The sequence below is a fragment of the Sphingomonas sp. UYP23 genome (assembly GCF_054059235.1).
Genome location: NZ_JBSSBX010000001.1, coordinates 4,458,112 through 4,573,454 on the forward strand (window position 1 = coordinate 4,458,112; position 115,343 = coordinate 4,573,454).

Here is a 115,343-nt window from a genome sequence, read left to right on the forward strand (position 1 = left end):
CCAGTTCATGCCGCGGAAAGCGGGCGACCGGCCGCTGGTGGTGCCGACCGGATCTACCAACCTCGCCTTTCTCGGCCAGTTCGCCGAGCAACCCGACGATGTCGTGTTCACCGTCGAATATTCGATCCGCAGCGCGATGACCGCGGTCTACACGCTGCTCAAGCTCGATAAGGCCCCGCCGCCGGTCTATAAGGGGCTGCACAGTCCCCAGGTGATCATCGACGCGATCCGGACGCTGCACCGCTAGCGCCCCCAGACCGCCGACCCGGCCCGGGACGCGCCACGGCGCGCGTCCCGGTCAGAAGCGCATTGACCCCGTTTCCATGAAGCGCTGATGCCACGACAAGGCCTCGCCCGGCAGCGACGGTGACTGCTGGCCATAGGACCCGACCCGCGCCCGCGCATAATAATCGGCGAGCGCGGGGCGGTAATCGGGATGCGCGCAGCGTTCGATGATCAGCGTCGCGCGCTGCTTGGGGCTGAGCCCGCGCAGATCGGCGAGACCCTGCTCGGTCACCAGCACCTGCACGTCCTGGCTGATATGGTCGACATGGCTCGCCTGCGGCACGATCGCGGAGATCTTGCCGCCCTTGGCGGTCGATGGCGTCATGAAGATCGAGACATAGGCGTTGCGCGCGAAATCGCCCGATCCGCCGATGCCGTTCTGGATGCGCGATCCCATCACGTGCGTCGAATTGACGTTGCCATAAATGTCCGCCTCGATCAGCCCGTTCATCGCCAGGCAGCCCAACCGGCGGATCAACTCGGGATGGTTGCTGATTTCCTGCGGGCGCAGGATCATCGCGTTGCGGTAGCGCCCGAGATCGGCGTTGAGCCGCGCCGCCGCCTCGGGGCTGAGCGAGAAGGCGGTCGCCGACGCCATCCGCAATTTGCCCGAGTCGAGCAGGTCGAGCATCCCGTCCTGGATGACTTCGGTGAACGACGTCATGTCGCTGAACGGGCCGTCGACAAGACCAGTCAGCACCGCATTGGCGATGTTGCCGACGCCCGACTGGAGCGGCAGCAGCGACGCCTGCAAGCGCCCGCGCGCGACCTCGTGGGTGAAGAACTCGATCAGATGCCCGGCGATCGCATGCGCCGCGGCATCGGGTGCGGCGAACGGCAGGTTGCGGTCGGGCGCGTCCGTCTCGACGATCGCGACGATCTTGTCGGGATCGACGCGAAAGTACGCCTCGCCGATCCGGTCGTCGGCGCGGACCAGCGGGATGGGCACGCGGTGCGGCGGCAGCGCGGTGCCGTAATAGATGTCGTGCATCCCTTCGAGCGCGGGGTTCTGCCAGCGATTGACCTCGAGGATCACCTTCTCGGCACGATCCAGCCAGGTCTTGTTATTGCCCACCGACGAGGAGGGAATGAGCGAGCCGTCGGCGCGGATGCCCGAGACTTCGATGACCGCGGTGTCGAGCGGTCCGAGAAACCCCTGCCACGCCATCGGCGCGACCTGACTCAGATGCATGTCGAAATATTCCATCTCGCCGCGATTGATCTTTTCGCGCGCGATCGGATCCGAATTGTAGGGCAGCCGGAATTCGATGCCGTCGGCCTTCGCCAGCGCGCCGTCGAGCTCGGGGCCGGTCGAGGCCCCGGTCCAGATCCGCACGCGGAACGGGTGTCCGGCGGCATGCTCGGCCTCGATCCGCGCGGCCAGCGCCAGCGGGACCGCCTTGGGATAGCCCGAACCGGTGAAGCCGCTCATCCCAATCGTGCTGCCCGAAGTGATGAGCGCGGCCGCTTGCTCGGCGCTCATCACGCGCCCGCGCAGGGTCGGGTTGTCGATGCGAATGTTGCTCATCAGAGGCCTCGTTTCACCGGGCCGCAGCCCATGCCGTCAGACCCCGCGTTCGAAGGTCGCTACCGCTCGGCCCGTGGGAACGCTCGTCCGCGCGGTGCCTATGCTCATTGCGACCGAAACACCACCATCAACCCGCATGGGTGCCCCTTCCAGCATCGCGTCGCACCGTCCATATGCCGCCGGAGTATCTCGCTTTCGGGCTTGCCTCCGCCCCTGCCCGCGCCCGGCTGGTGGCGCGCGTGGCAGCGCGCTGTTGACCGCGCTGAGCACGACCGGCTGCGTGCGGGCGCCGCGCGTCGATGCGAGGTCACGCGGCGCCCCCACCGCGATCGTCGCCGGGACGCGCTGCGTCCGACATCCCGGGCCGCTCCACGCCAAGCCGTTCGACATGACGACGAAATATGCCGCTGTGGTGCGCGAGGCCGAAGGGCGACGTTCGCGGCGGCTTGAAGCGCTGGACGCCCTGCCACGGCACCGTTGGCGAACAGTGCCCCGATCATCCCGCGCGTCGTTTCCGCCGCGAACACCGTCCGTATCCGCCATTCGAGATAAATCTTCAGAAGGTCGATCTGTGAGATGACAGACCCAAAGCATTTGGTATAGCTATAGAACAAATTACCGCGAAACGGAACTCTGATGGCCGATATCGACGTCCTGGTAAGTGAGGTTGGCCCGCGCGACGGGCTTCAGAGCATCACCCGCATCATGCCGACCGCGGCGAAAAAGGCGTGGATCAGCGCGGAAGCCGCTGCTGGCCTGCGCGAGATCGAAGTGGGCAGCTTCGTCCCCGCCAAGCTGCTGCCGCAGCTTGCCGACACCGCCGAGATCGTCGCGCATGCCCGGACCATTCCAGGTCTCACCGTCGCGGTGCTGGTGCCCAATGCCAGGGGCGCCGAGGCGGCGATCAAGGCCGGCGCGCACAAGATCACGCTGCCGCTGTCGGTGAGCGAGACGCACAGCCTTGCCAATCTCCGCAGGACGCATCCGCAGGTGCTCGCCGAGGCGAAGCTGATCGCCGAGATGATCAAGGCGCTGCCGACAAGCGAGCGGCCGCATTTCGAGGGGTCGCTCTCGACCGTGTTCGGCTGCACGCTCGAGGGGATGATCCCCGACGCGCAGGTCGCCCGCCTCGCCGAGTCGCTGATGGCGGCGGGCTGCGACGAGGTCGGGCTGTCCGACACGACCGGTTTTGCCGATCCGGCCGCGGTCAAGCGCCTTATCAAGGTGGTCAGGGGTGTCGCAGGCGACGCCGCGCTCACCGGCATCCATCTCCACAACACGTGCGGGCTCGGGCTCGCCAATGCGCTGATGGCGCTCGAATGCGGGCTGACGACGCTCGATTCCTCGCTCGGTGGCCTTGGCGGCTGCCCGTTCGCGCCGGGTGCCTCGGGCAATATCGTGACCGAGGATCTGTGCTTCATGCTCGCGTCGATGGGGCTCAAGACCGGGATCGACCTCGACGCACTGGTCGCGGTGCGGTCAATTCTCGCCGAGGCTTTGCCGGGCGAACCGCTCTACGGCTTCCTTCCCGATGCCGGCCTCCCCCTTGGATGGAAAGACGCAGCATGACACTCGGTACGAAAATGGTGCGCTCGGACAAGACCGCGCGCGAACTGTTCGAAGAGGTGATGGCCAATCCGGCGCGCAGCAAGTTCGGCTTCGGCGAGAAGCTCGCGATCGTGAACATCGATTTCCAGAACGCCTATACGCGGATCGACGAGTTCAAGACCGCGTACGAGACCGACCCGCGCCAGATCGAATACGCCAACACGATCTCGCGGCTTGCGCGCGAGAAAGGCATGCCGGTGATCTGGACCCACGTCGCCTATATGGATGACGCGAGCGACGCCGGGGTGTGGGGCACGCGCACCGACACGCCCGACAGCCTGCAGAACATCAAATACGACAGTCGCCGCCACGCCTTCGACGATCGTTGCGAGATCGATCATGCCAAGGTCGCGGTCTACACCAAGCGGATGCCCTCGCCCTTCTTCGAAACGCCGCTGCAGAGCCTGCTGGTGTGGCACAAGGTCGACACGGTGGTGATCACCGGCGGCTCGACCTCGGGCTGCGTCCGCGCCGCCGCGGTCGACAGTCTCAGCCGCGGCTATCGCACGATCGTTCCGATCGAGACCTGCGCCGACAAGCATGAGAGCTACCACTTCGCCAATCTGACCGATCTCCAGCTGAAATATGCCGATGTCGAGCCGGTCCAGACGGTGATCGACTGGCTGGAGGCACGTTGATGCAAGAAGGCGCCCCCGATCCCGCGCTGTACGACTTCTCCCCGTACCGCGGCCGCAAGCCGCTGGTGTGGCCCGGCAACAAGCAGGTCGCGGTCTGGATATCGCCCAATCTCGAATATTATGAGATCGACCCGCCCGCCAATCCGCACCGCAAGAGCTGGGCGAGGCCGCACCCAGACGTCGTCGGCTATGCGCACCGCGACCATGCCAATCGCGTCGGCCATTGGCGGATGGCCGAGGTGATGAGCAAGCACGGTTTTCCCGGCTCGGTCTCGCTGTCGGTGGCGCTGTGCCAGCATCACCCCGAAGTCGTCGCCGACGGCGTGGCGCGCGGCTGGGAGTTCTTCAGCCACGGCATCTACAACACCCGCTATTCGTACGGGATGGACGAGGCGCAGGAGCGCGCGATCATCGAGGATTCGATCCGCACCGTGCGCGAAGCAACCGGGCAGACGATCCGCGGCTGGCTCGCGCCTGCGCTGACCCACACGCCGCGCACGCTCGACCTGATCGCCGAATACGGGATGGACTATACCTGCGACCTGTATCACGACGACCAGCCGATGCCGGTCAGGACCGCCCGCGGCGACCTGATCTCGATGCCCTACAGCCTCGAGGTCAACGACCATTACGGCTTCTTCATCTACAATATGAGCCCGCGCGAATACGCCCGAACGCTGATCCGCCAGTATGAGCGGCTCGCCGATGAAGCGGAACAGGAAGGCGGTGCCGGCGGCACGGTGATGTGCATCCCGCTCCACTCCTATCTGATCGGCCAGCCGCACCGCATAGCCGCGTTCGAGGAAGTGCTCCGGCACATCGCCGCCGACGGACGCGCCTGGATCACCCGCGCCGGCGACATCGCCGATGCTTACCGGGGGCAGATCGCATGAGCCTCGACCCGACCTATCTGGACTATGCCAAGCGCCGCTTGGGGTATGACCACGACCTCTATCCGTACGAGGCCTTGCCAGAGCGCGCGCCGATCGCCTGGCCCGACGGCAAGACGGTCGCGGCGTGGATCGTCGTCAGCCTCGAATGGTTTCCGATTCTACCCAGCGACACCCCGTTCCGCGCGCCCGGCCACATGCAAACGGCCTATCCCGATTACCGGCACTATACCGCACGCGAATATGGCACGCGCGTCGGCTTCTACCGGCTGCTCGATTCCTTCGCCACGGCAGGTGTGAGCGTATCGGTCGCGGTGAACAGCGCGATCGCCGAGCGTTACCCCTCGATCATCCGCGACATGGTCGCGGCCGGGCACGAGATCATCGCGCATTCGACCGACATGAACGGGACGATCGCGAGCGGACTGCCGATCGACGAGGAACGCGCGCTGATCGCGCAATCGCTCGACACGCTCGAAAAGGTCGCGGGAACGCGGCCGCGCGGCTGGCATTCGATCGCGCGTTCGCAGAGCTTCAACACCGTGCGCCTGCTCAAGGAAGCGGGCGTCGACTATTGCGTCGACTGGGCGAACGACGAGGCGCCGTGGGCGTTTTCGAACGGTCTGGTCAACGTCCCGCTCAACCACGAACTGTCCGACCGCCAGATTCTCAACGTCCAGCAGCAATCGGTCGACAGCTATGCCGAGCAGATCCTCGACGCGCACGACTGGCTGAGCAAGGAAGCAGCGGCGCAGGGGGGCGGACGGTTGCTGCCGCTGCACCTCACTCCGTACATCATCGGCCTGCCCTATCGCATGGACGCGTTCGAGGCGTTGCTCGCAGACCTTGCGGCGCGGCCCGACACCTGGTTCGCCCGCGGGGACGAGATCGTCGATCGCTTCCGCCGCGTATCATGATCGAGCACGCGCCCACGGTGCCGGCACCGCGCGGACCGAGACACGCGCTGCGCCGCGCAACGATCCGGTCGGCGATCTGCCCGCCCCGCTTGGCTCGATGACGCTCGACGACGGGTTCGACATGCCCGCGTATCTCGAGCGCGGCGACGTCCATCGGGTGCCCGGGGGCAACCCGCAGGACGACGGTTCGCCCCTGCGGCGCGCGGCGATGGATCGCGGCGGCGCGGCCTGCTGACATACGACCGCACCCAGTCGCGCGTCAGAACTCGAAGCGCACCCCGACACGGTAGAGCCGCCCGACGATGTCGTACAAAGCTGGGTTGGCATAGGTCGGCGACGGCGCCGGGTCGTGATCGAACGCATTGTCGACCTTGAAATAGGCGGTCAGCTTCTTGGCGAAGGTGTAAGACCCGCCAATGTCGAAATAGAACGCGCCGGGCATGAAGTTCTTGTCGATCGTCGGCGCGTTGGCGGTCGAGACCGGGCAATTGCCCGCCGCGCAGACGACATATTGATTGCCATAATTGCCGTCGCTGAACCAGCGCTCCTGCAGCGTGAAGCTGAAATGGTCGTTGGCATAGCTCTGGATCGCGAGCCACTTCCAGCGTGGCGTCGATCCGGTGTTCACCCCCGCCGAGTCGGTTGGTGCGACGCCCGGCAGGCCCGGATCGGTGATGAATTCGAAGATGTGCGTGGCGAGCGCGCGGATCGTGAAGCTGCCCGGCAGACCCAGCGGGCGCTGCCAGCGATAGCTTGCCTCGGCATCGAAGCCGTCGGTCTTGATCGACGCCAAATTGAACGCCTGGACGTTGATGAAGTTCGGCCCCGACTGGTTGTTGAGGTTGTACGCGCTACAGGTCTGCGGCTGGATGTTGCGGAAGCACAGATCGACGATCTGCGCCGCGCTCAGGCTCGAGATGACGTCCTTCACCTTGATCCGATAGTAATCGAACGACAGGCTCAGGCCCGGCAGCCACGGCGGGTTCGAATAGACCGCGCCGATCTCGGTGTTACGCGCATTCTCGGGCTTGAGGTTGGGATTGCCGATCGCATTCTGGATCGCGACGACGTTCACGTTGCGGGTCGGATCGAGGAAGTTGGGCAGCGTCGTCGTCACCGGCGCAGCGAACAGCTCTGACAGATTCGGCGCGCGCACATCCTTCGAGGTGACCGCGCGCAGCCGCAGGCCCGTAATCGGCGTCTCCCACGTTCCCCCGATCTTCCACGTCCAGTTGGTGCCCGACGTGCTGTATCCGGTCACGCGCGCGGCGCCGTTGAGGTTGGCGCGGCCGACCGTGTCGGATTTGAACAGCGGCAGGTTGAGCTCGAGAAAGCCCTCCTTGACGTCATACGTGCCGCTGCCGTTCTTGTAATTGCCCGCGTACCAGTTGTTTCCGGCAGCCAGCAGCGTCGGATCGGCGGGATAGTCCGCGTTGCTCGGGCTCAGATCGGAGACGCCCGCGCCATAGGGGTCGGCGCGGACCGAATACGCTTCGCGGCGATACTCACCCCCGAACGCGACCGCGAGCGGCCCCGCCCACAGATCGATCGGCGTGCCCGAGAAGGACAGGCTCGCCACGTTCTGCGTCATCCGCAGCCGCTGGCGCGGGCCCTTCGCCGGCTGGACATATTGCAGTGCGGCCGCAGAGGGCGTCGCGCCGCCGATGATGTTGAGCGGCACGCAGCCGTTCGCGCGCGCTACCGGATCGGCGCAGACGATCGCGCCATTCAGCGAGATCGCCTGGATCGCCTGGTTGAAATGCGGTGTGAGCACGACGTTCTTGACGTCGACGGCGGTCGTATTGAGGCCATGCTCGTAATAGGCGTCATACGACCAGTCGGTCCCGAACATCCCGAACTTGCCCTTCAATCCGCCGACGAAGCGATATTGCCGGCGGTCGGTATCGACCCGCGTGTTGGGGAGCAGCGCGTTGGCGGTGCCGAACTGGAACTGCGTCACCCCCGCGGTGGCGCACGCCTGCTGGACCGATGCCGGTACGAACGGGTTCGCGCACTGCAACACCAGGCCGGTCTTGTTGGCGCCGTTGGTCGGCTGGTTGTGCGTCCGCACCTGGCCGATGTTCACGGTGACATAGGCCTCGTTATTCTCGGCGAAGTCGTACCCGATGCGGCCATAGCCATCGACGCGCTGGATCGCGGACTGGAGCGTCCGTCCGGTGTCGGTGTTGCCCGACAGATCGCCCCCGACGCAGAAGCCCGGGAAGCATCCGTTGACCGCGCCGTTGGCAGCGCGCGACGGGGTGCCATTCGAGCCGTATTGGAACTGGAACGGCTGCCCGGCCTTGTCGAAGGCGATTCCCTGCAGGGGGCCTGCGGTGATCAGGCCATATTTGGTGAAATTGTACGGCTGCGCGTAATCGCGCATGACATATTGCGGCGAGCCGTCATTGGTGACGTTGCGGTTGATCATCGTCGTCTGGGTGAACCAGTCGCGACCGCTGGCGAGGCTGGTCCCAAAATCGCCCGGGCCGACGCCGCCCTCCTTTGCGAATTCACCGCTGACGACAACGTGCAGCCGATCCTGCAGAAATGACCGCCCAGCAGCGAGCTGGATGAGCCCCTGCCCGTCATCGCCATAGGTGCTGATGCCGCCCTGCACATTGCCCTTGAGGCCGGTGAAATGCGTGTCGGTGATGAAGTTGACGACCCCGCCGACCGCGTCCGAGCCGTAGGAGGCGGAGGCGCCGCCATTGACCACGTCGACGCGCTGGACGAGCAATTGCGGGAACAGGCTGATATCGGTGACGCCGGTATAATAAGCGCCGACGACGCGCTGCCCGTCGAGCAGCGTGAGCGTGCGGATCGTGCCGAGCCCACGCAGCGAGAAAGAGCTCAGCCCCTGCTGACCGCTCGATGTGCTGAAGGTGTTGGTGGTCGATCCGCTCGATCCCTGCAGCGAGGGCAATTGCGCGATCGTCGTGAAGATGTTGGGCTGAGCGTTGTTCTGGATCTGCGCGACATCGACCATCGTGGTCGGCGTCGGCGCGGTGAAGCCACTCGCCTTGATGCGCGATCCGGTGACAACGATATCGCTGGCGGTCTGATCGCCCTGGCTGACGCCCGGAGCGCGCTCGGCATCCTGTTGCGGAGCCGGCGCGGGTGCGGTGCTCTGAGCGAAAGCCGGTGTCGCCGCCGATACGACGATCAACGCGACGGCGCTGCCCGTCAGCAGCGCACGATGGCGCCCCCGATTGGCCGCGTATTTTGAGGTCGGCCGCGACGACGATGGATGCTTCATGGATTTTCCCCTCTCCCTCAACCGTCGGTGCGTTGCGCACCTGATGGCGTGAAACGGTCCCGTCGCGCTGCTCTGCGTTGATACGGTAACGTTATCATCGATGACTACCGAGACTTGACAGGAGAGTCAATACTCCGACAAGAAACCTCGCGTAGCGGTCCGAATTGGGTCAAAAAACCAGTCCAGGGCGGCGCCGTGCTCTGGAAGTTCGGCAGAAGCAGGGTATGTGAGCGTTACCATACGATCGGGAGACGGATTCGCGTGAACGATACGGCACACACCCGCACGCCGAGGTTGCGGCCGTTCCCTTATCTGCGCTGGAGCATCATCGCACTGTTCGTCGGCGCGACGATCCTCAACTATCTCGCGCGCTCGGTGCTCGGCGTGGCGGCGCCGGTGATCCTGCGCGAACAGGCGATCTCGAGCGAGCAATATTCGTGGATTACCAGCGCCTTTCAGGTCGGCGTGATGTTCCAGCCGGCGATCGGCTATCTGCTCGACGGCGCCGGGCTGCGGATCGGCTTCACGCTCTGCGTGGCCGTGTGGTCGCTGATTACGATGGCACATATCTGGGCGCAGGGCTGGCCGTCCTTTGCCGGCTTGCGCTTCGCGCTCGGGCTCGCCGAGGGCTCGGCGCAGCCGGCCGGGCAGAAGCTCGTCGCCGAATGGTTTCCGGCACGCGAGCGCGGGCTGGCGGGCGGGATCTACAATATCGGCGCGTCGTTCGGCGCGGTCTTCGCGCCGCCGCTGGTCGCTTGGGCGGTCCTGACGCAGAGCTGGCGGCTTGCCTTCCTCGTCGCCGGTGCGCTCGGGCTGATCTGGTGCGTCGGCTGGCTGTTCTGGTATCAGACCCCTGCCCGCCACCGCCGCCTGAGCGCACGGGAGCGCACCCATATCGAAGCGGGGCAGGAGCAGCGGCTGTCGGCCGGCGCGAAACGCCAGCGCCTGTCCAAACTGCTCGGGCGCCGCGAGCTCTGGGGCATTGCGCTGCCGCGGATGTTGGCCGATCCGGTGTGGGGGATGCTGTCGTTCTGGATGCCGCTCTATCTCGTCCGCGTGCGCGGTTTCGACCTGACCCAGCTCGCGATCTTCGCCTGGTTGCCGTTTCTCGCTGCCGATCTCGGCTGCCTGTTCGGGCCCGCGGTGGTGGCCTATCTCCAACGCCGCGGCGTCGACCTGATCGACGCGCGGCGCTGGGCCTTTTCGCTTGGCGCGGTGTTGATGACCGGGATGGCGTTCGTCGGCATGGCGTCCAACCCCTATGTCGCGATCGCCTTGCTGTGCCTTGGCGGATTCGCGCACCAGACACTGTCGGTGACGGTCATCACGATGGCCTCCGACCTGTTCCCGCGCGACGAAGTGGCGACGGTCGCGGGCTTTGCCGGGCTGGCAGCCAATCTCGGGGTGCTGCTGTTCACGCTCGTTCTCGGGCGGCTGGTCGATCAGATCGGCTATGGCCCGTTCTTCCCGGTGCTGGGCATGCTCGATCTGCTCGGCGCCATCCTCCTCTGGACGCTGGTACGCAAACCCAAATGACGCACCTCACCAATCCCGTGCTGCGCGGCTTCAACCCCGATCCCTCGATCGTGCGCGTCGGCGACGACATCTATATCGCGACCTCGACCTTCGAATGGTATCCGGGCGTGCGGATCCATCACAGCCGCGATCTCGTCCATTGGCGGCTGGCGGCGCGCCCGCTCGATCGTCCGAGCCAGCTCGACATGCTCGGCGATCCCGATTCATGCGGCGTGTGGGCGCCCGATCTCAGTTATGCCGACGGCCGCTTCTGGCTGATTTACACCGATGTGAAGCGCTATGGGCAGACCACGGTCAACGGCGCGACGGGCGTGTCGCTGCGCGATTTCCACAATTACCTGGTCACGAGCGAGACGATCGAGGGGCCCTGGTCGGATCCGGTCTTCCTCAACGCCAGCGGATTTGATCCGGCGTTGTTCCATGACGATGACGGGCGCAGCTGGCTGCTCAACATGCTGTGGGACCATCGCCCCGGCGGTTCGCGCTTCGCCGGGATCGTCGTCCAGGAGCTCGACCGGGCGACGCTGACGCTGCTCGGCGAGCGCCGCGTGATCTTCGAGGGGACCGCACTCGGTTTCACCGAGGGGCCGCATCTCTACAAGCGCGATGGCTGGTATCATCTGCTGGTCGCCGAAGGCGGAACCGGCTGGGACCATGCCGTCGTGATGGCGCGGTCACGCTCGCTGTTCGGGCCATACGAGGTACATCCCGATGGTCCGGTGCTTACCGCTGCGGGCCGGCGTTCGGGGCCCCTGACGCGGACCGGGCATGGCGATCTGGTCGAGCTGGCCGACGGGACGACGTGGATCGCCTATCTGTGCGGACGCCCGCTGCCCGGGCGCGAACGCTGCGTGATGGGGCGCGAGACCGCGCTGCAACCGGTGCAATGGGGCGCGGATGGCTGGTTGCGTACGCGCACCGACGGCGCCGCGCCCGACCCGCATCCGGCGGCGCCGGCTCTGCCGTCCGCGCCGTGGCCCGAGATCGAATGGGACGGCGAATTTGCCGATCCGGTCCTGCCCGAGGAATTCCAATGGCTGCGGACCGCGCAGACCGAGGCGCTGTTCAGTCTGACCGAGCGCCCCGGACATCTGCGCCTCTACGGTCGCGAAAGCATCGGCAGCAGCTTTCGCCAGGCATTGGTCGCGCGCCGGCAGGAGCATTTCCGCTACACCGCGACGACGCAGCTCGAGTTCGACCCGGCCAACTTCCAGCAGGCCGCCGGGCTGATCTGCTACTACAACAGCACCAAGTTCCACTATCTCCACATCACCCGCGACCAGGGCGCGCGTCAGCTGCAGGTGATGAGCGCCTGGCCCCACGATGGCAGCTGCACGATGACGCTCGTCACGGACGCGCTCCCTGACGGCGCGCTCGATTTGCGCGTCGTGGTAGAGGACGACCGGCTCCGCTTCGGCTGGCGCCGCGCAGGCGACATGGCGTGGCACGACGCGCCTGGGATCCTCGACGCGAGCATCCTGTCGGACGAGGCCTCGCTCGGCGGATTGCCCAATTTCACGGGCACCTTCGTCGGCATGGCATGCCAGGATATGGCGGGCACAGCGATCCCGGCCGATTTCCGCTCGTTCCGCTACGAAGGCCACGACCCCGGCTGATCGGGCGTCACGCGTCCGCTGGCGCGGCGGTCGACTGGCGATGGACCAGCCCATGATCGAGGACGTGATCACCCGCGCGCGCCGACGGCGCGGCGATTTCGGCGACGAGCAGGCCGAGCGCCTCGGCGGCGAGCTTGCGCACCGGCTGGTTGATCGTGGTGAGCGGCGGCCACAGCATCACCGCGGCGGTGGTATCGTCGAAGCCGACCACGGTCAGCTGCCCGGGCACGTCGAGATGCCGCCGATGCGCGACCGAGACGACCGCCGCCGCCATATCGTCGTTGCTCGCGAAGATCGCGGTCGGCGCCGACGGCGCGGCGAGCAACTGCTCGCCCGCGACGAGCCCCGAGGCATAGCTGAAATCCCCCTGTGCAATCATCGTCTGCACGTCGCCAGCCTCGCGCACCGCAGCGTGGAAACCCGCGAGCCGCTCGGCGCTGGCCGACTGATCGGGATTGCCGACGACGAAGCCAAGCCGCCGGTGGCCCAGCGCGATCAGGTCGCGCGTCATCTCATAGGCCGCGCGCCGATCGTCGATCCGCACGCAGATCGCGCCGTCCACGCCATGCGCGCCGACGCACGCGACGGGCAGCTCGGCGTCGCGCAGCATCTGCAACACCGCCGGCGACTCGCCGAGCGGCGGCGCGAGGATGACGCCCGAGACCCCCGACGCGACGAAATCCTCGAGGTCCGATTGCGCCGGCGGACGCCCCGCCTCGCCTTTCAACAGGATCAGCCGCGCGCCGCGCACCGTCGCTTCCTCGAAGACCCCGGTCAGGAAATCGCTCATGAACGCTGCGCTCGGGTTCGAATAGATCACACCGATCCGCAATTCGCCCGATGTGACCAAGCTGCGCGCGGCAACGTTGGGCGAATAGCCGAGCGCACGGATCGCCTCGACCACGCTCGCACGCGTCTCGGGCCCGACCCCCACGCGACCGTTGATGACGCGCGATACCGTCATCGGGGAGACCCCGGCCCGTGCCGCCACGTCGATGATCGTCGCGCTACGCCCGCGCGTCGGACTTCTTGCCAATGCTCACACCCTTGCCGAGCTGTCGATCCGCCTCGCTACCAGCCGGAATGGCCTCCGCCCAGAGCGATCGACACTCCGAAACGCGCGATCGCCGAAAAAGCGGCTGAGGATCATGGTTACGTTATCATATCGACGGAAATTGTGGCGAGTGCGCTCGGCGGCGGGTGTAGGGACCATCGGCGCTAACGAACGGGCAACCGCCAAGCATGGGGCACGTCCTCCCGAACTTGACACCGGATCACGAGCAAGCGATTTTGTCCGACAATAAAGATGCCAGGCGAGGTTTTGCATGTCCGATCACTGTACGAACCAGCCGCGCCGCAATTTTCTGCTCGGGGTAAGTGTCGGCGCACTGGCCAACTGCCTGCTCGTCGATCCCGCGCCGATCCTGGCGGCGCCTGTTGCGGGCACCCCGCCCGTTACCAAGCTCCAAGCGTTCGATCTCGCCGATGTGACGCTTCTCGAGAGCCCGTTCCTCCACGCGCAACGCATGAGCGAGGCGTATCTGCTGTCGCTCGACCCCGACCGCCTGCTCCACAACTTTCGCGTCAACGCCGGCCTCGCGGCGAAGGCCCCGGTCTATGGCGGATGGGAATCGGAGCCGATCTGGGCCGACATCAATTGCCAAGGCCATACGCTCGGCCATTATCTGTCGGCCTGTGCGCTGGCCTACCGGTCGACCCGGGATGCGCGCTTCAAGCTGCGGGTCGAGCATATCGCGAGCGAGTTGGCGGAATGCCAGAAGGCCTCGCGCAGCGGGCTGGTCTGCGCCTTCCCCGACGGCCCCGCGGTCGTCGCGGCGCATCTGCGCGGCGAGAAGATCACTGGCGTGCCATGGTACACGCTCCACAAGATCTATGCCGGACTGCGCGATGCCGTCTTGCTCACCGACAGCGCGACATCGCGCGCGGTGCTGTTGCGCCTCGCCGACTGGGCGGTGGTCGCGACCCGGCCGCTGAGCGACGCGCAGTTCGAGACCATGCTCGAGACCGAACATGGCGGGATGAGCGAGACCTTTGCCGATCTGTTCGCGATGACCGGCAATGCCGACTATCGCCTGCTCGCCGAGCGCTTCGCGCAGAAGGCGGTGCTCGCCCCGCTCGCGCAGCGGCGCGATACGCTCGACGGGATGCACGCCAACACGCAGATCCCCAAGATCATCGGCTTCCAGCGCGTCTGGGAAGCGACCGGCAAGCCCGAATATCACGAGGCGGCGGCATTCTTCTGGAAAACCGTGGTGCTCAACCGATCGTTCGCGAGCGGCGGGCATGGCGACAACGAACATTTCTTCCCGGTGGCGGACTTCGCCGATCACGTCTTTTCCGCCAAGGGATCGGAAACGTGCGGCCAGCACAACATGCTCAAACTCACCCGGTCGCTATTCCTCCACGATCCGCAGCCGGCCTATGCCGATTTCTACGAGCGCACGCTCTACAACGGCATCCTCGCCTCGCAGGATCCCGCGAGCGGCATGGCGACCTATTTCCAGGGTGCCCGCCCCGGCTACATGAAGCTGTATCATACGCCCGAGCATTCGTTCTGGTGCTGCACCGGCACGGGCATGGAGAACCATGTCAAATATCGCGACTCGATCTACTTTCACGACGCCGACGCGCTCTATGTGAACCTGTTTATCCCCTCGTCGGTGGCATGGAAGGCGAAGGGTGCCGCGCTCACCCAGACCACGCGCTTCCCCGACGCACCGGCGACGACGCTCAAATGGACTGCGCGACGGCCGGTCCATGCGGCGCTGCGCCTGCGGCATCCGGGCTGGAGCGCAACCGCGATCGTCCTGGTCAATGGTGCGGAAGTGGCGCGGTCCGCAAACCCGGCAAGCTATGTCGAGGTCGCGCGGACCTGGCAGAATGGCGACGTGGTCGAGCTGCGGCTGGCGATGGAGGTCGCCGTGCACCACGCGCCCGCCGCGCCGGACATCGTCGCGCTCACCTACGGGCCGCTCGTGCTGGCGGGGGCGTTGGGCCGCGCGGGATTGGCGCCGGGCGCCGACATCATCGTCAACGAACGGAAATATGGCGATTACAACGATGCACCGTTTGCGGCGCCGATGCTGACGGGCGATCCCGACAGCATCGGGCGCGCGGTCAGTCCCGGGGATCGCCCGCTCGAATTCACGATCGCCGCGTCCAATCAGGCGCCGGTGCGCCTGATTCCGTATCATCGTATCGCGCACGAGCGCTACGCGACCTATTGGAAGCTGACGCCCGAGCACCGGACCGATCGACCAACGTGACGATCCGGCGGCCGCTCTAGCCAAGGGGTTCCCCCGTCGGCGCTCCTGCTCCCGCCAGGCGCGCGCGCTGCAAGGCGACGTGCCAGCGAACCGGCCGAAAGGCCTATGGACTACGCCAACGGGGACCCGCGATGCCATCGACCAAACCGCCCTCGGGCTTCAACCGCCGCGAAACGCTGGCCGCCAGGCTTGCGCTCGGCGCCGCGCCGTCGCTGCTGTCGGCTCAGCCACCGGCAGCACCGCAGCGCGATCGGCTCTGGTATCGGCAGCCGGCCGGACTGTGGACCGAGGCGCTTCCGCTCGGCAACGGCCGGCTCGGGGCGATGATGTTCGGACGGGTGGCGCAGGAGCGCTTGCAGCTCAACGAGGACTCGCTGTGGGCGGGCTCCCCCTACGACCCCGACAATCCCGAGGCGCTCGCCGCGCTGCCGCAGGTGCGCGCGCTGCTCGCTGCGGGGCGGTATAAGGAAGCAACCGACCTCGCCGCGGCCAAGATGATGGCCAAGCCCTTGTCGCAGATGCCGTACGGCTCGCTCGGCGACCTCCTGCTCGACTTCACGGCGGCGCGGCAGCCGAGCACGTATGAGCGCGAGCTCGACCTCACGACCGGCATCGCCGCCACGCGCTACAGCGATGGCGCAGCGCGGTACACGCGCGAAGCGTTCGTCTCGGCACCCGATCAGGCAATCGTGGTGCGGCTCGAGGCAGCGGGTGGAACGCTAGACTTCGACCTCACCTATCGCGCGCCCCGCTCGGTCCGCACACCGCGCGCGCAGTTCGGCGAGGGTGCCGCTCCGCTTGCAAGTTCGACCACCGAGTGGCTGCTGCGCGAGGACGCTCGCCCCGCCAAGCCCGGCGTCGTCATCGCCCCAGACGGCGCGCGCGCGATCCTGGTCACCGGCGGCAACGAAGCGTCGAGCGGCATTCCGGCGGGGCTCCACTACGCGCTGCGCGTCCACGCAGCGGGCGACGGCACGATCGTCACCAGCGACCGGGGCATCCGCGTGCGCGGGGCTCGGCAGGTGACGCTGCGGATCACCGCCGCGACGAGCTACGTCGATTTCCACGACACGCGCGGCGATGCCGTCGCCAAGGCGCGCGCGGCGGGGGTCGCTGCCGAACGGCACGCCTATCCGGCGTTGCGCCGCCGCCATGTCGCCGACCATGGCGCGCTGTTCGGCGGCTTCACGATCGACCTCGGCACCAGCGCGGCCGCCGCCCTGCCCACCGACCGGCGGATCGCGGCGGCCGAGGACGGCGGCGATCCAGGGCTCGCCGCGCTCTACCTGCAATATGGCCGCTACCTGCTGATCGCCTCCTCGCGCCCGGGGACGCAGCCGGCCAATCTGCAGGGCATCTGGAACGAGGGGACCACCCCGCCCTGGGACAGCAAATATACGATCAACATCAATACCGAGATGAACTATTGGCCCGCCGATCCCGCTGCGCTCGGCCTTCTGATCGAGCCGCTGGTCCGCATGACCGAGGCGCTGGCGATCCGCGGCGCGAAGACCGCGCGGACGATGTACGGCGCGCGCGGCTGGGTGGCGCACCACAATACCGACCTCTGGCGCGCGACTGCGCCGATCGACGGGCCACTCTGGGGGCTGTGGCCGTGCGGGGGCGCATGGCTGTGCAACACGCTGTACGACCATTGGGACCATAGCCGCGACGATACCTTGCTCGCGCGGCTCTACCCGCTGCTGCAGGGGGCATCGCACTTCTTCCTCGACACGCTGGTCGAGGATCCGAAAGGGCGCGGCCTTGTCACCTCGCCCTCGCTTTCGCCAGAGAACGAACATCCGTTCGGATCGTCGCTCTGCGTCGGGCCGGCGATGGATCGCCAGATCATCCGCGACCTGTTCGCCAATACGGTGGCGGCGGGACGACGGCTGCGGAGCGACCCCGCCTGGCTTGAACAGGTCGATGCCGCGCGCGCAAGGATCGCGCCCGACCGGATCGGAGCGGCGGGACAGGTGCAGGAATGGCTCGAGGATTGGGACGAGGCCGCGCCCGACGTCCACCACCGCCATGTCTCGCACCTCTACGCTGTCTATCCGAGCGCGCAGATCAACGTCCGCGACACGCCCGCCCTGATCGAGGCCGCCAAGGTCAGCCTGCGCCGTCGCGGCGATCTCTCGACTGGCTGGGCGACCGCGTGGCGGGTCTGCCTGTGGGCGCGGATGGGCGAAGGCGATCATGCCCACGCCGTGCTGAGCGGCCTGCTCGGCGCGAAGCGCACCTATCCCAACATGTTCGACGCGCATCCACCGTTCCAGATCGACGGGAATTTCGGCGGAAGCGCGGGAATCCTCGAAATGCTGCTGCAGTCGTGGGGCGGTGAACTTCGCCTCTTGCCCGCGCTTCCCTCGGCCTGGCCCGACGGCGCGATCAGCGGTTTTCGCGCGCGCGGCGCGCTCCGCGTCGACCTGCGCTGGCGGCAGGGCCGTCCGAGCGCGTTGGTGGTGCGCGGGCCGGTGGAGTCGACCGTCGCGGTGCGATCGGGCGCCGAACGCTTCGAGCTAACGATCCCCGCTTCGGGACGCGTCACGCGGGAGTGGGGTTAGCGTTTGATCGGCTTGACCGGCGGTTCGGTCGTCAGCCGTGCTGGCGCCGCGCCGTTGACCCGGATCGCGGGACGGCATCGGACTGCCGGCGGATCAGGGTGTAGTCGACCAGCATATGCGGATCGGCAAGCACGTCCACATCGCCCGCACGCTGCGCCCGGATCGCCTGCACCAGCAGCTCGACGGCCTTGCGCGACATCTCGGTCACCGGCTGGCGGATCGTCGTCAGCTCGGGCCAGATCGTCGTCGCGAGTGCGGTGTCGTCGAAGCCGCACACCGTCAGGTCGCTGGGGACGTCGAGCCCGCGCCGATGCGCGATCGCGACGCTCGCTGCCGCCATGTCGTCGTTCGACGCAAAGATCGCGGTCGGCGGATCCAGCAGCGCAAGCAACACGTCCGCCGCAGCCAGGCCCGAGCGATAGGTAAACAGCCCCTGCTCGATCAGTTCGGGGGCATCCTCGAGCCCCATATCGGCCAGCGCGGCACGATGCCCCGCAAGCCGTTCGGCGCTCGCCGCCTGGTTGGGGTTGCCAATGATGAAGCCGATCCGGCGATGCCCGAGCGCGCCGAGATGGCGCGTCATGTCATAGGCGGCGCGGTGATCGTCGATGCTGACCGACAGCGCCCAATCCGGCGCGCGCCCGGTGGCGACCGCGACGATCGGCAGGCCGGTCGCGCGGATCACGTCGAGCACGGCGGGTGAATCACTGAGCGGCGGCGGCAGCACGATGCCATCAACGCGAGCACTCACCAGATGCGCGACCGCCGCCTCGGCGTCGCGCGCGTCGTCGCATTTCTCGACGAGCATCTGCACGTTGCTGCGGCTCGCCTGGTCGAGGCTGCCGACGAGAAATTCGCTGAGATAGGCAAAGCTCGGATTGGAGTGGAGCAGGCCGATGCGGATCTCCTCGCCACCTGCCAGCGTCCGCGCGGCGGCATTGGGCGCGTATTTGAGCGCGGCAACCGCCGCCTCGACACGCCTGCGCATCTCGTCGCGCACCCCGCCCTTGCCGCTGACCACGCGCGAAACGGTCATCGGCGAGACGCCGGCATGCGCTGCGACATCGCCGACCGTCGGCACGTTGTGCCGCCGCGAGCTGCGCGTTTCCTTCATGCCGTTCCCTCTGCCCTCTTTTTCTACCGATAGGCGGAGGTCCGCCGCGGACGCAAGCAAATGCTCGATCCGAACCGGTCCAGTCGCGGGACTGTACGAGACGACTCCGAGCGAAGAACGCCGCGCTTGGCTCGCGGCGATCGCGGCAGTGCGGCGCAGCCTGGGGTGGATGAAGGCCCGCATTCTCGTTGGCGCGACCGAGACCGATTGGACATCCCCCCCGGTTACCAAGCCGCGTCCGGCAGCGCAGATCGCGCATGGGCCGATGCATCGAAAGCGGCTAGAGCCTGCTCTGCATGCCAAGCGATTTCCCCGCCTTCGCACCGCCACCGCGTCGCTCGACACGGCGAGATCGGCTGGTCACCTGGATCGCGCGCAGCGCGTGCCGGCCGGGCAGCGCGCCGCACCCGTCCCGCGTCTGCCGTCAGCCCGTTCCAGACCCATGAACGGCGCGCTTACCCCGGTGTCCGATCACGGCCAGGCGCAGGTCGGCGCGGGCGGCGCAGTGCGACATCCGAATTGGACGATTGCGGCGACGATGCTCGCCTCGAGCCTGGCGTTCATCGACGGCTCGGTGACGAACGTCGCGCTCCCCGCGATCGGCGCGACGCTGCACGGCGACGCCGCGGCCGTGCCGTGGATCATCAACGCCTATCTGCTGCCGCTCTCGGCGCTGCTGCTGCTCGGCGGCGCGGCGGGGGATCATTTCGGGCGCCGGCGGATGCTGACGCTCGGCATCGTGCTGTTCGCGCTGGCATCAGCCGGGTGTGCGCCGGCGCCCAATTTGCCCGTCCTGCTCGCAGCGCGCGCGGCACAAGGCGTGGGCGCGGCGATCCTGATGCCCAACAGCCTCGGCATCCTCGGCAGCGCGTTCGAGGGCGAGGCGCGCGGGCGTGCGATCGGAACCTGGGCGGCGGCCGGTGCGATCGCCAGCGCGATCGGCCCGCCGCTCGGCGGCTGGCTGGTCGAAACGGTCGGCTGGCGGGCGATCTTCTACCTCAACCTCCCCGTCGCGCTCGCTGCGATCGTCGTCGCGCGCCGCTACGTCGCGGAAAGCTGAGGCAGTCCGCAGCAGCTCGACTGGCGCGGGGCGGTGCTGGCGACCGGCGCGCTCGGAACGCTGACCTGGGCGCTGACCTTGTGGTCGAGCCGCCACGCGGCATCGAGCGGGACATGGATCGGCCTCGGCGCAGGTCTCGCTCTGCTGGCGGCGTTCCTCTGGGCCGAGCACCGCGCCGGCGACCGCGCGATGATGCCGCTCACGCTGTTCGCGTCGCGACCGTTCGTCGGACTGAGCGTGCTCACCCTCCTGTTGTACGGTGCGCTGGGCGGCTTGCTCGTCTCGCTTCCCTATCTGCTGATCGTCGGGGGCGGCTATTCGCCGAGCCAGGCGGGGTTCGCTTTGCTGCCCTTTTCGATCGTGATCGGCCTTGCCTCGCGGCTCGCCGGGCGGCTGGCCGAGCGGATCGGGCCGCGCTGGCCGCTCACCATCGGGCCGCTCGCCACCGGTCTGGGGTTCCTGGTGATGAGCCGCATCGATCCGTCCGCCAGTTACTGGACCGGCGTGCTGCCCGGCATCGCGATCGTTGCGCTCGGCATGGCGGGGGCGGTCGCGCCGCTGACCACCGCCGTCCTGGCATCGGTCGACGATCGGCACACCGGCACCGCATCGGGCTTCAACAGCGCGATCGCGCGGACCGGCGGCCTGATCGCCACCGCGCTCGCCGGCGCGGTCATCACCGCATCGGGCGCGGCGCTGATCGGCCAGTTCCGGACGGCGGCGCTCGCCGCGGCCGTATCGGCGATCGCCGCTGGGGCGACGGCGTTTTGGACGCTGGATCGCAAGGACAGCGGTCGGAGCGCGACAGCCAGTTAGGCGTGCAGAAATGGCGAAGGCGCCCTGCGTGTGAATGCCCTTCTATTGCCGTTGACGCGCCCAACGTTGCCCGATCAACGTGGAGGGCATCATATATTTCTGGATACGGTCGCAATCAAAGCTAAATTCTAGGCAAATATCCCTGCAAACAGCAATTATGCCGGCACATGTTCCGTCCCCTCAATATCTCATATGCGTAAATTCTAATGAGAATGCACGCCTACCCATTAGCTTGCCAATACGTTTCATGTGCGCTAAATAGGAGTCATATATCAGTACAACGGGAGCGTTGTTACAAATGGCCATATCAACTGAACTTCTCCCAGAGGTCGATGTCCCGTTTTATCGGCGCTATCCCGACATGGCCTTGCTTGATCCGCATGAACTCACGCAGCATTTTGAAACCCAAGGTGCAGCAGAAGGTCGATTAGCATCAGCAGCCGCCTTCCGGGAAAACTTTTTAGAATATCCTAGTCAGTCACAAAGCGTCCTTGAAATTGGTCCGTTTTGCAATCCTTGCATTCGCGGAGACCATGTAAAGTATTTTGATGTTTTATCCTCGAGCGATCTCAAGGCCAGGGCTGAAAAGATCGGATATCCTATAATTGATGTTCCGAATATTGACTTCTTCTCCCCCAATGGCGACCTTGGAGTCGTCACGTCGGTATTCTCCGCCGTTCTCAGTTGTCATTGCATAGAACATCAAACAGATATCGTGAAGCATCTACGCGATGTCTCAAAAATTCTCGATCCGGGCGGTCGGTATTTTCTCATCGTTCCAGATAAGCGTTTTTGCTTCGATCAGTCCTTAGCCGATAGCACGATTGCAGATGTTATCGAAGCGCACATGGAGCAACGGCGCGCACATCGGATCGGTAACATCATAGAGCACTGGGCGCTTACAACGCATAACGATGCCGCGAGACACTGGCAGGGCGACCATACCGATTTGGACTACGAACTCAATCTGACGTCACGAATACAGTTCGCAGCAGAAGAATTCGAAAGGTTGAAGGGTGCCTATATCGATGTGCACGCTTGGAAATTCACCCCGTTGATATTCCGCAAAATCGTCACCCATCTAAACAAAATGGGCCTTATCGATCTATATCCCGAGCGGGTTTACCACACGCCCTATGGTCGCAGTGAGTTTACGGCTGTTTTGCGTAAAGGCATAGATAGCTGACGTAACGTTCAGTATTCTGATCGCAATGCGAAACAAATGACGGTGCGCCGATGTGAAGAGGCTTTTCTGCGACAAAAATGCTGGTGTTGCAGGAAAGCAACGCGAGCGTGGCTCGATACTTCTTAAAAAAGCGCAATTTACGACCCGCTTATGACTGGGGCCAGCGCACCGCAGCGCTAGAAGTATCTGCGCAACCACGCTGCGTCGTGTGGGTAACCTTCTCGGCCTAAGGTTCGCGCTCGAAACAGTCTTCCACACGAAGTTTTCGATTGACCATTGCGAGCCAGACGACCGGCTTCCTTAGATCCGCGCCGCGGTCAGCCGGATCGACGCGGGCGTGAGCGCGTTCCCGTCGTCCGCGAATGCCTCGAGCATGACCGCCCCCGGCCGACCGGTGGATTGGACGATCAGCTGGGCAAGCCCGTTGAACAGCATGCGCTGCGGCACGGTGTCGCTTTCGAGGCTGTTGGGGTTGCCGTTGCCGACACCGATCAGTTTGCCCGCGCCCGACACGCGGAAGCGCAGCGCGTCGTTCGCGGTCGGGACTGCGCGACCGCGCGCGTCGAGCAGGTCGACCGTCAGCATCGCGACATCGCGCCCGTCCGCCGCGATCGTCGTCCGGTCGGCGGTCAGCCGCAGACGCTGCCCCCGCCCGGTCGTCTCGCGCCGCTCGCGCAGCATGATGCGGCCATCGCGACGACCGATCGCCTCGATCACCCCGGGCGCATAGGGCACTTGCCATTCGCCATGCTTCAGCCGCGGCATCGGCTTGCGGCCGAGGCTCTGCCCGTTGAGCAGCACTTCGATCTCGTCGAGGTTGGAATAGACCCAGACCGAGACCGGCTTGCCCTCCTGGCCCGCCCAATTCCAGTGCGGGAAGAGATGCAGGCTCGGTGCCTTGCCCCACCACGCCTTGTAGTAATAATAATAATCCTTGGGGAAACCGCACAGGTCGACGATCCCGAATTGCGAGGCGTTCGACGGCCACGAATAGGGCGTGGGTTCGCCGCGATAATCGAAGCCGGTCCAGGCGAACCCGCCGGCGAGCCAGTCGTGCGCGCCATATTGGCTCCACCATTGCTCGGGCGTCGTCCCCCAGCCGACCACGCCGTCGTAGGAACTCATCGTATGGCGCGCAGCATCGGTACGATATTCGCCGCGCGTCGCGATCGCGCTTGAGGTCTCCGATCCATAGATCGGGCGCTTCGGGAATTTCTTGTGGAACGGCTCGGGAAATTCGGGGTGATAGTTGAACCCGACGATATCGAGCGGCTCTGACACGCCCGCCTCGTTGTTCCAGTTGACCGCCGCGGTGACCGGTCGGGTCGGATCGAGGGCGTGGCAGCGGTCGACCATCGCCTGCGCGATCCGCGCGCCCTGCGGCGCGAGGGCGCCTTGCTGGAGAATATATTCCTCGTTGCCGATCGACCAGCCGATGATCGACGGCGAGTTGCGGAAGCGCTTCACCATCAGCTCGAGCTCGGCCATGCCGCTCGAGTTCGAGCTCAGCTGGCGCGTCTCGCACAAAAGCATCACGCCCATCCGGTCGCACGCCTCGACCCATTCGGGGGTCGGCATGTTGTGCGACGAGCGGACCGCATTGCAGCCCATGCCTTTCAGCACCTCGAGCCGGTAGGTCTGCAGTCGGTCGGGCAAGGCAGCGCCGACCCCGGCATGATCCTGATGGTTGCAGGTCCCCTGGATCTTGAGCGGAACGTCGTTAAGAAAGAAGCCGCGATCGGCATCGAAACGTGCACTGCGGATGCCGAAGCTGATGCGCTCGGCATCGCGCAGCGTGCCGTTCGCGACGACCTTGACCACCGCGGTGTAGAGATGCGGCGTCTCGAGTGACCACAGTGCTGGATCCACCACACGCGCGCTCGCACGGTAGCTCGCCGATCCGGCCGGCGCGATCGCCTGTGCGGGGGCCGTGGCGCGCGCGACGACAGCCCCTTGCGCATCGACGATCGTCCAGTCCAGCGCGGCATCGGCCGCCACGCGTCCGGCGTTCTCGACGATCGTCGACAGGTCGAGCATGGCCCCGCCCGCGCCGGGTGTCGCGCGCACCACCGTCTCCCACGCACCGAAATGCACCGGGTCGGTCTTGCGCAGCCAAACGTGGCGATAGAGGCCGGCACCTTCGTAGAACCAGCCGTCGCCGAAGCTTGCATCGACGCGGACCGCGATGGCGTTGGTCCCGCCATAGTCGAGAAAGTCGGTCAGATCGAAGGCAAACGGCGCGTATCCGTTGGTGTTGCGGCCGATGAAGCAGCCGTTGACGAACACCAGCACGTCGCGCATCGCGCCGTCGAATTCGATCGTGATACGCCGCCCGAGATCGCTCTTGGGTACCGCGAAGCTGCGCCGATACCAGCCGACGCTGGTGGCCGGATAGCGTCGCCCGAGCGGTCGATAGCCGTGCGAGCGGAGTTGCGCATCGCCCTCGCCCTTGTCGTCATCGACGAAGGGCAATTCGACCGCCCAATCATGCGGCAAATCGACCGTGCGCCACGCCTTGTCGTCGAAATCGGCCTTGGCAATCTTGATGATCCCGGTCTTCGAGAAATCGGCCTGGCCGAAGCCGAAATCGAAATCCTTGGTCGGATCGGTGCTGTGGCCGAGGGCGAAGCGCCAGCCCGTGTCGAACCGGAGGCGCTCGCGCGGTGCAAGCGCGGCTTGGACGTCAGCAGGCGCGCGTTCGTCGCCGGCTCGCGTCTGGCGCGCGCGCGCAGGCAGGATCGCCGCCGCGGTCGGCAGTGCAAGACCGGCGCCGACCATCGTCCGGCGTGTCAGGGTGGTCATCGTTTCAACTCCGGGCGGATGACGCGGCGCGGACGCCGCTCAGGAAATCGGCATGGCTCGGCAGCACCGCGGCGCCTTGGCGGATCACCCCGCGCATCCGCTGCAACTGCGCGCGGACCGCGCCCTCGGGCAATCCGTCGGCGAGCGGGTCGTGCCCGCGCGGCAGCGCGCCCTGGCCGAGCAGCACGGCAAGCCAGCTCGGCTCGCGGAACAGCTCGGACGGATCGAGGATCACCCGGGCGAGATTGTCGAAGATCGCGAGGCGCTGTGCCAGGCTGTCTGGCACCGCCATTGCGCGCGTGTGGCGCCAGAACGGGGAATCGTCACGCCGCGTCAGCTTGTAATGCAGGATCACGAAGTCGCGCACGGCCTCGATCTCGCTGCGCATCAGGCTGTTGTAGAGATCGATCTCGGGCGCGGCGAACCCGTTGCTCGGAAAGAGCGACATCAACGTCGCGATGCCGCGCTGGATCAGATGGATGCTGGTCGATTCGAGCGGCTCGATAAACCCCGAGGCAAGCCCTAGCGCGACGACGTTGCGGTTCCACGACAACCGTCGCCGGCCCGTGGTGAAGCGCAGATGCCGCGGCTCGGCCAGCGTCGGCGCATCGAGCGCGCCGAGCAATTGCGCAGTCGCCGCGTCCTCCCCGATAAAGCCGCTGGCATAGACGTGGCCGTTACCGGTGCGATGCTGGAGCGGGATCCGCCAGCGCCACCCTGCCGAGCCGGCCGTCGCGCGCGTGTACGGGGTCGGCGCTTCGGTCGTGGCGGTCGGCACCGCGATCGCGCGGTCCATCGGCAGCCAGTGCGACCAGTCGACATAGCCGGTTTGAAGGGCCTGCTCGATCAGCAGGCCGCGGAACCCCGAACAATCGATATACAGGTCTGCCCGGCAGACGCGCCCGTCGGCGAGCGTGAGGTCTTCGACAAAGCCCGTCTCGCCGTCGAGCCGCACATCGACGACGCGACCCTCGACATGCTGCACGCCCTGCCCGATCGCCAGCTCGCGCAGGAAATCGGCGTACAGAGCGGCATCGAACTGCAGCGCGTAGGAGATGTTCGACAGCACGCTGCGCGGGTCATCCGACGGCCGCGCGAATTTTCCTTCGCGCGCGGCGACCGCGGGCAACGAATACTCCGACCACGCCCCCTCACGCGTCCGCAGCCAGTGATGGTGGAAGGCGACCCCGCCGAGATCGGCGCCATAGCGTCCGAAGGGATGGAAGTAGCGCTCGCCGATCGCGCCCCAATCGCGGAACTCGATCCCCAATTTGTAGGTCGCCTGCGTCCGGCGGACGAGTTCGTCCTCGTCGATCCCGAGCAGCGCGTTGAATTGCAGGATCGGCGGGATGGTCGCCTCGCCGACCCCGACGGTGCCGATCTCGGGCGATTCGATCACCGTCACCGTGAGCCGATCCGCCGCGAAGTTGCGCACGAGCGCCGCCGCCGCCATCCAGCCCGCGGTGCCGCCACCGACGATGGCAACCGATCTGACCGGCCCGTCACGCATCACAGCTTGCTCCAAAAAAAGTGGCGGCGTGCCCGCTATGGGACACGACCGCCAGGAGGGGAGAGTCAGATGGCGGCGGCGTCAAGCGCCGACCGCGCCATCAATAGCGGACCTGCAGCCGGATCGAGACGCGGCGGTCGTTGATCTGGTAGTTGCGCAGGAGATTGGGATCGCCCTGATAGCTCTTGTTGACCGAGTCCGAGAGGTTCTGGCCGTCGAGCGTGATCGAGGCGTAGCGGTTGAGCTGATAGCCGATCGAGGCGTCGAGCGAGCCGTACGATTTGAAGTAGATCGGCAAGGTCGCCGCCCCGTTCTCGCTGACCGAGTCGAGGAACTTCGAGCGCCAGTTGTATGCAACGCGCGCGGTGACCCCGTATTTGTCGTAAAGCCCGATCAAATTGTAGCTTGTGCGCGACAGGTTGATCAGCGGCACCTTGAACTGCGTCTGCGACCCGACATTGCCCGAAGCGAGCGTGCCGGCGTCGCTGTCCGCCAGCGTGAAGTTCGCCGAAACGCCGAAGCCCGAAAGCGGCCCCGGCAGGAAGTCGAAGAACTTCTGCCCAGCGACTTCGAACCCCTGGACGAAGCCCTTGGTCACGTTGGTCACCGCGCTCACGTTGAACTGGACCGCCCCGACGCCGGCGATCGTCTGTGTCTGCAGCGAGGTCCGCGTATCGATGATGTCGCGCAGGTTCTTGCGGAACAGCGTGACCGAGACATAGCCCGTAGGCTCGAAATACCATTCCGCCGCGGCATCGAACGACGTCACCCGCTCTGGCTTGAGGTTCGGGTTACCCGCGACCGAGCCCGATCCCTGATAGGGGTTGGTCACGGCATTGTATGCGGCGCCCGAATTGACCGTCAGCGGCGTTCCGCTCGATCCGTTATAATTGGGCGAGAGCGTAAACGTCGGATTCAGCTGAGCGAAGGTCGGGCGGAAGATGTTCTTCGAGAAAGCGAACCGCGCCTGCAGCTTGGGCGTGACATGCAGCCGGACGTTCACGCTCGGCAGGAAGGTGTCGTAGCTGCGACCGCCACTATAAGGCTGCACCACCGAAGTGCTGGTCGAACCGGTCGCGCCCGCGGTGCGATAGGTCAGGATCTGGAAGCCGGAGGCCGATGCGTCGGTCTTGACGTAGCGCAGGCCGACATTGCCATCCACGTCCATCCCGGCGAGATGCGTGCCGAACGCCGCGCGCGCATAGGCCGAATAATCCTTCTCGCTGACCCGGCTGGTGGTCGATTGCGTCGGATCGTCGAGCGAGCCGAAGGCGGCATTCTGACCGCTGATCGCCTTGATATGCGCGAACGCCGAGTCCGGATGGAGCGCATCGTACAAATTCCATTGCAGGATCGGGCCGAACACCGCGTTCGAGCCACTCCCGCGCAGCAGCGTTGCCTGCCCCGGATTGTTCTCGACGACTTCGGGATGCGCCGAGACGAGGTAGCAGTTCGCTGCGGTCGAATAGCTTGCGCAGGTGCCGCCGATCGTCGTCCAGTTGTTGACGTTGGTGTCGCGGTTGATCGCAGTCTTGCTGCTGTAGCGGACGCCCGCGCTGAGCGACTTGAGGAAGCCGCCGTCGTCGAAATCCCAGGTCAGGTCGAGCCGCGGCGTATTGCCGATCGCCGAATTGCTGACGCGATCGGGCTGATAGGCGGTGAAGCCATAATTGGCGGTATTGGCAAAAAAGTTCGACGGCCCACCGGTGACCGGATCGGTCGCGAGTTGGGTCGGGAACTTGCCGCGATTGTCGAACGCGTAATTGTAGCTCTGGTTGAACAGCCCCGCGACGCCGCCGGACTTGGTGTACGGCGTGATGTAAAGATTGAGGGAGTCCTGCTTCACGGTCGAATCGATGTGCTGATAGTCGAACACCACCTTCAGCCGATCGGTGACCGACCATTTCACGCCAGTGGTGATGTCGGTCGTGCGCGTCTTGCGGTTCGACCCATAGGTGACCGACAGACCGCCCGGATTGGACAATGCCCCCGAGGTCGCGATCCCGTTGGCGACGGTATAGGTTCCGGTCGGCGCGGCGCCGTCGTCCGACGCGAAATAGGCGACGCCGGTGTCGGTGAACTTGTAGGTCGTGCTCAGGACCTGGGCATAGGCCTCGACAGTGTCGGCCGGGCGCCATTGCAGCACGCCCGAAATGCTCTGCCGCCGACGATCGCCCTGCGCGACGTTGAAGCCGCCGCCTTTCTGAACCTGGACGTTCTGGCCGGCAAAACCGGGCACGAGCGACGACTGCACCGGCGCGCCGCCCGGATCTGCGTTCGGGCCGTGGATGTTGTAAGGCTCGACCTGGTCTAGATCCTGACGGAAGAACGATCGCTGATACGAGCCGTTCACCAGCACGCCGATCTCGCCGAGGCCGGTATGCCAGCGATTGCTGTAGAGCGCGGAGCCGCCCCAGCCCTTCTTCTTGGCGAGATCATATTCGGTGCCCGAGACGGTCGCGGCGATGATCTGCCCCGGAGCGTCGAACGGCTTGCGCGTGCGCAGATCGATCGTGCCGCCGAGCGAGCCTTCGATCATCTCCGCCGAGGGATTCTTGAAGACGTCGACGCGTGACAGCAGGTCGGGCCCGACTTCGTCGAAGGCGAGACCGACCCGCCGTTCGCGGTGAAGATGTCGTGGCCATTGAGTTCGGTGCGCACTTCGCTGAGGCCACGGATCGCGACCGTGCTGCCTTCGCCGAGGTTACGCTGGATCTGGATGCCGGAGATGCGCTGGAGCGATTCGGCGATGTTGGTGTCGGGGAACTTGCCGATGTCCTGCGCGGTGATCGAATCGACGATCTGCTCGGAATTGCGCTTGATTGCCTGCGCCGAAGCGAGGCTCCCGCGCAGTCCGGTGACGACGATATCGGCCGGGTCCGCTTCGGGCGGCTGCGGCGCGGCGGTGGTTGGTGTTGCGGCCGGGCCGCTTGTCTGCGGCGGCGGGGTCGTCTGCGCCTGCGCCGCGGCGACACTCCAGATGCCGATCGCCAGCCCCGAGACACTCGCCAAAATCCGTACGCTGTCCCTCATCGAATCCCCTCCCTGATTGTCCTGTCTGGACTTGAGGATGAGATAGACGACATCATCACATATGAAAACAGAAATTTATAAGTGCTAAGCGATTGGCTTCTGGGTCGCCCAATTTGGACCTGTCGAGCGCGCATGCCGAACGGGTCGGGACAGCGCGAAGCTCCGACAGATGGGCGTTTTGGGATCGTGCGGGGCGATTGCGGGGGTAGGAACGCGGCCCCGATTCGCGGAGGTGCGCCGTTACTGGCGCCCGGGTTCGATCCCGGCCTTGGCGATGACAGCTTGCGCCGCGTCGGGCCATGCGCCGTTCGCAACCGTCACCGTGTCGATCTCGCGATTGTTCAGATACGGCGTCCACTGGCCGGTGCGTTTGCCACTATCGTGCCAGTTGCCGATCGCGAGATTGTCCATCGCGGTGCGCCGCGGTGCGAGCTGGTCCTGCGAATTCATGTTGAGCCAGACGGCGACGTTGCTGATCGCATTGTCGCGCAGCGTGACGTAGCGCGACCCCTCGTCGAGATAGAGCGCGATCCCGTCCTTGATATCGTAGATATGGTTTTCGGCGATGATCGCGCCAGGATAGGCCGAGAGATGATAGATCGCGCCGCCGTCGGGAAACCATTGCTTCACGTCATGGACGCGGTTCCCGACCACGACGGTATCGCGCAGCGTCGTGGGCGTGTCGTACACCAGATTGCCGGGCTGGTCGTAATAGCCGCGATCGGCGGTAAAATAGGCCGCATTGCCGCCGGGATCGTTCGCCCCCCAGCCCCAGCCGATATCGATCCCGTCATACGGTGCGGCGGACACGTCGTTATGCCAGATCACGGTCCCGCTGCCATAGGTAACGAGGATGGCGGCCTGCTCGCGATACTGCTGCGAGACGGTGCGCACCACATTGTTGCTGATCACAATGTCGCCCACCCCCATTGCGGGCTGCGACGGATGGTGTGCATCGGGCTGTACGCCCCCAACCATGATTGCCCCGCCGGCAAGATCGGTGAAGCGCGAACGGCGCACCTCGATCGCGCTCGTACCCAGGCCGATCCCGCTGGCATTGGCGTCGGGATTGTTGCCGATGCCGAGCGCGATCTGGCCGAGCTGGGTGAATTCGTCGTGATCGAACACGATCCGCGTCGCCGCAGCGACCTGGACCGCGGCAGGCTGCTGCCGCCAGCGGTTGCGCATCGCTTCGAAGCCGCGACAGCCCCATGAGCAATCGCGCACCGGATCTTCCGGATAGCCCGAAGGAACGATCCGCTCTGCTGGCTGGCATAACCTTCGGGGCCCGAGGGCAGCAGCCAGCTGGTGTGGCGAAAGCTCAGCCCGCGGAATTGCAGGTCCTTGATCGTCGCATCATAGCTGCCGGCGATCGACAGCAGCCGTTCGAGCCGCGGCAGCACCACGTCGAGCCGGGCCATATCCTCGCCGGCGGCCGGCTTGTAATAGAGCTTGCCCGCGGCGGGATCGGCATACCATTGGCCAGGCTCGCGCAGGAAAGCGAGCGCGTTGACGAAGAACAGCGCGGCATTGTCACCCCAGACCGAGCGCGCGAAGGTATCGTACCCGACCAGATTGTTGCGCCAGCCGGGCTGCTGCATGACGATGCGATCGCCGTCGATCCGCGCGACCATCGCGTGGCGATCGGTGAACCATCCCGTCGCCTCGACTTCGACCCGCGTCTGATCGGGGAGTCTGGCGAGCGACCGCCAGGCCGGATCAACGATCTCGATCCCGCTCTTGTCGAAGCGGAAGGCTGTGCGCGGCGCGCGAACCGCAGCGCGCGGCGCCATGTGGCCGCCGACCCAGAGCTGGCGCGGATCGACCCCGTGGGGAATGTCGGCCACCCAGATACCGCGCTTGCGATCGGCCAGCGTCCAGCCTGTCACCGGCGTCCCGCCCGAAACGACCGGATGCGCGCCCGGCGCCGCTTCCCAGCGCACGGTGAACCCCCGTTGCCCGCCATCCGCCGCCGTGAAGCGCAGCGGCGCTTTCAACCGATAGACTCCGTCAGCCAGCTGCACGGTCACGTCATGGTCCCCGTTGAGCCGCCGGACCGTGTCCTGCGCGCGCGCCAGCGTAGCGAACGGCCTGGCCGCGCTGCCGTCGCCGTCGTCCGACCCGCTTGGCGAGACCGCCAGCACGATCGGCACAGGCGCGGGGCGGCTCGAAATATGGATGGCGCCCGCGCTCTGCGCCTTGCTGACCGCGGGCGGCGTATAGGTGGGGATCGCAACGGGCGGGGCAAGCTGGGCTGCCCCCGGAGCGGCGAAGGCCAGCAATGAGACGCCGATGGCACGCGAAAGAGGACCGTTCCGCACCATTCTTCTCCCGCTACCGATGGCCGTACGCCCGCTGCCGACCGCCCCGTCCTGCCCGGTCGCTCATCCGCTGGGGGGGGGGGCGTGGGCTTGACGGATCCGGCCCGACCGGGCGATCAGTTGACACAGCCAAGCGGCATTGCAAAGGGTTGCCATGTCCACGCCACCGTCTCGCACCGTCTCGCTCTCGCCCGAGCTCGACCAGTTCATCGAAGCGCGCGTCGCGCAGGGTGACTATGCTACGGCCGACGATGCGGTGCGCGCAGCGGTAAGTCTGCTGCGCGCTGGGCGCTCCCCCGGCGTGAACTCGGCAACCCCCTGGCTGATCGGCGGCGGCGCCTGCGGTGCGCTGATCCGCGCGCGCGACTGGTCGGGCACGTCGCTCGGCAGCCTCGCCACCTGGCCCGCGGCGCTGCGCGCGACGGTCAACAACATCGTCAATTCGCCGGTCGCCAAGGTCGTCATGTGGGGCCGCGAGCCGGTCATGCTCTATAATGACGGCTATAGCGCGATCGCCGGCGACAACCATCCGCGTGCGCTGGGTGGCAGGGTGCGCGAGATCTGGCCCGAGATCTGGGATTTCAACCGCGAGATCCTGGCAGCCGGATTTCGCGGCGAGGTTCAAGCGCTCCGCGACCAGACGATGGTGCTCCATCGCTACGGCGCACCCGAAGCGGTGGTGTTCGATCTGTTCTACACCCCGGTCTATGACGACGCCGGCCAGGTCGGCGGGGTGATGTGCACCGTCATCGAGAATACCGAGAAGGTCGCGGCACAGCGTCTGCTCGCCTGGCGCGAAGCCGAGCTGCGCACGATCACCGACGCGATGCCGATCCTCATCTCCTATATCGATCGCGACCAGATCTATCGCTTCGCCAACAGCTATTACGAAGCCTGGACCGGCAGGCCCCGCAGCGAGATCATCGGCCGGTCGGTCCGCCAAGTGATGGGCGACAAGCTCTACCGCAGACGCGCTCCGCTGATCGAACGCGCGCTCGCCGGCGAAGATATCACCGTCGACGACGCGATGCCGCATGCCGATGGCGCCCGGCGCGCCGAAATCCGCTATATCCCGCGCGTCGAGGCCGACGGTTCAGTGCCGGGCTTCCACGTCATGGTGTTCGACATCGAGGACCGCGTCCGCCGCGCCGAGGCGCTCGAACGCGAAGCCGCGCACCGTGCACGCGCCGAGGCGGAGCTGCGTCACCTCAACGAGACGCTCGAGGCGCGCGTCATTCAGGAGATCGAGGAACGTCGCCAGACCGAGGCGGTGCTCGCCCAATCGCAGAAGATGGAGACGATCGGCAAACTCACGGGCGGCGTGGCGCACGATTTCAACAATCTGCTGCAAGTCGTCTCGGGCAATCTCCAGCTGCTTGCCTTCGATGTCGCGGGCAACGCGCGCGCGGAAAAACGCGTCACCAATGCGATGGCGGGCGTGTCGCGCGGTGCCAAGCTCGCCGCGCAGCTGCTCGCCTTCGGCCGCCGACAGGCGCTCGAGCCCAAGGTCATCAATGTCACCCGCTTCGTGCGCGGGATGGACGACATGCTGCGCCGCGCGATCGGCGAAGCGATCGAGATCGAGACGATCGTCGGCGGCGGGCTCTGGAACACTTTCGTCGATCCAGCGCAGATTGAGAATGCGTTGCTCAACCTCGCGATCAACGCGCGCGACGCTATGGATGGCCAGGGCAAGCTCACGATCGAGCTCGGCAATGCCAGCCTCGACGACGCCTATGCCCGCATCCATTCGGAAGTCACGCCCGGCCAATATGTCATGCTCGCGGTGAGCGACACCGGCACCGGCATGGCCCCCGAGATCATCGACAAGGTGTTCGAGCCGTTCTTCTCGACCAAGAGCGAAGGCAAGGGATCGGGGCTCGGCCTGTCGATGGTGTACGGTCTGGTCAAACAGTCGGGCGGGCATGTCGCGATCTATTCCGAGCTTGGCGAGGGCACGACGATCAAGCTGTATCTCCCGCGCGCGGCCGCAGCGGAGGATCTCGAGGTCGAGACCACCGCCGGGCCGATCGTTGGTGGGACCGAGACCGTCTTGGTGGTCGAGGATGATGACGAAGTCCGCGCCACCGTCGTCGAGCTGCTCGGCGAGCTCGGCTATCAGGTGCTCAAGGCGGTCGATGCCGGCAGTGCGCTGAGCGTGATCGAGAGCGGCATCCCGATCGACATGCTGTTCACCGACGTCGTCATGCCCGGCACGTTGAAGAGCCCCGAACTCGCCCGACGCGCGCGCGAACGGCTGCCCGAGCTCGCCGTATTGTTCACCTCGGGCTATACCGAGAATTCGATCGTCCACGGCGGCAAGCTCGATGCCGGGGTCGACCTGCTCTCGAAGCCCTATACGCGCGAGGCGCTCGCGCGGAAGTTCGAGCAGGTGCTGGCCGGACAGCGCGCACGTCGCGCTCCCGCAGCACTGCCGTCCGCCGATCCGGCATCCTCGGCGCGGCCGATGGCGTTGCTGGTCGAGGACGATGCCCTGATCCGCGCCGATACCGCGGCAATGCTAGAGGCGACCGGCATCGGCGTGGTCGAGGCGGCGAGCGCGGAGGATGCGACGATGGCGTTGCAGACCGCGGCGATCGACGTGCTGGTGACCGACGTCAACCTGCCGGGAATGGACGGCCCCGACTTCGCCGCGCGCGCCCGCGCGCTGCGGCCGCAGATCGGGATCGTGTTCGCCACCGGCGACGCGGCCGCCGTGGCGGACCTTGCCGACGCGCGCACGATCGTGCTCGCCAAGCCGTACGACCGCGAGGCGCTGACGCGCGCGGTGCGCGTCGCGCTCGGGCGACCCGACGCCATCGCGGCTAGCGATAGCGTCCCATCGTCACCTTCAGCACCTGCGGATGCGCGACCAGATTGAGCCCGTAATCGGTCTGGTCGCCGTTCCAGACCCGTTTCATCACCCAGCGCCCCTTGTCGAACCGTCCCTCCTCGACGCGGACGACGATCCCGTTCGCCGGGGTGCCGGGGGCACCCGCGAAGGAAACGCGGACATGGTCGCCCATCACCAGGAATTCGTCCGCCGAAAGTTGCGCGACCGCGACGCCGCCGACCGGCTGCTTGTCCCACGGCGGCGCATCGCCCTTGAGCCACTCCCAATCCTTCATGCCGAACTGCCATTCGCCCCACGCGGCGGTGATCGTCCAGTCGCCCATCCGCGTCGATTGCTTGGCACCGTCGTCGGGCTTGGCGGCGCCCCAGGTCGGTTTCTCGAAGGCGATCTTCGCCCAGTCGCGCAGCATCGATCCGACCGCGGCGTAGGGCAGCGCGAAGGCGTCGAGCGTCGTCGCCGAAAGATCGGCCGCGCCGAGCGGGTAATTGGCATAGCCCGTATCGTCCATGCCGAACGGCGCGAAGCCGATCGCCCCGCGGCCGAGCGTCGGCCAGAAGAAGCGCGCGAAATCGCGCGTATTGCCCATTTCGGGGACCATCAGTGCATTGTCGGCGCGGGCGTATTGATCGAGATACTTGATCACGTTGCCGCTGGTCTTGTCGTAAATGTCGGGGGCCTGGAGATCGATCGCGGGCGCTGCGGCCTTCCAGATGTCGAGCACATCCTGCTGTGGCCCGCCGCTCGCCACGCCGTAGGGATCGGGGACGTTCGACGGGCCCGAGAGCGAGGCGTTGACGTCCATCGGCAGCGGCTTGACCGCCTTGCCCGCCGCGGCGATCGCGTTGACATAGCTGCCGACATACCAGGTGTTGAACGCCCGGTCGGCCTGCGCGCCGAACGCCGCGCTCCAGCTGCCGGTCTTGTGCACCCGCTTCGCCAGCGCGGCGGGGATCGGCTTGGCGAACAGCGCATCGGCGCTCGCCGAGAAGTCGCGCGGGTTCTTGTAGCTGCCGGTCTCATTCTCGACCTGCACCATGATGACGGTATTCTGCGGATCGTGATCGCGCAGATAGGTCATCAGTTGAACGAAAGCGCGCTTGTCAGCGGCGAGCGTCGCTGCGCCGTGCGCGCTGAGCACGCCGTGATCCTTGCCATCCTTGGTCTTCATCCGCGGGAAGCGGCGATTGTCGAGCTTGACCCAATCGGGGGTGTAGGAGAACGACGTGTTCTTCCACGTCCCGAACCACAGCAGGACGACGCGCTTGTCGTGGCTGCGCGCCTGGTCGAGCAGGGTCTGCAGGAAGCTGAAGTCGAAGCTGCCCTCCTTCGGCTCGACCTGCTCCCACGCGATCGGCACCTCGACGGTATTGGCGCCGATCCGGTCGAGCACCGGCCACGCCATCGCCAGCGGCTCGGCATAGTTGCTCGAATTGTTGACCTGCGCGCCGAGCATGAAGAACGGCGCACCGTCGACGATCAGCGCGTGGCGGCCGTTGCGGCTCTCGATCCGCGGCAGCTCGTGCGATGCCTGCGCCGAAGCCGCTGAGCAGCCGGCAAACAGCAGGCCGGTCGACAACAGCGCCGCGATCGAGCCGCGACGGGGGTTGGTGCTGCGCATCATCATTCTCCAAACATCTCTCAAAACGGTCCGACGCAGGCGGCTCAGCCGCGCGCGGGCTCGAGCGTCACCAGCACGACGTCATTGGTGTCGAGCGGCACGGTGGCGGCGTAGCGCCCGCCCGCGCCGACCTGCACGACGCGGTCCTGCTCGGGCTTGTCCTGCGTCACCGCCTGCAACTGCGCGACTTGCGCCGCGCTCAGCGCATTGGGCAGGCCCATGTCGATATAGGCCGAATAGGCATCGTTATGGCGATAGCCGGTCCGATAGGTCCGCAGCCGATAGCGGCCGGGAGCGAGGCCGGCGAACTGCACCGCGGCGGGCGCTTGGTGCTCCGTCGGGACCAGCTTGGTGTAGAACGGCCGGTTGCTGACCTTTTGGTCGGGCTGGTGCCAGTCCCACACCACGACACTCGTGCGCCGCCCCTCGGTGGCCGCCCAGCTGTTGGCGTCGACCGTCGGCACGGCCTTGCCGCGCAGCGCGTTGAGATATTTGTAGGCGAACCAGGCGGGCTTGCGGATGCCCTGCGGGTTCATCAGGCCAAAGCCCCCCTGGAACGGCGCGGTCGGTGGACCCGGTTCCTCGAACAGATCGCTATAGGTCCAATAGCTCATGCCCTGGACGCTGCCCTCGACCGCCTTCAATTTGCTCAGGATATAGGGCGCGCTGACATAGCTGTCGTGGACCGGGTCGCGGGGGGTGTAGCTCGTGCTCCACTCGGTGAAAAAGAGCGGCAGTTTCGGAAAGGGCGATGCCGCGATCTCGGCGCGGACCTTGCGGACGTCAGCGATGATCGCATCGGGCGCGGGCGAGAGCTTGGTGTCGCTCTTGCCCTGTTCGTCGAGGAAACCGCCCTCGACGCCATAGGTGTGGGTGGTGACGAAATCGACCGGCGCGCCGCTCTTGGCGACATGCTCGAGAAATTCGGGCACCCAGGCCGCGCCCGCCGTCGACGGACCGCCGACGCGAAGCGCGGGATCGACCTTCTTCAGGGTGCGCGCGGTGACGTCGTACAATTCGAAATAGGCCGGCTTGTCGGCCTTCTCCCAGAAGCCGTCGAGGTTGGGCTCGTTCCACACCTCGAAATACCAGCTGCGGACTTCGGCGGCGCCATACCGCTGTTGCAGGTGCCGCGCGAAAGCATCGATCAGCGCTGCCCAGCCGTCGAGCCGCGGATGTGACGTGTTGCCCTTCCAATAGAAGATCGTCAGATCCGAGGTCTTGAGCGCGTCCGGGGTAAAGCCGAGCTCGACGAACGGCTTGATGTGCCGCCGCAGCATATCGTCATACAGGCGGTCGATGCCAGTCCAGTCATACACCGTCCGCCCGTTCTCGACGCGCACCGTCTTGAGCACATCGTGGAAAATCGCGTGGAAACGAAGGTAGCGAAAACCGAGCTCGTCGGTCGCGGTCTTGAGCTGCGCCTGGCTGTCGGCGCGCATCAGCGTGCCGGGATAATCCGATCCGACCGACAGATCGTAGAAGCGGTCGACGGGTCCTTGCGCCTTCGCGACATCGACGCTGACGACCCGCTCCGGGGCAGCGAGCGCGGGTTGCGCCGCGACCGTTGCGGCGAGCATCGCCAGACCCACAATAGCCGGCGTAACGCTTATATCTTTTCGCATCGGATCCCCTCGCTCATGGCGCTATCGTATTCCTGAAGCCGCATAGGCGCTTACCGAACGCATGAAAACTCATGTTTATAAGCGCAAACCAGCTTTAGGATGTGCGGTGATTCGGGACGCGACTGTGCCCCGAAGCCGCACGCAGCTTGCATTGAAGAGAATTCTATTGCACCTGTGAAATCCATTGTCACGGTCGTAATGCCGGAGAGGACGCGTACATCATGCCCACTTTCAGCAAGCGCGAGCTATTGTACGGTCCGCTCGCCGCGCTCGGCGCCGGTGCGCTTAGCCGGGTCGTTCCCGCGGCAGCAGCAGCCCCAAGCAGCGCGGCAGGTTCGCTTCGCAAAGGCAAATTCAACGCGACGCACGAATCGCTGTCGACCTACACCACGCCCGACTGGTTCAAGGACGCGAAGTTCGGAATCTGGGCGCATTGGGGCCCGCAGGCCGTCCCTGCGCGCGGCGACTGGTACGCGCGCTGGATGTATGTCCCGGGCCACCCGCATTACGACCATCATCTCAAGACTTACGGCCATCCGTCCGAAAAGGGCTACAAGGACATCATTCCGCTCTGGAAGGCGGAGCGTTGGGAGCCCGACGCGCTGATGGCGCGCTACGCCAAGGCCGGCGCGAAATATTTCGTGTCGATGGGCGTGCATCACGACAATTTCGACCTGTGGGATTCGAAGCACAACCGCTGGAATGCGGTCGCGATGGGCCCGAAGCGTGACGTTGTCGGAACGTGGCAGACCGCCGCCAAGCGTCAGGGCCTGCGCTTCGGCGTCTCCGAGCATCTGGGCGCGAGCCATAACTGGTGGTATCCCAACCATGGCTTCGACCAGTTCTGGCCCAAGCTCGGCATTCCCTATGATGGCGCCAATCCCGCCTATGCCGATCTCTATCACAACAATCGCACCGAGCCGTTCATTGACACCAAGGCGAGCTGGTACACCACCGACCCGGCCTATCATCAGATGTGGCTCAAGCGCATCACCGACCTGATCGACGGCTATCAGCCCGATCTGCTCTATTCGACGGCGGCCTGCCGTTCGGTGAAGTCGGGCGCAGCATGGTCGCGCACCTCTACAACACCAGCATCGCGCGCACCGGGCGGCTCGAGGCGGTGTACAATTGCAAGGATGCCGGCACCGGCGAGTTCTTCAATGAGGGCATGGTGCAGGACGTCGTGCGCGGCGTGCTCAAGGGGATCAATCCGCTCCCCTGGCAGACCGATACCTCGAACGGCGACTGGTTCTACAACGAGACCGAGACGTACAAGACGTCGAACCAGATCGTCACGATGCTCGCCGACATCGTCAGCAAGAACGGCAACATGCTGCTCAACGTCGTGTTGAGCGGCGACGGGTCACTGCCGCCCGAGTCCGACGGCCTGCTGACCGATCTCGCCGCCTGGATGGCCGTCAATGGCGAGGCGATCCACGGGACGCGCCCCTGGACGGTCTATGGCGAGGGGCCGACCGAGGCAGTCGAGGGCATGTTCAAGGAGAAGGCGGACTATTCGCCGCGCGACGTCCGCTTCACGACCAAGGGCAAGACGCTCTACGCGATCACGCTGGGCGAACCGCGCGGGACGACCGAGATCGCGTCGCTGCGCAGCGGGTCGCCGCAGGCGCGCGGGCGTGTGGTCGGGGTCGATCTGCTCGGCGCCGGGCCGGTGCGCTTCCGGCAGACCGCCACGGCGCTGTCGATCGACGTTCCCGCGCGGCTCCCGACGCGGCATGCCAGCGTCTTCCGGATCCACCAGGCCTGACGCCCCCATTCGATACGCGATACGAAGGACCACCCATGCATCGTCGCCCTGCCCGCCTCGCCGGTATCGCGCTCGCGCTCGCCATCTCCGCCGGTATAATGCCGAACGCGACCACCTCCCCAGCGCGCGCGCAGAGCGCGGCCGGCCATCCGGAATGGCCCGGCGAGGGCGCGCTGTTCGTCGGCACCTGCTATCAGCCCGTTGACCGCAGCCCCGAACAGATCCGCCAGGATATCGCGATCATGAAGGGCGCGGGGATGACGATGGTGCGGATGGGCGACCTGTCGTGGGATTCGTTCGAGCCCGAGGAAGGCCGCTTCACCTTCGAATGGTTCGACAACGTGATCGCACAGATGCATGCCGCCGGGATCCGCGTGATCGTCGATATCCCCGGCCAGCCCGCGCCGATCTGGCTGCACAAGAAGTATCCCGGGGTCGATATCGTCAATCAGGACGGCGTGCGGATCAACGCGGCGAGCCGCTATTGGGACAATATCAGCGATCCCGACTATCGCCGCCTCGCGACGCGGCTCGCGCAGAAGATGATGCAGCGCTACGCGCACAATCCGGCGGTGATCGCGCTCGGCTATGACAATGAGATCGGCAATGGGCACATGTCCTACTCGCCCGCCGATCGGACGCGCTTCGTGGGCTGGCTCAAGCGGCGCTACGGGTCGATCGAGGCGCTTAACAAGGCCTGGGCGACGCAGCGCTGGTCGCGCCGGATCAATACGTGGGACGAGGTCGATATCCCGTACGAGCGCGGCCCCGGCCCGAACGAGCGCTATCTCGACCTCCACCGCTATTGGTCCGACGACACCGTCGGCGCGCTCGAAGAGTTGGAAGCGGTGCGCAAGCACTACGCCCCCAATCTGCCCGTCGCTTCGAACTTCTGGCCCAATGCCGGGACCAAGGGGTTCGACTATCTGCGGGCGTGGGACAAGATTTCGACCTATGGCGCGCAAGGCTTCTATCCGGGCGACCCGGTCAGCGCCGCGGTCGATGTGATGTCGAATCGTGCTGGCCACGACACGCCGGTATGGTTCAACGAATTCACCGCCGGCGGCGGCGGCTATTACGGCACGCCCGGGCGATCGCGGATGTGGGCCTATTTCGGGCTGCTCTATTACACGCAGAGTTTCCTCGCCTGGACCTTCAACTCGCACAGCGGCGGCGAGGAGCAGGCGCTGTTCGGGCTGGTCGACCATGACGGCCGGGCATCGTGGAAGGTCGGTGAATTCGCACAGATCGCGCGCGAGTTCGAGACGCTCAAGACGCTCGGCTTCCCGCGCTACGATCCGCCGCAGGTCGCGGTGAACTTTTCGTACCAGAGCTATTGGCTGACCAACCCGCCCCCCGGCCCCAACACGATGCAGGAATATTACAAGGGCGATTACAGCAAGTTCGAGCAGGCGGCGTATCGCCCGCTGTTCGAGGACAATATCGACGCCGCGGTGATCGATTTCGGCCACGATTCGCTCGACAAGTACAAGCTCGCGATCCTGCCCAGCGCCTATGTGATGGACGCGCCGACCGCGGCGGCGGTGCGGAAATATGTCGCAGGTGGCGGTACCGTCATCATGACCGGCTATTCGGCCAAGGTCGACGAGACGGGCAAATGGTTCGAGACCCCCCTGCCTGGCCGGCTCGGCGACGTGTTCGGCGTGCGCACCAACGCCTTCTATCGCGCCGAGCAACCGCTCAAGGTGAGCTTCAACGGCGCCACGCTGACCGGCAGCGATCCCTATTACGAGATTCTCGAGCCGAGCACCGCGACGCCGCTCGCGACCTTCGCCAACACGCCGCAGAAGAGCCCGGCGATCACGATCAACCATTATGGCAAGGGCCAGGCGATCTATGTCGCGACCGCGCCGCAGTCGGAGCTGATGGGTCCGCTGGTGCGCTCGCTCAACCCGTCGCTCGGCATCAAGCCTGGCCCGAAGACCCCCGCCGGGGTCGTAGCACGCGTGGTCGACGGCCGGACGCTCTACGTCAATACGACGCAGGCGCCGGTCAGCGTCTCGTTCGGTGGCACGAAGCGCGGACTGCTGTCGAAGCAGGCCTATGCCGGCACGCTGCCGTTGGCGCCGTATGGCGTCGAGCTCGTTCAGTGACGCGGCGCGTCGGTCAGGCGCTGCGGGAGTCGTCCAGGCCGTAAAAGGCGACTGCAGCGCCGCCGAACAGCTGGTCCAGATCGGCACCCGCGCGGTCCGCTAGCTGGCGTGCGTCATCGTGCCAGCGGCGCCAGTCGTCGCCCGACAAGCGCACGACCGGCCAGTCGCTGCCCCACATCAGCCGCGGGCCGAACATTTCGACGAGGTGCTCGACATAGGGCATCAGCGCCGCCGCCGGCTGGCCCGGCGCCTGCTCGGTCCGCAAGCCCGAAAGTTTGCAGTGAAGGCCGAGTTCGCCAAGCATCGCGATCTCGGCACGCCACGGGTCGAGCGTAACCGTCGCGGCATCGGGTTTGGCGGCGTGGTCGATCACGATCGGTAGATCGGGCCAGCGCGCAACGAAGGTCGCGAGCATCGGCAGATGCCGCGGCTGGACGAGCGCATCGAGTCTGAGGCCCGCCGCCTGCATCGCCTCCAGCGCCGGCGTCAGCGCGTCCTGCAACAGCCACTCGGTATCGGCGATCGACTGGAGCATCGGGCGCAGCCCGCGCAGCTTGGGCTGGCGCGCGAGCGCCACGATCCGCTCGGGCGCGTGCGGATGCAGCAGGTCGACCCAGCCGACCACCGCGCGGACCAACGGCGTGCGCGCCGCCAGCGCGAGCATCCAGTCGGTATCGCGATCGGTCGGCTGCGACTGGACCAGCACCGTCCCGGCCAGCGCCACGCCGGCGCTGGCCCCCGCCAGATCGTCGGGCCCGAAATCGCGGTGGATCGCGGCGTCCGCAGCGGTCGGCCATTCGTGACCCTCGGTTTCGAGCGACCAGAAATGCTGGTGCGCGTCGATCACGCGCGTCACGGCTGGTCGTCGAGCGCGTAGATCCGCTCGGCATCGACCCATTTCTGCCCCTCCGCCGCAAAGGGCAACCGGCGCTGGAAGCGGTCCATCAGCGTCTCCCAGGCCTGGATTTCCGGGTCGGCCGAATCGCGCTCGGCCTTCCGCGCGGGATCGAAATCGGGCGTCGTCTGCATCATCATCACCAGCCGGTCGGCGACCTGCCAGATCTCGAGCGCGGCGATCCCCTCGGCGCGGATAGCGCGCGAGACCGCGGCGGGCGGGCCGCCGGGACGGTGCCAATGCCGATAGGCGGCGATCGCCTCGGGATCATCCTGCAGGTCCAGGAGGAGGACGTGGCTCCTCAACGGGGCCTTCGCATCGCTCACAGGCGCGCGCCAGCGATCGGCTGGGCGTTTCGTTCGTTCAGCATCCTCGTCCCATCGCTCCACGATCTGTTCCCGTGACGGTACACCGCTGGCGCGGCATCCGCCAAAGTGTTGCTTTCATCCATGCAAATTCAGTCGCATAACGCAAGCGCTGGATCGCCCGAGCCGTGGGTTGGCAGTGCAGGCGTGCATCGCCGATTGCCAGCGCCCGCACTTTCCTGCGACATACGGCTTCGCGTAGCGGGACCTGATATCCGGCGGCGCGGTGGGGATCAGAAAGGACATTTGTGACGCGAAGCGGACCCAAGGGCGTATATGCCGCACCCGCGCTCGAGAAGGCATTCGAGATCATCGAATTGCTCGCCGACCATCCCGATGGCGCGCTCGTCAGCGAAATGGCGGCGAGCCTCGGCCGATCGGTCGGCGAACTGTTCCGCATCGTGATCGTGATGGAACGGCTCGGCTATCTCCGCAAATCGATCCACACCGATCGCTATACCGTCTCGTACAAGCTGCTCGAGACCGCCTATCGCGCGACGCCGGCGCAGAATCTCGTGCGGGCGGCGTTGCCACAGATGCAGGGGCTGGCGGCGGCGGCGGGGCAATCGTGCCATCTGGTGGTGGCGAGCCGCGATCACGGTCTCGTCGTCGCGTGCGAACAACAACCCGGCACACGCGGCTTCTCGCTGCGCGTTGGCGCGCGGATCGACATCATCACCAGCTGTTCGGGCCAGGTCCTGCTCGCCTATTCGGCGCCGCATCGGCGCGAGCAGATCCTCGAGGCGGTCGATGCGGAGCAGGAAGCGCCGGCCGATCGCACCCGCCTCGCCGAACGAATCGCGGCGATCCGCGCTGCGGGGCATGACAGCCGGCAAAGCCCGATCACGCACGGCGTGACCGATATCAGCTTTCCGGTGTTCGGCTTCGACGGCCGCGTGATGGCCGCGCTGACGATCCCGTTTCTCGAGCTGATCGACGGGTCGCAAAAGGTCGGGCTCGATGCCGCGCGCGACCTGCTGCGCGCGACAACCGCGGCGATTTCCGACACGCTGGGCTATCCCGGCGCGCCATCGGACCCCTGACGCGGCGCTAAAAGCTCGCGATCGCTTTCAGCACATGATCCGCGCCGGCGATCAACTCGGGCAAACGCTCGGGCATGTCGTCGGCCGCAAAACTGTCGGTGTGCAGCGCATCGATCGGGATCGTCCCCGCCTTGATCGACGCGATGACGTGCGCGAAGTCGCTCGCCAACGCGTTGCGGCTGGCGAGCAGCGTCGTCTCGCGCTTGTGGAACTCGGGATCGGCGAACACCAGATCGCCCGGCGCGACGCCGACCAGCACGAGCGATCCGCCATGTGCGACGTACGCCAGGCTCTGCGTCATCGCCGCAAGCACGCCGGTTGCGTCGAAAACGGTGTCGTACATCGTGCCGCCGGTCCGCGTCTCGAGCCCGGCGGCAACGGTATCATCCACTACCGCGGTGTCCTCAAAGCCAAGCCGCGTCCGCGCATAATCGAGCCGTGTCCTGCGCGTATCGATCAGCATCACGCGCGCGCCCGCAAGTCGCGCGAAAAGACCGGCGGCGATCCCGATCGGCCCTGCGCCGACCACGAGCACACGCTCGCCCGATGCCACCCGTGCCCGCGCGACGGCATGCGCGCCGATCGCAAGAAATTCTATCATCGCCGCCTGATCGAGCGAAAGGCCGGTCGCGTCGATCACGGCGCTTTCTGGCACGGCAATGCGCTCGCACATCCCGCCATCGGCATGGACCCCGAGCACGCGGATGTTGACGCAGGCATTGGGTTTGCCGTTGTCACACGCGATACAGGTGCCGCACGACAGATAGGGGTTGATCGCCACGCGTTGCCCGACCGCGAACGACGAGCCCGCGGCGACGGCTTCGACTTCACCGGCAAGCTCGTGGCCCATTACGCGTGGGTAGGAGAGGTACGGATGGCGGCCGGCATAGATGTGATAGTCGGTGCCGCACAGTCCGACGCGACGGATCCGAACCAGGACTTCGCCGGCGCCGAGGACGGGCTCGGGCCGCTCAGAAACGACGAGATGATAGGGCGCTTGGCACACGATAGCTTTCACGAAGTCGACAGCCTCCAAACTGTGACAAGCGTCTACAATGTCGATCTCATATGTACAACCCGGCTTTGACCTATGCAAAGCGACCAAGGCTGCCGAGCGGAATGACCTTTGTCCCTTCCCTGGCGCAACGAGCGGCTACGGGCCGGTGGCGATGTGGTCCAACGCGCGCATCCCTCCCCGTCGCGCGGATCGGACATGTTCTACTGGGGTGCGTTCCGGATGCCGTACGCGATCCGATAGCGGATAGCGGGGCGACGCGGGAGTCGGGTTGGTCCCCACCGAAGCCGACACGAATGCGAATGACGCGGCGGAGCCGATCTCGCTTCCTCCTGCTGCACGCATTGAGCGCGGGTCTCACGGCAGGTTCGCAGGTTCGGTTGCGAAAGCGAGACCGGAATGCCGCGGCAAGGGATAGATCGCCGATCGAAGGGCGGGGCCTCCAAGCAACAAGTTGGAGAAAGAAGCGGGTAGCACCTTAACGCCCGCCGCGGCTGAGCGCATCACACCCGCCGATGTCCCGCCCCGGTGACGGGGCGGGACAGGGTACGTTTACGCCGCGCCGGCGCCGGCTTTTTCCTTCTTGCCATAGACGCGGATCGGTTCTTTGCGGCCCTCGATCACGTCCTTGTCGATCATCACTTCCTCGACGCTGTCCATGCCGGGCAAGTCGAACATCGTGTCGAGCAGGATCCCCTCGAGGATCGAGCGGAGCCCGCGTGCGCCGGTCTTGCGGTCGATCGCCTTCTTCGCGACCGAAACAAGCGCCTCGTCGGTGAAGCCGAGCTTGACCGCCTCCATGTCGAACAGCTTCTGGTACTGCTTGACCAGGGCGTTCTTTGGCTCGGTCAGGATCGTCACCAGTGCCGGAACGTCGAGATCCTCTAGCGTCGCGATGACCGGCAGACGGCCGACGAACTCGGGGATCAGGCCGAACTTGAGCAGATCCTCGGGCTCGACTGCCTTGAGCGTCTCGCCAGTACGGCGTTCCTCAGGCGATGCGACATAGGCACCGAAGCCGATCGACTTGCCCTGGAGGCGGTCGCCGATGATCTTCTCGAGGCCGCTGAACGCGCCGCCGCAGATGAACAGGATGTTGGTCGTGTCGACCTGCAGGAACTCCTGCTGCGGATGCTTGCGGCCACCCTGCGGCGGAACGCTCGCGGTGGTGCCTTCCATCAGCTTGAGCAGCGCCTGCTGGACGCCTTCACCACTGACGTCGCGCGTGATCGACGGGTTCTCGGCCTTGCGGCTGATCTTGTCGATCTCGTCGATATAGACGATCCCGCGCTGCGCGCGCTCGACATTGTAGTCGGACGCCTGGAGCAGCTTGAGGATGATGTTCTCGACGTCCTCGCCAACATAGCCGGCTTCGGTCAGCGTCGTCGCATCGGCCATCGTGAAGGGCACGTCGAGGATGCGCGCGAGCGTCTGCGCGAGCAGCGTCTTGCCGCAGCCGGTCGGCCCGACGAGCAGGATGTTCGACTTGGCGAGCTCGACGTCGGCGCCCTTCTGGCCGTGGTTGAGGCGCTTGTAATGATTGTGCACCGCCACCGAGAGGACGCGCTTGGCGCGCTTCTGGCCGATCACATAATCGTCGAGCACGTCGCAGATTTCCTGCGGCGTGGGGACGCCGCCATCCTTCTTCGAGACGAGCGCCGACTTGGTCTCCTCGCGGATGATGTCGTTGCACAGTTCGACGCACTCATCGCAGATGAACACCGTCGGTCCCGCAATGAGCTTGCGGACTTCATGCTGCGACTTGCCGCAGAAGGAGCAATAAAGCGTGCTCTTCGAGTCGCCGCCGCTGAGCTTCGTCATTCAAACCATCCTTGGCGCCACCAGGCGCGCATATGCGGAACGTGTATCCTAGACCGTCCTCGCGCAATCCGACAATCACCAAAATACCCGGTGATGTCAGCACCGGGACGTACGTATGACGCCCCGATGCCCAACAGAGCCTTAACCGACCGGCTTACGCCGAGGTCAGCGCCGGCGGCGTGCTCGAATCATCGGGCAATGCCGGACGCTTGTCGAACACCTGATCGACCAGGCCAAAATCCTTCGCCTCATGCGCTTCGAGGAAGGTATCGCGATCCATCGCGCGTTCGATCTCTTCGAGCGGCTTGCCGGTATATTGGGCGTAGAGCGCGTTCATCCGGTTCTTGATTCGCTGGATTTCCTTGGCCTGGATCTGAATATCAGACGCCATTCCCTGTGCGCCGCCCGAAGGCTGGTGGATCATGATCCGGGCGTTGGTCAGCGCGACTCGCATGCCGGGTTCGCCCGCTGCGAGCAGGAACGAGCCCATCGAGGCGGCCTGCCCCATGCACACCGTGCCGACGCGCGGACGGATGTACTGCATGGTGTCGTGGATCGCCATGCCCGCCGTGACGACGCCGCCCGGCGAGTTGATGTACATGAAGATGTCCTTCTTGGGGTTCTCCGACTCCAGGAAGAGCAGCTGTGCCGAGATGACCGAGGCCATGTGATCCTCGACCCCGCCGGTCACGAAAATGATGCGTTCGCGCAGCAGCCGCGAATAAATGTCGAAGCTGCGCTCGCCGCGGTTGGATTGCTCGATGACGATCGGAACGAGGCCGTCATTGATGGGGGCCAGAAAGTCGCCAGTGTCGAACGGATTGCGCATGATGAGCCTTTTAGTCCTTTATGCCCCTAGAACCGCATACATCGGCGCTGCACGAAACGAGTTCAAGCCCCGACCGCGTCGGAGCGGCGGTCGTCGCCGCCCGGCGCGCGATGGCTGAGATAGGCGAGCCGCCGGACTTCGCGCCGCCCACGCACCACCGTGTCGAGGATCAGCCCGGTAAAGATGTTCAGCGCAGCGAGAATTGCGAGGCCGACGACGAGCACCGCAGTCGGCAGCCGCGGCACAAGATGCGTGTGCATATACGTCACGATCAACGGGATACCGAGCGCGAGGACGCCCAGCGACAACAGGCCGGCAATCATCCCGAAGAACAATAACGGCCGCTCGATCCGATAGAGCGTGACGATCGTCCGCGCGATGCGGAAACCGTCGCGATACGTGCTGAGCTTCGATTCGGAGCCCTCGGGCCGCGCGAAATAGGCGGTTTCGATTTCGCCCGTCGGCATCTTGAGCTCGAGCGCATGGACGCTGATCTCGGTCTCGATCTCGAATCCGGAAGACAGCACCGGGAAGCTCTTGACGAAACGGCGCGAAAAGACGCGGTAGCCCGAGAAGATATCGGTGAAGCTGCGCCCGAAGAGTTGCGCGAGCATGCCCGTCATCGCCTTGTTGCCGAGCACGTGGCCGCGGCGATACGCGGCAGTGATCTGCGTCACGCGGCTGCCGACCACCATGTCGAGCTGTTCGTCGAGCAAGCGCTCGACCAGGGCGGGCGCCGCAGCGGCGTCGTAGGTCGCATCGCCATCGGCCATGACATAGATATCGGCGTCGATGTCGGCGAACATGCGGCGGACGACGTTACCCTTGCCCTGCATCCGCTCGGTCCGGACGATCGCGCCAGCGGCGCGCGCGACCGCGACGGTGTCGTCACGGCTGTTATTGTCGTAGACATAGATCATCGCATCGGGGAGCGCGGCGCGGAACGCCGCGACAGTCTGCGCGATGGCGGTGCCTTCGTTATAGCAGGGCAGCAGGACGGCGGTACGTGGTGTCATGCGTGAGCCTTAGGGCGTTATCGTAACGCGTTCGACCATTTTGTGCGGACGGTCACGACCTCGACGCTCACCGCACCCGCGTACACCCAGAACGCCGTCACCCCGGCCTAGTGCCGGGGTCCCCCGCGCCGCCCGACGTGTCGTCTGGGGCGCTGGAGACCCCGGAACAGGGCCGGGGTGACGGATGATCTAGTCGAGCGGGCGGGTCTGCGCCTTATTCGGCCTTGTCGGCAGCAGCCTTCTTCTTGGCAGCCGGCTTCTTGGCGGGTGCCGAAGCAGCCTCCTCGGCCGGAGCGGCCTCGGCATCGTCTGCAGCAGGTGCCGCCTTCTTGGCGGGCGCCTTCTTGGTCGCGGCCTTCTTCACCGGCTCGGCTTCGACGAGGTCGTCGCCCTGTGCAGCCGGCTCGATATCAGCCGCTTCCATTTCCTTGGCGTCGTCGGCTGCAGGCTTGGCTTTCTTGGCAGCTGCCTTCTTCGCCTTGGGCTTGTGGTTGTCGTGATCGTGCGTGTGCGTGCCGCTCGAGAAGCCTTCTTCGCTCTCGATCGCCGCTTCGAGCTCTTCGCGCGTCACTTCGCGGTCCGAAATCTCGGCCTTCTCGAACAGGAAGTCGACGACCTTGTCCTCGTACAGCGGCGCGCGAAGCTGGGCGGCGGCCATCGGCTCCTGCTGGATGTACTGCAAGAAACGCTGGCGATCGTCATTGTTATAGTTCTGCGCAGCCTGCGCGATCAGGCGGTTCATTTCCTGCTGGCTGACTTCGACGCCATTGGCCTGGCCGATTTCCGACAGGAGCAGGCCGAGGCGTACGCGGCGCTCGGCGATCTTGCGGTAATCGTCGCGCTCCGATTCCATCTCGGCGAGCGCTGCCGCCGGGTCTTCCTCGTGCGTCGCTTCGTGCTGGAGCTGCTGCCAGATCTGGTCGAATTCGGCTTCGACCATCGACGGCGGCACTTCGAAATCGTGTCCCTCGGCGAGCTGGTCGAGCAGCTTGCGCTTCATGTGGGTGCGCGTGAGGCCGTTGAGCTCCTGCTCGATCTGGCCCTTCAGGAGGCCGGTGAGCTGCTCGAGGCTCTCGAGCCCGAGCGAGGTCGCGAGGCTGTCGTCGATCACGCTCTCGCCGGCAGTCTTCACCGCGGTGATCGTCAGGTCGAAGGTCGCAGGCTTTCCGGCGAGGTCCTTGGCCTGGTAATCCTCGGGGAAGGTCACCGTGATCTGGCGCTCGTCGCCAGTCTTGACGCCGACAACCTGCTCTTCGAAGCCCGGGATCAGACGGCCGGTGCCGAGCTCGACCGACATGTCGGAACCGGTGCCGCCCTCGAAGGCGACATCGCCGACCTTGCCGACGAAGTCCATGACGACGAGATCGCCCATCTTGGCTTCATAGCCTTCAGCCGCGTCATCCCATTTCTTCTGCTGGTCGGCGAACTTCTGGAGCTGCGCCTGGACAGTCGCGTCATCGGCGGGAACGGTCAGGCGCTCGAGCTTGAGCGCGTCGATCGCCGGGGTCGGCACATCGGGGAGCACTTCAAGCGTGACGGTGATCTGCGCATCGTCGCCCAGCTTGAAGCCGTCGGCGAGCTCGACCGAAGGCTGCAGCGCAGGGCGCAGCTTCTGCTCGGCGATCAGCTCCTGGATGCCCTGCTGGATCGAGCTGTTGAGCGCGTCCTGCATCAGCGCGTCGCCGTGCATCTTTCGCACCAGGTTCGCGGGGACCTTGCCGGGGCGGAAGCCGGGCATCTTCACCGTCGGCGCAACGCGCTTGAGCTCGGCATCGACGCGCGAATCGATATCCTTCGCGGTGATCGTCAGCGTGTAGGCGCGCTTGAGGCCTTCGTTCAACGTCTCGACAGTCTGCATTTCAGATCTCACGCCTTTTCAGGAATTTGTTTCGCAGCCTCCACGCCGAATCGCGCGAAAGACTGGTGCGGGCGAAGGGACTCGAACCCCCACATCTTGCGATGGCAGGACCTAAACCTGCTGCGTCTACCAGTTCCGCCACGCCCGCAAGGACACCGCCGGTGTGGGGGGCGTCTATACCAGCCATGCGCGCGGGGGCAAGTCGGCAAAGTACGCGCGTGGCATTGCGCGCAACCCGTGCCTAGTTTGCGCGTTAAGACCCCAGAGGAGAGTCCCCATGGCAAGCACGCCCCCGACCGAACTTCCCCCCGTCCCGAGCGAATCGGGCCAGCCCGATCCGATGCCGACCGAGCTGCCGAGCCCATCGCCCGATACCGACTTCCCCAGCCCCGGCGGCGACCCCGGCGGTGAGCCGATCGCGCCGACCGACACGGGCCTGACAGGCGATTTCGCATGAGCGCGTCCGACCCGCACCCCGACAGCCTGTCCGAGAACGACAATGACACGCGCAGCGACATCGAGCAGGCGGTCGAAGCCCGCAAGGATGCGGTCGAGCGTGGCGAAGGCGGGCGCGAGCCCGATTCCTTTACCTCCCCCGGGATGGAGGACGGCGTCGGCGGGACCGGCGGCGTGGTGAAGAACCAGGACGACGACGCGCAGTAACGCGGGTTCGACCGAACCTATCAAAGGAAGGGCCTGCCATGCGGGCCCTTTTTTGTAGGTCCGCGCGGCGGCGGATTTGGGCGGCGCGCGGCGTCTAGGGGATGACGGGGCGTTTGCCGTCATGCCTTTGGGGGGGGCGCCATCATGTCAGCCGCAGAAGTCGCCGACGCCATACCATTGTTGCCCGCGCCACCAACCGGCGAGGCGCCATTCGGCACCGCCCTCACCCGTCTCGCCGCGCCGGCGATGTCGATCGCGATCCTCGCGGCGGCAGTGTTCGAACTCCACGCGATGGACTGGCACGCGGTGCTCGCGATGGTCCCGGCCAATCCGCTCTTCTGGCTGGTCTTCATCACTTTCTATTGCACACCGATCGTCGCCGAATGGGCGATCTATCACCGCATCTGGGGAATCCCACGCGCCGCGATCGTCGCGATGGCGCGCAAGACGGTGAGCAACGATCTCCTGTTCGGCTATGTCGGTGAGACCTATCTCTACAGCTGGGCGCGCCGCGCGGGCAAGACGCCGGGAATCGCGTTCGGCTCGGTCAAGGACGTCGCGTTGCTGTCGGCCGCGGTCGGCAACAGCGCGACGATCCTGGTGGCATTGTTCACCGCGCCGCTGCTCGGGCGGCTGCATATCGCGATGCCGCACTGGGCAATCGCGCTCGCCGTGGTCGCGGTCGCGGCGCCGCCGATGGTGGCGATTCTCGGACGCAAATCGGTCTTCCATCTGCCCGGCACGCTGCTGCGCGAGATCACCGCGATCCACATCGTGCGCTCCACCAGCGGGATCGTGCTGACCGCGGTGCTGTGGCACCTTGCTCTGCCAGAGATCGCAGCGAGCTGGTTGGTCGCCTTTTCGGCGCTCAAGCTCGTGCTGTCGCGGCTGCCGTTCGTCTCGAACAAGGATCTGGTGTTCGCTGGCGCGACCGCCTTGCTGTTCGGCCATCACGGCAATGTCGCCACCCTGATGGCGATGATGGCAAGCCTTTCGGTCGGAGCACATATCGTCACCGGCCTCGCGGCGTCGACGAGTGGCCTCATCGAGGCCGCCGCGGCGCGGTTGCGCCGGGTGGGCGCATCACGCGACACTCTGGTCGCGTGACGCCGGACTCGGCCTAGCCGAGCACCTTCTTCAGCACGTCGTTGACCACGCCGGGATTGGCCTTGCCGCCCATCGCCTTCATCGTCTGCCCGACGAAGAAGCCGAACAGCTTGTCCTTCCCGCCGCGATAGTCGGCGACCTTGTCTTCGTTCGCCGCCATCACCTCGGCGATGACGCGCTCGATCTCGCCGGTGTCGCTGGTCTGCTTGAGCCCGCGCTCCTCGACGACGGCCGCAGCCCCCTGGCCGGTCTCGAGCATGATCTCGAACACCTGCTTGGCGAGCGTACCCGACAGCGTGCCATCGGCGATCAGGCCGAGCAATTCGGCGGCCTGATCGGGGCTGACGGGCGAATTCTCGATGTCCTTGCCCGTGCGGTTGAGCGCGCCGAACAGCTCGGAGGTCGTCCAATTGGCAGCAGCGACCGGCGCAACGCCCTTGTCGAGCAGCGCATCGAACCAGCGCGCCGCCTCGACCTCGGCGGTCATCACTGCAGCGGCGTAGGGCGTGATCCCGAGAGCCTCGTAGCGGCGACGCTTGGTATCGGGCAGCTCAGGCAACGACGCGCGGCATTCTTCGAGGAACGCGTCGTCGAGCTCGAGCGGCAGAAGATCGGGATCGGGGAAGTAGCGATAATCGTGCGCATCTTCCTTCGAACGCATCGAGCGCGTCTCGTTGCGATCGGGATCGTAGAGCCGCGTTTCCTGGACGATCCGGCCGCCGCTTTCGAGCACGTCGATCTGGCGCTTGGCCTCCTGCTCGACCACCGCCATCACGAAGCGAACCGAATTGACGTTCTTGGTCTCGGTGCGCGTGCCGAGTTCGTCACCGGCCTTGCGAACGCTGACATTGACGTCGGCGCGCATCGAGCCTTCTTCCATGTTGCCATCGCACGACCCGACATAGCGCAGGATCGATCGGAGCTTGCGGAGGTAAGCCCCTGCTTCAGCGGGAGAAGCCATGTCGGGCTTCGACACGATCTCCATCAGCGCGACGCCCGAGCGGTTGAGATCGACGTAGGAGCGCGTTGGATGCTGGTCGTGCATCAGCTTGCCCGCATCCTGCTCGACATGGATCCGCTCGACGCCGATGCGCTTGCCAGCAGCGTCGGGGTTCTTGTCGTCGAGGCTGATGTCGATCGCGCCCTCGCCGACGATCGGGTGGTAGAGCTGGCTGATCTGATAGCCCTGCGGCAGATCGGCGTAGAAGTAGTTCTTGCGGTCGAAGCGCGACCATTTGTTGATCTGCGCGTCGATCGCCATGCCGGTGCGCACCGCCTGGCGGATGCACTCGCGGTTGGGGACGGGCAGCATGCCGGGCATCGCGGCGTCGACCAGCGACACCTGCGTGTTGGGTTCGGCGCCAAATGCGGTCGCCGCGCCCGAGAAGAGCTTGGCGTTCGAGGTCACCTGCGCGTGGACTTCGAGGCCGACCACGACCTCCCAGTCGCCAGTTTCGCCGCGGATCGTGTATTTGGTGTCAGTCATGAGATGGGGGTCCACTCTTGGAACGCCTGAACAGAAAATGCTTTGGTCGCGCTGCGCGCTTCAAGTCTTGATCCGGCTTGTCACGGCGCCTGGCAGGCTGGTCATCTGATCGTTTGATGGCCGGTTTAGGTAAGAGGTCGGAAAGCCCGGCCACCAACTCGATCAAGGCGGACCATCCTACCACCACGCCTCGGCGCGTGCGGTGAAGCCGGCGCGCTGCTCAAGCGCCAACCCGGCATTCAACACGCCTTGCTCGTCGAGCGGCTTGCCGATGATCTGGAGGCCGAGCGGCAGGCCGGCGCCGTCGAGGCCACCCGGCACCGACATCGCCGGCAAACCCGCCAGCGAGGACGGCACGGTGAAGACGTCGTTGAGATACATCGCGATCGGATCGGCCGACTTCTCGCCCAAAGCGAACGCCGACGACGGCGCCGTCGGGGTGAGCAGGAGGTCGCACTTCGCCCAGGCCTGTTCGAAATCGCGCGCGATCAGCGTGCGGACCTTCGAAGCCTGTGTGAAGTACGCGTCGTAAAAGCCTGCAGACAAGACATAAGTCCCGATCATGATACGGCGCTTGACCTCGTCGCCGAACCCGTCGGCGCGCGTCGCGGCGTACATGTCCTGCAGGCCTGCCCCCTCGGGCAGATCGCGCAGGCCGTAGCGCACGCCGTCATAGCGCGCGAGGTTCGACGAGGCTTCGGCGGGTGCGATGATGTAGTAGGCCGGCAGCGCATATTTGGTGTGCGGCAGCGAGACCTCGACGATCTCGGCGCCGGCGTCCTTCAACCAGTCGATCCCCTGCTGCCACAAAGCATCGATCTCGGCGGGCATGTTGTCGACGCGATATTCCTTGGGAATACCGATGCGCTTGCCCTTGAGATCGCCCGACAATCCGGCTTCCCAGGCCGGCACCGGCAGATCGAGCGAGGTCGCATCCTTCGCGTCGAACCCGCTCATCGCCTCGAGCAGGATCGCGCAGTCGCGTACGTCGCGCGCCATCGGCCCCGCCTGGTCGAGCGACGAGGCGAACGCGATCGTCCCCCAGCGCGAGCAACGGCCATAGGTCGGCTTGATACCGCTGATGCCAGTGAAGGCGGCGGGCTGGCGGATCGAGCCGCCGGTATCGGTGCCGGTCGCCGCGGGGCACAGCCGCGCGGCGATCGCCGACGACGAACCACCCGACGAGCCGCCCGGTGCGAGCGGGGCGTTGCCGCCGTCGTTGCGCCGCCACGGCGAGATGACGTTGCCAAAGGCGCTGGTCTCGTTCGACGAGCCCATCGCGAACTGGTCCATGTTGAGCTTGCCGAGCATCCCCGCGCCGGCATCCCACAGGTTCGCCGACACCGTTGATTCGTACGGTGGCACGAAGCTTTCGAGGATCAGGCTCGCCGCGGTAGTCGGGACGCCCTTGGTGCAGAAAAGGTCCTTCATCCCGATCGGCACGCCGGCGAGCGGCTTCAGCGTCTCGCCCGCAGCGCGCGCCGCGTCGGCGGCATCGGCGGCGGCGAGCGCGTGGTCGGGGGTCTCGACCAGGAAGGCGTTGAGCGCCTTGGCCTTCGACACATTGGCGATGAAGCCCTCGGCGACTTCGCGCGCGGAAAAGGTGCCGGCGCGGACGCCGTCGCGGATGGCGGCTACGCCGAGATCGGTCAGGTCGGTCATTATTCGATCACCTTGGGCACGGTGAAGAAGCCGTGCTCGGCCTGGGGGGCGTTGGCCAGCACGGCATCGCGGATGCCGCCGCCGGTCAGCGGGTCGGCATTGACGACGTCGTCGCGCAGCCGGAGGTGGTTGGGGATCACCGCGGTCATCGGCGCGACGCCGGTGGTGTCGACCTCGCCCAATTGCTCGATCCAACCCATGATGTTGTCGAGCTCGGGCGCGATGCGCGCGGCTTGTTCCTCGGTAATCGCGATGCGGGCTAGGCTCGCGATCTTGCTGACGGTGGCGATGGTGACTGGCATGGTCTCGCGGCTAGCAGAGCGCCCGAGCCTTGCGCAACCTATTCGAACGGATCGCCGAGCGGAACGCCCCCGACGAACACGCGGCGTGCGGGTACGGCACGGATCTCGACCTTGCCGGCGGCGGCGCCAGCCTTAAGCGCGGCGCGTTCGGCCGGCGCAAGCGGAGCACGGGCATTTTCATCGATCCGCGCCCAATCGTCGCCGGTCCGGTGATAGCGCGATGACCCGCAGCCCGAGGGCGTCGTCACCATCGGCGCCGAGACAGTCGCGGCTTGCGGCTCGCGAACCAGATCGTCGATGCAGCTTTGCGAGATCGACACCGCTTCGCTCGCCCCCGGGGTGTAGAGCAGGATGCAGCCATTCTCACGATCGGACCGACATGCCTGCCAATCGGTCAGCTGCTGGCGCAGCGCGAACGGCACGGGCACCGCCGCCGGCACCACGCGCAGGCGTTTGATGAGGAGGTCGGCATCGGTCTGCGTGCGTTCAACGCTCACGACCTCCCAGCGATTGGTCTTCATCGCTACCACCTTGGCCCGCGCCGCGATCGCCGGAGTCTTCGAGCCGGCGAGCCGCCGCAGCGCCGCCTTGCCGGGATCGCCGAAATCGAACGCCAGCGCCGCCCAGTCGAACTTCGCCGCCGGGATGCGCTTGCTCTCGAGCCGCGCGACCTGGTCGGCGGTCGACAGCGCGTTGAAACGCGCGATCGGCGTGGCGAGGAGCAGCCCGACCCCCGTGACGATGAAGGCGAGTCGCAAATTGCTCGGCCGGACAAAGGCGTTCCACCCAAGCCGCCCCCGCACCAACGCGACGAGATAGGCGACGCCGTAGACGCTCGCGAGACCGACGAACACCACAGCCCACATGCGGTCGGGCGTCAGGCCATATTGGCCGATCCGCAAGCCGGTCGCGATCGCCGCGATCACCGCCAGCGGCAGCACCGAGTGCGCCAGCGCCATCGCGCCGAAGCGCAGCAGCGGGTTGGTCGCCTCGTCGTCGGCGCCGTTGCCGATCACCGCATTGGCGAGGATCAGCGCGCCGATCACGCAGCTCAGCAGGATCGGCGTGGTCGACTTGGTCGCCTCCCACAACGCGTCGAGCCCGGTGAACGGCAAGGCGAGCAGAAAGATCACCAACCCCGCCCCGAGCACCGGCGCCAGCACCGCAAGCACCGCGGTCACCACCCGCTGGAGCAGCCGCAGCACGCCGTCGCGTTCGCGCAGCAGTCCGAGGGCGCCACCGAAACTCGCGCCGAACAGCAGGGCATTGAACCAGTCGTGCCGCAGCAGATCGCGCAGGAAGTGAAGCCCGATCAGGTCGAACAAGGCCGACAGCAGCCATGCCAGCGCGAACGCGACCCCGGTGAACAGCGAGCACGCGCCCCACAGCACGACGTTGGTCCACGCCTCGCCGTGGACGTCGGCATAGGGGAAGCGCCAAGCGCCCTGGTCGCGCGCGGTCTGGAACAGCGGAACCGCGATCGCGATCGACAGGAACAGGCTCGCGCTATGCCAGTCGCGCCACGCGCCCCAGCCGCCGCCGTTCCAATAGACGATCAGCCCGGCGAGCGCGCCGACCCCGACGCCAAACAGCGCCGCCCACCACCAGCGCCGTCGTTCGAGCGCGAAGCCGAAGGTGACGGCGCCCGTGCCGATCGCGGTGGTCAGCGCGATGCGCCACGCCGCCGGGTCGATCGACGGGAAGCGCGGGCCTCCGACGTCGAGCAATTGCTGCACTGCCAAAGCCGCCAACGCGCCGACGATCGCGAGCAGGATCGGGCGAAGCGGCCAACCGCGCGTATCCCGTTCGGATTCGGTCAATTCGGTCATCGCATCGCTCCCCCGGCATTGCGCCGCACCAACGCCGTCGCCAAGGCGATTGCAAGCGCCGCCATCCTGCTGCACGGAAATCGCATCACGCTTGCATGGGCACTGCCGCACCATGCCCGTGGGAGGTGGACCGCTTGGCGCGCAAGTTTCTCTACATCTTCACCGTCCTGATCGTGCTCGTGATTGCGGGCGCCTTTGCCTATGCGATCTGGGGGGCCGAGCTGCTCAAGCTGGCGATGGTCCCGCACAGCGCCTTCGTCACGCAGCCACGCGAACCCGCCGCCGCCTATCGCCGCGCCGACATGTGGCTCGCGCGCCCCGACAAGCCCGGCAATCCCGCTCTGTGGTTGCCGCCCGGCTACACGCCGGAGAAGGACGGCACGGCCGCGGTGTTCTTCATCCACCCGACCTCTTTCCTCGATCGCAATCGCTGGAACGCGCCGCTCGACGATGCTGAAGCCAATGCCCGCGCCGCGCTGTTCCTGCGCGCCCAGGCGAGCGCGTTCAATGCGGTCGGCCAGATCTGGGCGCCGCGCTATCGGCAGGCCACCTTCGGGGCGTTCCTCACCAGCCAGGACGCCGCGGCCAAGGCGCTCGATCTCGCTTATGGCGACGTCGCGACCGCGTTCGACGCCTTCGTCGCGCAAGCGGGCAACCGCCCGATCATCCTCGCGGGCCACAGCCAGGGCGCGCTCCACCTGCTCCGGCTGCTGCGCGAGAAGGTCGCGGGCAAGCCACTCGCGAAGCGGATCGTCGCCGCCTATGTCATCGGCTGGCCGGTGTCGCGCAGCGTCGACGTGCCGACGCTCGGTCTGCCCGAGTGCCGCAGCGCCGACCAAGCCGGCTGCATCCTGTCGTGGCAGAGCTTCGCCGAGCCCGCCGACCCCGCGCTGATCGTCGATGCCTATCAGGCGAGCACCGGCACCGACGGCAAGCCCCGGCGCAACACGCCAATGGTGTGCACCAATCCGCTCACCGGCACACCCGATGCCGCTGCGCCTGCCAGCGCCAATCTCGGCACGCTGATCCCATCGGCCGATCTCGCGACGGCGACGATCGTGACGGGCCAAGTGCCGGCACGCTGCGATCCGCGCGGGCTGTTGCTGATCGGCGCGCCGCCCGCGCTCGGCGGCTATGTGCTGCCGGGCAACAATTACCACGTCTACGACTACAGTCTGTTCTGGGCGAACGTCCGCACCGATGCGGCGCGGCGACTGGCGAGCTTCAAGAAGTGATCACGACCGATCGCACCGAATTCCGCGCGGCCCTTCCAACCGGCGGCCGCCTGATCGGACTCGATGTCGGCACCAAGACGATCGGCACCGCCTTGTGCGATGCCGGCTGGAGCTTCGCCTCGCCCGCGCTGCTGATCCGCCGCACCAAGTTCCAGAAGGACAAGCTGGCGCTCGCCGAGCTGATCGCGGCGCAGCAGGTCAAGGGGATCGTGATCGGTTTGCCGCTCAACCTCAACGACGGCAGCGAGAGCCCGCGCAGCCAGTCGAGCCGCGCGTTTGCGCGCAACATGGCCGATCTCGGGCTGCCGATCTTCCTGCAGGACGAACGCTGGTCGACCGTCGCGGTGACGCGCACGCTGATCGAGCAGGATGCGAGCCGCGCCAAGCGCGCCGAGCTCGTCGACAAGATGGCCGCCGCCTATATCCTGCAAGGCGCGATCGACGCGCTCGTCGCGGTCTAGCCGCTACAACCCTTCCGCTACCCAATGCGCGTTCGAGACGCGTCGCGCGAGCGCCCGCGCCTGCGTGCGGATATCGGGCACCGCGACGATCTCCCAGAACGCGCCGCGCGTCATCGGACCAATCGCGAAGATCCGATCGTTCGCCGCGCCATCGGCGCCGAGCGTGCGCATCTGGGCGTCGACGTCGATCCCGAGCCGCGCCGGGTCCGGGCGGATCACCCCGCGCGTTACCAGCGCCTGCAGCACCGGTTCGTGCGCCCGCGCCAGGTCGCCCTGCGGACCGGTACAGTTTATGATCCGTTGGACGACGCGCTGCTCGGCGGCATGCGCGCCCCGTGGACGCCAATGCACTGCAACGCCGGCGGGGTCCGCCTCGGTCGCTTCGATCTTGCCTGCGACCAGCTCAAGCCGCCCGCTTGCGCGCAGTGCGGCGAGCCGCGCCGCGACGTCGGGCGCGAGGCGATGGCGGTGGATGTCCCACCACGGCCGCGCATGGCGGATGAAGCGCGCGCGTTCTTCGGGTGACGCCGCGCGCCACATATCCTGCGTGAAGGGTCGCAATTCGTCGATTGCGCTGCGCCAGCCGATCGCTTCGGCGCGCGTCCGGAGCGCCCTGACCAGAGCCGACAGGACCGGCGCCGGGCGATCCTTGATCGCGACGAACGGCGCACCCGGCGCAGCATGGGCATGCGGCAGCAGGCCGCGCCGCGACACCGCAAGAATCCGCCCGGCAAACCCCTTAGCCTCGAACAGCAAGGCGATATCGACCATCGTCAGCCCGGTGCCGAGCACCAGCACCGTATCGTCCGCGCCCAAGCCCTCGGTCGCCGCCGGATCCCAGCAATTGCCGGCATAGCACGCGCTCGGCAACGCCTCGGGCGTGATCCCCGCAGGCGTGTGCGGCGCCAGATTGCCGACCGCCAGCACCACTGCATCGGCCTCGACCGCGCTGCCATCGGCGAGCACGACGCGCACGCCGTCGGTCTCGACCAGATCGACCACCTCGCCGCGGACGATGCGCAGCCGGTCAGGATGGTCGGCTGCCGCCCGGTCGAGCAGATCGCGCAGATAATCGCCATAGACGAGCCTCGGAACGAAGGTCTGTGGCCCCGCCGCCATGCCGCGCGCCGCGAGCCACGCCACGAAATGACCGGGATCGTCGGGGAACGCGCTCATATTGGCCGCACGCACGTTGAGCAGGTGCGTCGGGTGCGCCGCGCCGTAAGCGAGGCCGGTCCCAGGATCGGCCCGACGGTCGATCAGCGTCGCGCGTGGCCCGTCATGGCGCACGAGATTGATCGCCGCGAGCGACCCGGAAAACCCCGCGCCGACGATTGCGACATGCTCGATCATGCCCACCATCCGGCCGGGCCGTAGTGCATATGACACATCATATTCGCTCCTTGGTCGCACCCAGAACGCGCGAAAGTGCTTGCCCCGACCCGCGGCGCCGATCGCCGAACGCACGCGAAGCACGGCTTAGCCGATCGATAGTTTTGAGCGGCTTCAATTCCCATCGTATTGGTGGATTATAGCGCACCAGTCGGAGAACGCTAATGCTGCTTACCCAGGAAGACGTGCTTTCCCCTCTTCCACCGACCAAGCGCACGCCGGCGGTCGCATCCCAGCCCCGCCTTATCGTCGAACTGCCGACCTTGCTGTTGGCGACCACGATCTATAGCTGGTGGCTGACGGCGACCTATTGGCACGCCGCGATCCCTGCCCCGCTCCTGCTGCTGATCGGCGCATGGCTGATCGCCTGGCACGGCTCGCTCCAGCACGAGACGATCCACGATCACCCGACGCGCTGGCGCTGGCTCAACGATGCGATCGGGTTCGCACCGCTGGCCCTGTGGCTGCCGTATGCGCTCTATCGGCGCAGTCATGTGGCGCATCACCGCAGTCCGGCGATCACCGATCCGCTGCATGACCCCGAATCGCGCTATGTCGCCAGCGGCCACGGCATCGCGGCCGCAAGCGCTCGGCTGCAAGCGACCTTGCTTGGGCGCGTGCTGTTCGGTCCGGCGCTGGCGATCTGCGCGTTGATCGCGGAGGAAGCACGCCGCGGGCATCACCAACCGGGTGCGGTCGCGCGCGACTGGCTGCCGCATCTCGTCGGCGTCGGCGCGGTGCTCGGCTGGTTGGCCTGGACGCGCTTCGACATCGGCGCCTATCTGCTGCTGTTCGTCTATCCCGGCATCGCACTGACGCTGCTGCGCTCGTTCGCCGAGCATCATGCCGATCTCGGCGTGCCCGGCCGCGCAGCGACGGTCGAGCGTGGCGGGCTGCTCGGCCTGCTCTATCTCAACAACAATCTCCATGCCGCGCACCATGACCGCCCCGGCCTCGCCTGGTATCACCTCCCCGCGCACCATCGCGCCCATCACGCGCGGCTGGTGAGCGCAGAAGCGCCGGCGTATCGCGGCTATGCCTCGGTCCTGCGCCGCTTCGCGTTGCGTCGGCACCACGTGCTGGTTCACCCAGCGCATGAGGACGCGCGCGCGTGAGCCGGCCGATCGCCTCGCTCGCGATGTACGATCATCCCGCGCAACACGCGGCGAACGATCGTGTGTGGGCGGAGATCGCGCGCCGCCTGCGCGCGCGCGGCGTGGCAGCACCCGAGACGCTCGACCGGACGCGCCCGGTCGAGGCGGTCTGGCGCGACCCGGCGCTGCTGTTGGGCCAGGCGTGCGGCTATCCGCTGGTCAGCCAGACCGATCTCGCGCTGCGCGTCGTCGGCGTGCCCGTCTACGCCGCGCCGGATTGCGCCGCAGGCGCGCATGTCAGCTATCTCGTCACGCGCGCTGCCGACCCGGACACGACCGTGGCGGACTATCGCGGCAAGCGAGCGGCGATCAACGCGCGTCATTCGAACAGCGGCTACAATCTGCTCCGCGCCGCGATCGCGCCGCTTGCGATCGACGGGCGCTTCTTCGCGGCGGTGGTGGAGACGGGATCGCACCGCGCGAGCATCGATGCGGTGCGCGAGGGCCGCGCCGATCTCGCCGCGATCGACGCAGTGAGCTATGCCGCGCTGCGCCGCTTCGAACCCGCGGCCATCGCCGGGCTGCGGATCCTCGCCACGACCGCGGAATCCCCGACCTTGCCCTTCGTCACCGCGCGCGGAACGAGCATCGCGACGGTCGCCGCGCTTCGGATCGCGCTCGCCGAAATCATCGCCGATCCCACGCTCGCCAAAGCGCGCGCCGCATTGTTCCTCGCCGACATTCTACCGGGCGGAATCGAACGCTACGCCTGCGTCCGCACGCGCGAGATCGACGCGATCAAAGCCGGCTATCCAGTGGTTCAATAAAGCGTACGTCCCCGCCGTCCGCCGCAGGGACGTGGGTTCAACTGGGCGCAGACCCGGCGCTTTCCGGCGATTCGCCTATTGCCGATCAATGCGATGGGAATAGGCTCCGATCGTGGAAGCGCAGCCCGAGTCGGCGCGATAAGATCGTCGTACCGGGCCGCCCAGACTCGAGAGGAGAGCCGTCATGACGCGTGCAATCGAGGCGCCAACCGATCTTCCCACGCCGATGTTGGTAAGCGTGAAGGGTGGTCCTGCCGGTTTATCGATTTCGGCCAGCATCGTGCTCGATCTGTCCAAATTCCACAACGGCCGCTGGGCGCTCCAGCTCGACGCCATGCTGGCGCGCCGCGATGCCCCGGTCGTCATCGTGGCGCACGGCATTGCCTGCCGCGCGGTCGCCTGGTGGGCGCAACTGTCGCCGCGCAGCTATCTGCGCGCGGTTACCGGCGCGCTGTTCCACGCGCCGTTGCAGGTCGGGTTCGATGCGCTAGCAGCGGCAGCGGCGATGCAGCACGGCCCGGCTTTCCGCCTGCCCTTCCCGTCAGTCGTGATCAACGACCCGACGTTCCAGGTGGAGGAAACGCTCGCACTCGCCGATGCGTGGGGCAGCCGCTTCGTCGCGACCGACGCCGTGCCATCGGGGGCGACGAGCAACCGCCATGCGCGCTTCACCGCGATCGAGGATCTGCTGCTCTCGTATCGCGACGCGCGCCCGCCCGCCCATGCGGCTCAACGGCAGTCTCCCTTCGCCATTCCGGTGCCGCCAACGCCGCCGGAGTAAGATGCGACGATCGGGTCGGATCGCACCATGCAACCGCTTGTCATGCGGCTTTCATATAATCATCACGCAACTGAAACGACCGATGCGTAACGGCCACCCCAACGGCGAAACCATTCGCCGCAGGGGGAAATATCATGTCGCTTCGTATCGCGATCCGCGCCACCGTGTCCGCGGCGGCGCTCGCCACCGCTGGTATCGGCGCGCCACTGCTGGCGCAGACCACCATCGCCCCGGTCGATCCGGCGCCGACCCAGACGACCGATTCGACCGACGACGCCGCCACCGCGATCGTCGTCACCGCCAAAGCGACGCGATCGGCCACCGCAATCCCGCAGAGCGAAATCCAGAAGATTCTGCCCGGCGTGTCGCCGCTGAAGGCGATCCAGACGTTGCCCGGCGTGCTCTACATCTCGGCCGATCCGTGGGGGAATAACGAGCAGAACGCGCAGATCTTCATTCACGGGTTCAATTTCCAGCAGCTCGGCTACACGATGGACGGCGTCCCGCTGGGCGACCAGAATTACGGCAATTACAACGGCCTGTCGCCGCAGCGTGCGGTCATTTCCGAGAATGTCGGCCGGATCGTGGTGACGACGGGCGCGGGCGACCTCGCGACCGCCTCGACGAGCAATCTCGGCGGCACGATCGAAACCTTCTCGGCAAATCCGTTGCCCCGGCTCGGCGCGCAGATCGCGCAAACCTTCGGCAGCTACGGCACGTCGCGCACTTATACGCGCATCGACAGCGGCAGCTTCGGCGCCGGCGGCACCAACTCTGCCTACATTTCTGCAGTCCGCCAGCGCAGTCGCGCCTGGGATTTCCAAGGCGTGCAGGGCGGCTGGCAGGCCAATGCCAAGTTCGTCCATGACGACAGCATCGGCAAGCTGACGCTGTTCTTCGACTATTCGGACAAGGCCGAGCCCAACGAGGACGCGACGACCTTCCGCATCCCTGCGACCACCGCCGTGCAGGGGTATACGCCGTACACGCGTCCCTATTTCTATCCCGATCTAAGCGCGATGCGTGGCTATCTGGACGCGTTCGGCAACACGCCAGCGGCGGCCGGCGGCAATTACCGCAACTATTATTCCGACGCGCAGCGCACCGACTATCTCGGCTATGCCCGCTACGACGCGCATCTCGCGCACAACATCACCTGGTCGACGACGGGCTATTTCCATCACAATGACGGCGTCGGCGTCGTTGCAGGCCCGCTCGGCCAGTCGATCACGGTGATCCAGGCCTATCTTGATCCGAACTATGCCACCGCACCGCATTACGCGACCAATGCCAATGCCTCGTCCGCTCTGGTCGCGGCGACCGGCGGATCGGGGCTGGTGACGCGTACCACCGAATATCGCATCGACCGCGAAGGCGTGATCTCGAACCTCGCGCTCGATTTCGGCGCGCACCACATCGAACTCGGCGGCTGGTTCGAACATAACAGCGCGACGCAGTGGCGTCGCTGGTACGCCGTGCCGCTCGCGAACCCGGGAATCAGCACCCCCTATATCCGCCCGCTGAGCGTCGAGCAGCCGCTCTTGACGCAATATCAGGGCGAGGCCCGCGTCGAGACGCTCCAGCTCCATGCGCAGGACAGCTGGAAGGTCACCGATCGGCTGCAGGTCGAGGCGGGTCTCAAGACCAGCGCGCAATGGGCGAACGGCTATTTCGTGGTGCAGCCGGTCAAGGGCTCGCTCTCGGGACTGACCGGCGCCTTGCCGAGCGGGCGAATCAACACGCTGCCCTGGTTCCTCCCAGCGGTCGGCGCCACCTATGAGGTCACGCCGCACGAGCAGCTCTATTTCAACGTGCAGAAGAATTTGCACCAGTTCATGACGTATCTCGGCGGCGGGTCGCTCTCGCCCTGGTTCACCGGCAGCCAAACCGCGTTCGATGCGTTCAAGCAGCAAGGCCGTCCCGAGACGAGCTGGACCTATGAAGCCGGCTTGCGCACGCATCGCAGCTTCAACGGTTTGATCAGCGGGCTCGACGCGCAGATCAATTATTATCATGTCGTCTTCAACGACCGCCAGCTCGCGATCGCGACCAACCCCGGCGGGATCGCGGGTGGCGCGATCACCGGCGGGACGTCGATCCTCGTCAATGTCGGCAACGTCCATACCGATGGCGTCGATGCTGCCTTCACGGTGCATCTCGGCAAGACCTTCTCGCTCTATAATGCGGCGTCGTACAACAGCTCGACCTACAAGAGCGATTATACCTCGACTGCGAGCGGGATCGGGGCCGCGACGGGGAGATGCATTGGGGGAGTCGCCATCGTCAGCGGCGTCGTGCCGACCTGCGGCAAGCAGGTGCCGGGTTCGCCGAAATGGCTCAACAAGACCGTCGCGACGCTCAACGTCGGGCCGTTCGAGGCACAGCTGATCGGCGATTATGTCGGACGGCGGTTCGCGACCTATACCAACGATACGAGCGTGCCGTCCTACTTCCTCACCTCGCTGCGGATCGGGGCGAAGCTTCCGGCCGAGATGGCGCATCTCAGCAAGGCCGAGCTCAGCCTCAACGTCACCAATCTCGGTGACGTGACGGGCGTTTCGACCGTTTCGATCGGCTCGGCGACCAACAGCTATTCGGCCTATCCGATCGCGCCGCGCCAGGTGTTCGTGACGCTGTCCGCAGCGTTCTGAGCGCACCCGCTCGCGAAACTTCCTCAGCGCCAGCGTGTTACACCGACACGCTGGCCGCCGCGGCCTCGGCGTGAAGGAGCGACGCGATGGACATGCAGGATCTGACCGGAAAGGTCGCCGTCATCACCGGCGCGTCGAGCGGGATCGGCGAGGCGACCGCGCGGCTGCTCGCCAAGGAAGGCGCGTATGTCGTGCTGGTCGCACGGCGCAAGGACCGGATCGACGCGCTCGCCGCCGAGATCGGCGACGCCGCGCTCGCGATCGAGACCGACGTGGCCGATCTTGCGGCGGTCCAGACGATGGTTGCCCAGGTCAAGGCACGCTTCGGCGGGATCGACCTGCTGTTCAACAATGCCGGAATGGGCATCAACGGCCCGTTCGCCGAGAGCAAGCCCGACGACTGGAAGACGCAGATCGACGCCAATCTGTACGGCGTGCTCAACTGCACCCATGCCGCCCTGCCGCTCATGCATGGCCGCGCCGGCGCGATGGTGTCGATCGTATCGAGCGTCGGCGGGCGCTACGGCATTGCGGGCTGGTCGGTCTACAACGCCACCAAATTCGCGGTGGTCGGTTTTGCCGATGCATTGCGCAAGGAAGTCGGCGACAAGGGCATCCGCGTGTCGCTGATCGAGCCCGGCTCGGTTTGGACCGAATGGGGCCACAACGTCCCCGAGGCGGTGATGCACGAACGCCGCGAATCGCTCGACGCGCTGCAGGCCGAAGACATCGCGCAAGCGCTGGTCTATGCCTTCGCGCAGCCGCCGCGCGTGCTGGTCGAGGAAATCCTCGTCCGCCCGGTCAAGCAGATCACGCCGTAAGCCAGCAGCACGGGGCGGAATAGCTGGCCCGACGCTGGTCTCCTCCCCGTGGCACGCGCTACAGACTGGCGCGGGTCGCCCACATTACGGCACCCGTGGAGCGAACATGCGCAAAATCTTGATTCTCCTCGCCTTCACGCTCGCGTCTTCGGCCAGCGCACAATCGACCGACACCGCGATCGAGCTTCGCAACGCTACCGGCATGGTCGTCCGCCTTATTCCGTTCGGCGCCACGGTGACGCAGATCGAGGTCCCCGACCGCGAAGGCAAGCGCGCGAACGTGCTGCTCGGCTTCCCCACCCCCGCCGAGTTCCGCGCGAAGAACGGCAAGGTCTCGTTCGGCGCAACGATCGGCCGCTATGCCGGACGGATTGGCGGCGCACGCTTCGCGATCGACGGCAAGCCGGTGCAGCTCGTCGCGGACGACGGCCCCAACGCGCTCCATGGCGGCGGCAAGGCCAAGTTCGACACGCAGCAGTGGACGGTAAGCGCCCGCAGCGCCCGCGCCGTAACCTTCATGCTCAACAGCCCCGACGGGTTCCAGGGCTTTCCGGGGCGCCTTCAAGTCGCGGTGACCTATCGCCTGATCGCGGGCAACGCACTGCGGATCGACTATGCAGCGCGCACCTCGAAGCCCACTGCGCTCAACCTCACCAACCACGCCTATTTTAACCTCGCCGGCGAAGGCAGCGGGTCGATCCGCGCGCAGCGGTTACAGGTGAACGTGAAGCGCTATGTCGCGACCGATGCCGGCGGCATCCCGACCGGCGTCTTCCCCGCGGTTGCCGGCACGCCACTAGACCTGCGAGCGCCGCATCCGCTCGGCACCGGCATCGACAGCCAAGGGCCGCTGATGGGAGAGCATGGCTACAACCATGGCTGGCTGTTCGACAAGCCGCTCGGCAAGCTCGCACCCGTAGCGCGGCTCGACGACCCGGCCTCGGGCCGGACGCTCACGGTCGAGACGACCGAGCCGTCGATCACGGTCTATTCGGGCGGGTATATCGACGGGAAGGACAAGGGGCCGAGCGGCCGGGTGATGCTCGCGTTCGACGGCGTCGCGCTCGAGACGCAGCATCTGTCGGACAGCCCGAACCACCCGGACTTTCCGACCACGCTGCTGCGCCCCGGTCAGGTCTTCCGCTCCACCACGATCTGGCGGTTTGGCGTCAGCCCGCGCTAGCGCCGCTGTCTGGAGAGCTCGACCGGCACGCCGGTGTAGCGGATCTCGGCATCGAACGCGTCGCCCTTGGCCGGTTGCCCCTCGCCGACCCATTTCACGCGGAGCGTCCGAGTCGAGGGCATGCCGGTCCAGCCGGCGCCTTCGCGCTTGCCGAAGCGGACCGTTCCGGTGCGGTCGTCATAGGCGATCGGAATGCGCGAAGAGGCGCCCCTCTTGTATGCCATCGACCGCCCGTCATCCTCGTACAGCGAGAAGCTGCCATCGGCGCCGGGATAGACCAGGATCGTCAGCGGCGCGTCGCGGTGCTCGTCGACATATTGCGTGACCGGCCCGGTCGGCACGATCGCCCCCGCGCGCACGAACAGAGGCAGCCGCTCGAACGGCGCATCGACCGTGGCCCGCGTTCCGCCCTGATAGGCGCGGCCGGTATCGAAGTCGTACCAGCGCGTGCCCGCGGGAAAATAGACCGACCGCGAGCGCGCCTTGTACGCCGTCACCGGCGCAACGAGGAACGCATCGCCGAACAGATATTCGTCGTCGATCCGGCGGACCTCGCGGTCGGCCGCATAACCCGCAGCAAGCGCGCGCATGATGCTGCCGTCCTTCAGATAGGTGTCGGCCCCCACCGTGTAGATATAGGGCATCAGCCGATAGCGCAGTTCGTCGTAGCGGATCATCGAGGCGCGCATCGGCGAGCCTTCCGGGCTGATCTCGTAGATTTCGCGATACGGATATTCGCCGTGGCTGCGGAACAGCGGACTGAACGCCCCGAACTGGAACCAGCGCAGATTGAGCTCGCGCCATTCGTCGAGATTGGCCGCGGTCGGCGTCTTGGTCGAGAAGCGATCCTCGAACGCGAAGCCGCCAATGTCGTGCGTCCAATTGGGGATGCCCGACATCGACGCGTTGACGCCCGCCGAGATCTGCGCGCGCAGATCGTACCAGCGGCTGGCGACATCGCCCGACCAGATCGCAGCGCCATAGCGCTGCAACCCGGCGAACCCCGAACGCGTCAGCAGAAACGGCCGCACGTCCGGCTTGTACGCGCTCCAGCCCTCGAAGAATGCACGCGCGTTCATCAGCGGATAGCTGTTGAAATATTGCGCCGCAGGCCCGGCCGCGGTCGGCCCCATCGCGTCCATCCGCTCCGGAATAGAGGTGTTCGAATGCATGTCGGGCTCAGACGCGTCCGCCCACCACGCATCGACCCCGAGCTTGGCCAGACGCTCCTCGATCTGCTTCCAGAAGATCGTGCGGCCCGCGGGCGAGTACGGGTCGTAGAAGGTGCTGGCGAAGCCCGGCCCGACCCAGTCCTTGTTCCCCTGCCGCAGATTGCCCTGATAGGCGACGCCCGCCGCCGCGAGCGCCTTGTAGGTGTCGGTGGTCGGATAGAATTTGGGCCAGACCGAGATCATGAAATTGGCATGATCGCCGTGGACGTCGGCGAGCATCTTCGCCGGATCGGGAAAGCGCGTCGCATCGAAGCGATGGCTGCCCCATTCGGGATCCTTCCAATACCGCCAGTCGAGGACGATATTGTCGAGCGGGATCTTCAGCTTGCGATACCGGTCGACGACGCCGGTCAATTCGTCGGCGGTCTCATAGCGCTGGCGCGATTGCCAGAAACCATACGCCCATTTGGGCATCATTTCCGACTTGCCGGTGATCTGGCGATACCCCGCGATCGCGCCGTCGATACTGCCGCCGGGGATGAACCAATAGTCTTTCGCCTGCCCGACCTCGCTGGTGAACCACACCGAATGGCGGTCGGCATCGGGCAGCGGATCGCTGTGGAAAAACGCGATATAGCCCGCATTGGGCTCCCATTCGATCCGGATCGCCACGGGCTTGCCCGCGGTCATCGGCAAATCGAAATTGGCGTACCACGGGTTCCAGTTCTGCCGCCAGCGGTCGAGCACGAGCTTCCCGTCGGCAAAGACCTTGTAATAGCTCGACCCGTAGAGCTTGAACTTGTGCGTGCCGGTCGCGGTCGGCAGCACGTCGCCGCTCCACACCACGGTCTGCTTCTGCACCGCATTGCCCGCAGTGTTCTGGCCGCCGGTCGCCGCGACAGTGCGCGCCTTGGCGGCCTCGGGCCATTTCGCCTGGTCCTTGATGTACGGCTTTGTTGCATAATTACGCGAGAGCATGACCGACGTTTTACTTGAAGATGTTATTGGATGCGGACGGTCACCGGCGTTCCTATTTCGGAGAACCGATTGAGAATTGCAGCACGGACTTTGAGCTCGGTAATCTGACGATCGAAGGTGCGGGCGACAACGCGCTGGCCCAGGAGTTTGAAGCAGTGCATTTTGGTCTCGACCAGACTGCGGCGATGATAGCCGCTCCACTTTTTCCAGATTGCGCGACCAAGCCGCTTTGTCGCGCGTAGCGCTCCATTGCGTGCATCGACGCCGGGACCGCCTTCTGCCCATGGTTGCCCGTTGCGGCGGACCGGGATGACCGCATCGGCACCGCGCCCGGCAATAGCGGCATGGCAGTCCCTGGTATCATAAGCGCCATCTCCGCCGACGCTGAGTATCCGCTCGTCTCCGGGAATTTGCGCCAGGAGAACGGGCAGCGTCGGTGCGTCACCAATGGCATTCGTCGTGACCTCAATGGCCCGGATATCCAGCGTCCCAGCATCAATCCCGAGATGCACCTTGCGCCACTGGCGACGGTAGGACGGTCCGTGTTTGCGCGTCTTCCACTCGCCTTCTCCCGTCATTTTGATCCCGGTGCTGTCGACCAGCAGGTGCAGTCCGCCCGAGCTGATCCGCCCGCCGAGGTTGACCTTCAACGTCTTCTGCCGTCGGCACAGCGTCGTATAATCCGGCACCGACCAATCCAGCCCCGCCATTTTGATCAGGCTCGAAACCAACCCCGTCACTTGCCGCAAAGGCAGGTTGAACAGCGTCTTCAGCGTCAGGCACAGCTCTATCGCGCTGTCTGAAAACCGCATCGGGCGACCAGGGCGACCACACGGCTTCGAAAGCCAGTGCATCTCCGGATCAAACCATATTTCCAGCGACCCACGCCGCTTCAGCGCCGCATTATACTCAGGCCAGTTCGTCGTACGATACACAGGTGCGGCAGGTTTGGGCATTACGCCTATCTATACCGCTCGATTCCCTGCGTGAATCCCCGCCATCAGTTTTGCAACAAAGCCACGTGGCGTTGAAGTTGTGCTTCGACAGACCGGTCAGCGGCGCATCGTTCTTGATGGCACCGGTGATGTCGCGATAGATATCGCCCGGGTTGCTGCTCTTGATGAAGGTGTAATTGCCCTCGAACCCGAAGCCGGCAAGCGCGCCGGGCAGCATGTCGAGGAAGAAGCGACCGCCGACCTCGACGCCCTTCACGGTCGCCGCCTTGGTCGAGTTGATATAATCGGTCGCGGACGCCGAAACGGTTTCGGTCTTGCCGTCGGTATAGACGACGGTGACCTGCCGGTTGGTCAGCGAGTAGATCGGCAGATCGGTCAGCCGCTTGTAGAAGGGCGCGACGTGGAACGACGTCCCCTTGCGCCCGTAATATTCGAACGACAGATCGAAATTGTTCGACAACGTCGGCTTGAGCAACGGATTGCCCGTGTCCGCGGTGAAGTTGGTGAAGTTCCCAGGCTGCCCCGCAACCGCATTGCCCGTCGTCGCCACGCCGACCGAACCCGACGCCCGCAGCGCGCTGAAGCTCGGCAGATCCATCGTGACGTTGTAGCCGCCGCGGATCTTGATCCGATCGGTGAGCGAATATTCGAGGTTCACCGACGGCAGGACGCGCGTGAAGTCGGCCTTTCCGCCGCGCGCGACGAAGGTGTTGGCCAAGGTCTGCAGAACGCCGTTGCGGATGAACGGGGTCCCGCCATTCTGCTGGACGTAGCCGCTGCCCTCGTTCTCGATATGCACGACGCGCACGCCGACGTTACCGGAGATGCCAGGTTCGCTGCCCTGCGGCCCGAAGCGCACCAGCGCATAGCCGGCGGTGTTCTCGGTGCGGTTATCCACCCGATCGCCCGGCAGGACGAACCCGGGGGTCCGGATCCCCGACAACCCGCCGTAGCCCGTCGCGGGCAATTGCCCGGCGGCCGAGCAATCGGACTCGATCCCGTTGCAGAAACCTGCGGGTGGCGACTGCACCAGCCCGGTGCGGTTGACGTTGAAGCGCGACGCCAGATTCTCCGATGCGAACATCAGGTTGCCCGGCAGCGTTGCCGCGCCGCGGAAGAAGTCCTTGAACGCATGCGTGGCGACGTCGCCCTTTGCGGCATTCGCATAGGTCAGCTGCGGGTCGCCGTTCCAGCCGCGGCCAAGCGCGGTCCAATTATAGCCGTTCGAATAATCGCGCTCGGTCCGCTTGGCATAGCGGCCGCCGACCTTGATCGACCGGAAGAAGCTGTCTTCGAACTTGTATTCGGCATCGAGCTGCCCGGCATCGAGCCGACCGGTGTTGTTCTCGTTGTGCGGCATCGACGCCGACCAGAAGTAATTGGCCGGATTGTTGAACGATGCCTGGGTCGCCGGACTGACGCTGATCTGCGGCAGATCGCCGCGCAGGTCGATGCCGTAGCTCTGACCGAAGCCGAGATCGCGGAAAATGTCGATGCGATCATAGACCTGGTGCGAATCGACGCGCTGCAGCGAGCCCTTGATCGACAGCGGGCCGTCCTTCGACGCCCAGACGAACGACAGCGAATAGTCGCGCGTTACGGTGTTGCTCTGGACGAAACCCTTGTTGCCGCTGCTGGTGATCGACTGACCGGTCGGCGCGAAGGTGCTCGGATCGCGGTTGTAGATCGCCTTGGTGCTCGTCAGCAGACCGTTGCTGTCGAACGTGCTGCTCGCCGGATCGACCGCGAGCGTCTGCGAATCGAGCTGCGTGCCGTAATCGCTCGACTGGCTCTTGTAGCGCGACTGGAAGAAGCTGCCGGTGAAGATCAGCGATTCCGCCGGCTGCCACTGCGCCGCGCCGTAGATGCCGTAGCGCTTGTACTGGAACGCCTCGTCGCCATAGGCGAAGCCGCTCGGAACGTATTTGTTGGTGCCGTCGCTCAGCGCGGTCTTGAAATACGGGCTGGTGCGGATGAACTGCGACAGCGAGCTGAACTGGCTGAACGCGATGTCGCCGAGCAGGCCGATCCGGCCGATCGGGGTATCGAACGAGTCGGTGACGAGGACCGAGCCCGAGGGATCGGCCTTGTTCGCCATATCGCCGACCGCAAGCTCGCCTGTCCCTGCGACATGGAACTTGCCGTTGAAATCGAATGGCATCTTGGTGCGCAGATCGATCTGGCCGCCGGTGCCGCCTTCGATCAGGTCCGCCGTCGAGGCCTTATAGACATCGACCGCCGACATCAGTTCGGGGGTCACGTCGCTCCACAGGATCGCGCGGCCATTGTTGGCGCTGAAGATCTCGCGACCGTTGAGGCGCGACGCCACTCCGGTCAGACCACGCACCTGCACGCCCGAACCCTGGACGGAATAGTGATCGGGATCGCCGAGCGCTGCGAAGCGGACGATCGACACACCCGAGACACTCTGCAGAACTTCGGTGATCGAATTGTCGGGCAGCTTGCCGGCATCGTCGGCGACAACCGAGTCAACGATCGTTTCGCTGCGACGCTTGCGCTCGTCGGCGGCCTGGAGTGCGGCACGGCGGCCGGTGACAACGATGTCACCGCGGGCTGCGGCTGGCGGCGTGTCGGCTTCCGGCGCGGGCGCAGCGGCCTGTGCCGTGTCCGGCGAAATCGACTGCGTCTCTGCTTGTGCCCAGGCGTTACCGCTGGCCCCAGCAGCGAGCAACGCGAGCAGCGAAACACCGGCGCGCATCGCAACCGTGCCACGCTGATGACGAACGAAATTTGACGTGAACGCTTTCATTTACCCCCCCTTTTGTGCCGTGCAAACACGGCACCGAACCTGCGACGTCGCACGTTATGGAGGTGCTTCCGCAGTTTTTTTAGCGGTAGCATGTTCAAATAACAACTTCATTTTCACTGGTGATACTTCATTCGATGAAGTGGATCGCCCGCGGGGCCGATTTACGCATCGATTCCATCACCTTGATCCAGCGCAGACTCTTCCGATCCGGCCCTTTCTTCCGGGCGGATGCCGCCCCGCTCGCAAAATCGGCGATGCCGATTTTGGACGCAGCCGTCTGATTGCACTGCACTTCGAGTCGCATGCCGCCGTCGTCGAACCTGCCTTTGTGGTACCGTCAGCGGCGCGAACCCGTCAGACCTATCGCCAGATCGAACGGATGGTTTCCACTAGCCCGCAAGCGCACGGACCATATAAGTCTCCTGACACACAAATGGAGAAGATGGTTGATCAGCAAGCACCTGCCCCTCGCTGCTTTGTTCGGCGCTGTGGTGATAACCAATCCTGCGGCGAGCCAAGGACCGCAAGCGACAGTCCCGGCACAGACTCAGCCGGCCGCGACCGGCTATGGGACCTGGGGCTTCGATACCGCGGGGATGGATCGCAGCGTGAAGCCGGGAGACGACTGGTTTCGCTTCGTCAACGGAACCTGGGCGGCCAACACCCAGATCCCGACCGACCGCTCATCCTATGGCGCGTTCGCCGTCTTGCGCGATCTGTCCGAGCAGCGGCTGCGCGCGCTCATCGGTGGCTACAGTCCAGCCGACGCCGCCCATCCTGACCGGATGAAAGCGGCGATCCTCTATGCCGGCTTCATGGACACCGCGATGGCGGAGCGGCTCGATGCGCAGCCGCTCACGCAGCGCCTCGCGCCGATCAAGGCGGCGAAATCGAAGGACGATATCGCGCGACTGATGGGCCGCTCGCTCGGCGGATTCGGTGCCAGTTTCTTCGCGCCGGGGGTGAATGACGACGCAAAGCAGCCCGACCGCTACGCGCTCTACCTGCGCCAGTCGGGGCTTGGCCTGGGCGACCGCGACCTGTATCTCGACGCGAAGTTCGCGCCGCAAGTCGCGCGCTATCGGCAATATGTGGCGCAGCTGCTGACGCTCGCCGGGTGGCCCGATGCCGATGCCGCCGCGAACGGCGTCGTCGCGATGGAGACCAAGCTGGCGAACGCGCATTGGACCCGCGCGCAGAGCCGCAATCGGGACAAGACGTATAACCCGACGACGATCGCCGAGCTGAACAGCCAGGCGCAGGGCTTCCCCTGGGCGACCTTCTTCCAAGCCGCCGGGATCGCCGCCACCGACCGCGCGATCGTGGCGCAGAACACCGCCTTCCCCGGCATCGCGCGCGTCTTCGCCGACACCGATCTGCCCACGCTCAAGGCCTGGGAGGCGTTCCGCACCGCCGACGACATCGCGCCCCTGCTGTCGAAGCGCTTCGTCGACGCCCAGTTCGATTTCCGCTCCAAGTTCCTGAATGGGCAACCCGAGCAGCGCGAGCGCTGGAAGCGTGCCGTTGTCTTTACCGAGAATGGGGTCGGCGAAGGCATCGGTCGCGATTACGTCGCGCTCTACTTCCCGCCCGAATCCAAGACGAAGATGGACCAGCTCGTCGGCAATCTGCGCGGTGCACTGGCGGGACGCATTCGCAACCTCGCCTGGATGGGGCCGCAGACCAAGGACCAGGCGCTCGCCAAATTGCAAGGCTTCACCGTCAAGATCGGCTATCCCGAGAAATGGCGGGACTATAGTGCGCTTGAGGTCAAACAGGGCGATCTGGTCGGCAATGCCGAGCGCGCGCAGCGGTTCGAATGGGACTATCGCCGGCGTCGCATCGGCATCCCGGTCGACAAGGCTGAGTGGGGCATGACCCCGCAAACGGTCAACGCCTATTACAATTCGGTCAAGAACGAGATCGTCTTTCCCGCGGCGATCCTGCAACCGCCCTTCTTCGATCCCAAGGCCGATGACGCGATCAATTACGGTGGCATCGGCGGCGTGATCGGCCATGAGATCAGCCACGGTTTCGACGACCAGGGCCGCAAGTCGGACGGTCGCGGGATCCTGCGCGATTGGTGGACCGCAGAGGACGCCACCAAGTTCGAGGCCCAGGCAACGCGGCTTGGCGGACAGTATGAAGCCTATAGCTTCGACGGGTTGCCGGGCATCCACATCAACGGTCGCGCATCGATGGGCGAGAATATAGGCGATCTGGGCGGGGTGCTGATCTCACTCGATGCCTATCACGCAGCGCTCGGCGGCAAGCCGGCGCCGGTGATCGACGGTTTCACCGGCGACCAGCGCTTTTTCCTGGGCTGGGGTCAGGTGTGGCGCACCCTGTTCCGCAACGAGGCGCTGCGCCAGCAGCTCGTCAGCGATCCGCACTCGCCAGGACAGATCCGCGCGGTGAATCCGCTGCGCAACGTCGATGCCTGGTACGCGGCGTGGAAGATCGATCCGACGCAGAAGCAGTATCTCGCGCCCGCCGACCGCGTTCGCATCTGGTAGACGTCGTCCACGGACGCATCGGATCATGGCGGGCGGGTGCGCGGTGTGCGGCCTTGGCAACGCCCGCCTGCTCCGAGACAGCTGCCGCTGGGTGCCCCGACGATCGAGGGCCGCCTCGCCCAACCCGCGCAGCGCGAGCGACCGGCGCTCACGCTCCACGAGCCGCGTCAGCCCGACCGCCTCACTGTCCCGCCGCCGCAATCACCGCGTCTCCCACTGCCGGGCGCAGCGTGAAGATGCCGCTGTCGCGCTGGCGCGTCGGATGCACGCGGTTGGTGAGCAGCGTCCAGGCAAGCCCACGGTCGAGATCGATCCATAGCCCGGTGCCGGTGAAGCCGGTATGGCCGATCGTCGCTCCCGAACAAAGCTGACCGCCCGACCAGTCGGCATGGCGCACCTCCCAGCCGCAGGTGCGTGGGCCGTGTACCGGGGTGGAGATCGCGCTCAACGCAGCAGGCGACATCCCGCTGCCGTCGAGCACGCCGCGCGCAAAGCCGAGCACCCCGGCAACCGTGCCGAACAGCCCGGCATGACCGGTCGCGCCGCCCATCGCAGCGCAATTTTCGTCATGCACCTCGCCCTTGAGCACGCGCCCGCGCCACGCGCAGCGCTCGGTCGCGACCGCTGGCCCGGGCGGCGGGCCGAAGGAGAGCTCCGGTCCGAGCGGCCAGTCGCGCAGCGGGGCGCCGGTAATCCGCTCGATCGCGATGCCGAGCAGAAGGAAATTGATGTCGGAATAGACCGGTGGCCCGTGGCGCCATTCGCGCTGTAGGACGAAGGCGCGCAACCGGGCGGGATCGTCGCCGTAGGTGTAGATCGGCTCGACCGCGGGCAGGAAGGTGCGGTGGACGAGACAGTCGCGGAACGTCAGGCGGCGCTCGGGCGCATTGGCGATATCGTATTGGCGCAGGTCGGGGATCGCGTCGGTGAGCGGCCGGTCGAGATCGATCAGGCCCTGATCGGCAAGCGCGAGCACCATGCTGGTGGTCGCGATGACCTTCGAGACCGAAGCGAGGTCGAACCAGTGCTCCGGGGTCAATGGTTCCGCCACCGGCTCAAGCTGTGCGAGGCCCAGGGTCCGCGTCGCACTCCAGCCATCGCGGGTAACCACGCCCAGCGTCGCGCCGGGCACCTGCCCTGCAGCGACGGCAGCCGCGGCGGGTGCGAAGGCGGCGTCAACGTCGATCATACGGTCTCCTCGTCGCGCGGCCGGATGCCGGCGATCAGCGGCAGGAACAGGACCGCCGCCAGGCTCAACGTGCCCGACAGCCAGAAGAATTCGTCATAGCCGATCGCCTTGACGATCTCGCCCCCCGCCCCCTGCAGCAGTCGGGGCAACAGGAAGGCGAATCCCGACAGGAAGGCATATTGCGCTCCGGCGTAGCGCGGGTTCACCAGCAGCGAGAGATAGACGACGAAGATCGCGCCCTCCATGCCATGCGCGAACTGATCGACCGCGGTGGCGGTGTAGATCGCGAGCCCGTTTGGCGGCACGTGCCACAGCCACACGAAGATCCAATTGCCCAGCGCCGACCCGATCGCACCCAGCACCAGCGCGCGGCTCATCCGCAGCCGCACGGCGAGCGTCGCGCCGACCAGGACGCCCGCCATGCTCGACGGCGTCGTCACGAAGCCGTCGGCGATGCCCATCGTGGTGAGATCGTAATGCGCGGCGATCTCGAGCGGCTTGACGCCCCACAGCGTCAGCACGTCGCCCATCCGATAGAAGGTGACGAAACCGAGCAACGGCAGCACGCGATAGCCGAACCGCCAGAAGATGTTGACGTACGGCCCCAGCCAGGTCGAGCGCCGCGCCCACGCGGTCGCCGGCAACCGGACGATCCACGGCAGCGCGACCGCCATCAGGACGAACGGCACGAGGCACAGGACGAGCACCGCGACGGTCGCATTGCTTTTTGCGCTAATCCCGGCGGCGATCGCGAGGTGCAGCGCGACCCAGCCGAAACTCCCGAAAAAGGCGAGCGCGCCGGCGAGCAGCACCGCGATCGCCACCAGCCCCGTCATCAGCGCCGCAATCATCCCGCCCGCGCCGCGCCCGCCGGGCGCCAGGCTGATCAGGATCGGAAGCGGCACCGCCGCGAGCACCGCGACCGCCAGATAGCCCCACACCCATCCCGCGCGGTCCGCCACGGTCAGCGCGACCAGCGACGAAGCCGCCATGGCGGTGCGATAGCCCCACAGGTTGGCGGCGGTGAGCGGGCCCTGCTCGCCCGCCGTCGGCGCCAGCTCGACGCGCCAGCCATCGGCGGCGACCTCGAGCGTCGTCGTCCAGAAGGCGAGCAGCACGGCGAGCAGCGCGACCAGCGGCAGGTTGGTATCGGCCGAGGTATAGGCCATCCCCACCATCGCTGTGACGATCCCGATCTGCGCGGTGACGATCCAGCTCATCCGCTTGCCGAAGACGCGTGACAGCCCGGGCACTGCGAAGGCATCGAGCAGCGGTGCCCACAGGAACTTGAAGGTCGGCAGCAGCGCGACCCAACCGAAAAAGCCGATCAGCACGATGTCGAGGCCATGCTTCGCGAGCCGCGCCGAAAGCACGGTCGAGAACATGTAGAACGGCAACCCCGCCGAAAAACCGAGCAGGACGAACAGCGTCATCAGCCGAAGACTGGGCCGCCCCGTCCGCGGCGGCGGCACGGCGGTCGACGCGGTCAACACCGGCGCCCGATCGAGGCTTCGCGGATATGCCTCGATACCGGCGACGATCTTTCTCCCATGAACCCAAGTCCCGTATTCTTTGAAGCGCGCGCGGAACCGCAGTGGCGCACCGATCCGGAATCCGCTTGCCCCACCCTATTTCGCACTGCGATCCGTAGCGTCGTCGGCCGGCAGATCCGCCATCGACGCGGCGACCGCCTCGGCGCGTTCCATGACGCGAAGGATGTTGCCGTTGGTCAGCTTGGCGAGGTCGCCGTCGCTCCACCCCCGTCGGGCCAGTTCTGCGATGACCTTGGGATAGCCGTCGACGCCGTTCATTCCCTCGGGCGCGGTATTGTCGATCCCGTCGAAATCGCCGCCCAGGCCGACATGGTCGTGGCCCGCGATCTTGGCGACATGCTCGATATGATCCGCTACCGTCGCGACGGTGACGCGCGGCATCGGATGTGCGTGATCCCACTCGACGAGCGGCGCGGCGGCGTGCGGGCCGTACACATCGCCGGGCACCGCGAGCGATTTGGCGTAGGCGGTGCGCGCCACGTCCCATTGCTTCCACGCGCCGGACAGGAAGGCGGGATAGAAGTTCACCATCACCACGCCGCCGTTCGCCCCGATCGCGACAAGCAGATCGTCCGGAATGTTGCGCGGCACCGGCGCCAGGGCGCGGGCGGACGAGTGCGAGGCGATCACCGGCGCCTTCGATGCAGCCAGCGCCGCGCGCATCGTCGAATCCGCGACATGGCTGACATCGACCAGCATCCCGATCCGGTTCATCTCGGCAATGACGCGCTTGCCAAACGGCGACAGGCCGCCCGCTACCGCCTCATCGGTTGATGAATCCGCCCACGGCAGGCTGCGGCTGTGGGTCAGCGTCATATAGCCCACGCCGAGCGCACGATATTGACGGAGCACCGACAGGCGTCCGTCGATCTGATGGCCGCCCTCGACCCCGATCAGGCTCGCGGTCCGCCCGCTCGTCATGATCCGCCGGACGTCCGCGGCGGTCGTCGCAAGCGCAAGCGCGTCGGGATTGGCGGCGACCAGCCGACGCACCACGTCGATCTGCTCGAGCGTCAGCTCGACCGCCTTGGGCCCGGTCACATCCGCCGGGATCCACACCGACCAGAACTGGCCGCCGACATGCCCCGCCTTCAGCCGCGCGAGATCGGTCTGCAACGGCCGCGGCAAATCCGCCCCGCCCTTGCGGGCGACCGCGACGCTGCCACCCTGATAATGCGCGATCTCCCAGGCGAGGTCGTTATGCCCGTCGATAACCGGCGCGCGCGCGAGCACGCGCTCGGCGCGCGCAGTATCGCCCTGGCTTGGCCCCGTCTGTGCGGCGGCCGGCGTCGCGAGTGCGACCGCCAGCCCGAGGAATGCGAACCGCCTCACCGCGTCTGCACGCGGATGCCGAAGCGGAAGGCACGGCCGAGCATGTCCGAATAGGTGCTGTTCGCAGCCAGGCCCGTCTCGGGAACCAGCAGCGGCTCGCGATTGAACAGGTTGGTCACGTTGACGAAGAACTGCGCCTTTACCGTGCCGGCGACGCGGACGTTCTGCGTCACGTTGAGATCGGCATAGAACAGCCCCGAGACCCGATTGTTGTCATAGGTCGGATTGGTCGTGGTCGAGAGCGGGCAACCCGTCTGGCATTCGATGCCGGTGGCGGAATAGCGGCCCGCGCTGACCCCGCGTCCGACCGCGGTGATCGACGTGCTCGGCAGATCCAGCGTCACGCTGCCCCGGAAGATCCAGGTCGGCGTCGTCGCCTGCCCGCCGTTGACCCCCACCGAATTGACCGGCACCGTCCCCGGCACCCCGGTGTCGAGGATGTTATCCAGGTAGCGGGTCGCCTGGCCGCGCAGCGTCAGCGCCGTCTCGGTGAAGAGTTGCGTACGATAGCTGGTGTCGAAATCGATACCCCGGGTGAGCTGGTTCGCCGCGTTGAACGGTTGGGTACGGATCAGGAGGTACGGCTGACCGGGTATCGAGCGCGCGGAGTCCTGGGTGATCGCGTCGCAGAACCGCTGCTGCCCCAGACTGCACAGATTGACGATGTCCTGCGCGCTGAAGCTGGTGATGCCCTGCTTGATGTTGATCCGCCAATAATCGATCGAGGCGTTGAAGCCCTTGAGGAAGCGTGGCGCGAGCACCGCGCCGATCGTCCAGGAATCGGCGACTTCGGGGCGCAGGTTCGGGTTGCCCGTCGCGATGCCGGAATAGCTGTAGTTTGCCGGCCCGTTGGCACCGTCGGCGGTGAAGGACGGATTGCGCACCGAATCGCTGTTGGCCGACCCTGCCTGATACAGTTCGTTCAGATTGGGCGCGCGGATGTCGCGCGAGCGGACCACGCGGAAGCGGATGTCGGGGATCGGCGACCACGTCCCGCCGAGCTTCCAGGTGACCACGCCGCCCGAGGTCGAATAATCGGTTCCGCGCACCGCGCCGTTGAACTCGAGCCCGAGACCGAGCGGAACGACCGTCTCGAGATAGGCTTCCTTGACGTTGTAGCGGCCGTTGGTGGGGAGATAGTTGCCGACCGACCAGGTGTTGGTGCCGGTCGGGCGGCCTTGCGCGTTGACCGTGGAAATCGGCTGGAACTCCTGCGGCACATAGCCGCGGATGCTTTCCTCGCGCCATTCGCCGCCGATCGCGACGCTGACGTCGCCCGCCCAGGTCCGGAACGGCGAGGCGCGGAAGTTTACCCCTGCGGTCTTCTGCTCGGTGACCTCGTCGCGATACGGCGAGCCGAGGACATAGGCGATCGCCGCCGGATCGGCGACGCCGACGCCGAGCCGGTTGAGCGGCACGCATGCCGCATCGTTGTTGGTGGCGATCGCATCGACGTTGATCGCGCACTGGATCGATCCGGCGGCATAGCCACCCGAATTGCCCGCCGGCGCGACCGCGGCGTTGGTCGCGTTGGCGATCTTCGTGATATTCTGGATGTTGCGGAGCTGCTCGCGCAAGTCGGCCCGGCCATATTGGCCGTAGATATCGAACGACACGGTCTTGCCGAACACATCGAACTTGCCGTCGCTGCCGATCTGGTAGCGCTGCACCTTGCGCCGGTTGTCGACCGTGCGCGACGGCAGATCGACCGACGTGGTCGCCAGCGTCACGCTGCTGATCCCGGCCAGCCGCGACGCGCCGAGCGCCGCGACGAGATACGGATTGGTCGCGGAAAGCGTGATGCCGGTCTGCAGGTTCGGACCGGCGTTGAACAGGATATGCTGCCGGTTGAACGACCCTTCGGCGTACAGCTCGATGCGGTCGGTGACGTCGAAACTCGCCCGGCCGAACACGCCGTAGCGATCGTCCTGCGGATCGAGCCCGATGTTGCGCCCCGAATCGTTGACCTGCCAGCTGCCGCCCTGCGTCAGCGTCGGTGCCGTGCTTCCGGTCGCCGACGGGAAGGTCAGCGCGCCATATTGGAATTGCTGCGGCTGGCCGCCGCTGCCGAAATAGACGCCGCGCAGGCTGTTCGCGGCAACGCCGCTTCCCGCCACCGCCATGCTGCCGGTGATGAGACCGCCAGGCGCGGAGTTCGCCGCGCCGATCTGTCGCTTGGTGGTGATGAACTGCGGGGTCGTGCTGTTCGCGGTCCAGTTCGGGTCCTGGATGCGGACATAGCCCGTCGCGTTCCACGCGCGATCGACCTGGAAGATGCCGTCGCGGTGCGCATATTCGCCCTCGACCTCGATATGCCCGCGACCGTCCGCAAACGACGTGCCGGCGGTCAGCGCCGCCGAGTAATTGTGGCCGTCGCCATATTGCGTGATGCCGTTATCGGCCGTGAGGCGAAGCCCCTGAAATTTCTTATCGAGGATGAAGTTAACGACGCCCGCCACGGCGTCCGACCCGTACGCCGCCGATGCGCCGCCAGTGACGACCTCGACGCTCTTCACCAGCCCTTGCGGGATCGTGTTGACATCGACCAGCCCGGTGATCGTCGACCCGACCGAGCGATGGCCGTCGACCAGCACGAGCGTGCGGACCTCGCCCAGATTGCGCAGGTTGAGCGCGTTGATGCCCAGCCTGCCCGCTCGACAGATTGAGGCGCGAATTGGCGGGTTTGGTCGATCCGGCGAGCGCGGGCTGCTGGTTGACGAAATCGGCGATGTTGTTCGACGGCGACTGGTTCTGGATCTCGGTCTGGCCCAGCACCGTCAGCGGCGTTGGCGCCAAGAAGCCGCTGCGCGCGACCCGCGAGCCCGTGACGACGACGTCCGGCCCGTCTTCATCGCCCCGCACGATCGACTCATTCTGTTGCAGCGCGGCGCGGTCCTGCGGTGCCGCCCCTGGCGTTGCCATATCCCCCGCGTCCGGTGCGACCGCCTGCGATCGTACCGTCTGCGCTACGGCTGGAGTCGCAAGCGCGATCGCCGCAACGCTGCACCCGAGCATCATCGCCATTCGGCGCCGAGCCTGATCGGAATTCGTCATGATTGTCCTTCCCTGACCGGACTCGCACATACGGAGCGCTTCTCGACGCTTTCCTGTATCTGCGACCTACGGCTGTTGTCCCGCCGACCTCTCTGGGCCAGTTCCCCCTGCTGCGATTGGGGAAAGTGCGCGGTCTTGTGTGAAAGCGTCAAGAGCCGGATCTTCGCGCTCCCATAGCCTGCCTCTATGGGAGCCGACCATAACTCGCTGCTATGCCCTAGACCGTGCTCGATATGGGCCGGCATCGCGACACAACGCTAGCCTCTCGGCGTCGCGCCAGCCATGAAAGCCAGACCATGATCAATCGCCGATCCTTTCTGCTGCGCTCGGTCGCCGCCGCCGCGATCGCGGTAGCCCCGGCCTGTCGCGCGGCCGATGCCGGCGACAGGCGGGCGAGCGTGCGCGGGCCGACCGCGCCGATCGAGATCCTCGACGACGTGTACGGCATCCCCCATATCCGCGCCCAGTCGATCCCCGACGCATTCTTCGGCCAGGGCTATGTCGTCGCCCGCGATCGGCTGTTCCAGATCGATTTCGGGCACCGCCGCGAGCTTGGGCGGATGGCGGAAGCCTACGGCGCCGAGTTCGTCAAGCACGACGCGCAAGCCCGGCTGTTCCATTATCGCGGCGACAGCGATGCGGAACTTCGCCGGCTTCCCGCCGCCGTGCTCGCCTGCGCACGCGCCTACATCGCCGGGGTCAATGCGCGTATCGACGAGGTCACCGCCGATCCGACACTGCTGCCGCTCGAATACCGCATCCTGGGCGTCGCACCGCTCCGCTGGGACATTGCCGACCTGGTGCGCGTGCGTGGCGCAGCGGCCGGCAATGCCGACGACGAAGTCCGCCGCGCGCAGCTCGCCGCGCTCGGCCTGCTCGAGCTCGACGCGGTGATCGCGCCGCTGCTGCCGGCGCACCCGCTGACCGTGCCCGACGGGCTCGACGTGGCCGCTGTGTCCGACGACGATCTGGGCGTGCTGACGATCGGCCGCCTGCCGTTCGGGCCCAACACCCCGGTCGTCGATCCCGACGAACGCTCGGGTCGGCTCGAGCGCACCAATGCCGGCAGCAACGCCTGGACGATCGCTGCGGCGCGCTCGGCGACGGGGCGGCCGATCCTCGCCAACGATCCGCATCTGGGTATCGGCGGTTTCGGCCCACGCCACGTTGCACACCTCACCGCACCGGGGCTCGACGTGATCGGCGGCGGCGCGCCCGGCCTGCCCGGCATCATGCAGGGCCATACCGACCGGTTCGCCTTCGGGCGCACCAACTTCCACATCGACCAGGAGGATCTGTTCGTCCTCGAGCTGCATCCGAGCGACCCCGAGCGTTACCGCCATGCGAAGGGCTGGCAGCGCTTCACCCGCATCGAGGTCGCGATACCCGTAAAGGGCGGCGCGGCGCAGACCGCGGTGCTGCGCTACGCGGTACAGGGACCAGTCGTATCGCACGATCCGGCCAAACGGCGTGCGACCGCGCTCGCCTCGATCGCGATGCAGCCGGGCGGCGGCGGATCGTTCTCGATGATCGCGATCAACCTCGCGCGCGACTGGGCCGGGCTTCAGGAGGCGTTCAAGCTCCACCCGTCCCCGACCAACTTTCACTACGCCGATGTCGCAGGCAATACCGGGTGGCAAGCGATCGGCTTCATGCCGCTGCGCAAGCGCGGCGTGGCGCTGATGCCGGTGCCGGGCGACGGCCGCTACGACTGGACCGGGTTCCGCGACCATCGCGCGCTGCCGAGCGACTATAACCCCGCCAAGGGCTGGTTCGCCTCGGCCAATCAAGACAATTTGCCATCTGACTGGCCGAGCGACCGTATCCCCGCCTTCGATTTCCGCGATCCCTATAGATACGAGCGGATCTCCGACGTCCTGTCGCATCAAACCCGCCATACCCTTGCCGACAGCGTCGCGCTTCAGCACGACACGCTGTCCACGCCCGCCCGCCAGCTCGTCGCGCTGCTGCCGACGGCGCCGTCGGAAGCGGCGCGGCCGGCGGTGGCGCTGCTGCGCGGCTGGGACTGCCGGCTCGACGCGGCAAGCGGCGCGGCGGCGTTGTTCGAGATCCTCTGGCGCGAGCTCGGCCATCGCATGCTCGCCGCGATCGTCCCCGAGCGCGCCAAAGCGATCGTCACCTCGATCGGCCCCTCGGTCCTGCTCGGCCTGCTCGCCCGCCCCGACGCGCGGCTCGGCCCGAACCCGCTGGCCGCCCGCGATGCGATGTTCGACGCCGCCTTGATCGCCGCCTGGACCAGCGCGCGGGCGCTGCTCGGCCCCGATCCCGCGGCATGGCGCTGGGGGGCACTGCATCGGCTGCGCATCCAGCATCCGCTCGCACGGATCCCCGCGATCGCCGCCGCCTTCCCGCCGATCGAGGTCGGCCCGACGGGGGGCGACAGTTATACGGTACAGGCACGCTGGCTCGGCAACGGCCCTGGCTGGTCTGCGGGCGGTGGCGCAAGCTATCTGCAGGTCATCGACGTCGGCGCGTGGGACAATTCGCTGATGCTCAACCTCCCCGGCCAGTCCAACGATCCGCGCTCGCCGCACTATCAGGATCAGGTCGCGAGCTGGAGCGTGGGTCAGCTCCAGCCAATGCTCTACAGCCGCGCCGCGGTCGATGCGCATTCGGTCGGTCGCCTGACGCTTACCCCGCAAGGAATCCAGCCATGAACCGCCTGCCGATCCTCGCCGCGCTGCTGATCGTCGGCGCGGCGTCCCCGAAGGTCGACGTCGTGATCCGCGGCGGCACGATCTATACCGGCGCGGCGACGCCGCCGATCGTCGGCGACGTCGAGCTTGTCGGCGACCGGATCGTCTATGTCGGCCCCGCACGGCACACCGCCGCGACGACGATCATCGACGCGACCGGCCAGATCGTCGCCCCCGGCCTGATCGATGCGCATACCCACCCCGACACCTATCTCCGCTCGCTCGACGCCAGGGCGCGATTGAACCTGCCGTGGCTCGCGCAAGGCGTCTCGACGATCGTCACCGGCGTCGATGGCGGCGGCACTCCCGACGTCGCGGCGGACGCGCGCAAACTCGAAGCCAGCGGGATCGGCACCAACGTCGTCCCGTTCGTCGGTTTCGGCGCGATTCGCCAGCGCGTGCTCGGCGAGGCCAATCGCGCGCCGACCGCCGTAGAACTCGCACAGGAAAAGGCGCTTCTGGCGAAGGGCATGTGCGAGGGCGCGATCGGACTCTCGACCGGTTTGTTCTACGCTCCCCAAAGCTTCGCCACGACCGACGAGGTCGCCGCCGTCGCCGCGGAAGCGGGAAGCCGCGGCGGAATGTACGATACGCATCAGCGCGACGAATCGAACTACACGATCGGCCTGATTGCCAGCACCAAGGAAGCCATCGAGATCGGACGGCGCGCGCACATGCCGGTCCATTTCGCGCACCTCAAGGCGCTCGGCGTCGATCTGCAGGGTCACGCCCCCGAGCTGATCGCGACGATCGAGGCGGCACGTCGCGCCGGACAGGACGTCACCGCGGACCAATATCCCTGGCTCGCCTCGGGCTCGAGCGTCGATGCCTCGCTCGTCCCGCGCTGGGCGGTCGATGGCGGCTACAAGGCGATGCTCGCGCGTTTCGCCGAGCCGGCCACGCTTGCCCGCATCAAGACCGAGATGACCGAGAACCTCCGGCGGCGCGGCGGGGCGGAGTCGCTGCTGCTCACTTCCGAAGGCCAGCCGTGGACGGGCAAAACGCTCGCGCAGATGGCGACGCAGTGGAGCATCTCGCCGATCGACGCGGCGATCCGCATCCTGAAGACGCCCGATGCGGCCGGCACCGGTCCCGCCGGGGTCGGCGTCGCCAGCTTCAACATGATCGATCGCGATGTCGATCTCATCATGCAACAGCCCTGGGTGGTGACCAGCTCCGACGGCTCGGACGGCCACCCGCGGCAATATGCGACGATGCCACAGAAATACCGGCTCTACGTCGAGCATCGCAAGGTCATCCCGCTCGCCGACTTCATCCGGCGCTCGAGCGGGCTTACCGCGGATATCTACAAGATCGATCATCGCGGCTATCTGCGCGCCGGTTATTATGCCGACGTGGTCGTGCTCGATCCCGCGCGCTTCGCTCCCCGCGCCGACTACATCCACCCGCGCGTCCCCAGCGTCGGGGTGAGCGCGCTGTTCGTCAACGGGAAGCTCGCGCTGCGCGACAGCGCCGTGACCGGCGCGGCGGCGGGGCGCGTGCTGCTGCGTCCGCGGCCCGCCGGCTGCGGGGCATAGCCGAGGGTTATGGCGCGCCGCCCGACAAATACTGGGCGGATCGGCGGGCATCTATACACCGGTGGCTCCTCCCTCGTTTGCGTAGGACCGCGATGATCCCCGGCCCCTTCCTCCTCTATCTCGGCCATTCCGACGACGATGTCGGCATCAAGACCTCGCGCGGCCTCGCCGCCTTCCGCCGCGACGATTGCGTGGGAGAATGGCGCCACGACGATTGCCCGCTCACGCTCGGCCTGCCGCGGATGGACGCTGCCGCCGCGCGTGCGGCGGGCGCACGCACGCTGGTGCTCGGCATCGCCAATGCCGGCGGCCGGCTGGGCGAGGCGCTGGTCCAGGATGCGCTGCAGGCAATCGCGCAGGGGATGAACGTCGCCGCCGGGCTCCACCAGCGGCTGCGCGACGATCCGCGGCTGGTCGAGGCGGCAGCCGCCGCGGGTGTCCACCTGTTTGACGTGCGCGATCCGCGCGCGGATATTCCGGTCGGCACCGGCAAGCGGCGCGCTGGCAACCGCCTGCTCACCGTCGGGACCGATTGCTCGGTCGGCAAGATGTACGCCACGCTGGCGCTGCGCGACGCGCTCCAGCGCCGCGGCGTCGTCGCCGATTTTCGCGCGACCGGCCAGACCGGCATCCTGATCGCGGGTGACGGCGTGCCGCTCGACGCGGTCGTCGCCGATTTCATCTCGGGCGCGATCGAGACGCTTGCGCCGGCGCGCGGCGACGATGGCTGGGATCTGATCGAGGGCCAGGGCTCGCTGTTCCACCCGTCCTTCGCTGGCGTCTCGACCGGGTTGCTTCACGGCGCGCAGCCGGCGGCGCTCGTGCTCTGCCACGATCCGTCGCGCGCACATATGCGCGGCCTGCCGCACTATGACCTTCCCGACCTGGCCGAATGCCTCGCCGCGAACATACAGGTCGCGCGGCTCACCAGTCCTTATGTGCGCGCGGTCGGCGTCGCGCTGAACACGGTCAAGCTCGACGAGGAGGCCGCGCGGCGGCTCTGCGCCGCAACCAGCGACGCGCTCGGCCTGCCCTGCACCGACCCCTATCGCTTCGGCGCCGACCCGATCACTGATTGGCTGCTGCAATGCTTCGTACCCTCGACGCTCGCCACCACCGCTTCGGCCTGAACGCGCCCTTCCGCATCGCGCGGGGCGTGAAGACGGCGGCCGACGTCGTCACCGTCACAGTGCGCCAGGGCGCGCTCGAAGGCCGCGGCGAAGGCGTGCCCTATCCGCGCTATGGCGAGACGATCGACGATGCGCTCGCGCAGATCGCCCGTGTCGCTGCGCCGATCGAGGCCGGCGTGAGCCGTGCCGATCTGCGCGCGCTCCTGCCGCCCGGTGCCGCGCGGAACGCGGTCGATTGCGCCTTGTGGGATCTCGAAGCGCGTCTTGCCGGGAGCAGCGTCGCTGCGCTTGCCGGGGTGGCCCAACCCGTGCCAGTCCCCTCCGCGATGACCATCGCGATCGACACCCCCGAAGCCATGTCCGCCGCGGCCACCCGGGTCGCGCGGGTCCCGTTGCTCAAGGTCAAGGTCGATCGCGCGGGGGCGGCCGATCAGATCGCCGCAGTTCGCGCCGCCGCTCCCGCGCCGCGCATGATCGTCGACCCGAACGAAAGCTGGACGATCGCCGAGCTCGAGCGCTGGCAGGATCTGCTAGTCGAACACCGTGTCGATCTGCTCGAGCAGCCGTTGCCGGCGGGCGAGGATGCCGTCCTGGCCAGTTTTTCCAGCCGCGTGCCGCTATGTGCGGATGAATCGCTCCATACGAGTGCCGACCTCGACGCGCTCGCTGATCGCTACCGGTACGTCAATATCAAGCTCGACAAGACCGGCGGCCTCACCGAGGCGCTCGACCTCGCCGATGCCGCGCGGGCGCGCGGGTTCGGGCTGATGGTCGGCTGTATGGTGTGTTCGTCGCTCGGCATCGCGCCGGCGCTGCTGCTGGCCGGCGAGGCGGCGTTCGTCGATCTCGACGGTCCGCTCTGGCTTTCGGAAGACCGGCCCGGCGGCGTCAGCGACCGCAACGGCGTGCTCGCCCCGCCCGAGCCCGGTTTCTGGGGCTCCGCGGCGTGAGCATCGCGCGACGCTGGTTCGCGGTGCCGCTGTGGCAGCGGGTAATCGGCGGTCTTGTGATCGGCGTGATCCTCGGCACGCTGTGGCCCGCGGGCGCGAACGCGATCGCGATCCTCGGCGATTTGTTCGTGCGGCTGATCCGGATGCTCGTCGTACCGGTCGTACTCGTGACGATCGCCGCCGGCATCGCCGCGCTCGGCGATCCGCGGCGGCTCGGCGCGATCGGCGGGCGGACGGTGCTGCTGTTCGCCTTCACGACGATCGTCGCGGTGACGATCGGCATGGCGACCGGGCTGATCCTCCGACCCGGTGCCGGCATCGTGCTCGCGGGCGTCGCGCCGCATGCGCTGGGCGCCGCGGTTTCGCCGAGCGACCAGGTGCTCGGGATCGTCCCCGTCAACATCCTGGACGCGCTCGCCAAGGGCGACATGCTCGCGGTCATCTTCACCGCGGTGCTGCTCGGCGTCGGCATGGTCGCCGCGGGCGAGGCGGGGCGGCCGGTGGTCAAGCTGTTCGAGGGGCTCGCCGCGGTGCTGCTGCAGATCGTGCGGATCGTGATGGAAGTAACCCCGCTCGGCGTGCTCGCGCTGATCGCGCGCGCGGTGGCGACCAGCGGGGCGGCGGTGTTCGTCAATATCGGCGCGCTCGCGCTGTGCGTCGTGATCGCCTCGCTCGTGCAGATGCTGTTCCATGGTGCGCTGATCGCCTGGGTCGCGCGGCTCCCCGCGCTGCGCTTCTTCCGCGGCATCCTCGATGCGCTCGTCGTCGGCTTCTCGACAGCGTCCTCCTCGGCGACCTTGCCTGTCGGGTTGCGCGTGGCCGAGGACAATCTCGGCATCGCGCCGGCCGTGGCCGGCACCGTCCTCCCGCTCGGCGCGAGCATCGGCAAGGACGGGACGGCGATGTACGTCGGCCTGATGGGCCAGTTCGCGCTCCAGGCGCTCGGCATAACGCCCGATCCCGGCATGTTGCTCGTCATGCTGCTGACCGGCGCGCTCGCGGCGTTCGGCACGGCACCGGTGCCCTCCGCCTCGCTCTTCATGCTCGCGGCGATGCTCTCGGCGGTCGGCGTCGCGCCCGAGCAGACCGCGCTGATCGTCGGCCTCGTCCTGCCGTTCGACCGCCTGCTCGACATGACGCGCACCACGCCGTCGGTCTCGGCCAACCTCACCGTCGCGACCCTGGTCGCGCGCCGGACGGGCGCGCTCGACACGGCGGTGTTCCGCGGGGCGACATCGGGCTAGGATGGCGCGCTTATGAACCTGCGCCACATCGAAATCTTTCACGCCGTGTACGTCAACGGCTCGGTCAGCGCCGCCGCGCGCGCGCTCAACATTTCGCAACCCTCGGTGTCGAAGACGCTCCGTCACGCCGAATCGCTGCTCGGCTTCGAACTGTTCCAGCGCAACGCCGGGCGGATGGTGCCGACCGAGGACGCCCATGCGATGTTCGGCGACGTCGCCGAGATCCAGGAGCGCGTGCGCGCCTTGCGCGAGGCGGGGCGCAACCTGCGCACCGGGGGCGGCGCGACGCTGCGCATTTCCGCACTGCCGAGCCTCGCGCTGAGCGCCCTGCCGACGGCGGTCGCGCGCTTCCTCAAGACGCATCCCGACGTGCGCTTCGACCTGCAGACAACCCATCACGACGACGTGCTGCGCAAGCTCTATGAGCGCGAGACCGAGATCGCGATCGGCTATCAGGCGCCGCGCGGCGCGCCCTTGGGGCAGATCTGGCTCGGCGAGGGCGAATTGGTGATGCTCTATCGCGAGGCCGAGCTGCCCGACGCGCCGCCCCGGCTCGAGCTCAGCCAGCTTGCCGGGCAACCCTTCATCTCGCTCGCGGCAAGCGGGCCGATCGGCCATCTGTTCACGACCGAGGTCGAGCGGATCGGGCTCGAGCTCAACGAGATCGTCTCGGCGCGCACCTTTTACATCGGCGCGGCGCTGGTCCGCGCGGGCGTCGGGGTGACGGTGGTCGACAATCTAACCGCCGAGGCGTGTCTCGCGCCCGGGCTCGCGATGCGCCCGCTCAAGCCCTCGCTGACCTTCGACATCCATGCGATGCACTTGCTCGACCGGCCGCCGAGCGCGCTGGCGAGCGATTTCCTGGCGGTGCTCGGTACCGTGATCGAGGCGCCATGACGCCGCTGCTGCTTGGTCTTCTGCTCGCCGCCCCCACGCCAGCGGCGGCGTCATCCGATGCCGTCACGAGCGCGCTCGCGCAGGCCGGGCCCGGCACGCGGATCGGCCTGCTGGTGAGCGACGACCAAGGTCGCGAGATCGTTGCGATCCGCCCCGACGAGCGTTTCGTGCCCGCCTCCAACACCAAGATCTTCACGACAGCCGCCGCCTTCGCCACGCTCGACATGACGGCGGCGGATGGCGGCGGCGGGGCGGAGGTGCGGCTCGAGGGACGCGACGTGGTGCTCGTCGGCCATGGCGATGCGCGCCTCTCGAGCGCTGCGGACTGCCGGGTCGACTGTCTCGCCCAACTCGCCCGCGCCGTCGCTGCGCGCACGCACGTCGTCGACGATGTGATCGGCGATGACAGCGCCTTTCCCGACGAGCGCTGGCCGCAAGGGATGAGCTGGAACAACCAGGCTGGGCGATATGGCACGGCGATCTCGGCGTTGACGATCGACGACAATGTGGTCGAGCTTGCGGTCGTGCCCGGCGCGCTCGGGGCATCGCCGGCGATTACCGGCGATGGCTATTACCGGATCGAGAACCGCGCAATCACCGTCGCTGGCGGCACAACGGCGCTGGACGTCACGCGCCTGCCCGGCAGCGACACGCTGCGTATCACCGGCACCGTCGGCGCAGGCGCGGCACCGCGGCCCTTGCTGGTCGGTCTCGACGATCCGGCGTATCGCGCCGCCTGGCGACTGGCCCGCTTGCTGCGCGAAAACGGCGTGCGCGTGACGGGAAGCGTGACCGTGCGCCACCGGCCTTTGTCTCCCGCGGACGATCCCGAGGTCCGCGGTAGCGCACCTGCCCCACGTCCCCCTGCCCCGCCAGCGGCCCTTGCGCGGCTGACGCCGCCGCCGCTCGGGGACGACGCTCGCCTCACCAACAAGGTGAGCCAGAACCTTCACGCCGAACTCTTCCTGCGTCGGGTCGCGGCAGCCACAGGCAGCGGTTCGGTCGCCGACGGCCGCGCCGCGGTCATCAGGATGCTGAGCGCGATCGGCGTGCCGCGCTGGCAATATGATTTCGCCGATGGATCGGGCATGTCGAGCTACAACCGCGTCACGCCGCGCGCCACCATCGCGGTGCTGCGCTGGATCGCCGCGCAGCCCTGGGGCGCGGCATGGCGCGCGACGCTGCCGGTCGGCGGCGTCGACGGCACGCTCGCCGCGCGCTTCCACGCGACCGCGCTCGACGGCCGCCTTTTCGCCAAGACCGGCTCGCTCAACGCGACCAATGCCGTATCGGGCTATCTCACCGCCGCCAGCGGCCATGTGCTGACCTTCGCCGCCTTCGCCAACGATGTTCCGGGCGACGCCTCCGCCACCAAGGCGATCGACGCAGCACTGCTTGCCGTCGCGGCGACGCACTGAGCGGCGGCTTGCTCGCCTGCTAAACGTCCGCGAGCGGCGTCACGAACTCGTAGCGGTCACCGCGGTACACCGAGCGGGTGAATTCGACGAAGCGGCCGTCGGAAATCCGCGTCAGTCGCTCGATCCGCAACACTTCGGAATTCTGCCGCACGCTGAGGATCCCGGCCTCGGTCGGCGTCGCGAGCGAAGCCCGCACCCGCTGCGTGCCCGCAGTCGGGCGGCAGCCATACGCGTCGAGCGCCTGGTAGAGCGAGTCGCCGAGCGTATCGAGATCGGGCAGGAAGTCCGCCGGGATGATCGCATGTTCGATTGCGAGCGGCTCGCCGCCGGCCAGACGAACCCGCCCGAGCCGCGCGACGCGTGCCGCGGGGCTAATCTGCAGCGCCGCGGCTTCTTCTTCGGTCGGCTGCGCATAGGTCTTGTTGATCCACACCACGCCCGGCGCTTCGCCGCGCGCGCGGGTTTCGTCGCTGAAGCTGCTGAGCCTGCTCCCCGCCGCCTCGATCCGCCGCGCGACGAAGGTGCCCGAGCCCTGCTTGCGGAACAGCACGCCTTCGCCGACGAGTTGCTCGATCCCCTTGCGCACGGTGACGCGCGAGAGCTTGGCCATCTCGCTGAGATCGCGTTCGGAGGGCAGCGCGCTGCCCGGATCGATCCCGCCGCTGCTGATATGCTCGCGCAGGCTGCGCGCGAGTTGGAGGTAGAGCGGTGTTCCTTCCGCGCTCGAGGTCCAGGCAATGTCGCGCATCGTCATCCCCGCGCTTTCATGGCCTCGAGCGCGCCACGCAGATTACCTCCGGCCGTATCGAGCGCCGCTTTGGCCTCGTCGGGCGACAGCCCAAGCGAGACGAGCACGCCCCGCCGGATGTCGTTATGCGCGGCATCGAGGGCGTGGATTGCCGTCTCGGCATCGACCCCGGCGATCTCCATGACCATCGTGCGCCCGCGCTGCAGCAACTTCGCGTTCGAGATCCGCATCGCCACCATCCGGCCGTCATAGACCAGCCCGCGCCGTAGCATGATCGCAGTCGAGAGTATGGTAAGGATCGCCTTCTGCGCGGTCCCCGCCTTCATCCGCGTCGATCCGGCGAGCACCTCGCTGCCGGTGACCGCGCAGATCGGATGCTCGGCGGCGTCGAGCAGCGCCGAGCCGGCATTGTTGGCGATGGCGATCGTCAGCGCGCCCGCAGCACGCGCGGCCACGGTCGCGGCGAGCGTATAGGGCGTGCGGCCACTCGCCGCGACGCCGATCACGACGTCGCTCGCGCCGACCTCGGCGGCGTCGATCTCGGCCTGCGCCGCCGCGGCATCGTCCTCGGCACCCTCATAGGCCTGGGTGAGCGCCCCGGTGCCCCCGGCCATCAGGAAGACCAGGCGCTCCATCGGCCAGCCGAAGGTCGGGTGAAGCTCGGCCCCGTCCTGCACCGCGAGCCGGCCCGACGTGCCCGCGCCGACGAAGACCAGGCGGCCCCGCTCGCCGAGCCGCGACGCTGCCGCATCGGCGGCCTGCGCGATCGCGCGCGTCTGCGATTGGATCGCGGCGATCGCGGCCATCTGGCCCTCGAGCATCGCATCTACCGCCGCTTCGGTCGGCCAGCGGTCGAGATCGCGATACCGGGGATCGAGCGCTTCGGTCTTCATGCGATATCCTGATTTGACGCTGCTGTCGCGACGATGGCGCGCCCGGACGATGCGCGCGTACGTCCGCTCTTGTGATCCTTTACCATCGCCGGTCCTCCGTCCTGCCACCCACGATCGCTTGAGGCGCGCGCGTGCGTAGCGGATCACTGTGCAGCGACGCATCGAGATTGTAAACATCGGTATCGTATTGGATCTATGACGGCGCCATCGATCCATCCGAAAAGCTGTCAAACCCTCTTATATAGCAATTCCAATACGAGACCACTTGCGCCGTTCATTCGGATTGGTATTCTACACTTATGCCAGCCTCCGAATCCGAGCCGACCAAGATGGCCGAGGAAGCGCTCGAGGCGCCGGCCAGGGCGTCCGAGCAGCTCGCCCGCAACGCCGGTCTGATGCGCGAAGCGGGAAAGCGGCTGCGCGACCTGGCCCCACCCTTTGCCGCCACCCTCGCGCGCGGGAGTTCGGACCAGGCGGCGGGCTTCGCCAAGTTCCTGCTCGAAACGCGCGTCGCGATGCCGACGCTGAGTCACGCGCCGTCGATCGGTTCGCTTTACCACACGACCGCGCCGCGCTTCGACGGTGTACCGCTCGTCGCGATCTCGCAGTCGGGCCGAAGCCCCGATCTGCTTGCCGCCGCTGCGGACGCACACCGGCGCGGCGCCGTCGTCATCGCGGTCGTCAACGACGCTGCGTCGCCGCTCGCCGATCTCGCCCAGATCGTCATTCCAGTTCACGCCGGGCCCGAAACCAGCGTCGCTGCCACCAAGAGCTTCGTCTGTACGCTCGTCGCGCTCGCCCATCTCGCAGCCGAGTGGGGCGGCGATGAAGCGCTCCTCGCTGCGTTGGACGCGACTCGCGCGGTGCTCGAACAGGCCGCGCGGGCCGATTGGACATCAGCCGTCCCGTTGCTTCGCGACGCAACGACCATGCTGGTGCTCGGGCGCGGGCCGACGCTGCCGATCGCTGGCGAGGCGGCGCTCAAGCTCAAGGAAACTTCAGCGATCCATGCCGAGGCGTTCAGCAGCGCGGAGGTCGCGCATGGCCCGATGCGACTGATCGGCGCTGGCGATCCGGTGCTGGTACTGGCACCGCTCGACGTGGCGCGCGAAGGTCTGGTCGAGCGGCTGGCGGATTTTGCCGAACGCGGTGCGCAGCTCGTCGTCGCCGGGCTCGAAGCCGCGCTGGTGCCGACCGCCACCGTCCTGCCCTCGCCGCGCGACGTGCATCCCGTGCTCGGCGCGATCGCGCAGATCCAGAGTTTCTACGGGCTCGCCGAGGCGCTTGCGCGGGCGCGCGGGCTCGACCCGGATCATCCGCCGCACCTCAACAAGGTGACGCGCACGCTATGACCCGGATCGCGCTCACCGGCGCCCGCATCGTGCTGGCGGATCGCATCGTCGACCAGCAGGCGCTGCTCCTGGATGGCACGCGGATTGTCGCGCTCGCCGCACGCATTCCCGAAGGCTTCGAGCGCCGCGAGCTTGGCGGCGGCTGGCTCCTCCCTGGCTTCATCGACACCCAGGTCAATGGCGGCGGCGACGTGCTGTTCAACGACGCACCGACGCTCGCCGGCATCCGTACGATCGCCGAGGCGCACCGCCGCTCCGGCACGACCGGCCTGTTGCCGACGCTGATCAGCGACCGCGCCCCGATCGTCGAAGCCGCCATCGCAGCGGGCGAAGACGCGCTCGCGGCAGGCGTGCCCGGCGTCCTCGGCGTCCATATCGAGGGGCCGCACCTCAACCCGCAGAAGAAGGGCATCCACGATCCGGCCCGCTTCAGCACGATCGATCGAGACGCGCTCGCCCGGCTGACGGCGCCCTCGCGCGGTCGCCGCATCGTCACGCTCGCGCCCGAGCTGGCACCGGCGGGCGCGGTGCGTGCGCTGGCCGAAGCGGGTATTCTGGTCTGCGCCGGGCATTCGCTCGCAGACTATGATCAGACCCGCGCAGCGCTGGCCGAGGGGCTGGCAGGCTTCACGCACCTGTTCAACGCGATGACGCAGTTCCTCAGCCGCGACCCCGGCATGGTCGGCGCGGCGCTCGAGGATCGCGCCAGTCATTTCGGGCTGATCGCCGACGGCCTCCACGTCCACCCCGCCGCATTGCGGGTCGCCTTGCTCGCACGCGGGGTCGAGGGCATCATGCTGGTGACCGATGCGATGCCGCCGGTCGGCGGGCAACGCGATCGCTTTACGCTGATGGGGCAGGAGATCGCCGTCGTCGGCGGGACCTGTCGCGCGCCCGACGGCACGCTGGCCGGCTCGGCGCTGACGATGGCGCAGGCGTTCCGCAACGCGATCGACCTGATGGGATGCGACATGGTCGCCGCCTCGCGCATGGCGAGTGGCACCCCCGCCGCGTTCCTGCGGCTCGACGGAGAAATCGGCATGATCGCTCCCGGGCTGCGCGCCGATCTCGTCCATCTCGACGATGCGCGCCGTGTGACCGCGACCTGGATCGCCGGCGCGCGCGTCGACCGCGCCGAATGACGGTGGGACGCCCGCACGCTGACGGGCGACCCCGCACGGGAGTCCCCACATGACCTACTATCTCGGCATCGATGCGGGCGGAAGCCATTGCCGCGCCCGGCTGATCGACGCGCGCGGCACTGTGATCGGCGAAGGCCATTCGGGCCCGGCCAATGCGCGCGTTGGCATCGAAACACTGTACACGACGCTCGCGCAAACCGCCGACCACGCCATCGCACACGCCGGCCTGACGACCGAGCAGCGCGCGACCATCCATGCCGGGATGGGGATCGCCGGGATCAGCCGGACCGGCCTGCTCGATGCCCTGGCTGCGCGCGACTTCGGTTTCGCCGATGTGGCCTATGCCACCGATGCGCAGATCGCCAACCTCGGCGCGCACGCCGGGCAGGACGGCGCGATCCTCATCATCGGCACGGGCAGCGCGGCGCAGCTTCGGGTCGCGGGTCGCGACTTCACGATCGGCGGCTACGGCTTCCCGATCTCCGACGAAGGCAGCGGCGCCGCGCTCGGCCTGTCGGCGATGCGGCACGCGCTGCGCGCGCTCGACGGGCGAACGCGCCAGACCCCCTTGAGCACCGCGGTGACCGAGCGCTTCGATCACGACACCGCCAAGGCGATCGCCTGGATGGACCAGGCCACCCCGCGCGACTACGGCACGTTCGCGCCGCTGGTGATGGACTATGCCGAGGCCGGCGACACCATCGCACGCTCGATCGTCAAACAGGCGGCGAACCATATCGAGCGCTTTATCGAGACGATCTTCGAGCGCGGCGCGACCCGCTGCACGCTCGTCGGCGGCCTCGCGCCGCGGATCCGCCCGTGGCTGCGCGCGCGTACCGTCGAACGGCTCAGCGTGGCGCTGGGCGACTCGCTGGACGGCGCGTTGCGGCTGGCGGGGTATCGCGCCGATCCGGCGCGATAACGGCATCGACGCCCGGTGCGGACGGTCGTGGTGACGACAGGCTTCTGTTTCGGGATTGTTGCTGGATCGTCACATCGCATGGCTGCGCCGGCCGCATGCTTGTCGCCGCACGCCGCGCCCCTCACTGGATCGCGAATGCGGTCGCGCAAGTGTCGCGGCGACCGCCCCGAACCGCTATACGCGTTCGTCGGCCGCGGGCGCGACCGCTCTCGCCGCCATCGACCAAACCGAAGGACGACCATGCCGTCAGGACTCGTAGCGCTGCTCGACGATGTTGCCGCGATCACCAAGCTCGCCGCCGCGTCGCTCGACGACGTCGCCGCCGCGACCGGCAAGGCCGGGACCAAGGCGATGGGCGTGATCGTCGATGATGCCGCGGTCACTCCGCGCTACGTCGCGGGATTCACCGCCGAGCGCGAATTGCCGATCATCGGCAAGATCGCGCTTGGATCGCTGCGCAACAAGCTGCTCATCCTGCTCCCCGCGGCGCTGCTTCTCAGCGCGTTCGCGCCGTGGCTCGTGACCCCATTGCTGATGCTCGGCGGCGCGTATCTGTGTTTCGAGGGTAGCGAGAAAGTCGTCGAGGCGATCTTCGGCGCCCACGCGGCCGAGGACGCGCCGGTAACGGGCGACGCGACGGTGCTGGAGGCGCAGAAGGTGTCAGGCGCGATCCGCACCGACCTGATCCTCTCGGTCGAGATCATGGCGATCGCGCTGGCCGAAGTGGCAGGCTCGCCGATCGTCACCCAGGCGATCGTGCTCGCGTTGGTCAGCGTCGCGATCACGCTGGGGGTGTACGGCGTGGTCGCACTGATCGTGAAGATGGACGATATCGGCCTGCTGCTGGCGCAGCGCGACAATGCGCTCGCGCGTGCGATCGGCCGCGGGCTGGTGACCGGGATGCCGCTGCTGATGCGGTGCCTGTCGATCATCGGTACGGCGGCGATGATCTGGGTCGGCGGCGGCATCCTGGTCCATGGACTCGAGACTTTCGGGGTCGGCGGACCGGCGCACATCAGCCACGCGCTCAGCGCTGCGGCCAAGACGCTGCCGGGGATTGGCAGCGCGGCCGGATGGGCGGCCGGTGCGACCTTTGCGGCGGTGGTCGGCCTGTTGGTCGGCGGTGCGATCGTGCTCGGCCACGCCGCCGTCATAAAGCTGCGCGGGCAGCACGCGTAACAGTCTGGCCGCTCCGGGGATAGTGTGCGGGAGCCATTGACCCGCTTGCGAGTTACACCCGCGCAACGAATTTCGATCTGGCACGGCGGACGCCGTGCCTTGATCGGCACCCTCGGAGGATCGGACAATCGCGATAGATCGACAGCGCGTTGAAAATGGCGGGCTTATTCTCTTCCTGACATTCATCACGATCGGCCTGGGTATGGTCGTGTCGAGCTTCCTCGGTGCGCTTTTATGGTCGGCGCTGGCAGCGATCCTGTTCCAGCCGCTGTTCCAGCGCCTGCTCGCCCATTGGCCCGGGCGACGCAACCGCGCCGCATTGGTCGCGTTGCTGATCATCACCGTCGCGATCGTGCTGCCGGCACTGATCATCAGCTCGATGGTCGTCGATCAGGCAGCCGGGGTCTACACGCAGATCCGCTCGGGCCAGATCAACATCGCTTCCTATTTCGCGCAGATCCATGATGCCTTGCCGCTGCGGCTGCAGCAGTTGCTCGACAGCGCCGGCTTCGGCAGCTTCGAGCGCGCGCAGGCGCAGGTCGCCGACGCGGTGAGCAACAGCGCAAGCATGCTCGCCAGCCGGGCTTTCTCGATCGGCGCGAATGCGGCGGCCTTCCTGCTGGCGTTCGGCGTCGGGCTCTACGTCACCTTTTTCTTGCTGCGCGACGGCGAGCGGATCGGCCCGGCAATGGTCCGTGCCCTTCCGCTCGAGCCCAGCGTCGCAGCGCAGCTGGCCGACAAGTTCGTCTCGGTCGCGCGCGCGACGATCAAGGGCTCGGTGGTCGTCGCTCTGGTACAGGGTGCGCTCGGCGCAGTGACGTTCTGGATCGTCGGCCTGCCCGCGGCGTTGCTGTGGGGCGTCCTGATGGCGATCGCCGCGCTGCTCCCGGCGATCGGGCCGACGATCGTATGGGCGCCGGTCGCGATCTACCTGCTTGCCACTGGTGCGCTGTGGCAGGCCGGGGTCGTGGTGGCATCGGGAATGCTGGTGATCGGATTGGCCGACAATATCCTGCGGCCCATGCTGGTCGGGCGCGACACCGGGATCCCCGACTGGCTGGTGCTGGTCACGACGCTCGGCGGGGTCGAGCTGGTCGGCCTGAGCGGCATCGTCGTCGGCCCGATCGCCGGTGCACTTTTCCTCACCGGATGGAGCATCCTGACCGAAAAGCGTTTGGGGAACGCAACCGCGGACGACGCGACGCGCCAGCAGCAAGGCGACATCGCCGCGTAACGCAATGGAGCGGCAAAGCGGTTCAGGCCGCCTGCTTCGTGCACTGCACCCAAATCGTATTCGGAGAGTTGTCCAGTGATGAGCACATCCCCCCTGCCCCGCGCCGCTGCGTCGATCGTAAACGCGCATTCGCGCAGCGGACGGGACCTGTTCGTCGATGCCAAGGCAAAGCTCGAGGCGGCGGGCGTCTCGCTGACCGAAGCCCATGCGGTCGAGGACCCCGGAACGCTCGCCGAGACCGTCCGCCGGGCCGTGGCGAACGGTGCGCCGATGGTGATCGTCGGTGGCGGCGACGGGACTCTGTCGGGGGTGATCGACGAGCTGGTCGGCAAGACGTGCGTGTTCGCGATCCTGCCGCTCGGAACCGCGAACAGCTTTGCGCGAACGCTCGAGCTTCCGCTCGATCTCGACGGCGCGATCGCGGTGATCGCCACTGGCACGCGGCGACGGGTCGATCTGGGCATGATCGACGAAGACTATTTCGTGAATGGCGCCTCGATCGGGCTGGCTACCTTGATCGGCGAGACCGTGCCGCACGGGCTCAAGCGCTATCTCGGTCGGGTCGGATACCTACTCTGGGCGCTGCGCTGTTCGATCCGCTTTCGCGCCTTTCGGCTGATGATCGACGATGGGACGACCGAGCGCCGGATGTGGTCGACCGAAGTCCGCATTCTCAACGGATGCTATCATGGCGGCGTCGAACTGTCCGACAGCGCGGACGTCGAGAGTGGCGAGATCGTGATCCAGGCCGTGGTCGGGCGGAGCCGCGCGCGGCTCGCGGCGGATTGGTACGCCAAATTCTTCCGACTGCGCGATCGGCATGCGCACACCGAGGAATTCCGCGGCTGCAGGTTCCGCATCGAGACGACCCCGCGGCTGAAGATCTCGATCGACGGAGAGGTTCTTGCCAAGACCCCCGCCATTGCCAAGATCGCCGCGCGGGCGGTCGAGATCGCGGTGCCGGTAACGCGACAACCCACCCAGACGTCCGCATCCTAAACAATCCGAAGGCTCGATCGGCCATAATGGACACGGGCGGCCCGGTTGGCAGGATTCATCGGTACATCGAGGGGATGTTCCAAGCGGTGAATGGCATCGTCCAAGTTGATCAAACTTGATTGGATCAGACACGCAGCGGAAAGCGTTCATCTTGGCGGCGTCGCCTGCCTCAAGCCCACGATCACCAGTTCATGGTCGCGTGCCAATTTCCATCCAAGCACTCGGTCGACGAAGGAGAACAATTACCTGGCGGCCGATATCGAAGCGGACCTGCATTTCCACGGCAGCCGGAGTCGACCAAAATTGCATAAGCACGCGGGCTTAGCGGTCTCGCACGAAGGATAACCCGCCACCGCCGATCGGCCGCAATCCGAAAAGACACCGGTATTTCCATCGACTGCCACCATTGCTTGCGCCGAGCAGAAAGCCCCCCGCCGCCGAGTCAACGAGAAATTCGCGCGCCGAAACCCGGACTTAACGGCTCACCGCACACACACGATTGCGGTTGTGCTTCTTGCCCCGATGCACCCTTGCGCCGGTGGAGATCACGAGCTAGTTCGCCAATCCAACCAATCAAGCTTTCTACCACCACGGGCCAACCATTAAGATCAATGATTTTGATTTACGTGGGTGCGAAATGCAAAATCAAATAAAGCTCCAGTAAACTGTGAATCTTGGGGAAAAATCTTGAAGGATGATCTATTGTCGGATAATAGTAGCTATCCGCTCACAGACGTCAATAAGCGTAATTGTGATCTGTTGTTCGTAGGATACGTGATCCCACCATCGCACGATATTTCAACAAATGCGGATGATACTGTATCAGTTTATATCCGCAAGCTGTTCGAATCCGAACAGTTTAGAACGGCTGTCTCAGACCAGATTTTTTCAAGCTCATTTATTCAGGACGGCGCTTTTGTAGGAACGCCATCCGTAGATCTACGATCTTGGACTAGCCGAGTTGTGCCGCTGGAGGTCACAACCGCTGCTCAAATCCGACAGCAGCCGCTGACGTGGCTCAGTTTGCTGCGCTTAGTATTCAACGACTACGAATTTGGCGAGACGTGCATCCCCAAGGGCACCTCCCTCGACTTTGACAAGTTCACAGCATCCCTTGGAAGTCGTCGCGACTCATTGGTCCGATCCTACCCCCAAGGCGTGCCATCCGAGACGCATAAACTTCTATCCGAATCGAAGTATTTCGATGCCGAGTTCTATTATGAACGGTACCCAGACGTCGCATTAGCAAATACTGACGCAGTATCCCACTATATCCTGCACGGCGGGGTAGAAGGCCGTATACCCAGCGCACTATTTGACAGCTTGGCGTACATGCAGGATTTCCCTTCGGTACATGCTGCGGGAATACCACCCCTGCTGCATTACCTAGAGCATGGAGAAGCCGACGGTCTCAGAATTCGCCGCCCGGAGCTCGCGCCCGACGAGCATTATGCAGATCAGATTGTAAGGACGAAGTTCGACTTCCTTCGACCGCTGGCGCTTTATTATCAGCCTCGCTCGAAGCCGCGAGTCACGATGGTTACCGACAGCATCAATAGCGGGTGGCTTTATGGGGGTGTCGGCACCGCTCTCCTTTTGACAGCCCTTTTGGCGAAAGAGAGAGGCGCAACACTTCGGATCGCTACACAGGATATCGTACCCGAACGGGAGAATGTCGCGAGAGTGTTACGTGCGAACGGTATTGAGTGGGACGAGGATGCGGAATTTGTAACGTACAACTCGCGCACACAGAAGCCTATTTTTCCGATAACCGATGACGAGATTTTTGTAACCACGTCGTGGTGGAGCACCGCCGCTACTCTGCGCGCAGTGCCGAAATCGCAAATTATATATGCTCTCCAGGAAGACGAGAGAATGTTTTATGCGATGGGCGACGATCAGCTTCGTTGCGCCGAGGTAATGGCGACATCTGGTATACGGTTCGCCATAAATTCAAAATTATTGTATGATCATCTTATAAGTTCTGGCCTTGATAACATTAGTGATTTTGGCCACTACTTTGAGCCAGCCTTCCCAGAAAATAACTATTTTTACAAAAAGCGGCAGAACAGGAAAAAGAAGCGATTCTTCTTCTATTCTCGTCCAAACAATGAGAGAAATCTCTATACCCGGGGACTGGAGGTCATCAATGAAGCCATCAGCCAAGGCGTACTTGATAACGATAATTGGGAGCTTTTCTTCGTCGGAAAGGACGTCCGGGACATCGTCCTGCGTGACGGGATACGCCCAAAGGTTGTAGATACTCTGAGTTGGGTCGACTATGGCAAGTTCATAAGAACGATCGATTTAGGTTTATCCCTAATGTATACGCCACATCCAAGCTATCCACCGCTCGATCTTGCAGCGAGCGGAGCGGTTGTTGTGACCAATAGGTTCGGCGTGAAGCAGGATCTTTCAGGATATTGTCGAAACATCATATGCGGTTCGACCGATGTCGACGACCTCGTTAAATCGCTAGCTCTGGGATCGGCCCTAGTTGATGATACAGCGACCCGGGAAGATAACTACCGTATGAATAACTTCTCGAGGAGCTGGATTGCATCTCTATCTCCTGTCGTCAAAGCTCTGGACGGAGATATTTAATGTTTCGCAGCGTTGTACCTCCCGTTGAGTATGAATATCCTTGGGTCCAGCCTTTCTCGGCACGGTTATCGGCTGTGAGAAAAGGTGCGTTGAAAGTCGCGTATTTCTACGAAGCGCCCGATAACAGCACATTCCGCTATCGCGCATTCAACATGATCGAGGCCCTTAACAGCGCGTCCGACACGATTTCTGCAAGTTGGTTTTGCAAAGCCGATTGGCCGAACATGGATCAGGTTTTGGCGGTTATCGACATTCTGGTTATCTGCCGCACTCGGTACGATGCGATGTTTGCAAGACTGATTGCATTGGCAAGGTCACGCGGCTGTCGAGTGGTCTACGATACCGACGATATCGTCGTCGATATCACGATGGCGCATATGATCCTCACCGACCTTGACGAGGATGAGAATAACGATCTCGTTTGGGATCATTGGTTCGCATACATTGGTCGATTGCAAAATGCGATGCTTGCATGTGACAGCGTCATCGTAACAAATCCGAACTTAGCCAAGGCCGTTACGAGAGCAGGTGCGAAAGACACCTTCGTGATACCGAATTTTATGAATGAAGATCAGATCAGCATCTCTAACGCGGTGTTTGATGCAAAAGTCGAGAACGGCTTTGATCGCGACGACAAAATTTCGATCGGCTATTTCAGCGGTTCACCGAGCCACAATCGTGATTTTGACATTGCAGCAAGTGCTCTGGCGGATGTCATGTCCAGAGACGATCGGATTGTAGTTCAGTTAGTGGGATATATGGAGGCGCGCGGCCCGCTGAAGGCATTCGAGGATCGCGTGATACACTCCAAATTCACTGATTTCGTCAATCTGCAGCGTCTTATCGGCAAGACTGAAGTCAATATTGCTCCACTGCAGGAAAATGCATTTACCAATTGCAAGTCTGAATTGAAGTTCTTCGAGGCAGCGATTGTAGGCACCAATACGATCGCCAGCCCAACATATACTATGACATCCGCAATCGTTGATGGTGAAAACGGGTATATTAGTGGAGCCTTGGAATGGGCATCAAAACTCGAAGCGGTTGTGTCTACCGTGGGAACGGCGGAGTACGAGAAAGTTGCGCTAGCGGCTCGAGCTACTGCTCAGCAAAAATATTGCTACAGCGCGGTTGCGCCGCTTATCGACGCTACGCTGCATAAAATTGCGGCTCAGAACTGAATCCATACCGGCACCTCTGTACAGACTACCCTGACTGCCACACGTGTTGCTAATCGACTGTAAGTGCTCGGTTCTCCAAGTGTAGCGTTCAGGTTATCGTGAATTTTAGACGGCCACTTACAAAGTTGCTGTCGCGACCAGTGGTTGTTCGACCAATTCGCAGAAGCGGGTGCCGAAAGGCGCCCGCTTATAAGTTCGACTAGCGTACCGAGGATCCTGCAAGTCGCCGGGTTCGCGTGATCATGAATGGAAACTATGATCCGAGCGGACTCCGCGTGTCGGCCCAGATGTGAACTTTACAGACTATATGAAGCGCAGGCATACTTGCCGCATCGCAGTGCGCAGCGAGACACTGACTGGTCGGTTCAAAAACAGAAACTAACCGGCCTTGATCAAAATCGCCGAGGGTTGCGTGCCGGCCGACCGGCAGGCTGGGTCGATGACATGCGTCGGCCGTTCCCGTCGCAACCCTGCCGCGTTGGCGCTTTCTGAGCCTGGGCAACAGACCTTAAGTAAACTGTTCGGGATGCGTCGGGGAACTGCAACGCGCCAAGGTCGTACGAGTATCGGCTCGGAACCAAGTCGATCCGACCCTGATGCGGCAAGGGGCCCGCTGCAGGGGTGCCACCCTCCGTCTCCGGCACCCCCCATCGCAACCGCTCAGAAGCCGAACCGCACCCCCACGCGATACGACCGACCGAGCAGATCGTAATAGGCATTGTTGTTGATCGCAGGGAGCGGCGGATCCTTGTCGGTCACGTTGTTGACCGTCAGATAGATCTCGGACCGCACGCCGTCGCGCCCCAGATCGTAGCTTATCCCGAGATTGAGATAGGTGACCGCGGGAATGATATTGTTGTTGATGCTGTTGAACAGCGTCGTGCTGTAGCCGCTCTGGTCGGGCCCGATCAGCGCATTGTTCTGATGGCTCTGGCTGATGTAGCGGACCTGCGCGTTGATATCGAATTTTGCCACGCGATAGTCGAGATTGGCGTTGACCGACCAACTCGGGAGCCCGGCGGTGCCGCCGAACAATGCGCCGGTCTGGCCGGCGCGGTTGACGCCGTTCGGATACAGCAGCGAAACGTCGGTCGAGGCGCGATATTCGATGACATGCGTCGCCTGCGTCGTGAACGAGAGCCGGCCTGGCAGGTTCGCGCTCACTTCGTTCAGCGGCTGCTGGACCGAGAAAGCGAAATCGAGCCCCTTGGTGCGGAATTCGGCGAAGTTCGCATTGGCGCCATTCACGCCCACGATCGCGCCGTTGGTCAGATCGTTGTTGGCGAAGATGATGAGCTGGCAATACGGATTGGTGGCCTGCGCCGATCCGCCGCCGAGGCAGTTCTGGATGATCGTCGATGGACCGATGGCACCGATCGCGTCGCGCACCCCGATCCGGTAGAAATCGACCGAGAATTGCACCCGATCCTTCAGCGCGCGCGGCTGCACGACGAAACCCGCGGTGAAGGTCTTCGAGACCTCGGGCTTCAGGTTCGTATTGCCGCCGGTGAAAGAGTCGAAGGCATACGCCGGCAGCGACACGAACGCCGGCCGAAGATCGGCGTTCGCCCCCGAGGTGACCGGCCGCGGCAATGTCGAGACATTGGCGGTGTACAATTCGGGCAGTGTCGGCGCGCGAATGTCACGCGACAGTGTCGAGCGGAACAGCAGGCCGCGGATCGGTTTCCAGGTGAAGCCGCCCTTCCAGGTCGCGACCGAGCCGGAGATGCTGTAATCGGTCACGCGCGCGGCGCCGTTAAAATCGATCGCGCCGGGCAGGCCGTCCGCCTTGAGCAGCGGGGCGATGACTTCGACATAGCCTTCCTTGACCGACTGGCCGACGCGCGGGAAGTTGCGCGGTGCGTGCACGCTGAACGCCCCGACCTGGCTGAGCGCATCGACGTTGGTTTCGAGCGTTTCACGCCGATATTCCGCCCCCACGCCGACGGAGACCGGACCGGCCCACGTCGAGAAGGGCTCGCCATTCAGGTTGGCATTGACCTCGGTCAGCGTGCTGAGGGTCTCCGCATGCGCCGATCCGAAGGCGTAATTGTACGCGGCCGGGCTGTAGCTCGCCTTGCCGAGGATGTTGATCGGCTGGCAGCCATTGCTCGGCGCACTCAGCGTCGAACGGCAGGCGACCGAGCCGACCGCGAGGCCCGACGTGCCGACGTTCGCCGCAGTCACCGCCACGGCGTCGATCGCGTTCAGGAAGTTGCTCGAGATCGACGCGTTCGAAACGTCCTGCGTGCTCTTGTTGCGGCCATATTGCGCGCTGAGATCCCAGTGCCAGGTCGATCCGAACCGGCCGCGCAGCCCGCCGGCAAGCCGCATCGTCTCGTTGGTGATGTCCTGCCGCGGTGGGCCGAAGTCGTTGCCCAGATAGCCGATGCTCAAGCCCTGCGCGGGAACCAGCGCCAGCTGCGCGGGCGTCAGCGCCTGGCGCAGATACGCATTGTCGGGACGCAAGTTGATGAAGGCCGAAGTGCCGCCGGTCGCCGCGCGGATCTGCGCGGTGATGTTGTGCGTGGTGACCTTCGAATAGAGCGGCTCGACCCAGGCGGTCAGAGCGTCACTGAAGTCGAACGTGACGTGCGCCAGCGCATTGTAGCGCTCGCCCGCCGCACGCAGCACCTGATACGGGTTGACGTTCGAACCCCCGATCATCGAAGTGCCGATCTGGCCCTGATACTGCCCCGCATCGAACGGCGCGGTGGTCACGGTGCCGTTTGCGCCAGTGACGAATTGCAGGTTGCGCAAGGCCGCCGGATTGCTCGCGACCGAGGGTGTGATCAGGCCGCCCGTGGTCAGCGTTCCGAACAGGACGTTGTTGGCGACCACATTGGCGGGTACTCCGGCGGCACGATTGGTCGGCAGCGAGACGAGCCCGGCATTCTGCCGACCCCATGCGCGCTTGGTGTTGAACAGGTCCGTACCGTTATTCTTGTTGTATTCGAATCCGAACACGACATGGCCGCGGCCATCGGCAAATTTGGTCCCGCCGGCGATCGACGCGAAATAGTCCTTGGCATCGCTATAGCGCGTCTGCCCGTATTGGACGTTGCCCTTGATCCCCTGCAGTTTGGTGTTGAGTTGCAGATTGACGACGCCGGCCACTGCGTCCGAACCGTAAGCGGCGGAGGCGCCTCCCGTCACGACATCGACCTTGTTGATCAGCGCGGTCGGGATGATGTTGAGGTCGGGGACGCTGGCGATTGTCTGGCCCGGAATCGTCACGCCAGGCAGACGCAGCCGATCGAGCAGCACCAGCGTGCGTACCGGGGTGAGCCCGCGCAGATCGACATTGTTCGCGCCGGTATTGGCGATGCCGCCGCCTTCCGGCGCCTGGCTGCGGCGGAACGATGGCACTTCGTTCAGCACGTCGGCGACGTTGACCGCGGCGCGCTGTTCGAGCGTGGCGGCGCCGATGACGGTGGTCGGTGTCGGGGCGGTGAAGCCGGCGCGATCGATCCGCGATGCCGTCACGACGATATCCTCGCCCGTCGCCGCGTCGGTCGGCGCAGTCGGCGCAGTCGGCGCAGTCGGCGCAAGCGCGTTTACAGGCCCGGCGGGGCCCGTCGGCGCCTGAGCTGGATCGGTCGGCGCGCTACCCGCGGGCGTCGCAATCTGGCCGGCGGCTAGCGGCTGGGTGCTGGCTTGGCTGAAGGAAGCGGTGGGGGCGCAGAGCGCCAAGACTCCAACCGATGCACATAAACCTGCTGTGAGCCGCATCCGGATATCCTCCCCTTGCCCTCCATATTTTTTGGAAGGTCGTCAAAGGCGTTGGTACCGACACGGGCAGGAACATCCAAATTGATTGATATAATCGATAACGATCACAATTTTCCATACACGCCGGAGATCGCAAGCGCGGCGGCAGGTTCGCGATCGTCCGGATCTGACGGGTCAGTCGGTGGATTCACAGCATGACCCCGCAACAGGATCTATCCGATAAATCGATCGTCACCCACTCGATTAAATTGTTTTGCGACTATCCGACCGCCGCCTATCGTCGCGGTAACGAACCTCGCCCTCCGCTCGCCACATCCATCCGGCGGCCGGAGCGAAGCGAGCGTCGAAACGGCGGAGCGCTGCTCTCGCCCAGAGGAAGAGGAGCGCCGTCCATTGCATGATTGCGCCCCCTCCCCCCGCTTATCGCGTGAAGCTTGTGACCGGGTGACCCCGTCGATCTTGCCAGCCGCCCCACGACCTCGATCAAGGAATGACAGATGACGGCGGTGAAACGACCTCTTCGGCTGACGTGGTGCCTGGCTGCCGCCTTGACCGCGCTTCCCACCATCGCGCTTGCCCAGGCGAGTGGCGACACCGCCCCGATCGTGAAGATCGACAGCGGCCGTATCGACGGCGCGCGCACGCCGGCGGGGATGAACGCCTATCTCGGCATCCCCTATGCCGCAGCGCCGGTACGCGATCTGCGCTGGCGGGATCCGCAGCCGGTCAAGCCGTGGCCCGGCGTGTATCACGCCGATCAGTATGCGCCGCAGTGTCTGCAGCCGCAGCGCGGCGTGCTGACCAACCAATATTCGGGCGCCGAGATCACCAGCGAAGACTGCCTGTATCTCAACGTCTGGGCCAAGCCCGGCGTCAACAAGGCCCCGGTTGTCGTGTTCCTGCATGGCGGTGGTTTCTATATCGGATCGGGCAGCATGCCGCTCTACGGCGGTGATGCCGTTGCCCAGCATGGCGCGGTGTTCGTCAACCTCAACTACCGGCTCGGCGTGATGGGCTTCCTGTCGCATCCCGAATTGACGCGCGAATCCACGCACGCGTCGTCGGGCGACTATGGCTTCCTCGACCAGATTGCTGCGTTGCGCTGGGTCAAGGCGAACATTGCCCGGTTCGGCGGGGATCCCGACAATGTGACGATCGCCGGGCAGTCGGCCGGATCGATGTCGGTGCTGGCGCTCCAGGCGAGCCCGCTCGCGACCGGCCTGTTCCAGCGCGCGATCGGCATGAGCGGCGCGTTGCTTGGCAATACCGGACCGGCCAAGATGCGCGCGCTCGGCGAGGCCGAGAAGGACGGGGTCCGCTACGCCGAACTGATGAAGGCCGGATCGATCGCGGATCTTCGCGCGATCCCGGGGGATCGGCTGGTCGTGCCGCGCACGCCGGGCGCGCCAGGCGTCGGCCCGATCCAGGACGGCTATGTCCTGCCCGCGCCGATCGAGCAGATCTTCGCTGGCGGCAAGCAGAACGACGTCCCGCTGATGCTCGGCTTCGCCAAAGATGAATCGCTCGGCGGCTTTGGGCCGGTCAAGGATCTCGCCGACTATCGCGCGCGTGTCGCGACGCGTTTCGGTACGCGGGCCGACGCTTTCCTGCGGCTGTATCCCGCAACGGGCGATGCCGAGGCCCGCACGCAGGCGCGTCTGGCGGACCGCGATTCGACGATGGTCGCGGCGATGCACGCCTGGGCGGTCGCCGCACCGCGCGCACGGTCGCGCGCCGGTCTACAGTTACATGTTCGCCCGCCCGCACAGCTATGCGGTCGGCGCCAAATTCCCCGACCTCGATCCGGCGACCGCGGGTTCGTACCACACCTCGGAAGTGCCCTTCTGGCTTGGCACGCTCGACAGCTTCAACCGCTATCGCACGACGCGCGCCTGGACCGCGGCGGACCGCGGGTTAAGTTCGGCGATGATCGACTCGCTGATCGCCTTCGCCCGCAGCGGCAACCCCGACACGCCCACGCTGCATTGGCAGGGGTTCGATCCGAAGCACCCACGCCTGCTCGAGCTCGGCGAGACGGCGCGGCCGGCCGATTGGCCTGCGGCGGAGAAGCTCGCCTTCTTCGAAACGATCGAGCCCAAGCCCTCCGCCCCGGGCGCGATGCGCGACTGATCGCACCTGACCTTCCCGTCTATCGTCCTGAGGATCCCGTCATGCCGTTCCTCCTCGATCGCCGATCGCTGCTCCACGGCGGCGCCGCCCTGACGCTTGCCGGGCTGTCGCAGCGCGCGCTGGCCGCCTCCGGCGAAGACAGTATCGTCGAGGTCAGCGAGGGACGCTTGCGCGGCGTACGTGCCGGCGGTGTCGCGGTGTATCGCGGCATTCCCTATGCCGGCAGCGTGGGCGGCGCCAATCGCTTCAGGGCCGCGCCGCCGCCCGTCGCCTGGACCGGAATCCGCGACGCGACGCGGCTGGGCACACCTGCGCTCCAGCCGCGCGGCGGAACGTACGGCATCGACGAGCCCGCGCCGGGCGAAGATTGCCTCGTCCTCAACATCTGGGCGCCCGAGGGCGGCGCACGCGCCAAACCGGTGATGGTCTATAGCCATGGCGGCGGGTTCAGCACCGGCTCGGCGGGCTCGCCGGTGCAGGACGGCACCAATCTCGCGCGCGATAATGACGTGGTCGTGGTGGCGACCAACCACCGCCTCGGGCTGCTTGGCTTCCTCTATCTCGACCAGCTGGCGGGCGCCGATTATGCCGGTTCGGGCAATCGCGGCGTGCAGGATATCGCGGTCGCGCTCGCCTGGGTGCACGCCAACATCGCGGCCTTCGGGGGCGACCCGAACAATGTCACGATCTTCGGCGATTCGGGTGGCGGGCTCAAGACCAGCTGCCTCTACGCGATGCCGCAGGCGGCGCGCTATTTCCATAAAGCGTCGATCGAGAGCGGACCCGGCGTCCGGATGATCGAACCCGATCTCGCCGCACAGACCACGCGCAAATTGCTCGACCATCTCGGCATCACGCCAGCGGCGTGGCGCACACTGCTCACCCTGCCCGCCGCGACCTTGCTCGATGCCCAGATCAAGATCGGGTCGCCCCCCAACGCGGCACCGACGAGATGGGGCGGACGCGCCGGCATGGGCGCGGGCACGCTCGGGTCGTTCGGCGCGGTGCGCGACGGGCATGTCCTGCCGCACCATCCGTTTGATCCGGGAGCGCCGACTTTCTCGCGCGACAAGCCGCTGCTGGTCGGCGGCAATCAGGAGGAGCAGATGTTCTTCTCGCTCGTCGCCCGCGATACCGCCGCCTGGACGCTCGACGACGCCGCGCTCGCCGCGCGCATGCGCCAGGCGTTCGGCGCCGAGGCCGACGCGGTGATCGCGACCTATCGCGGCGATCGTCCCGGCGCGACGCCGAGCGATCTCTATTTCGCGATCCAGAGCGACCTGTTTTCGGGCCAGGGTTCGACCGTCATCGCCGAACGCAAGATGCAGCAGCGCGCCGCCCCCGCCTTTCGCTACGTCCTCGCCTATCAGCAGGGCGGCCCGGTTCCGGGCTCAAGCGCCACGATGGGCGCGCTGCATGCAATCGACATCCCCTTCAAGTTCAACACCGTCGATGCCACGGTCGGCGGCCGCCCGCCGATCGCTGGCGCGCGACCCGAACGCCAGGCGATGGCCCGCACGATGAGCCACGCCTGGGCGACCTTCGCCCGCACCGGCACGCCTGCGGCACCCGGCCTCCCGGCCTGGCCTGCGTACGACCTGACGCGCCGGCCGACGATGTATCTCGATGTCGCGAGCCGCATCGTCGACGATCCGCACCGCGCCGAACGTATGTTCTGGCAGCGCGCGGGCTAGGCGAGCGTCGCCTAGCCCCGTCGATCACCGCGCGAGCGGCGCGACCTCGATCGCCGAGACGATCGCCTTGCCCTTGCCTGGCTTGAACCACAGATCGAGCACATCGCGCTTCGTCGTTACCGAGATCTGACGAACGACCGCGGTCATCGGCGCACCCGCCGCCTTGGCGACATCGAGGCCTGGGAGCGCAGTCCGATCATCGGCCAGCACGTCAAACACGCGCTCGCCCGGGGCTGCGGCCGGCTCGACGAAGGTCAATGTCACGCGGTAGCGGCCCTTGGCGACGGGCAGGCGATAATGGAAAACACCCTCGCGATAGGTGGCGACGATCGCGCTGTCCGGAGTGCCGGCGATCACCGCGGGCTGCGCAGGCTTGCCATAATCGGCCGGCTTGACGGTCGTGCCCGACTGCCCGCCGACGAAGAACGCGTCCGAACCATAGCGTGCCGCGGCACCCGGCGCCGCGACGAGTGCGCCGCTGTCGATCCGCCAGGTGCGGGCGGCGTCGGCCGAGAGCTGCCACGCGATCGCATCGTCGATCGTCTTGCCTGCGAAAGCGCCCGAGGCGCGCACCTCGTTTGCGCCTTCCCGCAACCGAACGTTCGGCCAGGTGCAGACATGCATCGGGCAGTCGGTCTTGGCGCCGAGCGCGACGCCGTTGACGCTGAGCGTCGTGCTCGGCGCGTTGCTGTAGCCGCGCACGTCGGTCGAGGCATACGCGCGGTCCTGATAGTGGCGGCCGGTGACGTAGACCGTCGGCTCGGCCGACCAGTTCGCCTTGTAGAGATAATAGGCGTCCTTGCGGGTGCGGTGGTCGTAATTGACCAGCCCCTTGGTGTTGATGTCCTCGGCATCGCCTTCGTGGCGCACGGTCGAGGCGAAGTCGAACCCGGCCCACAGCCATGTCGCCCACAGATACGGCTTGGTCGCGATCACCGCGAGGTTCTGCTCGTGGACCCAATCCTCGATTTCCTCCGGCTGGCTGCGGCCACGCGAATCGACCGGGCCGCCGAGTACGTTGTCGGTGTGGATCGCGGTCGATCCGCCGGCGCCATATTCGGTCAGCGCGAGCGGCTGGGTCGGACGCTTGGCGCGGAGCCCGTCGAGATTGCCCGCAAGGTCGGCCGGCGCCCCGAAATACCAGCCGAAATAGCGGTTCGCCCCGCTGACGTCGGTGACGCCGGCGGTGATCGGGACATCGACGCCGGGCGCGAACAGCCGCCCCTCGCAGCAGGTGGCGAGCGTCGTTGGGCGGTTCGGGTCGAGCTGCTTGGCGGTTGCGTTGATCTCGCGCAGCAGCGGCAGCGGATCGGGTGGGGAGCCCTTCGCGCCGGTCAGGAAGATCGGCAGCGAATTGCCGAAATCGACCTCGTTGGCGATGCCCCATACCGCGACCGAAGCATGGTTCTGGTTCTGGCGGACGAGCTCGGTGAGCTGCTGTCGGGCATTGGCGCGCAACCCCGCGGTCGCGACCTTGTCGGGCCCGAGCGTCCAGGCGGAGACGAGCGGGATTTCGTCCCACAGCACCAGACCATAGCGGTCGGCGAGATCGTGGATCGCCTGGCCGTGCTGATAATGCGTGAGGCGGATGCTGGTGACGCCCATCTCGCGCATCGTGCGGACGTCGGCCTCGACGTCGCTCGGGGCGGTCGCCCAGCCCTTGTCCTCGCGATCCTGGTGATAGCCGATGCCGCGCAGCGCATAGGGCTTGCCGTTGAGCAGGAAGCCGCGTTCGGGATCGATCACCATCTCGCGGATGCCGTAGGGCTGTTCGAGACGATCGAGCACGCGGCCGTCGCTGCCGAGCAACTCGACCGACAGCCGATAC

Annotated in this window: 81 protein-coding genes, 1 tRNA gene and 3 pseudogenes (2 of these 85 only partly in view); 48 read left to right on the forward strand and 37 right to left on the reverse strand. The window is 66.1% G+C overall.

All coding sequences use genetic code 11. From position 1 onward, the window contains the following. Nucleotides 1-247, forward strand: partial view of an oleate hydratase gene (locus tag ACVWYO_RS21975; protein WP_457354451.1) — the end only. Its footprint begins 1,325 nt before the window's first position; only the last 247 of its 1,572 coding nucleotides appear in the window; its start codon lies off the left edge, out of view; its stop codon occupies nucleotides 245-247. Nucleotides 248-298: 51 nt separating this feature from the next. On the opposite strand, the gene ACVWYO_RS21980 is transcribed toward ACVWYO_RS21975, so the two are convergent. Next, entirely contained in the window at nucleotides 299-1,813 is a 1,515-nt protein-coding gene (locus tag ACVWYO_RS21980) for an acetyl-CoA hydrolase/transferase family protein (RefSeq protein ID WP_457354453.1), read from the reverse strand. Between the two features lie 636 nt (nucleotides 1,814-2,449). Between ACVWYO_RS21980 and ACVWYO_RS21985 the strand changes: the two genes are divergently transcribed. The 5 genes from ACVWYO_RS21985 (at nucleotide 2,450) to ACVWYO_RS22005 (ending at nucleotide 6,101) form a co-directional block, all read left to right on the forward strand. Then, on the forward strand, nucleotides 2,450-3,382 hold the full coding sequence (locus tag ACVWYO_RS21985; protein ID WP_457354455.1) for a hydroxymethylglutaryl-CoA lyase: 933 nt from the start codon (nucleotides 2,450-2,452) through the stop codon (nucleotides 3,380-3,382). After that, entirely contained in the window at nucleotides 3,379-4,059 is a 681-nt protein-coding gene (locus tag ACVWYO_RS21990) for an isochorismatase family protein (protein WP_457354457.1), read from the forward strand. Before ACVWYO_RS21985 ends, ACVWYO_RS21990 begins: the two co-directional genes overlap by 4 nt. After that, nucleotides 4,059-4,952: a polysaccharide deacetylase family protein gene (locus tag ACVWYO_RS21995; protein WP_457354459.1), complete on the forward strand. Its 894-nt coding sequence runs from the start codon at nucleotides 4,059-4,061 to the stop codon at nucleotides 4,950-4,952. The genes ACVWYO_RS21990 and ACVWYO_RS21995 overlap by 1 nt, the downstream gene beginning before the upstream one ends. After that, complete coding sequence (locus ACVWYO_RS22000; RefSeq protein ID WP_457354461.1) at nucleotides 4,949-5,866, forward strand: polysaccharide deacetylase family protein; 918 nt, start codon at nucleotides 4,949-4,951, stop codon at nucleotides 5,864-5,866. Before ACVWYO_RS21995 ends, ACVWYO_RS22000 begins: the two co-directional genes overlap by 4 nt. A gap of 97 nt (nucleotides 5,867-5,963) precedes the next feature. After that, a complete protein-coding gene (locus ACVWYO_RS22005; protein ID WP_457354463.1) occupies nucleotides 5,964-6,101 on the forward strand; it encodes a hypothetical protein in 138 nt (45 codons plus the stop codon). Between the two features lie 24 nt (nucleotides 6,102-6,125). Here the strand turns inward: ACVWYO_RS22005 and ACVWYO_RS22010 are convergent, their stop codons facing one another. After that, the gene (locus ACVWYO_RS22010; protein ID WP_457354465.1) at nucleotides 6,126-9,125 is read right to left on the reverse strand and encodes a TonB-dependent receptor plug domain-containing protein; all 3,000 of its coding nucleotides are present in this window, start codon (nucleotides 9,123-9,125) and stop codon (nucleotides 6,126-6,128) included. A 261-nt stretch (nucleotides 9,126-9,386) separates the two neighbouring features. Between ACVWYO_RS22010 and ACVWYO_RS22015 the strand changes: the two genes are divergently transcribed. Next, nucleotides 9,387-10,661 carry an MFS transporter gene (locus tag ACVWYO_RS22015; RefSeq protein WP_457354467.1) on the forward strand — a complete coding sequence of 425 codons (1,275 nt, stop codon included), beginning with the start codon at nucleotides 9,387-9,389 and terminating at the stop codon, nucleotides 10,659-10,661. Then, complete coding sequence (locus ACVWYO_RS22020) at nucleotides 10,658-12,277, forward strand: glycoside hydrolase family 43 protein (protein WP_457354469.1); 1,620 nt, start codon at nucleotides 10,658-10,660, stop codon at nucleotides 12,275-12,277. Before ACVWYO_RS22015 ends, ACVWYO_RS22020 begins: the two co-directional genes overlap by 4 nt. A gap of 7 nt (nucleotides 12,278-12,284) precedes the next feature. On the opposite strand, the gene ACVWYO_RS22025 is transcribed toward ACVWYO_RS22020, so the two are convergent. Next, nucleotides 12,285-13,313, reverse strand: a complete 1,029-nt coding sequence (locus tag ACVWYO_RS22025) for a LacI family DNA-binding transcriptional regulator (RefSeq protein ID WP_457354471.1) — start codon at nucleotides 13,311-13,313, stop codon at nucleotides 12,285-12,287. 289 nt (nucleotides 13,314-13,602) lie between these two features. Here ACVWYO_RS22025 and ACVWYO_RS22030 point away from each other — a divergent pair, with 289 nt between their 5' ends. Both ACVWYO_RS22030 and ACVWYO_RS22035 read left to right on the forward strand, forming a co-directional pair. Further along, nucleotides 13,603-15,564 (forward strand): glycoside hydrolase family 127 protein, encoded by a 1,962-nt coding sequence (locus tag ACVWYO_RS22030; RefSeq protein ID WP_457354473.1) that lies wholly within the window; start codon nucleotides 13,603-13,605, stop codon nucleotides 15,562-15,564. Nucleotides 15,565-15,695: 131 nt separating this feature from the next. Continuing rightward, on the forward strand, nucleotides 15,696-18,131 hold the full coding sequence (locus ACVWYO_RS22035) for a glycoside hydrolase family 95 protein (protein WP_457354475.1): 2,436 nt from the start codon (nucleotides 15,696-15,698) through the stop codon (nucleotides 18,129-18,131). A 31-nt stretch (nucleotides 18,132-18,162) separates the two neighbouring features. On the opposite strand, the gene ACVWYO_RS22040 is transcribed toward ACVWYO_RS22035, so the two are convergent. Beyond that, nucleotides 18,163-19,245, reverse strand: coding sequence for a LacI family DNA-binding transcriptional regulator (locus ACVWYO_RS22040; RefSeq protein ID WP_457354477.1), 1,083 nt, complete (start codon nucleotides 19,243-19,245; stop codon nucleotides 18,163-18,165). 442 nt (nucleotides 19,246-19,687) lie between these two features. Here ACVWYO_RS22040 and ACVWYO_RS22045 point away from each other — a divergent pair, with 442 nt between their 5' ends. The 3 genes from ACVWYO_RS22045 to ACVWYO_RS22055 all read left to right on the forward strand — a co-directional run bounded on the left by ACVWYO_RS22045 (nucleotide 19,688) and on the right by ACVWYO_RS22055 (nucleotide 22,307). Continuing rightward, nucleotides 19,688-20,305 carry an MFS transporter gene (locus ACVWYO_RS22045; RefSeq protein WP_457354479.1) on the forward strand — a complete coding sequence of 206 codons (618 nt, stop codon included), beginning with the start codon at nucleotides 19,688-19,690 and terminating at the stop codon, nucleotides 20,303-20,305. A gap of 33 nt (nucleotides 20,306-20,338) precedes the next feature. Then, nucleotides 20,339-21,121 (forward strand): MFS transporter, encoded by a 783-nt coding sequence (locus ACVWYO_RS22050; RefSeq protein WP_457354481.1) that lies wholly within the window; start codon nucleotides 20,339-20,341, stop codon nucleotides 21,119-21,121. Nucleotides 21,122-21,419: 298 nt separating this feature from the next. Then, entirely contained in the window at nucleotides 21,420-22,307 is an 888-nt protein-coding gene (locus tag ACVWYO_RS22055; protein ID WP_457354483.1) for a hypothetical protein, read from the forward strand. A 300-nt stretch (nucleotides 22,308-22,607) separates the two neighbouring features. Here the strand turns inward: ACVWYO_RS22055 and galA are convergent, their stop codons facing one another. The 6 genes from galA to ACVWYO_RS22085 form a co-directional block, all read right to left on the reverse strand. Next, nucleotides 22,608-25,109, reverse strand: coding sequence for a beta-galactosidase GalA (gene galA, locus ACVWYO_RS22060; RefSeq protein WP_457354485.1), 2,502 nt, complete (start codon nucleotides 25,107-25,109; stop codon nucleotides 22,608-22,610). Nucleotides 25,110-25,113: 4 nt separating this feature from the next. Beyond that, nucleotides 25,114-26,619 (reverse strand): tryptophan halogenase family protein, encoded by a 1,506-nt coding sequence (locus ACVWYO_RS22065; protein ID WP_457354487.1) that lies wholly within the window; start codon nucleotides 26,617-26,619, stop codon nucleotides 25,114-25,116. Nucleotides 26,620-26,719: 100 nt separating this feature from the next. Beyond that, nucleotides 26,720-29,200, reverse strand: coding sequence for a TonB-dependent receptor (locus tag ACVWYO_RS22070; protein WP_457355116.1), 2,481 nt, complete (start codon nucleotides 29,198-29,200; stop codon nucleotides 26,720-26,722). Next, nucleotides 29,155-29,652, reverse strand: a complete 498-nt coding sequence (locus ACVWYO_RS22075) for a TonB-dependent receptor plug domain-containing protein (RefSeq protein WP_457354489.1) — start codon at nucleotides 29,650-29,652, stop codon at nucleotides 29,155-29,157. Before ACVWYO_RS22075 ends, ACVWYO_RS22070 begins: the two co-directional genes overlap by 46 nt. A 240-nt stretch (nucleotides 29,653-29,892) precedes the next feature. Then, nucleotides 29,893-30,564, reverse strand: a complete 672-nt coding sequence (locus tag ACVWYO_RS22080) for a hypothetical protein (RefSeq protein ID WP_457354491.1) — start codon at nucleotides 30,562-30,564, stop codon at nucleotides 29,893-29,895. Then, the gene (locus ACVWYO_RS22085; RefSeq protein WP_457354493.1) at nucleotides 30,561-31,973 is read right to left on the reverse strand and encodes a hypothetical protein; all 1,413 of its coding nucleotides are present in this window, start codon (nucleotides 31,971-31,973) and stop codon (nucleotides 30,561-30,563) included. The genes ACVWYO_RS22080 and ACVWYO_RS22085 overlap by 4 nt, the downstream gene beginning before the upstream one ends. Nucleotides 31,974-32,127: 154 nt before the next feature. Here ACVWYO_RS22085 and ACVWYO_RS22090 point away from each other — a divergent pair, with 154 nt between their 5' ends. Then, the gene (locus tag ACVWYO_RS22090; RefSeq protein ID WP_457354495.1) at nucleotides 32,128-34,854 is read left to right on the forward strand and encodes a response regulator; all 2,727 of its coding nucleotides are present in this window, start codon (nucleotides 32,128-32,130) and stop codon (nucleotides 34,852-34,854) included. Here the strand turns inward: ACVWYO_RS22090 and ACVWYO_RS22095 are convergent. Then, nucleotides 34,799-36,445 (reverse strand): DUF5597 domain-containing protein, encoded by a 1,647-nt coding sequence (locus ACVWYO_RS22095; protein ID WP_457354497.1) that lies wholly within the window; start codon nucleotides 36,443-36,445, stop codon nucleotides 34,799-34,801. The genes ACVWYO_RS22090 and ACVWYO_RS22095 overlap by 56 nt on opposite strands. A gap of 44 nt (nucleotides 36,446-36,489) precedes the next feature. Continuing rightward, nucleotides 36,490-38,070 (reverse strand): GH39 family glycosyl hydrolase, encoded by a 1,581-nt coding sequence (locus ACVWYO_RS22100; RefSeq protein ID WP_457354499.1) that lies wholly within the window; start codon nucleotides 38,068-38,070, stop codon nucleotides 36,490-36,492. 221 nt (nucleotides 38,071-38,291) lie between these two features. Between ACVWYO_RS22100 and ACVWYO_RS22105 the strand changes: the two are divergent. The 3 genes and pseudogenes from ACVWYO_RS22105 to ACVWYO_RS22115 form a co-directional block, all read left to right on the forward strand. Next, nucleotides 38,292-39,083, forward strand: a pseudogene (locus tag ACVWYO_RS22105) (alpha-L-fucosidase); the annotation flags it as partial. A gap of 56 nt (nucleotides 39,084-39,139) precedes the next feature. Further along, entirely contained in the window at nucleotides 39,140-39,841 is a 702-nt protein-coding gene (locus ACVWYO_RS22110) for an alpha-L-fucosidase (RefSeq protein ID WP_457354501.1), read from the forward strand. Nucleotides 39,842-39,876: 35 nt separating this feature from the next. Continuing rightward, nucleotides 39,877-41,955: a beta-galactosidase gene (locus tag ACVWYO_RS22115; RefSeq protein WP_457354503.1), complete on the forward strand. Its 2,079-nt coding sequence runs from the start codon at nucleotides 39,877-39,879 to the stop codon at nucleotides 41,953-41,955. Nucleotides 41,956-41,968: 13 nt separating this feature from the next. Here the strand turns inward: ACVWYO_RS22115 and ACVWYO_RS22120 are convergent, their stop codons facing one another. Together ACVWYO_RS22120 and ACVWYO_RS22125 are read right to left on the reverse strand one after the other, a co-directional pair. Beyond that, the gene (locus tag ACVWYO_RS22120) at nucleotides 41,969-42,811 is read right to left on the reverse strand and encodes an amidohydrolase family protein (RefSeq protein WP_457354505.1); all 843 of its coding nucleotides are present in this window, start codon (nucleotides 42,809-42,811) and stop codon (nucleotides 41,969-41,971) included. Further along, nucleotides 42,808-43,176, reverse strand: a complete 369-nt coding sequence (locus ACVWYO_RS22125; RefSeq protein WP_457354507.1) for an L-rhamnose mutarotase — start codon at nucleotides 43,174-43,176, stop codon at nucleotides 42,808-42,810. The genes ACVWYO_RS22120 and ACVWYO_RS22125 overlap by 4 nt, the downstream gene beginning before the upstream one ends. Nucleotides 43,177-43,463: 287 nt before the next feature. Between ACVWYO_RS22125 and ACVWYO_RS22130 the strand changes: the two genes are divergently transcribed. Continuing rightward, entirely contained in the window at nucleotides 43,464-44,258 is a 795-nt protein-coding gene (locus ACVWYO_RS22130) for an IclR family transcriptional regulator (protein ID WP_457354509.1), read from the forward strand. 7 nt (nucleotides 44,259-44,265) lie between these two features. Here ACVWYO_RS22130 and ACVWYO_RS22135 read toward each other — a convergent pair whose 3' ends face one another. The 6 genes from ACVWYO_RS22135 to ACVWYO_RS22160 all read right to left on the reverse strand — a co-directional run bounded on the left by ACVWYO_RS22135 (nucleotide 44,266) and on the right by ACVWYO_RS22160 (nucleotide 50,945). After that, a complete protein-coding gene (locus ACVWYO_RS22135) occupies nucleotides 44,266-45,276 on the reverse strand; it encodes a zinc-binding alcohol dehydrogenase family protein (protein WP_457354511.1) in 1,011 nt (336 codons plus the stop codon). A gap of 549 nt (nucleotides 45,277-45,825) precedes the next feature. Then, nucleotides 45,826-47,094: an ATP-dependent Clp protease ATP-binding subunit ClpX gene (gene clpX / locus ACVWYO_RS22140; protein ID WP_010186846.1), complete on the reverse strand. Its 1,269-nt coding sequence runs from the start codon at nucleotides 47,092-47,094 to the stop codon at nucleotides 45,826-45,828. A 154-nt stretch (nucleotides 47,095-47,248) separates the two neighbouring features. Next, nucleotides 47,249-47,923, reverse strand: coding sequence for an ATP-dependent Clp protease proteolytic subunit (locus ACVWYO_RS22145; protein WP_133188610.1), 675 nt, complete (start codon nucleotides 47,921-47,923; stop codon nucleotides 47,249-47,251). A gap of 62 nt (nucleotides 47,924-47,985) precedes the next feature. Beyond that, nucleotides 47,986-48,939 carry a glycosyltransferase family 2 protein gene (locus ACVWYO_RS22150; RefSeq protein ID WP_457354514.1) on the reverse strand — a complete coding sequence of 318 codons (954 nt, stop codon included), beginning with the start codon at nucleotides 48,937-48,939 and terminating at the stop codon, nucleotides 47,986-47,988. Between the two features lie 214 nt (nucleotides 48,940-49,153). Next, nucleotides 49,154-50,797: a trigger factor gene (tig, locus tag ACVWYO_RS22155; RefSeq protein ID WP_457354516.1), complete on the reverse strand. Its 1,644-nt coding sequence runs from the start codon at nucleotides 50,795-50,797 to the stop codon at nucleotides 49,154-49,156. Between the two features lie 63 nt (nucleotides 50,798-50,860). Beyond that, nucleotides 50,861-50,945, reverse strand: a tRNA-Leu gene (locus tag ACVWYO_RS22160). A 129-nt stretch (nucleotides 50,946-51,074) separates the two neighbouring features. Between ACVWYO_RS22160 and ACVWYO_RS22165 the strand changes: the two genes are divergently transcribed. The 3 genes from ACVWYO_RS22165 (at nucleotide 51,075) to ACVWYO_RS22175 (ending at nucleotide 52,567) form a co-directional block, all read left to right on the forward strand. Beyond that, nucleotides 51,075-51,254, forward strand: a complete 180-nt coding sequence (locus ACVWYO_RS22165; protein WP_457354518.1) for a hypothetical protein — start codon at nucleotides 51,075-51,077, stop codon at nucleotides 51,252-51,254. Continuing rightward, nucleotides 51,251-51,460: a hypothetical protein gene (locus tag ACVWYO_RS22170; RefSeq protein ID WP_457354520.1), complete on the forward strand. Its 210-nt coding sequence runs from the start codon at nucleotides 51,251-51,253 to the stop codon at nucleotides 51,458-51,460. Before ACVWYO_RS22165 ends, ACVWYO_RS22170 begins: the two co-directional genes overlap by 4 nt. 144 nt (nucleotides 51,461-51,604) lie before the next feature. Next, complete coding sequence (locus tag ACVWYO_RS22175) at nucleotides 51,605-52,567, forward strand: hypothetical protein (RefSeq protein ID WP_457354522.1); 963 nt, start codon at nucleotides 51,605-51,607, stop codon at nucleotides 52,565-52,567. Nucleotides 52,568-52,580: 13 nt separating this feature from the next. Here the strand turns inward: ACVWYO_RS22175 and gatB are convergent, their stop codons facing one another. The 4 genes from gatB to ACVWYO_RS22195 form a co-directional block, all read right to left on the reverse strand. Continuing rightward, on the reverse strand, nucleotides 52,581-54,053 hold the full coding sequence (gene gatB, locus ACVWYO_RS22180; protein ID WP_457354524.1) for an Asp-tRNA(Asn)/Glu-tRNA(Gln) amidotransferase subunit GatB: 1,473 nt from the start codon (nucleotides 54,051-54,053) through the stop codon (nucleotides 52,581-52,583). A gap of 177 nt (nucleotides 54,054-54,230) precedes the next feature. Continuing rightward, nucleotides 54,231-55,715 carry an Asp-tRNA(Asn)/Glu-tRNA(Gln) amidotransferase subunit GatA gene (gatA, locus tag ACVWYO_RS22185; RefSeq protein ID WP_457354526.1) on the reverse strand — a complete coding sequence of 495 codons (1,485 nt, stop codon included), beginning with the start codon at nucleotides 55,713-55,715 and terminating at the stop codon, nucleotides 54,231-54,233. After that, nucleotides 55,715-56,017, reverse strand: coding sequence for an Asp-tRNA(Asn)/Glu-tRNA(Gln) amidotransferase subunit GatC (gatC, locus tag ACVWYO_RS22190; protein WP_140851808.1), 303 nt, complete (start codon nucleotides 56,015-56,017; stop codon nucleotides 55,715-55,717). Before gatC ends, gatA begins: the two co-directional genes overlap by 1 nt. Before the next feature lie 38 nt (nucleotides 56,018-56,055). Continuing rightward, nucleotides 56,056-57,846 carry a DUF4153 domain-containing protein gene (locus ACVWYO_RS22195; RefSeq protein ID WP_457354528.1) on the reverse strand — a complete coding sequence of 597 codons (1,791 nt, stop codon included), beginning with the start codon at nucleotides 57,844-57,846 and terminating at the stop codon, nucleotides 56,056-56,058. A 134-nt stretch (nucleotides 57,847-57,980) separates the two neighbouring features. Here ACVWYO_RS22195 and ACVWYO_RS22200 point away from each other — a divergent pair, with 134 nt between their 5' ends. Both ACVWYO_RS22200 and ruvX read left to right on the forward strand, forming a co-directional pair. Continuing rightward, nucleotides 57,981-59,081, forward strand: coding sequence for a DUF3089 domain-containing protein (locus ACVWYO_RS22200; protein ID WP_457354530.1), 1,101 nt, complete (start codon nucleotides 57,981-57,983; stop codon nucleotides 59,079-59,081). Next, the gene (gene ruvX / locus ACVWYO_RS22205; protein ID WP_457354532.1) at nucleotides 59,078-59,542 is read left to right on the forward strand and encodes a Holliday junction resolvase RuvX; all 465 of its coding nucleotides are present in this window, start codon (nucleotides 59,078-59,080) and stop codon (nucleotides 59,540-59,542) included. Before ACVWYO_RS22200 ends, ruvX begins: the two co-directional genes overlap by 4 nt. Before the next feature lie 3 nt (nucleotides 59,543-59,545). Here the strand turns inward: ruvX and ACVWYO_RS22210 are convergent, their stop codons facing one another. Then, on the reverse strand, nucleotides 59,546-60,895 hold the full coding sequence (locus ACVWYO_RS22210; protein ID WP_457354534.1) for an FAD/NAD(P)-binding protein: 1,350 nt from the start codon (nucleotides 60,893-60,895) through the stop codon (nucleotides 59,546-59,548). A gap of 203 nt (nucleotides 60,896-61,098) precedes the next feature. Here ACVWYO_RS22210 and ACVWYO_RS22215 point away from each other — a divergent pair, with 203 nt between their 5' ends. The 6 genes from ACVWYO_RS22215 to ACVWYO_RS22240 all read left to right on the forward strand — a co-directional run bounded on the left by ACVWYO_RS22215 (nucleotide 61,099) and on the right by ACVWYO_RS22240 (nucleotide 68,291). After that, entirely contained in the window at nucleotides 61,099-62,049 is a 951-nt protein-coding gene (locus ACVWYO_RS22215) for a fatty acid desaturase (RefSeq protein WP_457354536.1), read from the forward strand. Further along, the gene (locus ACVWYO_RS22220) at nucleotides 62,046-62,855 is read left to right on the forward strand and encodes a phosphate/phosphite/phosphonate ABC transporter substrate-binding protein (RefSeq protein WP_457354538.1); all 810 of its coding nucleotides are present in this window, start codon (nucleotides 62,046-62,048) and stop codon (nucleotides 62,853-62,855) included. The genes ACVWYO_RS22215 and ACVWYO_RS22220 overlap by 4 nt, the downstream gene beginning before the upstream one ends. Nucleotides 62,856-63,039: 184 nt before the next feature. Continuing rightward, a complete protein-coding gene (locus ACVWYO_RS22225; protein WP_457354540.1) occupies nucleotides 63,040-63,636 on the forward strand; it encodes an alpha/beta hydrolase in 597 nt (198 codons plus the stop codon). Between the two features lie 134 nt (nucleotides 63,637-63,770). Further along, nucleotides 63,771-66,287 (forward strand): TonB-dependent receptor, encoded by a 2,517-nt coding sequence (locus ACVWYO_RS22230; RefSeq protein ID WP_457354542.1) that lies wholly within the window; start codon nucleotides 63,771-63,773, stop codon nucleotides 66,285-66,287. An 86-nt stretch (nucleotides 66,288-66,373) separates the two neighbouring features. Further along, nucleotides 66,374-67,108: an SDR family oxidoreductase gene (locus tag ACVWYO_RS22235; protein ID WP_457354544.1), complete on the forward strand. Its 735-nt coding sequence runs from the start codon at nucleotides 66,374-66,376 to the stop codon at nucleotides 67,106-67,108. 106 nt (nucleotides 67,109-67,214) lie between these two features. Next, nucleotides 67,215-68,291, forward strand: a complete 1,077-nt coding sequence (locus tag ACVWYO_RS22240) for an aldose epimerase family protein (protein ID WP_457354546.1) — start codon at nucleotides 67,215-67,217, stop codon at nucleotides 68,289-68,291. Here the strand turns inward: ACVWYO_RS22240 and ACVWYO_RS22245 are convergent. The 4 genes from ACVWYO_RS22245 to ACVWYO_RS22260 all read right to left on the reverse strand — a co-directional run bounded on the left by ACVWYO_RS22245 (nucleotide 68,288) and on the right by ACVWYO_RS22260 (nucleotide 74,471). Then, nucleotides 68,288-70,441 (reverse strand): TIM-barrel domain-containing protein, encoded by a 2,154-nt coding sequence (locus tag ACVWYO_RS22245; RefSeq protein ID WP_457354549.1) that lies wholly within the window; start codon nucleotides 70,439-70,441, stop codon nucleotides 68,288-68,290. The genes ACVWYO_RS22240 and ACVWYO_RS22245 overlap by 4 nt on opposite strands. A 23-nt stretch (nucleotides 70,442-70,464) precedes the next feature. Further along, the gene (locus tag ACVWYO_RS22250; protein WP_457348219.1) at nucleotides 70,465-71,397 is read right to left on the reverse strand and encodes an IS5 family transposase; all 933 of its coding nucleotides are present in this window, start codon (nucleotides 71,395-71,397) and stop codon (nucleotides 70,465-70,467) included. Beyond that, nucleotides 71,351-74,167 carry a TonB-dependent receptor gene (locus ACVWYO_RS22255; protein ID WP_457354551.1) on the reverse strand — a complete coding sequence of 939 codons (2,817 nt, stop codon included), beginning with the start codon at nucleotides 74,165-74,167 and terminating at the stop codon, nucleotides 71,351-71,353. The genes ACVWYO_RS22250 and ACVWYO_RS22255 overlap by 47 nt, the downstream gene beginning before the upstream one ends. A gap of 127 nt (nucleotides 74,168-74,294) precedes the next feature. Next, nucleotides 74,295-74,471, reverse strand: coding sequence for a hypothetical protein (locus ACVWYO_RS22260; protein ID WP_457354553.1), 177 nt, complete (start codon nucleotides 74,469-74,471; stop codon nucleotides 74,295-74,297). 142 nt (nucleotides 74,472-74,613) lie between these two features. On the opposite strand from ACVWYO_RS22260, the gene ACVWYO_RS22265 reads away from it, so the two are divergent. Next, entirely contained in the window at nucleotides 74,614-76,683 is a 2,070-nt protein-coding gene (locus ACVWYO_RS22265) for a M13 family metallopeptidase (protein ID WP_457354555.1), read from the forward strand. A 181-nt stretch (nucleotides 76,684-76,864) separates the two neighbouring features. Here ACVWYO_RS22265 and ACVWYO_RS22270 read toward each other — a convergent pair whose 3' ends face one another. From ACVWYO_RS22270 to ACVWYO_RS22285, 4 genes are all read right to left on the reverse strand, one after another. Further along, complete coding sequence (locus tag ACVWYO_RS22270; RefSeq protein ID WP_457354557.1) at nucleotides 76,865-77,872, reverse strand: serine hydrolase domain-containing protein; 1,008 nt, start codon at nucleotides 77,870-77,872, stop codon at nucleotides 76,865-76,867. Further along, the gene (locus ACVWYO_RS22275; protein ID WP_457354559.1) at nucleotides 77,869-79,365 is read right to left on the reverse strand and encodes a permease; all 1,497 of its coding nucleotides are present in this window, start codon (nucleotides 79,363-79,365) and stop codon (nucleotides 77,869-77,871) included. The genes ACVWYO_RS22270 and ACVWYO_RS22275 overlap by 4 nt, the downstream gene beginning before the upstream one ends. Before the next feature lie 135 nt (nucleotides 79,366-79,500). Continuing rightward, the gene (locus ACVWYO_RS22280) at nucleotides 79,501-80,757 is read right to left on the reverse strand and encodes a dipeptidase (protein WP_457354561.1); all 1,257 of its coding nucleotides are present in this window, start codon (nucleotides 80,755-80,757) and stop codon (nucleotides 79,501-79,503) included. Beyond that, entirely contained in the window at nucleotides 80,754-83,351 is a 2,598-nt protein-coding gene (locus tag ACVWYO_RS22285) for a TonB-dependent receptor domain-containing protein (protein ID WP_457354563.1), read from the reverse strand. Before ACVWYO_RS22285 ends, ACVWYO_RS22280 begins: the two co-directional genes overlap by 4 nt. Before the next feature lie 756 nt (nucleotides 83,352-84,107). On the opposite strand from ACVWYO_RS22285, the gene ACVWYO_RS22290 reads away from it, so the two are divergent. The 7 genes from ACVWYO_RS22290 (at nucleotide 84,108) to dacB (ending at nucleotide 93,705) form a co-directional block, all read left to right on the forward strand. Beyond that, the gene (locus ACVWYO_RS22290; RefSeq protein WP_457354565.1) at nucleotides 84,108-86,489 is read left to right on the forward strand and encodes a penicillin acylase family protein; all 2,382 of its coding nucleotides are present in this window, start codon (nucleotides 84,108-84,110) and stop codon (nucleotides 86,487-86,489) included. Then, the gene (locus ACVWYO_RS22295; RefSeq protein ID WP_457354567.1) at nucleotides 86,486-88,066 is read left to right on the forward strand and encodes an N-acyl-D-amino-acid deacylase family protein; all 1,581 of its coding nucleotides are present in this window, start codon (nucleotides 86,486-86,488) and stop codon (nucleotides 88,064-88,066) included. Before ACVWYO_RS22290 ends, ACVWYO_RS22295 begins: the two co-directional genes overlap by 4 nt. Before the next feature lie 92 nt (nucleotides 88,067-88,158). After that, nucleotides 88,159-89,196, forward strand: a complete 1,038-nt coding sequence (dgcN, locus tag ACVWYO_RS22300) for an N-acetyltransferase DgcN (protein ID WP_457354569.1) — start codon at nucleotides 88,159-88,161, stop codon at nucleotides 89,194-89,196. Beyond that, nucleotides 89,154-90,146 carry an N-acetyl-D-Glu racemase DgcA gene (dgcA, locus tag ACVWYO_RS22305; RefSeq protein ID WP_457354571.1) on the forward strand — a complete coding sequence of 331 codons (993 nt, stop codon included), beginning with the start codon at nucleotides 89,154-89,156 and terminating at the stop codon, nucleotides 90,144-90,146. The genes dgcN and dgcA overlap by 43 nt, the downstream gene beginning before the upstream one ends. Further along, nucleotides 90,143-91,390 carry a dicarboxylate/amino acid:cation symporter gene (locus ACVWYO_RS22310; protein ID WP_457354573.1) on the forward strand — a complete coding sequence of 416 codons (1,248 nt, stop codon included), beginning with the start codon at nucleotides 90,143-90,145 and terminating at the stop codon, nucleotides 91,388-91,390. Before dgcA ends, ACVWYO_RS22310 begins: the two co-directional genes overlap by 4 nt. 12 nt (nucleotides 91,391-91,402) lie before the next feature. Further along, entirely contained in the window at nucleotides 91,403-92,287 is an 885-nt protein-coding gene (locus ACVWYO_RS22315) for a LysR family transcriptional regulator (RefSeq protein WP_457354575.1), read from the forward strand. Further along, entirely contained in the window at nucleotides 92,284-93,705 is a 1,422-nt protein-coding gene (gene dacB / locus ACVWYO_RS22320) for a D-alanyl-D-alanine carboxypeptidase/D-alanyl-D-alanine endopeptidase (protein ID WP_457354577.1), read from the forward strand. The genes ACVWYO_RS22315 and dacB overlap by 4 nt, the downstream gene beginning before the upstream one ends. 19 nt (nucleotides 93,706-93,724) lie before the next feature. On the opposite strand, the gene ACVWYO_RS22325 is transcribed toward dacB, so the two are convergent. Both ACVWYO_RS22325 and ACVWYO_RS22330 read right to left on the reverse strand, forming a co-directional pair. Beyond that, nucleotides 93,725-94,453 (reverse strand): GntR family transcriptional regulator, encoded by a 729-nt coding sequence (locus tag ACVWYO_RS22325; protein WP_457355118.1) that lies wholly within the window; start codon nucleotides 94,451-94,453, stop codon nucleotides 93,725-93,727. A gap of 2 nt (nucleotides 94,454-94,455) precedes the next feature. Beyond that, a complete protein-coding gene (locus ACVWYO_RS22330) occupies nucleotides 94,456-95,346 on the reverse strand; it encodes an N-acetylmuramic acid 6-phosphate etherase (RefSeq protein WP_457354579.1) in 891 nt (296 codons plus the stop codon). A gap of 299 nt (nucleotides 95,347-95,645) precedes the next feature. Here ACVWYO_RS22330 and ACVWYO_RS22335 point away from each other — a divergent pair, with 299 nt between their 5' ends. The 8 genes from ACVWYO_RS22335 (at nucleotide 95,646) to ACVWYO_RS22370 (ending at nucleotide 105,959) form a co-directional block, all read left to right on the forward strand. Further along, nucleotides 95,646-96,698, forward strand: a complete 1,053-nt coding sequence (locus tag ACVWYO_RS22335; RefSeq protein WP_457354581.1) for an SIS domain-containing protein — start codon at nucleotides 95,646-95,648, stop codon at nucleotides 96,696-96,698. Beyond that, a complete protein-coding gene (gene nagA, locus ACVWYO_RS22340) occupies nucleotides 96,695-97,840 on the forward strand; it encodes an N-acetylglucosamine-6-phosphate deacetylase (protein ID WP_457354583.1) in 1,146 nt (381 codons plus the stop codon). The genes ACVWYO_RS22335 and nagA overlap by 4 nt, the downstream gene beginning before the upstream one ends. 49 nt (nucleotides 97,841-97,889) lie before the next feature. After that, the gene (locus ACVWYO_RS22345) at nucleotides 97,890-98,762 is read left to right on the forward strand and encodes a BadF/BadG/BcrA/BcrD ATPase family protein (protein WP_457354585.1); all 873 of its coding nucleotides are present in this window, start codon (nucleotides 97,890-97,892) and stop codon (nucleotides 98,760-98,762) included. A 240-nt stretch (nucleotides 98,763-99,002) separates the two neighbouring features. Next, nucleotides 99,003-99,941: a DUF808 domain-containing protein gene (locus ACVWYO_RS22350; RefSeq protein WP_457354587.1), complete on the forward strand. Its 939-nt coding sequence runs from the start codon at nucleotides 99,003-99,005 to the stop codon at nucleotides 99,939-99,941. A gap of 127 nt (nucleotides 99,942-100,068) precedes the next feature. Beyond that, the gene (locus ACVWYO_RS22355; protein ID WP_457355120.1) at nucleotides 100,069-101,175 is read left to right on the forward strand and encodes an AI-2E family transporter; all 1,107 of its coding nucleotides are present in this window, start codon (nucleotides 100,069-100,071) and stop codon (nucleotides 101,173-101,175) included. 78 nt (nucleotides 101,176-101,253) lie between these two features. Beyond that, complete coding sequence (locus ACVWYO_RS22360) at nucleotides 101,254-102,174, forward strand: diacylglycerol/lipid kinase family protein (protein WP_457354589.1); 921 nt, start codon at nucleotides 101,254-101,256, stop codon at nucleotides 102,172-102,174. A gap of 687 nt (nucleotides 102,175-102,861) precedes the next feature. After that, on the forward strand, nucleotides 102,862-104,778 hold the full coding sequence (locus tag ACVWYO_RS22365; protein WP_457354591.1) for a rhamnosyltransferase WsaF family glycosyltransferase: 1,917 nt from the start codon (nucleotides 102,862-102,864) through the stop codon (nucleotides 104,776-104,778). Further along, nucleotides 104,778-105,959 carry a glycosyltransferase gene (locus tag ACVWYO_RS22370; RefSeq protein ID WP_457354592.1) on the forward strand — a complete coding sequence of 394 codons (1,182 nt, stop codon included), beginning with the start codon at nucleotides 104,778-104,780 and terminating at the stop codon, nucleotides 105,957-105,959. The genes ACVWYO_RS22365 and ACVWYO_RS22370 overlap by 1 nt, the downstream gene beginning before the upstream one ends. Before the next feature lie 660 nt (nucleotides 105,960-106,619). Here ACVWYO_RS22370 and ACVWYO_RS22375 read toward each other — a convergent pair. Continuing rightward, on the reverse strand, nucleotides 106,620-109,652 hold the full coding sequence (locus tag ACVWYO_RS22375) for a TonB-dependent receptor domain-containing protein (protein ID WP_457354594.1): 3,033 nt from the start codon (nucleotides 109,650-109,652) through the stop codon (nucleotides 106,620-106,622). A 692-nt stretch (nucleotides 109,653-110,344) separates the two neighbouring features. Here ACVWYO_RS22375 and ACVWYO_RS22380 point away from each other — a divergent pair. From ACVWYO_RS22380 to ACVWYO_RS22390, 3 genes and pseudogenes are all read left to right on the forward strand, one after another. Then, nucleotides 110,345-111,157, forward strand: a pseudogene (locus ACVWYO_RS22380) (carboxylesterase family protein); the annotation flags it as partial. A gap of 283 nt (nucleotides 111,158-111,440) precedes the next feature. Further along, complete coding sequence (locus ACVWYO_RS22385; RefSeq protein WP_457355122.1) at nucleotides 111,441-111,821, forward strand: carboxylesterase family protein; 381 nt, start codon at nucleotides 111,441-111,443, stop codon at nucleotides 111,819-111,821. 149 nt (nucleotides 111,822-111,970) lie between these two features. Further along, nucleotides 111,971-113,515, forward strand: a pseudogene (locus ACVWYO_RS22390) (carboxylesterase/lipase family protein); the annotation flags it as partial. A gap of 24 nt (nucleotides 113,516-113,539) precedes the next feature. Here the strand turns inward: ACVWYO_RS22390 and ACVWYO_RS22395 are convergent. Continuing rightward, nucleotides 113,540-115,343: the 3' portion of a glycoside hydrolase family 2 TIM barrel-domain containing protein gene (locus ACVWYO_RS22395; protein WP_457354596.1), read on the reverse strand. The gene runs 917 nt beyond the window's last position; the window shows 1,804 of its 2,721 coding nt (coding positions 918-2,721); its start codon lies off the right edge, out of view; it ends in the stop codon at nucleotides 113,540-113,542.

Excerpts from the sequence above, each read along its gene's own strand:
- ACVWYO_RS22330 (WP_457354579.1), bottom strand. The coding sequence starts at position 95,346 with ATGAAGACCGAAGCGCTCGATCCCCGGTATCGCGATCTCGACCGCTGG.
- dgcN (WP_457354569.1), top strand. The coding sequence starts at position 88,159 with ATGATCCCCGGCCCCTTCCTCCTCTATCTCGGCCATTCCGACGACGAT.
- ACVWYO_RS22240 (WP_457354546.1), top strand. The coding sequence starts at position 67,215 with ATGCGCAAAATCTTGATTCTCCTCGCCTTCACGCTCGCGTCTTCGGCC.
- ACVWYO_RS22090 (WP_457354495.1), top strand. The coding sequence starts at position 32,128 with ATGTCCACGCCACCGTCTCGCACCGTCTCGCTCTCGCCCGAGCTCGAC.
- gatB (WP_457354524.1), bottom strand. The coding sequence starts at position 54,053 with ATGACTGACACCAAATACACGATCCGCGGCGAAACTGGCGACTGGGAG.
- ACVWYO_RS22020 (WP_457354469.1), top strand. The coding sequence starts at position 10,658 with ATGACGCACCTCACCAATCCCGTGCTGCGCGGCTTCAACCCCGATCCC.
- dacB (WP_457354577.1), top strand. The coding sequence starts at position 92,284 with ATGACGCCGCTGCTGCTTGGTCTTCTGCTCGCCGCCCCCACGCCAGCG.
- nagA (WP_457354583.1), top strand. The coding sequence starts at position 96,695 with ATGACCCGGATCGCGCTCACCGGCGCCCGCATCGTGCTGGCGGATCGC.
- ACVWYO_RS22040 (WP_457354477.1), bottom strand. The coding sequence starts at position 19,245 with ATGAAGGAAACGCGCAGCTCGCGGCGGCACAACGTGCCGACGGTCGGC.
- ACVWYO_RS22195 (WP_457354528.1), bottom strand. The coding sequence starts at position 57,846 with ATGACCGAATTGACCGAATCCGAACGGGATACGCGCGGTTGGCCGCTT.
- ACVWYO_RS22145 (WP_133188610.1), bottom strand. The coding sequence starts at position 47,923 with ATGCGCAATCCGTTCGACACTGGCGACTTTCTGGCCCCCATCAATGAC.
- ACVWYO_RS21990 (WP_457354457.1), top strand. The coding sequence starts at position 3,379 with ATGACACTCGGTACGAAAATGGTGCGCTCGGACAAGACCGCGCGCGAA.
- ACVWYO_RS22255 (WP_457354551.1), bottom strand. The coding sequence starts at position 74,167 with ATGAAAGCGTTCACGTCAAATTTCGTTCGTCATCAGCGTGGCACGGTT.
- gatA (WP_457354526.1), bottom strand. The coding sequence starts at position 55,715 with ATGACCGACCTGACCGATCTCGGCGTAGCCGCCATCCGCGACGGCGTC.
- ACVWYO_RS22270 (WP_457354557.1), bottom strand. The coding sequence starts at position 77,872 with ATGATCGACGTTGACGCCGCCTTCGCACCCGCCGCGGCTGCCGTCGCT.
- ACVWYO_RS22230 (WP_457354542.1), top strand. The coding sequence starts at position 63,771 with ATGTCGCTTCGTATCGCGATCCGCGCCACCGTGTCCGCGGCGGCGCTC.
- ACVWYO_RS22335 (WP_457354581.1), top strand. The coding sequence starts at position 95,646 with ATGCCAGCCTCCGAATCCGAGCCGACCAAGATGGCCGAGGAAGCGCTC.
- ACVWYO_RS21995 (WP_457354459.1), top strand. The coding sequence starts at position 4,059 with ATGCAAGAAGGCGCCCCCGATCCCGCGCTGTACGACTTCTCCCCGTAC.
- galA (WP_457354485.1), bottom strand. The coding sequence starts at position 25,109 with ATGACCACCCTGACACGCCGGACGATGGTCGGCGCCGGTCTTGCACTG.
- ACVWYO_RS22345 (WP_457354585.1), top strand. The coding sequence starts at position 97,890 with ATGACCTACTATCTCGGCATCGATGCGGGCGGAAGCCATTGCCGCGCC.
- ACVWYO_RS22370 (WP_457354592.1), top strand. The coding sequence starts at position 104,778 with ATGTTTCGCAGCGTTGTACCTCCCGTTGAGTATGAATATCCTTGGGTC.
- ACVWYO_RS22075 (WP_457354489.1), bottom strand. The coding sequence starts at position 29,652 with ATGAGGGACAGCGTACGGATTTTGGCGAGTGTCTCGGGGCTGGCGATC.
- ACVWYO_RS22315 (WP_457354575.1), top strand. The coding sequence starts at position 91,403 with ATGAACCTGCGCCACATCGAAATCTTTCACGCCGTGTACGTCAACGGC.
- ACVWYO_RS22100 (WP_457354499.1), bottom strand. The coding sequence starts at position 38,070 with ATGCGAAAAGATATAAGCGTTACGCCGGCTATTGTGGGTCTGGCGATG.
- ACVWYO_RS22115 (WP_457354503.1), top strand. The coding sequence starts at position 39,877 with ATGCATCGTCGCCCTGCCCGCCTCGCCGGTATCGCGCTCGCGCTCGCC.
- ACVWYO_RS22260 (WP_457354553.1), bottom strand. The coding sequence starts at position 74,471 with ATGCGACTCGAAGTGCAGTGCAATCAGACGGCTGCGTCCAAAATCGGC.
- ACVWYO_RS22245 (WP_457354549.1), bottom strand. The coding sequence starts at position 70,441 with ATGCTCTCGCGTAATTATGCAACAAAGCCGTACATCAAGGACCAGGCG.
- ACVWYO_RS22235 (WP_457354544.1), top strand. The coding sequence starts at position 66,374 with ATGGACATGCAGGATCTGACCGGAAAGGTCGCCGTCATCACCGGCGCG.
- ACVWYO_RS22045 (WP_457354479.1), top strand. The coding sequence starts at position 19,688 with ATGAACGGCGCGCTTACCCCGGTGTCCGATCACGGCCAGGCGCAGGTC.
- ACVWYO_RS21980 (WP_457354453.1), bottom strand. The coding sequence starts at position 1,813 with ATGAGCAACATTCGCATCGACAACCCGACCCTGCGCGGGCGCGTGATG.
- ACVWYO_RS22000 (WP_457354461.1), top strand. The coding sequence starts at position 4,949 with ATGAGCCTCGACCCGACCTATCTGGACTATGCCAAGCGCCGCTTGGGG.
- dgcA (WP_457354571.1), top strand. The coding sequence starts at position 89,154 with ATGCTTCGTACCCTCGACGCTCGCCACCACCGCTTCGGCCTGAACGCG.
- ACVWYO_RS22290 (WP_457354565.1), top strand. The coding sequence starts at position 84,108 with ATGATCAATCGCCGATCCTTTCTGCTGCGCTCGGTCGCCGCCGCCGCG.
- ACVWYO_RS22325 (WP_457355118.1), bottom strand. The coding sequence starts at position 94,453 with ATGCGCGACATTGCCTGGACCTCGAGCGCGGAAGGAACACCGCTCTAC.
- ACVWYO_RS22055 (WP_457354483.1), top strand. The coding sequence starts at position 21,420 with ATGGCCATATCAACTGAACTTCTCCCAGAGGTCGATGTCCCGTTTTAT.
- ACVWYO_RS22250 (WP_457348219.1), bottom strand. The coding sequence starts at position 71,397 with ATGCCCAAACCTGCCGCACCTGTGTATCGTACGACGAACTGGCCTGAG.
- ACVWYO_RS22165 (WP_457354518.1), top strand. The coding sequence starts at position 51,075 with ATGGCAAGCACGCCCCCGACCGAACTTCCCCCCGTCCCGAGCGAATCG.
- ACVWYO_RS22010 (WP_457354465.1), bottom strand. The coding sequence starts at position 9,125 with ATGAAGCATCCATCGTCGTCGCGGCCGACCTCAAAATACGCGGCCAAT.
- ACVWYO_RS22150 (WP_457354514.1), bottom strand. The coding sequence starts at position 48,939 with ATGACACCACGTACCGCCGTCCTGCTGCCCTGCTATAACGAAGGCACC.
- ACVWYO_RS22035 (WP_457354475.1), top strand. The coding sequence starts at position 15,696 with ATGCCATCGACCAAACCGCCCTCGGGCTTCAACCGCCGCGAAACGCTG.
- ACVWYO_RS21985 (WP_457354455.1), top strand. The coding sequence starts at position 2,450 with ATGGCCGATATCGACGTCCTGGTAAGTGAGGTTGGCCCGCGCGACGGG.
- ACVWYO_RS22005 (WP_457354463.1), top strand. The coding sequence starts at position 5,964 with ATGACGCTCGACGACGGGTTCGACATGCCCGCGTATCTCGAGCGCGGC.
- ACVWYO_RS22225 (WP_457354540.1), top strand. The coding sequence starts at position 63,040 with ATGACGCGTGCAATCGAGGCGCCAACCGATCTTCCCACGCCGATGTTG.
- ACVWYO_RS22065 (WP_457354487.1), bottom strand. The coding sequence starts at position 26,619 with ATGCGTGACGGGCCGGTCAGATCGGTTGCCATCGTCGGTGGCGGCACC.
- ACVWYO_RS22295 (WP_457354567.1), top strand. The coding sequence starts at position 86,486 with ATGAACCGCCTGCCGATCCTCGCCGCGCTGCTGATCGTCGGCGCGGCG.
- clpX (WP_010186846.1), bottom strand. The coding sequence starts at position 47,094 with ATGACGAAGCTCAGCGGCGGCGACTCGAAGAGCACGCTTTATTGCTCC.
- ACVWYO_RS22350 (WP_457354587.1), top strand. The coding sequence starts at position 99,003 with ATGCCGTCAGGACTCGTAGCGCTGCTCGACGATGTTGCCGCGATCACC.
- tig (WP_457354516.1), bottom strand. The coding sequence starts at position 50,797 with ATGCAGACTGTCGAGACGTTGAACGAAGGCCTCAAGCGCGCCTACACG.
- ACVWYO_RS22110 (WP_457354501.1), top strand. The coding sequence starts at position 39,140 with ATGGTCGCGCACCTCTACAACACCAGCATCGCGCGCACCGGGCGGCTC.
- ACVWYO_RS22215 (WP_457354536.1), top strand. The coding sequence starts at position 61,099 with ATGCTGCTTACCCAGGAAGACGTGCTTTCCCCTCTTCCACCGACCAAG.
- gatC (WP_140851808.1), bottom strand. The coding sequence starts at position 56,017 with ATGCCAGTCACCATCGCCACCGTCAGCAAGATCGCGAGCCTAGCCCGC.
- ACVWYO_RS22210 (WP_457354534.1), bottom strand. The coding sequence starts at position 60,895 with ATGATCGAGCATGTCGCAATCGTCGGCGCGGGGTTTTCCGGGTCGCTC.
- ACVWYO_RS22175 (WP_457354522.1), top strand. The coding sequence starts at position 51,605 with ATGTCAGCCGCAGAAGTCGCCGACGCCATACCATTGTTGCCCGCGCCA.
- ACVWYO_RS22030 (WP_457354473.1), top strand. The coding sequence starts at position 13,603 with ATGTCCGATCACTGTACGAACCAGCCGCGCCGCAATTTTCTGCTCGGG.
- ACVWYO_RS22385 (WP_457355122.1), top strand. The coding sequence starts at position 111,441 with ATGTTCGCCCGCCCGCACAGCTATGCGGTCGGCGCCAAATTCCCCGAC.
- ACVWYO_RS22170 (WP_457354520.1), top strand. The coding sequence starts at position 51,251 with ATGAGCGCGTCCGACCCGCACCCCGACAGCCTGTCCGAGAACGACAAT.
- ACVWYO_RS22360 (WP_457354589.1), top strand. The coding sequence starts at position 101,254 with ATGAGCACATCCCCCCTGCCCCGCGCCGCTGCGTCGATCGTAAACGCG.
- ACVWYO_RS22095 (WP_457354497.1), bottom strand. The coding sequence starts at position 36,445 with ATGCGCAGCACCAACCCCCGTCGCGGCTCGATCGCGGCGCTGTTGTCG.